This is a genomic window from Nostoc sp. EspVER01 (genome assembly GCF_034530635.1).
Classification (GTDB): Bacteria; Cyanobacteriota; Cyanobacteriia; order Cyanobacteriales; family Nostocaceae; genus Nostoc.
This window is the reverse complement of sequence record NZ_JAVRCS010000001.1, coordinates 272,984-388,326: the sequence shown is the minus strand read 5'-3', so window position 1 is coordinate 388,326 and position 115,343 is coordinate 272,984. Positions and strand designations below refer to the sequence as shown.

Here is a 115,343-nt window from a genome sequence, read left to right as displayed (position 1 = left end):
CAGTAAATTCTTAGACATAAAATACTCCGTGATGATTGTTTAGGATTTACTTATTCCCCAGTTCTTTACACTCTTTACTCTTCCTTCAATTCTGATTCTGGCAATTTTTCTTAATGATTGCCCAATTTTGCTTACTATTCAGAGCCACAGCCTTATTCTAAGTGCCTTATGCCGAAATTGGCTGTCCAATGGAATGCACTTTGATTAAACTAGTTGTTCCTGATTTACCAATTGGAACACCAGAGGTAATAACTACTTTATCGCCCTTGTTTGCTAGACCCATGTCTACAACTGTGTTCACTACATTGGTAAACATCTCTTCGGCATTGTGGACTGGTGGAATCAGCAAAGCTTCCACACCCCAAGAAAGTGCTAGCTGGCGATAAGCGGTGATGTCGGAGGTGAGGGCAATAATGGGAGAAGTCGGACGATATTTAGACACCATTCTCGCTGTACTTCCTGATGAAGTGTTACAGAGAATTGCCCGTGAGCCAGTTTCATAAGCGATGCGACAGACGGATTCTGCCACAGATTCGGTAACGCTAAGACTGCCTGCTTCATGACACCAAGCGTGTTTGCTACCCTCATCGAGAGCCTGTTCTGTCCGCACAGCAATGTTGTGCATCATCTGGACGGCGGCGACGGGATATTGTCCGACAGCTGTTTCACCAGAAAGCATTACCGCGTCTGTTCCATCCAAGATCGAGTTAGCAACATCGGTGGCTTCGGCGCGGGTGGGATCGGGGGCGCTAATCATCGACTCTAGCATTTGGGTGGCTGTAATCACCGGCTTACCAGCACGATTGCAACGACGAATAATATCTTTTTGAATTAAGGGTACTTCGTGAATTGGCACTTCCACCCCTAAATCGCCACGGGCAATCATAATCGCGTCGGCAACCTTCAGAATGGAGTCAAAGTTTTCTACGGCCTCTGCTCTTTCGATTTTGGCAATTAAGCGAATCGAAGCGCCAGCTGCTTCAATCATCCGCTTGGCGGGTTCTAAATCTTGTGGCGATCGCACAAAAGACACCGCTACCCAGTCTACACCTAACTGAATCCCAAAACGCAGATCCAGCAAGTCTTTCTCGGTGATCGAACTTACAGGTAAAGGAGTTTGGGGTAGGTTTACTCCCTTGTGCGTAGAAATTAACCCGCCATTTTTCACTTGGGCCCGAATGCGATCGGCATCGCGATCGGTAACTATCAATTTGACGCGACCATCATTAATTAAAATCGGTTCGCCTGGTCGCACCATTGCAAACAAAGTCGGCAACGGTAAGGGTAGTTCGTCAATACTCTCGCCCTTTTCTTGCAAAACAAAGGTAACTTCAGTACCAGCTTCTAAATTTAAGCCTTCCGGTGGTAAAGTTCCCAAGCGAATTTTGGGCCCACATAAGTCTTGCATAATGGCGATCGGCTTTTGCAACTCAGTACTAATCTGCCTGAGATAGTGAGCCGTTTGGGCGTGGAATTCATAAGCTCCGTGGGAAAAATTCAGCCGTGCCACATTCATTCCAGCTTTTACCAAGGCTTGCAGCTTTTCAGGTGCAGATGTAGCCGGGCCAACAGTACAAATGATTTTGGTTCGACGCATAGGGATTGGGGGTTGAGGAGTAACCTGTGAATTCGTAATTCGTAATTCGTAATTCGTAATTCAGAGACTTGAGATTTTATTTAGGTTTTCGGGTTTAAATCTTTAGCCTTCTTTCAAAGAATTAGTATTACGAGCCAAAAATCACATGTGCTTCATATCACTGGTTTGCTAAATAAAAATACTAGATTGCGTTTTGTTTTCGGCATCTTTCCCATTTGACCCAAATCCCAAAAGTCAAAGGTTAATCACCAATGACAATTAAACAATTCGTAGTTCGTAATTATATTTTGTAACGGGGATTTCAACCCCGACTAATAACATACAAGCTGTTTATTATTCGTGAGTTTCAACCCCTATTAAATTACGAATTACGAATTATCAAGCAGCTGTCGGTGCGAGTTTTTCCTTCTGTGACATCGACAACATTAGGTCAATCACACGATTTGAGTAGCCCCACTCGTTGTCATACCAGGCAATTACCTTGAAGAAGTTGGAATTCAACTCAATCCCAGCACCTGCGTCGAAAATACTGGAATGAGTATCTCCTTGAAAATCTGTGGAAACTACTTCTTCATCTGTGTAGCCCAATATACCCGCTAGTGAACCTGCGGCAGCCTCCTTCATAGCAGCACGGATTTCCTGATAACTGGTGGCTTTGGCAGTTTTGAAAGTTAAATCAACTACAGAGACATCGGGAGTCGGAACTCGTAATGCCATCCCAGTTAACCTGCCCTTCAATTCTGGTAAAACCAGTGCTACGGCTTTCGCTGCGCCTGTGGAGGAGGGAATAATATTTTGGGATGCACCTCGACCACCCCGCCAGTCTTTTTTGCTGGGGCCGTCTACAGTTGGCTGAGTCGCAGTCATGGCGTGGACTGTGGTCATCAACCCTTCAGTCAACCCAAAGTTGTCATTAATGACCTTAGCGATCGGAGCTAGACAGTTTGTAGTGCAGCTAGCATTGGAGACAATGATATCCTTGCTAGGGTCAAATAGGTGATGATTGACACCCATTAACAGGGTAGTAACTCTATCTGGATCTTTAGTGGGAGCGGAAATTACCACTCGCTTTGCACCTGCCTTCAGGTGGTTTGCAGCTCCTTCGTAGTCAGTGAAGAGTCCGGTCGCTTCCACGACATAATCTGCACCTAGTTTTCCCCAAGGTAACTCTGCTGGATTCCTCACTGACACACAAGGAATGAAATGTCCGTCAATGAGAATACCGTCTTCCTTGGCTTCAACCTTCTGCTTTAATTTGCCGTGGGTTGAATCGTACTTTAATAGGTAAGCAAGATTATCTGGTGGTACTAGGTCGTTAATGCCCACAAACTCAATGTTGGGGTTATCGATGCCAGCACGAAGCACAAGTCGCCCGATTCGACCGAAGCCATTGATACCAACTTTCAATTTAGTCAAGATTAAACCTCCCGTTGTGGAAGTTGAACAAAAGGAGCAAGTTAAAAGTCAAAATAGATTGCCTTTTACTCTTTACTCTTTGATCCTGACAGTCTCAGTCGGCTAAGGCATATTTACTTGGCATCTTTTAAGGATTGGGGCATTGGGCATGGGGAAAGGGGTAAGGGGAAAAGGGGAAAGATTAAATTTATTCCTTTTCCCTTTAACCTTTAACCTTTTCCCCTGCTCCTGCTGCCCCCCTGCCCCTCTGCCCCTCTGCTCCCCGCTCCTCAATTCAAGTGGGTTGGACAAATCGCTTAATTTCACCACAGGCAATATAAGACTTGCCATCTGGTGCGGTTTTGACTTCATCAACGACGTAAAGCATTCCTTCCTCGCGCACCGATCGCGGAAAACGCATGTTCCAATCCGGTTCATATCCGTCGGAAACCACCCTAGCACGTAGTTTGCTGCCATCTTTGACACATTGAACTAAAATGCTGTCTCCTACACTGTCAGTTGTGGGCAGATCGGCAGCACTGGCAGGGCTTTTGGAAGCTTTACCTGTGTTAGCTGGATACGATTGTCTAGGGGCAACAAAGATATCTGTTTCACCAGGTTGAGCAAAACGGGTAATCTTACCACGTACCCGATAGAAAGTAGCATCGCTTGAAAGTTCCAATCCTTCAACAACATAACGTGCCCCCTCGGCACGAATGGCACGAGGAAACTGGATGTTCTTGGTTGAATCATAGCCTTCGGACATGACCTTGACCCGCAGTTTACCCCCTTCACGAACGCAGTGCAATTCAACACCTGAACCGACTTCATTCACAATCGGCATGGCGTACACTTCATCGCCAGTAGTGACACCGCGACCTACCAAATCGCTGCGATTGCGCGTCATCGTTTGGTAAGTCTGATCTCGCATCTCTTTCCGTCCGGCATTGCCTAAAGCTTTTTGAGCGATTCGACTGGCGAAATATTCAAGCTGATCGATTTCTTCAGCAATTTCAAAATTCTCGTTCAAGCCTTTATCCCGCAAATCTTTCACAAGCGATCGCAGGGTTTGTTCAGCTTCCTGATGCTTGCCATGTTCAGCGAGATGAAGTCCAGTCTCTTTGGCCTTAGCGATGGTAAGGCGACTCAGTTCCAGAATTATATGACTCGTAGCAGCAAAAGCTGCTTCCTCAATGGTGCCAACTTTGGCGACGACATCGACTGTACCTGACACGCTTTGAATGCGGTCATCTTGCACAACATCGGCGCTGTAATGCAATTTCATCACAGGTAAATCGCCAACTTGAGCACTTGATATCCCCAGACTCAAACCGAGAAGTTTATCTTCGCCCTCGTAAAGCTCTCCCAAGGTGATGACAGTTTGACCTGCATCATTCTGACTAACTTTAGCCAGACTTAAGGTATCAACCAGGCTGACACCATTAGCCAATTCAAGTGTCACCTTGAGGTTCTGTCCCACTACTGCTCTGAGACTGTCTAGCTCAATACTAAACACTTCAGTTGCTTCGTCGATGCTCTGAATGAAGTAGAAGTTGCCCGTGGCTGCCCTTGCCATCCCAATCAACAGGTCTTCATTAAAACCCTGAGCAAAACCTAGCGTAGTTGTGATAATGCCTTCCTCAGCTTTTTGCCCTGCTGTCGCCGTCAGTATCTTGGGGTCTTGAATGCCCATATTGGCATGACCATCGGTAAGTAGGAGAACACGGTTGATTTTTTGCGGGTCGAGTCGCGTTTTCACGTGTTCGCAGCCTTTGAGCCATCCCCCCGATAAGTTGGTAATACCACCTGCTCTCACCTTGCGGATGGAATTTTTCAGTGTAGATTTGTTAGTCACAGCTTGGGGTGGCACAACACTATCTACTTCATCGTCGTAAACAACTACTGAGAGAATGTCATCAGGCTCAAGTTGATCTACCACAGACTCAGCGGCTTTGAGTGCGTGATGCAAGGGAGCGCCTGCCATAGAGCCGGAACGGTCAATTACAAGCGAAAGGTTAAGGTTACGTCGAGGAGATTTAGCTATATCAGTACGAAAACGTAGCAGAATATCAGTCTTTAATGAAGATCCTGCGGCGAGGATAGATTGGTCAAATTCGTAACTTGTCTTAATCATTTTTTATATCCCTCAGAATTGTCTTTTATCAGCTACAAGGCTTGTGAAACATAGACAGTAAGCGCTTTATTTAGTTTACCCAGAAATAAGTTTGTTCAGTATAAAAATGGTATTTAATGTAAGATTTTATAGTTTTAGTATCTTACCAGCGTAGACAGAGCCAGTCGTAGACATTCTCGACTCTCTGCTACTGAAAGGCGATCGCACTGGTCACAATTGCGGGAAACTGAAAGCAGATATATTAGGAGAGGAGAACCTAATGAGTTGGACTAAAGTTCTTGCAGTCGATGCACTTTCCCCAGGTGCGCGAGAAGTGGTGAAAGTTGGCAGCCGGAAAATTTTGCTTTTGAATCACGAAAGTCAGCTTTATGCTGTAGATAACACTTGTCCTCACTTAAAATTACCGTTGAAAAGTGGGAAAATAAATGAGAATGGCGCAATTGTTTGTTCCTTCCATCACAGTGCTTTTGACCTGCGGACTGGTGAGGTAAAAGATTGGTGTTCTTGGCCACCTGGTGTAGGTAAGGTACTCTCGTTAGTTTCACAACCAAAGGCCCTACCAGTGTTTCCGATTCGTGTTGAAGAAGGTAGTATCTGGGTTGATGTGCAAGAGGAATAGCACCCTCTCCCTGAATTTACTGAAATAGTTCTAAGTAAAAAAAGTAGGACTTACGCAAGTGTCACAGAAAATAAAAGTTTTTTGTTTGTAGTCAGGGCTTCAGCCCTTATCTTGAGGACTAAAGTCCTTACTACAAGCTTAAAATAACGTGAGTTCGATGAACCTCTCCCTCCCAGCCTCCCTCTCCGAAACGGAAAGGGAGGAGAAACGAAAAATTAAGCTTTTTGCTCCCCTCTCCGCGTCGGAGAGGGGCTGGGGGAGAGGTCAAATAAGACTTGTCGAACTCACGTTAAAATAATACGCCAGTTGCGTAAGTCCTGAAAAGAAAAACCCCAGCTAAACTCATTGGCTGGGGTTTCTAGCAAAATTTACCTATTTCAGAGATATAGGAATCATTGAATGAGAAAATAGAACGTCTTCTCAAGCCGTTTCAACACTTTGCTGTGATGTAATGTTGGATTACGTGCTACCGTTGCCGCCTTCTATAGAAGCTGTGGAACTTTGAGATTGGCCTAAATTCACTTTGAATACCTTGCTCTGCTCTTGCTCCAGTTTGGGTAAAGTCAAAATTAAAATCCCATCTTTCAAGTCTGCCTTAACTTGTTGATTCTGAACTTTGGTTGGCAGAGGAATTACTCTAGCGAACTTGCCATACCGGAATTCCGAATGAACTTTATCCTTAGATTGGGAATGTTTTTCGTAACGATGTTCACCAGCAATCGAAACTGCATCTTGAGTAACTTGAACATCCAGGTCTTTAGCTTCCACGCCTGGAATCTCAACTCTTAATAGCAACTCTGAACCATTATCATGTAATTCAACCGCAGGAACCCACGCTGTTCTCGGTGATGAAGAAATCTCAGAGTTACCACGCTCGGCTACTGTAAGCTCAGAGAATAGTTGATCCATTTGACGACGCAGAATCTCCATTTCACGGAATGGTTCCCAACGAATCAGTGCCATATTTTAATCTCTCCTTAACTTTCTAATTCAATCTTGGGTAATCAAACAAAGTTTTAGAGGTATTTTTTAGAGAGGAGCTTTATTTGCTTTGTTTCTTCTCTCTAGTAAGTAATTTAATAAAAGAAGAATCTAAAAACAGTTGGGTAAACCGTACAGACATAGGTTGGATTTACCGTATCAAACAAAAAAATTATGAAAAGCTTGAGAATAATGAATGTCAAAGGAAGTAGGCGATCGTAAATTAAACTATATTATGTAATGTAAATTTAATTAAATTCGCTTGTAGCTAGAAGCTCTAGCCCGATGCTAAGGGTTAGATTGACAAAGACGCTGAACATAGCTTGCCGTATGAAGACTTGCTAACTCTTCTGGCGTCTCCCCAATGCGAAGGGCTACGGTGTGGACACAATTAAAAAAAAGCTCAATTATCTCCTTCCCATACAGAGCATGGCAATGGCTGATTAGCGGCTGCTGCCTCCAGTCAGACATTGAGTCAGAGACTCAATGAATGTATTCCAGTCGGAGACTGGGAACGAGTCAAGGCTCATTAAGCTAGGTTTTTAGGACTTGTGTGTACACCGTAGCTTTGGCTGTTTGGGATTCTTCGGATTTAATTAAATAATCAAGCGGAGATGATATAAACAGTTATCCTGCTTTATATGCAACTTTTCTATACACCCGGCGCTGAAGTATGGTTGTAAGCGACGATGATTTTATTTACAATCTGGTGGCAGAGTTTTGCTGTCTGATTTCATGTTCAGTTTTATTCAAGAAATTCTTCCTGATTTAAAATTAACTTAGTAACTGATATGGATGCTCAAAAAATAAAAATTTTATTAGTTGATGACAACTTAGAGAATTTACATTTTTTATCAGACATCCTTCAACACCAAGGTTATCAGGTAGAAAGTGTCATTTTTGGACAATTGGCAATCAATACGGCAATTGCTTCTCCCCCGGATTTGCTTTTGCTAAATGTTTTGATTATAGAGAGGGATGGGTATGAAGTATGTCAATATTTGAAAGCTAAGGATCAAACTCAAGAAATTCCGATAATTCTTTTCGGAATTTTCGATGATTTTTTTGAAAAAATAAACGTCTTCAATTTAGGCGATATTGACTATATTACTCAACCATTCCAAACCAAAGAAGTTTTATTACGCGTCCAAAATCAACTCACTCTTCAAAGACTGAAAAAACAGTTAAAAGAAAAAAATGCCCAACTGCAACAGGAGATTAAAGAGCGTCAACGGATTACAGTTGAGTTAAATATTCGCGACAGACAAATAAAAGATATTTTTAAAGAAATTCCCGTTAGTATTAGCAAAGCCTTTTGTAGAGAAGTTTATCGAAGCGAACGCCTTGTAGTTGAAGCCGCCCTCAAGAAGAGTGAAAGTCAGTATCGCCTCCTGGTGGAGACATCCCAGGACATGATTTGGTCGGTGGGCATTGATGGATTAATTACCTTTGTCAATCCAGCAGTCAAACAGATTTATGGCTACGAACCCCAAGAAATGATCGGGTGTGCCTTAATTGATTTCATCTCACCTACACAAGTTGCTCAAGATAAAGTAGCCTTTGAGCGTGTTCTTCAGGGAAAGTCTATTTTCCAGCATGAAACTACCTGTGTGGCTAAAGATGGTACTTTACTTTATTTAATGTTGAATGCGATCGCATTACGCAACGAAGAGGGTCAGGTTATAGGCATGACGGGCACTGCTAGTAATATTACGCAGCGCAGAGGTATAGAAAAGTTACTCCAAGAAAGCGCGATTAAGCTCCGTAACCATAATCTCGTGCTAACACAATTGGCACAAAATCAGACGCTTTATCAGGGTGATTTGAAAGCAGCCTTGAGTATAATCACAGAAACAGCTGTCAACAATATTGGCGTAGAACGAGCTAGTGTATGGCTGTATGACGAAACGGGCATGAAAATCCAGTGTTTTGATTTATTTGAGGGCAGTCGCAATCAACATAACGAAGGACTTTTCTTGTCAGCGACAGACTATCCAGTTTATTTTGCAGCTTTGCAGCAAAACCAATCAATCGCCGCAGATGATGCTCATACCGATCCCAGAATTAAAGAATTTTCTGCGTCTTATTCAAGATTAAATATTACCTCCATACTCGATACACCCGTTAGGCTGGAGGGAAAGACCGTAGGAGTTTTATGTCTAGAGGCAGTGGAAGTTACTCATCATTGGACGCTAGAGGACCAAAATTTCGCTCGCTCTCTGGGTAATTTAGTATCTTTGGTATTGGAGGCAAAAGAACGCCAACGCGCAGAAGCAGCACGACGGGCTTCTGAAGAAAAGTTAGCATCAGCTTTCCGGTCATCTCCCGATCCAATTGCCTTAATTACTGTTCCCAATAAACGCTACATCGAAGTCAACGACAGCTTTTGTCGGTTTTTTGGTTATTCTCGCTCTCAAGTGATTGATCGCACCGATGAAGAATTGCATATTTGGGTGAATCCAGAAGAATATCATTTTCTCATCAACATCCTGCAAGAAACCAAAGCCATCCGCAACTATGAAATTGATGTCTGCACAGCAACAGGAGAAATCAGGACAACACTGTTGAGTGCAGAAATGATCGAGATTGATGGGCAATGGTACGTACTGGGAACCGCAAAAGATATTACTGAACGCAAGCAGGCAGAAAATGAAAGCCGTTTGTTACTGTTGACAACCCAAGCTATCACTCGCGCCAGTGATGTCAACAGCGCCTTAGCAGTGGTCTTGCGCTTAATTTGCCACACCATTGGCTGGGATTTTGGTGAAGCCTGGCTACCTAATAAAGATGGGACTGTTTTAGAGCATAGTTTGGGTTGGTATGGAGAGGAGAGCAGCTTAGAAGAATTCTGCCAGCAAAGCCAAACGGTGAAATTTGCTCTGGGAGTGGGATTGCCAGGAAGAGTTTGGCAGAACCAAGAACCCGAATGGATAGAAGATGTTTCTAAAGTTACACAACCAGTTTTCTTGCGATCGCCACAAGCCGCAAAGGTAGGATTCAAAGCTGGTTTTGGTGTTCCCATACTGGCTGGGAACCAAGTATTAGCTGTTTTAGTGTTTTTTAAACGTAGCTCAGTATTGGTAGATCGGCGTTTGCTCTTGCTAGTCAGTGCTGTTGCTGCTCAATTGGGTGGGTTGATTGAGCGCAAAACCTTAGAACAAGAACTAGCACTCAGAGAAGCTCGTCTCAATGCCTTTTTTAGCAGTGCCCCCGTCGGTATGAATATTGTAGATAACCAGCTGCGATTTGTCCAAATTAACCAACTGCTAGCGGAGATTAATGGACTACCCCAGCAAGATCATATTGGCAAGACCATCCATGAAGTCTTACCCGACATCGCCCCTGTAGTAGAACCAATTTATCAACAAGTTCTAGTAACTGGTCAACCGATTCTCAATCAAGAATTAAGCAGCGCATCAATCAAGCAACCAGATATTATCCGCCACTTCTTAGCTTCTTATTTTCCGATTGTTAGTGAAGGCGATCGCCCCTCTGGTGTTGGCACAGTTTTAGTAGAAATTAGCGAACTACACGCAGCGCTACGCGAACGCAAACACGTCGAACAAGAACTACGTTTAGCCAACGAACGCCTACAATATCTGCTCACCTCTAGCCCTGTAGTCATTTATAGCAGCAAAACATCAGAGGATTTTAGCATTACTTTTATCAGTGAAAACGTTAAAGAAATGGTGGGCTATGAAGCGCGGGAATTTATCGATAACTCCAGTTTTTGGCTTTATCGCGTCCATCCACAAGATATTGAACTGATCTCGGAAAAATTTTCTCACCTGATTAAGCAGGAGTACATTTCTTACGAATACCGTTGGTTACACGCTGACGGAACTTATCACTGGTTCTACGAAAAGATGAGGTTAATTCGTGACGAAGCGAATTCCCCGATCGAATGGGTTGGTTATTGGGCAGATATTAACGATCGCAAATTGGCAGAACTAGCTTTGCAGTCAGGTCAGCAACGATATCAACTTTTAGCAGAAGCCTCACCAGCTTGTATATTTCATACTGATGTCGATGGCAATGTTTTATATTTTAATCAACGCTGGAGTGAAATTACTGGATGTAGTTTAGAAAATTCTCTGGGAACAGGTTGGGCAAATGCCGTACATCCAGACGACCGCGAACAGCTATTGTTGGCATGGAATCAAGCAACAGTCGCTAAATCAACCTATAAGTACGAACATCGTTTCTTACATGACGATGATAATACAGTCGTCTGGGTAATTTGTCATGCTTTGCCAGAATTTAGAGATGATGGAGAAATTAAAGGTTACATCGGTACAATTACAGATATTACCGAGAGAAAATTGGCAGAAGAAGCCTTACGTGAGAGTGCAGAGCGAGAAAGAGCGATCGCGCAAGTGATTCAAAGAATGCGCCAAACACTGGATTTAGAGACGATATTTGCGGCGACAACCGAAGAATTACGCCAAGTACTCAACTGCGATCGGGTTGTTGTCTATCGCTTCAATCCCAACTGGAATGGCGAATTTGTTTCTGAATCAGTGGGTAACGATTGGATTTCTCTCATAGAAGAACACAACAACGATCCTCATCTCACAGAAGGTGTTTTACAAGATGGACGTTGCCTAGCGAAAATTTTGGATAGTGCGGATAACCAGATGGAATATTCTGACCTGCAAGCAACCCCAGGTGCAAGTTTCCTCTGTGTCCCAGACATTTACAACGCTGAGTTTCATCCTGCTTATATCAATCTCTTAGAGCGATTTCAGGCTAAAGCCTACATTATTGTTCCGATTTTACATGGTAGTCAGCTTTGGGGATTGCTGGCGAGTTATCAAAATTCCGATCCCCGCCAATGGAAACCAGGAGAAATCAACATCGTAGTTCAAATTGGCAATCAGTTGGGTGTTGCTTTACAACAGGCACAATTGCTAGCGCAAACTCAAAGGCAGTCACAAGCATTGCAAGAAGCTGTAATCATTGCTGATGCTGCTAACCGCGCCAAAAGCGAATTCCTGGCCAACATGAGTCACGAACTGCGTACTCCACTCAACGCCATCCTCGGTTTTACTCAAGTCATGAGCCACGATCGTGATTTATCAACTGAACATCAGCAAAATCTAGCAATTATCAATCGTGCTGGCGAACATCTCCTGAATTTAATCAACGATATTTTAGAAATGTCTAAAATCGAAGCTGGGAGAATAACCTTAAATCTCAACAGTTTTGACTTAATTCGCCTCTTGGAAAACCTTAAAGAGATGTTGCGCTTCCGCGCCACCTCCAAAGGATTGGAATTGGTCTTTGAATATACATCTCACCTTCCCCAATACATCCAAGTTGACGAAAGTAAACTGCGTCAAGTCTTGCTTAACCTCCTGGGAAATGCCATCAAATTTACCGATACTGGCAGGGTGACGCTGCGGGTGGGGATGGGGGAGCAGGGGAGCAGGGGAGCAGAGGAGCAGGGGAGCAGGGGAGCAGGGGAGCAGGGGAGCAGGGGAGAAGTAGCAGTAAGTCTTTCCCCTCTGCCCCTCTGCCCCTTTGCACCTCTGCCTCTTCCTATGCCCAATTCCCAATTCCTAACCTTTGAGGTACAAGATACTGGCCGCGGTATTGCCCCACAAGAAATTGACTTGCTATTTGAAGCTTTTGGGCAAACTGAAACCGGAAGAAAATCGCAACAGGGAACAGGACTAGGTTTAGCAATTAGCCGCAAATATGTGCAACTAATGGGAGGAGATATTAGCGTCACCAGCACTGTTGGCGAGGGAAGTAAATTTACTTTTGATATTCAAATTGGTCTAGCCACAGTCAGCGAAATCCAGATCCAACAAATTAGACCCCAAGTTATTAGTTTAGTGCCTGATCAAAGTGAATACCGTATTTTAGTGGTTGATGACTCCACAGATAGCCGTTTAGTGTTAAAGAAAATTCTGACATCTATCGGTTTTGTAGTCCAGGAAGCAATAAATGGCATGGAAGCGATCGCACTTTGGCAGACATGGCAACCACATCTAATTTTAATGGATATGCGGATGCCAATTATGGACGGCTACGAAGCCACAAAAGTTATTAAAACTAGAGAAGAAACCTTAATCAAAAATACCGAATCCCAAATACCCAATTGGAAGACCATTATTATTGCCTTAACTGCTAATGCTTTTGAGGAACAACGGGAGGCAATAATCAAAGCGGGTTGCGATGATTATATTAACAAGCCTTTCCGTGAGGAAGAATTACTAGAAAAGTTGAGCGAATATTTGGGAGTTCAATATATTTATCAAGAAGAAAGCTATCAGTTAACAAATCTAAAGCAACAAAGACCAAAATCAATGTTGACACTCACAGATTTAGTAACTCTATTATCTGAAATGCCGCCTGAATGGGTGAAACAGGTGTACACTGCCGCAGCCCAATGTAGTGATGACCTGATTTTAGAATTGATTGAGCAAATACCCTCAGAAAATGCTGTACTGCAAAATTTTATCAAGAATTTAGCTCATGATTTTCAGTTTGAGAAAATCATGGAATTGACGAGTATTGCAGGAGTCTTATCCAGCTAATAAAAATTGATGGTTAAGCAAGTTCGTAGTAAGCACTTTAGTCCTTAATTTTCTCAGCACTAAAGTGCTTACTACAAACTTCAATTTTAGATTTTTATTTCAATTCAAAGTCCAAAATTCAAGATGATTTTACCGTAAACGTCCCGATCGCAATGTACTAATAATTAACCACAAACCCAATAAACTAGCGACTGCAAACAGGATGGTACTTAAAAAAGATAGCTGAGTTGTTTGCGCTCTGGTGGAAATAATTGCCGCACCCATAATCAGCGAACCCACTAAAATACTAAAAGATAGTCGGTTAGCGGCATCGTCCATAGTGCGCCGGACACCATCTAACCCCCGCAGCGATAGATTCCACTGTAGGGTTTCTGAGGTAACTCGGTCTAATAAGAGTTCGATTTGGCGAGGAGATTGGAGAGACAGACTTTTAATATCTAAAGCTGTCCGTAATAGCGATCGCACTGGATTATCGCCCAGTAATTGCCGACGAAACAAGTCTGTAATTAATGGTTTGACTTCATCAAAAAAGTTAAGCTCTGGGTTGAATGTCCGCGCTACCCCTTCTAAATTTGCTAGGGTTTTGGCATACAAACCCATATTACTAGGTAATCTAATTTTATTGTTGCGGGCAACTTGTAAAACTTCATAAATTATCTGACTGAAGTTTATTTGCGTGAGGCTGACGTTGTGATATTTTCGCAACATGCGATCGTAATCATTTTCTAACCGCGACAAAATCACTGGTTGAGCAGAATCTGATAGTTGCAAAGTTAACTGAGCGCACCTTTGAGCATCTAAATCAACGATCGCTAACAACATCTCTGTTAATATCTGCTGTGTCCGGGGATCAAGTCTTCCCACCATGCCACAATCTAAGAGGGCAACACGCCCATCTTTGAGATAAAACAAGTTTCCTGGATGGGGATCGGCGTGAAAAAAACCATCAATATATAGTTGCTGGAAAAATACCCGAAATAACAAAGTAGTTATTTCTTTACGCTTTTCGGCAGAGTCTTTAACGTTGGGGTCATTATCCAAATCCGCCGCCAGGAATGGTACTCCATCGAGCCATTCCATGACCAGCAATTTCTCTGTGGTCAACTCCCAGTTAATTTCCGCCACCACTATTTGTGTGGGATCATACCAGCGACTCTGGGATAAGTTGCGCCGCAGTTGGTCTGTAAAACCCGCTTCCCGTGTAAAATCCAACTCAGCTTCTAAGGCTTTAGTAAATTCTTCGGCGATGGATTTAATTTCGTAGGTTTGCCCAAAATCAGTCCGCGCCACTAAATCGGCAATACCTTGAATTAAAGCAATATCTTGACCAATAGTAATATCAATTCCCGGACGTTGCACTTTTAGAGCGACTTCTCGACCGTCTGCTAGTGTAGCGCGATGTGTCTGAGCAATCGATCCGGCTGCTACGGGGATCGGGTTAACAGTGCTGAAGGTTTCTGCTAATGGACGTTTTAATTCTTTGCGGAGGATTATTTCTATCTCTGACCAAGGAACTGGTGGTACTTCATCTTGTAGAGTTGACAATTCCTCAATATAGGAGGCGCTCAGTAAGTCGGGGCGGGTAGAGAGTAGCTGGCCAAGTTTGACGTAAACTGGCCCCAAGTCTACCAGAATATTTTTTAAAACCGCAGGTGTTGGCAGTTGGGGTTCATCAGCTTTGCCACCAGTAAGTAACCTTCGCATATAGTCCCAGCCATTGCGAAGGAAGACTTCCAGGATTTCTCGTTGACGGGGAACAGTTTGGGTGAGGAACATTTTTGTAAAAAACTGCAAAGAGGCAGAGGAGTTAAAGAGGTAGACAGCAGGGGATGACAATACAACGGAAATCGGCTCTAGTTTTGATGCTTGCTAAAGTTTTGCTAGCTGCGGCACAATCTTGAAATCTTTTTATGGATGATTGTACGGCTTCGTGGAGCTTCTGTTCGTTCAGCATCCGTTTGACATAACTAGAGCAAGAATCCCCACCGTGTAATAAGCGATGGGAACAAGAAAATCCTTTAGAAGGAGAAATATATTTTTGATAGGCAGTAATAGAATCGATTGCCATTGTCTTGGCCAGAGGTTCAAAGCTAATAATGTCCATAACTGTCAGATAAAATAACAGACTGTCAAGTTATAATGGGAAAATAGACTTTTTCGCCTCTGCCAAGGGTTCTAACTTTTATAGCAGGTCAGTAAATCGGGAATCACTTTGGAGAATTTTAAGGATCTGCTTGATTTCCTGGGTACGTTCTTTTTTGACAACGAGGGTGACATTGCGATCGCGCACAATCACCACATCCTCTAAACCAATAGTAACAACTACATCTTCTGGATTTGAGGCGTAAATAATCGCCCCTTGCGTATCTAAACCTACGTGAGTAGCGAGTTCCACGTTTGGAGTCTCTTCCGTTTTCAGTAAACGTTCGATCGCATTCCAATCTCCTAAATCATCCCAACCAAAATCAACTGGCAAAACGTATGCTAGAGTTGTCTTTTCCATTAACGCATAGTCTATACTCTTCTTAGGCAACTGGGGATAGATATCAGGGCCATGTTGTTCTAAAGGTTCGATAATTTCTGGAGCATGGGTATGTAGTTCCTTGAGAACAACCCCTGCCCGAAAAACGAACATTCCACTATTCCAGCTAAAACGTCCCGTAGATAAAAAAGTCTCTGCCGTTTCTCGGTCGGGCTTTTCAGTAAAGCGGTTCACGTGATAAGCTGGCAACTCATTAAAGCTACCTATTTTTTCACCTTGTTCAATGTAGCCGTAACCGGTTGATGGAAAAGTAGGCTTGATCCCCAGTGTAACGATCGCTGCTGTGCTTGTTGCCAGTTGCGTAGCTGCATTTAATGTGTGTGCAAACGCCTCTTGGTTAGCAATCCAGTGGTCAGCAGGGAAAAAGCCAATCACAGCGTCTTCACCATAGCGCCGTTTGATTTCTAAACTTGTCCAAGCAACGGCTGCGGCAGTGTCTCTTCCTTCCGACTCAATCAGTAAGTTTTCAACTGGTAAATCGGGTAGTTGTTGTCTTACGCCTTCAGCTATCTGACTAGAAGTGATAACCCACAGGGAATTCCACCCGCCACCGAGTTCAATCAATCGATCGGCGGTTGCTTGTAATAGACTTCTAGAGCTACCATCAAGACTTAAAAATTGCTTGGGTCGGTCTTTGCGGCTTAGGGGCCAAAAACGTTCACCTTTACCACCAGCTAGGATTACGGGGAACAATAAAGTATTCATGTTGTCATACACGCCTACCGAAGAACATTACAAGTTTACAGTGAGCTTTTCCACTGGCAATATTTGTAGCTTGGATTAACATACTTTTAGGGAGTGGTTGAGTGGGGAGATAATTGTGATAAAACAAGTCGAATGGTCGGAAAATCCGGTTACGTCTCAGCAAGTAGTAGAGTTTGAAAGTGACGTGCGATCGTCGCAACTTCAACGGATAGAAAATCAAGTAATACCAGCACCAGTAGCCGACTCAGAGGAGGAGGTCGAACTAAACCAGCCAGCGAATCCGAACCGTAGCGTCGTCGAATCTGTGGGTGCGTTTCCTAATCAGCTTTCTGAGAGACTGGGCTTAACCATGCCTCGATGGCTGTTATGGTTTATGACGGTTGTCATTGGCATCATCTTATCTGGGCTGCTGGTGTCAACATTAGCGCTGTGGACTCCTTTATGGAGCAATCTAGATCGAACAGATGAAGATTTAGGAACTACTGCTAAAGACGAAGTAAAAATCCCATTACCAGGGGAGTTATGGAGCAAACTCTCCCAGTACAAGCTCTCACGTCCGATGAATATTTTAATCATGGGGATTGAACCAGTCAGCGGTACCGTTGATGGCTCACCAGAAAGCTTTGCCGGGAAAAGCGACTCCATGCTACTGGTACGACTGAACCCTAGTGAAAAATCTGTAAGGGTGCTTTCCATTCCCAGAGATACAATGATCGCCATCCCCGAAAAGGGAGAAAAGGGATTAACTAAGGTATCTGATGCCAATGCCAAAGGCGGCCCAGTCTTAGCAGCAAGGGTAGTTAGCCGTACCTTAAACAACGCCCCAATCGATCGTTACATCCGTATTTCTACCAGCGGCTTACGGCAGTTAGTCGATCAGTTAGGCGGAGTAGAAGTCTTTGTTCCCCAATCAATGGAATATAAAGACTCCAGCAGTCGGCTGTCGATTAATTTAGTCAGTGGTTGGCAAACCCTCAACGGCGAACAAGCAGAACAGTTTGCCCGATTCCGCGAACCAGGTTTGGGAGATTTGCCGAGAGTACAGCGTCAGCAAGCACTAACAGCAGCCCTGCTGCAACGCTTAAATAGTCCTACGATCTTACCCAGGTTGCCTCAATTAACTCGCTTGATGCGAAAATACTTTGATACCAACCTGAAGATGGAAGAAATGATGGCGTTGGTAAATTTCGGACTCAACCTAGATCGGGATAATTTCCAAATGACCGTGTTGCCTGGTACTTTTAGCCGCTTTAGCAAAGACCCTGATAGCTATTGGCTAAATATGACTGGACAACAGAGCCTGTTGAATGATTATGTTGGGGTAAATGTACCTGGTCTAAAGCCAGATATGCGTCAGGTTCCTAACCTCAAAATTGCTATTCAAAATGCTTCTAATCAACCTCAGCTAACTGAAAAAGTTATTGCTTATCTTAAACAGAAAGGCTTTAATAATATTTACAAAGTGCCTGATTGGCCGGATACTCAACGTCAAACTCAGATTATTGTCCAAAAAGGCAATCGACGAGTTGGGGTTGATTTGCAAAAAGTCTTAGGCTTGGGTCAAATCGAGGTAGCAGCGATTGGTGATTTAGAATCCGATCTGACAATCCGCATTGGGAAAGATTGGAAATAGCTAAGAGTAATTAGTCATTAGTCATTAGTCATTGCTTAAATGACAAAGCGCAAAGTCTGATCGGAGGTTTCCTCCGATCAGAACTTTGTAAGAGAGGACTAATGACGAAGGACTACTGAAAAAGAATAAAGTTATGAAAAAGATTTTACTGCGTTTTTTGAGTTTGATTGTAATTTTGCTACTAGCCTTTGGGTGGATAATACTGAATCCTAAGCCGGCCTTTGCTCAAATAAACACAATCAATTACAACAATATAAATTTAGAAAATCGTGACTTTTCTCATGCTGATTTGGCGGGTGTAACTTTTGTAGCAGCAGAAATGCGGGGGACAAATTTTCAAGGAGCGAATTTAACCAACGCAATTCTCACTAAAGGAGTTTTATTAAAGGCAAATTTGGAAGATGCGAACTTGAGCGGCGCTTTAGTCGATCGCGCCACTATGGATGGTGCTAACCTCAAGAATGCCATCTTTACGGAAGCCACTTTGACTCGCAGCCGCTTTTTTGATGCTGATGTCACTGGTGCTGATTTTACCGATGCTTTAATTGACCGTTATCAAGTGTCGCTGCTGTGTGAAAGAGCCGATGGCGTAAATCCAGTTACGGGTGTGTCAACGCGAGATAGTTTGGGTTGTAAGTAGAGAATCTCCGCGTTGAGCATAAAAACAGAGACATTTTTGCGAAAAATCAACTCTGCGATCGCATCCCAAAAAACGTCCTAAACTATAACGCAATGGCAGTTATGATGCCTTCGGGGAACGGAGGAAACCCAGGCTCCCCTATTTAAGATTGACTGAAGAATTGTCAAAAATCAGTCGCCTTTAATTACCGCAGGGAATTTCAATTAAAAATTCTGTTCCTTCTCCTGGTTTAGAGGAACATTTCATCTGACCATGATGTTTTTCAACTACTATTTGATGGCTAATAGACAATCCTAACCCCGTACCTTTACCTGGTGCTTTGGTAGTGAAGAAGGGATCGAATATATGCGATCGCACTTCTTCTGGAATCCCCAGACCATTATCAGCTATTCTTATTACAATCTGGTTATTAATCGTTTGCGTATTAATCCAGATAGTCAAAGGTATTCTCGGACACGTTTGTAATAATTTCAAATACCTTTGCTGTATAGTGTTAAACTTTTCCTCTAATGCATCAATACTGTTACTCAAAAGATTCATAAACACTTGATTTAATTGCGCGGGATAGCATTCGAGCAAAGGTAAATTATCATATTGTTTAATAATCTCAATGGCTGGGCGTTCATTATTATTTTTGAGGCGATGCCCTAAAATTAGCAAAGTACTATCTAACCCTTCATGAATATCTACTGGCTTCAATTCAGCCTCATCTGTACGAGAGAAGTTTCGTAGTGATAGCACAATATCACAAATCCGCTCTGTTCCTACTTTCATTGACTCAAGGGTTTTGGGTAAATCTTCGATGAGAAAGTCCAAATCACTCTTGTCGATTTGCTCTTGGATAGTTGGCAATATTGAGGAGCTTTGACGGTAAAGTTTCACTACCTTTAGCAGTTCTTCAGTATATTCATTTAAATGGATAAGATTGCCAAAAATAAAACTGATGGGATTGTTGATTTCATGGGCAACTCCAGCAAGTAGTTGTCCTAATCCCGCCATTTTTTCACCCTGAATTAACCTAGTCTGAGTTTGTTTTAATTCTTGCAGAGTTTGAGAAAGTTCCAAGGTTTGACGTTTAGTTTGCTCGAGTAATTCTGCTTGCTGAATCGCAATTCCTAATTGCACCCCAACTTGAGCCAGTAAATTAATTTCTTCCTCTTTCCAATAACGCGGTTGCGAATTTTGATAAGCAACTAATAATCCCCATAATTTTTCACCTTCCCGAATCGGCACAAAGGTTTCGTTACGTGGAAGTTCGTTATCGTCGTCTGTGTCCTCAAAAGTTTCTATAATCATTGGTTGGTCTTGTACAACAGGTTTCCAACCATCTTTAAAGGAATCTGCCACAAATTTACCACTCCAATCCGGGTTGAAGCGGTAAATTGCAATTCGCTCGACTTCTAGCAACTCTCGTACAGCTTGAGTCGTGGTTCTAAAAATAGTTTTAATATCGAGTGACTGGCGGATTTTATCAATAGTTGCAGCCAGCAGTTCTTGACGTTCCATTGCTTTCTCCCGTTCAGTGGCTTCTGCTAACTGGACAACCTGCATTTGAACTTGCTTTAAATAAGAATCCTGTTTTAATGCGACTCCTAATTGTTCGGCGATTTGACTGGCAAATTCAATCTCAGAAGATTGCCAGTAACGAGGAGCGGTGCATTGGTGAATACACAGCAATCCCCAAAGTTCACCTTTTTTTAATAGAGGTGCAACCATATTTGCCCGCACTTGAAATTTTTCTAGGATTTGGACGTAGCAACCGGGGAACTTTCCTTGATAAATGTCAGCGATCGCATTTACTCGACCTTGGGCGTAAAGGTGTGCAAAGTTTTCTCCGAAACAATAGTCATAAACTTTTTCTGCCATTACCGAGTTACACTCAGGTACAAAATCCTCAGAAATAAATTCCCCTTCCCAATCTTTTTGCGGGTCAAAACGAAAGACTGCCACTCGGTCTGCTTGCAGCATTTGCCGGGCCTCGGTGACAGTAGTCTGGAAGATTGTATCTAAATCTAGAGACTCCCGAATTCGAGTAATCACACTAGTTAATGTCTTTTGTTGCTCTGCTTGGTACTGAGCGTATGCCAGCAACTTATGGTGTCGAACTGCTACACCAATTTGTGTACCGATTTTGATCAGTGATTCGACTTCATAAGATTCCCACTCTCTGGGTGAGGCATTTTGGTAGGCAGCAATGATTCCCCAAAGTTGATCTCCTTGGAGAATAGGGGCAGTTGCAAAGGCTTTTGCCTGGAATTGCTCCAACAGAGTTACATGGCAGTTTGTTAATCCAGCTTGGTAAATGTCATTAACTATAAAAGTCTGGTTGTCAACGTAACGCCCACCTTGCGTCTGTTGTAAATAAGTATCAGCGATCGCAGGCTCAACCCCAACTAAGGGAGTCCAGCCTGACGTAAATGATTCCGCAACAAAGTTACCACTCCAATCGGGATTGAAGCTAAAAATGGCAACTCGGTCAGCTTGCAACAGCTTACGTATTTCTTGAGTTGTGGTTTTAAAGATAGTTTCAATATCAAGGGGCGAGCGAATTTCATCGACAATTTTAGCTATTACTTGGTCGCGCTGAACTGCTTGAGCCAATTTTGTAGCTTGCAATTTGACTTCATGGAGATGCTTTGCTTGTTGAATGGCAACAACAAGATGGTCAGCAATTTGACGAATAAACTCAATTTCCGATTCTTTCCATTCACGAGTCTCACTGCACTGATGAATGCAAAGCAATCCCCACAGTTCTTGCTTCCGCGATAGAGGGACAACGAGGTTGGCCTGTACCTGAAATTTACTCAAAATTGCCAGATGACAATCACTCAGTCCCGCATTAAAAATATCTGCTACTGCTTGCACTCGACCTTGTTGATAACTGGCAGCAAATTGTTCTCCAAAGCAATGGTCGTAAACTTTTACTGTCATTGCTGAGTCCCAGCCAATTGCAACATCTTCAGAAACAAATTCTCCCTCCCAGTTTTGTTCGCGGTCGAACTGGAAGACTGCTACTCGGTCAGCATTAAGCAACTGACGCACTTGTGTAACAGTCGTTTGAAAAATTTTTTCTAAGTCAAGAGATTCCCGAATTCGGACAATTACACTCGCCAGAGCTTTTTGTTGCTCTAGTTGCTCTTGAAGTTGAGCGCTTGACAAAAGAAGTTGATTTTCTGTGAAATTTGAATTGGGTTCCATTGCTCTGGATTATCTCGTTTTTATACAAGGGTTCCTCACACCAAAGTTCATAGGCTTGAAGGGTGTCAAAAGTATGACAAACTGCAAATTTTTACAGTGTTCAACAATTTCCCAGAAGATGGTTATTGTTATAGTTCCCCTTTCTCGATCTATCCTCGTAATGAGTTAAAAAATAATTTTGGCTTGTACACAACAAAGGAGGTGACTAAGTTATAGCGGTTCTCGGTTGAGTGAGGTACAAGAACCCCAACCCCTCCCCTCTCCCAAGGGCTACGGTGTACACACAAGTCGAAAAATCAATCCTCTACAGTGAAACTGTCACGCCCACCCATATCCCGCCCAGAACTGAAGTTCAGGGCTGATAGCGAAACTCCACTGAAAGTGGACTAAATAATTAATTCAGTCCACTTTCAGTGGACTTTGGCTATGAAACTCGGAATTCATTCCGAGGCGGGATAAAAACACAGTGCGAGATTCATTCATAAAGAAAGATATAGACTTGTGTGTACACCGTAGGCAAGCGAGGAGGCAGGCTAAGATGTACCTCATGTGATTAGGAAACGCTATAGTATGGCAGGGACAAATCAGAAAAGCGACCTCACCACTTTTGAATCGCGTTCGCTGTATCATAGCAATCTCAGGAATTTAATTCTGGGCGTAGGCATTGCTTTGCTTTTGCCCTGAGCGTAGGCATTTAAAATTACTAATTTGTCAAAATTTACCTGACAGACTGTGGAATTTCAGGTTAAATGTTTTAAAGTATGCACTCTGCAAGAGTTGTCGGGTATTATTCGTGACACAACAAGATCAAAAACCCTCTCGTTCTTTCGCTGGAATTGCTGGCATTGTTGCCGCAGCCACATTAATTAGTAAAGTCTTCGGTTTAGTGCGGCAGCAAGCGATCGCTGCCGCATTTGGTGTTGGTGCTGCTGCCACTGCCTATAGTTATGCCTATGTTATCCCTGGCTTTTTATTGATCTTACTCGGTGGCGTAAATGGGCCATTACACAGTGCGCTCGTCAGCGTTTTAGCCAAGCGTCGCCGAGAAGAAGCGGCTCCCCTAGTGGAAACCGTGACAACGCTGGTAGCTGGAGTGCTGTTGCTGGTGACAGTGGCTCAAGTTTTCTTTGCGGATGCGATCGTTGATTTAGTTGGTCATGGTTTGGAAGCGACAACTAGAGCGATCGCCATTCAACAACTCCGCATTATGGCCCCGATGGCTTTATTTTCAGGATTAATTGGCATTGGCTTCGGTACTCTTAATGCAGCAAATCAATATTGGTTACTCTCTATTAGCCCTCTATTATCTAGCATTACCGTTATTATCGGCATTGCTTTGATGACCATGCAAGTGGGCAAGGACATTATCAAGCCAGAATACGCTTTAATCGGTGGTATGGTATTAGCCTGGGGAACCTTGGCAGGGGCAATTCTCCAATGGCTGGTGCAGCTAATTGTTCAGTGGCGGTTAGGACTAGGTACGTTACGCCTGCGGTTTGATTTTAAATCCCCAGGTGTTCAAGAAGTGATCAGAATCATGACTCCGGCAACAATTTCTTCCGGGATGATGCCAATTAACTTTGCTACTGTGCTTTACTTCGCAAGTCCCATCCCTGGTGCTGCTGCTGGCTTTAACTATGCTAATTTGCTAGTGCAAACTCCCTTAGGGATTATTTCTAATATAATTTTGCTGCCTCTGTTACCAATATTTGCCAAACTTGCCGAACCAGAAAATTGGGACGATCTCAAATTACGTATTCGTCAGGGACTCCTACTTAGTGCTGTCACCATGCTACCTCTAGGAGCGTTGATGGTAGTGTTATCTGTACCCATTGTTCAGGTAGTGTATGAGCGGGGTGCTTTCAAGCAAGATGCTACACAGCTAGTTTCCGAGTTGCTAATCGTTTACGGGATTGGGATGTTTGCTTACTTGGGGCGTGATGTCTTGGTGCGGGTATTTTATGCCTTGGGTGATGGGCAGACACCTTTTCGCATTAGTACTTTTAATATCTTTCTGAATGCTCTGCTCGATTGGATTTTAGTTGGGCCTTTTGGTGCCCCCGGCTTGGTGTTAGCAACAGTGGGTGTAAATTGCAGTTCCCTGTTGATGCTGTTATGGTTGCTCGATCGCAAACTCAATGGTTTACCTTGGCGGGAGTGGAGTTTGCCGATTTTGGGTTTGACTGCCGGTAGTGTGGTAGCTGGGGTTGCAAGCTATGGGACTTTGGTTGCTTCTCAACAATTCTTAGGTAAAACGGGTTTACTAGTTCTGTTGTTGCAATTGTGTATATCTGGCTTCGTGGGAATTGCGGTGTTTGCTGCGATCGCTTCATGGCTGAAAATACCAGAGGTGAATATTTTTATCTCTCGTCTACGTCAGCGTTTTTTGAAGAAATAACTGTTACACCCAGGTGGGTGAGAAATAATTCAGCCACTTGGGTGAACCAGGTGCGTGAGGTTACATTTTGTAAAAAAAGAGATTCTAGTACTAGAGAACATTGATTTTACCTAACTCTAGTGAGAATAACTCTATGAAACTGACAAAATTAGCTGCCTCTGCACTTGCTGTTGCTTCCATTATCCTCTCAGCTGGCGTTGCATCTGCTCAAACAGCAGGTACTAACGGTACTAACGGTAACTACATCGGTGCTGGTGTTGCTGTTGGTGCAACCAGTGGCGGACAAGGAAACGATGAAGCCCAAATTGGTGGTAATATTCAAGGACGATACGCCGTACCCAATGCCCCTGTTTCACTGCGGGGTTCTGTGTTGTATGGTGGCGATGCTGCTGCAATTATGCCTATCGTGACTTATGATGCCCCCATCGCCAAAAATACTAACGTTTACTTCGGTGGTGGTTATTCCTTTGTAACTGACGAAGGTCAAAAAACTCCATTGGGCAATCGGAATTCACCTGTAGTCACCCTTGGGATTGAATCAGAAGTTAGCAAAAATGTCATTGCCTACGGCGATACTAAATGGGGTATTGACGCCTACAAAAATAGTGATGCTGATGCTGTCAGCTTCCAAGCTGGATTAGGCTATCGTTTCTAGTGATTACCACCTAGAAAACGGCCTATTCACAAGCTAAAGCAATGCTGTTTACCAGCCGTAATAGTAATTCATTCTTTCATACCTGAGTACTCTATTCAGGTATGAATAGTTTTTATTGATGATTTTGATAAAAAATGATATTGGCTAGTATTGATACTTTCTTTTAAAGTGAAATGAGTAATTGAGAATACACGTATAAGATATTACTCATGAAAAAGATTAATCCCACTCCAGAAATAGTTGGTGAAACAACTGACGTGGAATCTTGGCTGATGCGAGCAGGGCTAAGATTTTCCGACTTAGGTAACGATGCTACAAGTATTGCAATCCGTAGGCAATGGCGAGAGTATCAAGCCGCAGTTCATAGATGCTGTGTAACCCTACACCAACCACCATCAGGCGTTCAACTAAGCGGCGACTATGCCAACTTGAGAATACCTGACGCGGTATTTACAAATTGTGCGATCAATCGCTTGTCGAGTCGTCCCCAGTCCTTAGACTAATTATCCTGTTGCACGCCGCCCACTACTGGCTTAATTTCCGAAAATGGATCGGTGCCGCCACCCCAGTTAAAATCACTAATTCGGACGGTGAAGCCGCCTAACTCCAACACCGGATTGTAACGCAAGGTAATGCCATAGGTGCGACGGCTATATTCCAAGATGTAGTCAGTGCTAGTTTCTTTACCAGTATCCAAGTTAACAGATGTTTGGAAGCCTAAGCGAAAAGGGCCATAGATTTGCTGTGATATCCCAGCGCTCAATACTTTGTTATCAACGGAGCGGTCAAACAAAAAGGGTGATAATCCGCTATTTAAGCCTTGAGATAAGCTGACATTAAAGGCGGTATAGTCGAAAAAAGGTCGAGAAAAATGACCAATTTGCCCTTGTAAGCCAATTGTACCAATTAGAGTACTTTGGTTATCACCATTGCTGTAATAACTGGTAGTGCCTGTAAGGCTAGCGATCGCTTGCAAATAAGGAACTACAGGGGTAGCGGTGTATCGTAATCCCTCAGTGGCAGTAGGTGGTAATGGTTTTCCCTGCCACAGCAACAGCCCTCTACTGAGGGTAGCACTGCCTTGTAAACGACCAAGTGAAATGCGATCGTTTTCCCGCACTGGTTCTAGCAAGTCTGGGCGATCGGTGTTGGCATCAATATACTGGGCACTTACCTGGTAGTTGAGGTTGATGCCACTTTTTCCTAAAGGAATTACAGGAGAGCTAATAATGCCGCCAAAACTGCTCTGGACAGTTTGAAAACCCAGAGTACCGTTATAGAGGCGATCGCGGTAGTTATATTGCACATTCAATGTGTGGGGAAGAGAAGTGCCTAATGTCTGGCGTAATCCCAAATTCATTCGCAAATTCTCTTCCACGTCATTCAAGTTAAAACTAGTTAACTCCCCAGTTCCTTGAATTATCGTTCGTGGACTCAAAACAGAATTTATCTTGGTCTTCACACCAAACAGTGCCCCTAAGTCACCCGTGCCTTCTTGCACAGCTCTCTGTAATAATAACTGGGGCGTGATCGTCCAGCGTGTCTGTTCTGTATCGATTATTGGAAAGCCACGCTCAATATACAAACCACCCCGATCTTCTCCATCGTAGCCGGGGGAAACTATTGCAGGTGAAACGTCCCGCTCTCGGCGATCAATAGTCCGCTCATTCAGCGGAATTGGTAAGGAGACTGTTTGATCCAATACCAAACGCTGCCCCTGTGTCCTGATGCGGTCTACCAAGGGTGATTCTCGCGTCAAAGTTACTGTATTTGCGCGTAATTCTAACTCTGGGGGCGAAAATGGATCGTTGGTGATGCGGACATTGCTTGCCTGCCAGCCTTGCGGATAAAAGTCAATTTGTTCAGCTTCAAATCTGAGCCGATTGACTGCACCCCCTGTTTTTGGTGGCGGGATGTTGCTTGCATTTGCCTGACCACCAATTGTCACATCAATTCCTCCAGGGCTGCTGACACCAGAAAGGGGTTGATTGGCTCTAATGCGATCGCTGGGGGGACGTTTTGAAACTCCACCAGCATTTACAGCTGTGGGTGAAAAAGCAAAATCTGTTTGTGCTGAGGGTACGTAAATTTCTCCTCTACCATTTTCCAGTTCCCCACGATCTTGAACAAAGTTATAGGTAAAGCGTTGTCCACGTAGTATCTGATCGCCCCGTGTTAAGGTTACGTTACCTTCTCCCGCAGCAATCATGTTGTCCAAATTGACTTGTAAGCGATCGGCATCCACCACCGCTCCATCAAATCGCACAATTACATTACCTACAGCTGTAATAATTCGCTGTTTCTCGTCATACTCTTGCCGATCTGAAGTGACTTCTACAATTCTTGGCCCGGCTGGTGGTGTGGTAGCTGGTGCAGTTGTACCAGATAGTTGAGTTTGTGGCTGAGTGGTATTTACTTGTGGTGTAGGCGTTGGGACTTGGCTTTGTTGCTGGAATTGGGACTTAAATTCTACAGCGATCGGTACAGAGAGTTGGTTTGTGGGCTTACGAGATTTAAATGTTATAAAATTTTGTACTGATTGAGAACTCGGTGCTAGATCGGCAGCAGATACAGAGATATTGTCTTGTTTTAGAGACTGTTGTGCAGTAAGGTCGCGTTGCTGTTTTTGTTGGGTTAACTTCTCAGCTAAAATTTCTGCTTTGGATTTGCCTAACTTGTTGCTGTTTGTGGCAGTTGGGGCAATTTGAAGAGGGTGTTGAGATTGGGCGACAAGGGGACTTGGAGAAACTCTATAGCTAAAGCTAGAAGAGTCCAAAAAGGTTGGTTTTGCTCCACCATTAGAGTTTGGATTTAGCGATGGCTGACCGAGTTTTTGAGCAGGCTCATCTTTTGCGTCTTGCTCTGAAGCCTCCGCTCTAACTTTTTTTTGCAAGGCAGCGGCTTCTCTTTGCATCTCCCGTTTACGCAGTGCCGACATCAGAAGAAGTTCCGAGTGGCGGGGTTCGACGCTCGGACTTGTCTTTGTGTATTCTGTAACTTGACTATTAGAGGTTGTAACCTCCTGCGTGGGATAACCAACAACCATTGGCTGTCCCAAAAGCCCAGCAGTTGCAGAACCGGGGAGTGGGGAACTTTCTGGTGGAAAGGTTTCTGGTGAATGAGGTACAGAATAAGTTTTCGCAACTACCAAGTCATCTTGAGTTGAGTCGATCGGAGTTGACAATAAAGGATCGCTTTTAGTGTTACCCGAAATTGCCAACTGAGCCAAATTCTTGGGCTGCTTGGATTTGTCTATCTTTTCGTGTATTCCAGTATCTACACCTGAAAGAAACTTTGTATGACTAGCAGATGAGGCGGGATTTACAGGTTGTAAAGATTCAACGATAGGAGGCGGATTAGGTGGCAGAACTGGATGAAGCATAAGTGAGCAAAATCGGGCTAACAAACAGCCAAATGACAAAGGGAAGGATTAAACATACATTTTGCCTTCCGACTGTCGCCTTCTGCTACCTACAGCAAGCTACTTGGAGGAAGAAACTTACTAAATTTTCGCTTAGTAAGTTTCCGTGGCGTTTAGTATTTTCCGCCTTCCAAAGTCGCGGATGATTTATCGCCCTCTTACTCTAAGTCCCGACGGCCGGGGTTACGAGCTGGATCGTTCGACAAAAATCCGAAGATGAAGATAGTTACGAAGAAGGCAACAACAATATAAACAGCGATTTTTAAAGTCAGCATAGAAATATCTCCAACGGGTAAAACAAAGAAAGCTTTTCTTTCGGTATCTGCAATGCAGAAAAGATAGCTACTTTATATTACCCAAATCTCGTCCCTTTTTTAGAGGACTCTGGGGACTCAGGACTAGCAATGTCTACCCTACGGTTATTGATAACGCACAAGATGTCAGTTGTCTGACTTGTAGATGCCCTTAATAAAGATAACCCAGAGACGTTTACCCTTGTGACGTTGACTGATGGCAAAGGTTTCCCAAAAAAGGCAACAGGTTACAGAGGATAGTTACTATTCCCCATACCTTTCAGGAGTGCTGAGTTAGGAGTTATTATTTCTCCTCTGCTCCTCGTTCACTGAGCGTAGTCGTTGGCGAAGCCTCTCGTAGAGAAGTGCTGCTCCTCTGCCCCTCCGCCCCTCCTTTCAAGGGCAGGCTTTTAGGCTTTCGATAAATAGTTGAGAATGTTCTCAATTATTGAACGTAGTTTTAAGTTCTCAGACAATGGTTTTGGTTTTAAAATCCCAAAAATTTGTCTAATCAAAAAAACCTGCCCCAGAAAGCTCCGCCCCTCTGCCTCTTATACCCAATGCCCTATTTCTCAACTTGAAGCTTTGCTATATCTTTGCTAATTCGGTTTTTGATTACTCGTGCAGGTATGCCGACAGCAACGGAAAAAGGAGGAATATCTTTATTAACAACTGCTCCCGCACCAATAACACTGCCTTTGCCGATAGTAACGCCATCTAATACTGTTACTCCATGTCCTAGCCAACAATCATCCTCAATCACAATTCCCTTGCGAGTAACACCTTGGTATTTAATCAACTCCATCGGATCGGCAAAATTATGATTATTGGCATATATCCCTGAATGGGCAGCAATTAAGCAGTGTTTACCAATTTTAATGTCTCCTGGCCCCTCAATACACACATTGGGAGCAATGAAGGTGTCTTCATCAATATGTATATACGTATCTTCCAAACACCCTATATCAACGTTACGCTCAATCGCGACTCTATTTCCTAGATGAATTCTATTATTTTTGTGTCCTCTCGCATCCATCCGCACACCCTTGAAAATATAGACTCCTGCGCCGATCTCAATACAAGAAGTACCGTTAAATTCAACACCATTTTGAATATACACCGGGCTGCCTATCTGGCTAAAAATACTACGATATCCTAAATTACGCAACTTTGGGCCGAGAAGAAGTGTTGGAATATCTCCTAACAGTGTAGTTACTAAAAGTTCTTGCACGCGCTGCAATTTGGAAAAATATTGCTCGTTCTGCATGGCTACATATCTCTTTAATCAATTTTTGTTGACAGTGTTTCAAGTTGTTTTGGCTGTATCCTAATCTTTTGCCAATACCAATAGGCTCCGTGTGTATTAATACATGAGCTAGCAGTATCACCAAAATTTTCCAAGATTTTTAGATGGTTTTCCAACATTTGAAAAACCAGAGTATGGCTTTGACTATGCAAGCAATTCTTGAGGTTAGGTGTGTAGAATTACTCAAGTATTATGCACAATTACGTTAAGTCGCTAGCAGATTTTGTACTATATGCACGTAAAACTTTGGCTTATTTTTCACAAAATCAATTAACAAAAAAATTTCAGTGCATTGCCGGGTCAAAACTCAGACTTTTAAATTGTCTGATGGAAAATTTGCTGGTTTAGATAGACTACTGTTTTGGTTATCTGGCAAATTTGAAAAGCTTGCTACCGCTAACAGCACTCCTAAAGTAAATAGAGACAGTGTTGTTTGTCTTGAGGCATTTCTTCTCAAGCAATTTTAGTCTTTTGAAGCAACTCAGTTTCACAAGCTATTTTGCAACAAAAAATACATTTAACTAGACTATATTCAAAGTTTAGATAAAATTTATGCCTAGCATAACAATGTAATTATTGTTGGATTTCTATGGGTATTTGTGCCCAAATAAAATCCAATTAGGGTGGATTATCTCCCACATCAGCCATCACATTGAAGTTAACCATCGGTGCAAACAAGTAAGCGCTTCCCCGACTGCTATGACGGCTTTCTTGCAACGAATTTCTAGAGTATGCTGCTCCAATCATGTTGCACACGGATGATTTACAGACTAACCAATTCACGTTTGTAATGACATGAATGGTTTTTAATAACAATTGTTTTTAACGATAACACATTTTATTTTTAGTGGAACACTCTCATGAAATAAGTTTAGTTCCAGAGTTTATTGTTAATGAGAATGAAGGAGATAAGTTAACTTTTTTACTAGAGCGATGCCTTCGGTGGGCAAAGCCCAAGCTACTTACAAATATTTTTATACACTTAGATAAAATTCATTGAGGAGGGAGATTTAAAAAATCCTGTCACCGGTTATTGGCATTTTTGCCTATATTTATCTTATTACTGATAAAAGTAATTTTATGATTGAGCTTTCAACTTAGATTGATATCTACTATGCTTGTGACACCCTCTTAGTTAAAAAGCCAAACTAGCTCAAAATATTTATTTTGTCCACATACTTGCTATCTAAAATATTGTGAATCACCCATTCGGGTGAGCCAAAAGGGTGATGTGTGCTTGGTACTACTCGTTATAAATTTTATTTAAAGAAAGCTAAAACGTAGCTTAGTTTCGAGGATAAATCTACAAAAAAACATCTAATTTCCCAAATTGAGGTATCGGTTTTAACTCACATACTTGGTTCAAATTATGGCTTTAATTAAAGAAATTGTACAAGAAGCTCTAACTATCGGCTCTTTGAGTGTTGTAGCCGAAGATCAACTGCGATCGCAGCTTCAAAGTAATTATGACTCAGAAGACCTAGATGCCTGGATCATTTTACAGCGAGCTATTGCAGCAGGTGATGTAAAACTTGAGTCGCGCCGAAAAAAAGCTTCCCCATCTCTTAAAGCCAAGGACACTTCATCAAGTATCAAACTAGCTTATCAAATGGCAGCAGAACTGGCTTATGCAGCAGCTGTAGCTCTGACAATGACAAAAAATACTAAAGATCAGCCTTCACTAGGTGCATAAAATAACACCTTTATAAGTTATCTTCCTGATTTAGTGCAAATATTTCATACCAAGTAGTTAGCATAGGTGTAGCCCGCCCCAGGCATCGCTTTTCTTAATTAACTGCTTGGTAGGGCTTTCATCCGATTATTTATGGGGTTTCCCTTCTGCTTCCTGGCTTGAGAGTGCTGAGTGCTATCTTTGATAGCCCAATTTTATTAAAAAATAATTAAAAATTTTACTTTACTGGACACAGCTATGGGGAATTTTCACCCTCAGCCAAGAATCTCGAATTGATCCCCGGAAGCAATACTAAAATAAATATAAATTATTTATTCAAAACTAAATTTTTTTAAGTGATACATACCAGTCAATGATTAAATTTTAATATACCAAGTACATGGCTCAGAGTCAGGCATAGAATTAGAAACACCTTGGTGTAAACTTTAGCAACGAGGTTAAAAATAATTCTCAATGCTTAACAAAGTCATCGCTTTTTCACAAACTACTGTATAAAGAATTGGCAACATTGGTAAAGAGAGTAAACAATAACCATAGCTAAACTTGGAGTTTTGCCAACCTATGCAGCCAATTCGCACATTTAATGTATCTCCTTCACTACCGCCGCGACTCGAACCACTACGGCGGCTGGCATATAACTTGCACTGGGATTGGAACGTTGAAAGTAAAGACTTGTTCCGTCGCTTAGATTCTGACCTGTGGGAGTCTAGCCATCATAACCCGGTGTTAATGCTGGGTACGATCTCTCAATCGCGGCTTCTGGAAGTTGTCGAAGATGAAGGCTTTTTAGCGCAAATGGATCGAGCTGACCGTCAGTTAGACGATTATTTGCAAGAGCGCACCTGGTATCAGAAACAACGGGAGCAGAAACCAAAAGAATGCTACGCCTATTTTTCGGCGGAATTTGGACTTGTAGATTGTTTGCCCGTTTATTCTGGAGGCTTGGGCGTTCTGGCGGGGGATCACCTCAAATCTGCCAGTGACTTGGGTTTACCGCTTGTAGGTGTAGGTTTGCTATATCAGCAAGGCTACTTTGCCCAGTATCTCAATGCTGATGGCTGGCAGCAAGAACGCTACCTGCTCAACGATTTTTATAATATGCCCTTGCATCTAGAGCGCAATGCCGATGGTTCTGAACTGCGGATTGCGGTAGATTATCCAGGACGCAAGGTATATGCCAGAGTTTGGCGCGTACAGGTAGGAACAGTACCTCTGTATCTGCTGGACACCAACATTGAACCAAATAACACTTACGACCACGACATCACAGACCAGCTGTACGGTGGCGACATCGATATGCGTATCCACCAGGAAATCATGCTGGGGATCGGTGGTGTGCAAATGCTCAAAGCTTTGGGGCTGAAAGTTACCGCTTACCACATGAATGAAGGCCACGCCGCCTTCTCTGCCCTAGAACGCATCCGCTTGCTAATTCAGGAAGAAGGACTGAATTATGTCCAAGCTAGACAGGTGGTCGCTTCCAGCAATATCTTTACCACCCATACGCCAGTACCAGCAGGGATTGACTTGTTCGCTCCCGACAAAATGCTGCACTATCTGGGATATTACGCAGATATATTTGGGTTGCCCAAAGAGCAATTTTTAGGACTGGGGCGTGAGAATACAGGCGATTTATCTGGGCCTTTCAGTATGGCGGTGCTGGCGTTGAAAATGGCAACATTTTCTAACGGTGTCGCACAACTGCATGGTGTGGTGTCGCGGCAAATGTTCCAAGGCTTGTGGCAGAAAGTGCCAGTGGAAGAAGTACCGATCGCAGCAATTACCAACGGTGTTCATGCTCGGAGTTGTGTGGCGAAATCGACTCAAGAATTGTACGATCGCTACCTCGGCCCAAATTGGTCATCAGCACCCCCAGATAGCCCATTATGGGAGCGGATGGACGCCATACCCGATGAAGAATTGTGGCGCAACCACGAACGCTGCCGCTTGGATATGATTTTGTATGTGCGGGAGCATTTAGTTAAGCATTTGACCGATCGCGGCGCTTCTGCTTCTGAAATTGTCCAAGCCCAAGAAGTTTTAGATCCTTACGCTTTCACCATTGGCTTTGCTCGTCGGTTTGCCACCTACAAACGCGCCACCCTTTGGATGCGCGATTTGGATCGCATTAAGCGGCTTCTGCTGGCTAACAAAGACCGGAAAGTGCAATTCGTGATTGCTGGTAAGGCACATCCTAAAGATATCCCCGGTAAAGAACTGATCCGCGAGATCAATCACTTTATCCGCGAACAGCATTTAGAAAAACAGGTAGTGTTTGTTCCTAATTACGACATTCACATCTCCCGGTTGATGGTTGCGGGTTGCGATATCTGGTTAAATACACCGCGTCGTCCACGGGAAGCTTCTGGTACTAGTGGCATGAAAGCCGCAATGAATGGATTGCCGAATTTAAGTGTACTAGATGGCTGGTGGGATGAAGCTGATTACGTCCGCACAGGCTGGGCGATTGGACATGGAGAGAATTACGACGATCCTAACTACCAAGATGAAGTAGAAGCAAATGCTCTCTACGAGTTGTTAGAGAAGGAAGTTGTACCGTTATTTTATGACCATCGGGATACTGATGGTTTGCCCCGTCCGTGGGTTGCCAAAATGAAGGATGCAATTCGGTTGAATTGTCCGTTCTTTAATACAGCGCGGATGGTAGGAGAATATGCACAAAGGGCTTATTTCCCGGCTAGCGATCGCTATCATACCCTGACTGTTGATAACTATGCACCAGCCAAAGAACTAGCCGCTTGGAAAGAAAAACTGAGCGAACACTGGTTCAACATCAGAATCAAAGATGTTGACGTATCCGCAGCTTCAGATATTGAAGTTAACCAAACCGTTGCCGTCAAAGCCAAGGTTGACTTGGCAACTTTGACCAATGATGATGTGCAGGTGGAGCTATATCAAGGTGCGATCGATGCCAATGGTGAAATTGTCAACGCTGTGCCAGTAGTCATGGATTACCAAGGCGAAGATGGACAGCAATTGAGTATTTACACTGGTAATATCATCTATACCGCTTCTGGTTTGCAAGGTTTATCTTTGCGTGTATTGCCGAAAAATCCACACCTAGCTAATCCTTATGAACCAAGGTTGATTGCTTGGGCAGAGTAAGAGTGCTGAGTAGTTATTGAATATTCAAGAATAGGCGTTGCTGATTTAAGTTGAGCAACGCCTTTTATTGTGCGATGCAGTCACATCTCAAAAATAATTATTGCTAGAATGATGAGGAATTATAAGAGAAATGCGATTTGACTGGGATAATCATAAAAGTCAGCTTCTTAAGCAAAATAGGGGATATTCTTTGGAAGAGGTCGCTACTATTTTAGCAGGCGACTATGTAGAACGAATCAAACGAGATGATCCAGAACAATTTATTGCTATTGGATTTCTGGGAAACACCCTTTTGTCGGTCATTTACGAAGTTCGTTATGACGGCGAAGGGGAATATATTTGGTTAATTACTTATTGGAAAAGTACGAGACGGGAGAGAGAAATCTATGAACAATATTTCTATTAAAGAACTTGAAGAAAAAATTGCGAAGGGAGAGGAAGTCGTTGATCGTTATTTTGACTCCACGACAACAAGAGTCGGAACACCTCGTCAAATGACCTCACGAAGACGACAGGATATAGTCACAACAAACCTTGAAATTCCTAGTCCGATGCTCAACGAACTCGACAAAATGGCAACCGAACTCAATATTAGCCGTCAAGCTGTGATTAAAATGATGCTAAGACGCGCTCTCGATGAACACTATTTGGCCAAGAACCAGATTAAATCAGAAATTTAATTGTGTAGCTTGCCGCCGTAGGCATCACTTTTTGTGTGTGCTGTTACCAGAATTATTCAAATTTCACTCTGGAAACTTCATGTTTTGAGTAGGAAAATCAATCACTGAGGGAAATTGTTTGAGAAGTATGAAGTATTATGTTTAACACCAAAATCTCTGAAATATAAGATGAGACGTTGCTGATTTAAGTTTAGCAACGCCTTTTATTTTACAAGTTTTCAGGTAGATAATTAATATCTAGTAGCTGTTCTAAAGTATAAATACAATGTTGAGGTAGGTTATCTAGTTTACCCTCAGTTTTATCAATTACATACCCTAAAGCATCATCATAAATTGATGCTAATTCATTTTGTAAATATTGATATAAATTCGTTGTCAAGTTACGTTTTAATTGATTTCTAAAGCTTCTAATTTCTGCTTTCCAATGTCCCGAATTATATTGAGATTCTTGTGCCCAGTATTGCAGCAGCAAAAGATGTCTAATAATTTGTTCTAATAAACTAGCAACCTTGGCTTTGTCTCTACGACCCAAATTTTCTAGCTCCTCAATTAAATTCTCTAAATCTAATTTTTCTAAATGGTTAGCTTTCAAGAGTTTGATTGTTTCCTCTAACCAGAGATGATCGTCAATTTCATATAGCTCTTTTAAACTCAAATTAGAACTAACTCTTTGCATAAAACCTCTTTGAATTAAATCTTACTACATTACAATTTTAGGCTAATATTCTCTGAGGGATGACAATATAGCCAGTGGTGCGATCGCCTAATACCAAATTACGTTGTTCTCCCCAATACCACCAGTATGCAGCAACATAAGCACAAATTAGGCTATCTAGTTTATCTTCGGTTGCTTTGAGGGCTGCGCCTGTGGTGGGAATTTCGGAAGGGAAAGAACCACAGAGGCGCAGAGAAGACAGAGGAGGAGAGAAACAAGGGAGAATATCGAGAAGATAATTTTGGAGTTTAATTAGTTCTAGACGGCGCTCATTGAGTCGTCCTTTTTTGTATTTGAGGATGCGTTCTAAGTTGAATAGGTTAACAATTGCTGGGTGGGGAAAGACTTCTATTTGATATCTGCTAAGTTTTTGTGGTTCAATGGTGGGTGCATGTGCAAAACCGCGTGATTCTAATTCTAAGCCAAAGTTGACGGTGCGCTCTGCGAAGAGTAGGTTTTGATTAGCTGGGTAGCATCCCGCATGATATTTACCAAAGTATTTGTGGCTAAGTTTATCGGGGAGACGACTCCCGGTAGCGTTGGGTATGAGGGTAGGTGCATCTACGGCGATGATGGCTGGTTCGTTTGCTTGGACGCTTTTATCGATCCAGGAGAGGATGTCTGCAATGGCATCTTTGCGGTCTAGATCGAGTAATTGTAGTTGTCCATCTACCCATTCTAAACAGCACAATCCACTTGGTTGCGATCGCCAGCCTAAATCAATGCCAATAAATTTCATGGTCATAACACGAATTTGCGATTATTTTCGCATTTTCGGGCAACCATTTACCTAAATTTACTTGTTAAAAATCGTGATAAATAATCTTATAATCTTAAACAGCTTGTCTTAATTTATTTTATCTGGTAATAAATTAATCAAGATTATTCCAATGAAAATTTTATTTTTACATCCCAATTTCCCCTCGCAATTTCGCAATCTAGCGATAGTTTTAGGTAAAGATCCTAATCACCAAGTCGTCTTTGGGACAAATCGTCGTGAAGGGGAAATACCTGGCGTTTTCAAAGCTATTTATACCCCTTCTCGTGAAGCTGCGCCTCAAACTCACCACTATGTTCGCAACCTGGAAAATGCTGTTCTCAACGCTCAAGCTGTCTATCGCGTGGCAGAAAAATTAAAATCCGAGGGTTTCTTTCCAGATATAGTTTATGGTCATTCTGGTTGGGGGCCGACTTTATTTATGAAAGATGTTTTCCCCAAAGCAGAATTATTGTGTTATTTCGAGTGGTTTTACCATGCTCACGGTTCCGATGCAGATTTCGATCCCAACGAGCCGTTGAATGCTGATGATGAATGCCGCATCCGCGTGAAAAATGCACCGATTTTAACTGATTTATATAGCTGCGATCGCGGACTTTCTCCGACTAATTGGCAGCGTCAGCAGTTTCCCAAAGAATATCATAGCAAACTCACTGTAATTCATGATGGTGTTGATACCAATTATTTTGTTCCCAAACCAGGCGCAAAGTTAGTTTTACCAAGAATAAATCTGGATCTTTCTCATGTGGAAGAGTTGGTAACTTATGTAGGACGAGGAATGGAACCTTATAGAGGTTTTCCACAGTTTATGGAAACAGTAGCGCTAATTCAGCAGCGACGACCTAAGTGCCATGTGGTAGTTGTCGGAGAAGATCGGGTTGCTTATGGTAAAAATCTCCCCGATGGTCAGACTTATAAACAATTAATGCTAGAAAAATTATCTTTGGATTTATCGAGGCTGCACTTTACAGATAGGCTTCCTTACAATGAGTACCTTCAGGTTTTGCAAGCTTCTTCTGCCCATGTTTATTTAACCCGTCCATTTGTATTATCTTGGTCAATGTTAGAAGTAATGGCAGCAGGATGTTTACTAATAGCTTCTAAGACTGCACCAGTATTGGAGGTTGTACAGGATGGGGTGAATGGACTGCTGGTAGATTTCTTTTCTCCCCAGAATATTGCTAATAGGATTGAAGAGGCGCTGAATAATCCTCAAGAGATGAATGCAATTCGAGCGAATGCACGAGCGACAATTCTGAAGCGTTATGATTTAGCGAAACTATTACCACAGCATTTGCAATGGATGTTCGCTGGCAAAAATTCTGATAGTTTGAAAAAGCGTCCAAGTTCTAAAGGATTTGGTAAAAATTAGTCATTGGTCATTAGTCACTTGCATAAATATTTTTGACCTCAAGCAAAGGTGCAAATAAAAGCCTGAAAAGCAATAATTTTGCAAGAAGCATATTAATCATTAGTTATTGATCAAGAGCAAACGACAAATGACCAATATAACTCTTGAAGAGGCTGCACCAACGACTAAGCTTAGTACAAATGACCAATGATATTATGTCCGCTAAATTACTTATTAAACCTGAAGAACCCCACCCCGCCAAAGCTATGCTTTGTCTCCCCGCTTGCGGGGAGGAGGTGGGGTGCAATGACTTTGGAAATCATAACTAATTATACGGACATGATATGACAAATAAAGATAAAAGCGATATTGAAAATGCGAATTATTTTTACCATTGCCCATTTTTTCAAACCTAGCAATGAGGGTCGTCATGCTTCCCAACGCAAAGACCCGCAACCCCGTTTGGAGGCGTTAACTAAAAGTATTACCGCCTTACACCAATTATTTGGTAAATCTCAAAGTATTATCAACATTGCTCAACGACTAGCTTTTCCTGCTAATCAGCCGCAGTCTCACGAACTAGATATTGTTATTTGTACAACTCAAGATAATCATCTTCTGAATCAGCTTTCCTTACCATCCCATTTATATAGGCATCATTCTACTAAAGCAGAACCTCTACTTTTGGGGTTTGAGTGTCAAGCTGTTCTGCAAAGTTGTCTCGGTCAGTATGATTATTATTGCTTTCTTGAAGATGACTTAATTATTCATGACCCTTGGTTTTTTATCAAATTAAACTGGTTTACCCAACAAGCGGGTGATTTAAATTTGCTTCAGCCAAATCGTTATGAAGTCTCTCCCAAAGCTTTGGTTTACAAAGCTTATATTGATGGGGATTTGGCTTTGCGAGTAACTGCTCCTTTTCAAAATGTGCAAGATCAACAGGAACTCAATGGTGCAATTATGAATGCACCAATTACCTTTCGTCGTGCCCTCAATCCTCACGCGGGCTGCTACTTTTTAAATGCAAATCAAATGGCTTACTGGGCTAATCAAACCTATTTTCTTGACCGAGATATTAGTTTTGTTGGCCCTTTAGAAAGTGCTGCCACATTAGGAATTATGAAGACATTCAAAATTTACAAAACTTCACCAGAGCAAGCAAGCTTTTTAGAGATTCAGCATTTTGGAACTGGATTTCTGGGGCTAATTGGCGGACAGGTGGGTTTGGTAGACAGGTAAATCGAATTTAAGAGTTTGGTTTTTGTGAGCAAAATTAATGCGATCGCTAATGTATTTTTATAAGTAGCGATCGCTCAACAATCAACTAGTCTTAAATTTTAACTAATGGTCTCCGACTGGGAACGAGTTAAAATCTCTCATCCCATAACGGCGAGTTGACCTGGAAAATGTCAAAATTAAATGAGTTTTGCGTAGGCGCAAGAAACTTGTCGCCAGACATCGCCACTTGACATAGCGCGGATTTGAGATAACTAAGTTGAAATTTATGGGCAAGCAACGTGTTCTTTCTGGAGTTCAACCAACCGGCAATTACCATCTAGGTAACTACTTGGGAGCCATTCGCAACTGGGTAGAAGGTCAGAGCGAATACGAAAATTACCTTTTTGTGGCTGATTTGCACGCGATTACAGTGCCACACGACCCAAAACAATTGGCAGCTGATACCTACACTCTTGCTGCTCTTTATTTAGCTTGTGGTCTTGATTTAAATCACTCCACTATCTTTGTACAATCGCACGTTTCGGCCCACAGTGAACTCACCTGGTTGCTCAACTGCATTACACCTCTAAACTGGCTGCAAGATATGATTCAGTTTAAGGAAAAGGCCGTCAAGCAGGGAGAAAATGTGAGTGCAGGTTTATTGGATTACCCTGTGCTGATGGCAGCGGATATTTTGCTTTACCAAGCGGATAAAGTGCCAGTGGGTGAAGACCAAAAGCAACACTTGGAATTGACACGGGATATTGCAGCTCGGTTAAATCACCAATTTGGTAAACCAGATCAACCAGTTCTGAAGTTACCAGACCCTTTAATTCGCAAGGAAGGGGCTAGGGTGATGAGTTTAGCGGACGGTACACGCAAAATGTCGAAGTCTGATCCTTCGGAGTTAAGCCGAATCAGTTTGCTAGATTCACCGGAACAGATTCAATACAAGATTAAGCGTTGTAAAACCGATCCGATTCGTGGGCTGACTTTTGACGATCCAGCACGTCCAGAGTGTAATAATTTGTTAACGCTTTATACATTGCTTGCTGGAAAGAAAAAGGAAGATGTAGCGGTTGAGTGTCAGGATATGGGCTGGGGACAGTTCAAGCCATTGTTGACAGACACAATTATTGAGTCCCTGAAACCAATTCAAGAAAAATATCACTCGATAACGGCAGACAAAAGCTATTTGGACTCTGTGTTACGGGATGGAGGGGAAAAAGCTAGAGCGATCGCCAATCAAACTTTATCACAAGTAAAAGCTGCTTTAGGCTACTCTCTTCCTCTCTAAGTTTTCCCTTTTAGGTGTGACTTGCTATACCATTTAAGAAATTGAAAACCTTAATGTTATGCATCACACCCATAGCCACACAGCCTTTCGCAGAGCTGTACAAGCAGGTGAATTTCTAGTTACCGCCGAGGTAGCACCGCCGAAAGGGGGAGATCCAGCGCACATGATTCAAATGGCGGCGACTCTTAAGGGGAGAGTTCATGCCGTCAATGTTACTGATGGTAGCCGCGCCGTGTTAAGGATGTCTTCGTTAATCGCGTCGGTAATTTTGTCACAGAATGGCATAGAGCCGATTTGTCAAATTGCTTGCCGCGATCGCAACCGCATCGGTTTACAAGCTGATTTGATGGGCGCTCATGCTTTAGGTATTCGTAATATTTTAGCTTTGACTGGCGACCCAGTAAAAGCAGGCGATCATCCAGATGCCAAAGCGGTGTTTGATTTAGAAGCTGTGCGACTGCTGCAACTGATTCGGAAGATGAATCAAGGTGTTGATTGCAATGAAAAACCCTTGACTGATGGAGCTTTAGATTTATTTGTTGGTGCAGCGGTAGATCCGCAATGTAAAAGTTGGTCGGGTTTACAAAGTCGATTTGAACGCAAAATCGAAGCCGGAGCGCAATTTTTTCAAAGTCAGTTGATTACCGATTTTGAGCGACTGGAAAAGTTTATGGATACCATTGCTGCTGGTTATAAAAAACCGATTTTGGCAGGAATATTTCTGTTGAAATCAGCAAAAAATGCTCAGTTTATTAATAGATGTGTTCCGGGTGTAGATATTCCCCAACATATTATTGATAGATTGGCAAAAGCCAAAGATCCTTTTGAGGAAGGGATAAAAATTGCTGCCGAGCAAGTGCAAATAGCGCGGCAATTGTGTCAAGGAGTTCACATGATGGCAGTGAAGCGTGAAGATGCGATCGCGCCAATTTTAGATTTGGCTGGGATTGCTCCAGTGAAGCAATTGGTATCTATGTAAATTAGAAAATTAATCTTTTATTAAAGCAGATGGTTATTCCTATCTGCTTTTTTTATGCGGAAACAGACACGGTTACACTATTTTTGATAGACTTTCAATATCCAATGTTCCCTTGACTAAATTTAGGTGCAAACTGACAAAATATTTTATAGCTTATTTCAAGCTTTTCCTAGCATATTTTTTGCGATAATTGGCGACACGACTGCCAATGTCAACGCATATCAATTTGTTTCAGTTGAGCTAAAAGAAACTGCTTTTAGGATTGATGGGGTATTCATCCCCACAAGTGAAACTACAAACCAACCACTTTACTTTGTTGAAGTTCAGTTTCAATTAGACTCAAATTTTTATAGACGCTTCTTTGCCGAAATCTTCCTTTATCTACGTCAAAATGAATCAGTCAATTTTTGGCGTGCTGTTGTCATCTATCCGCAACGAAGTTTAGATCCAAACGATCGGCTACCATATCAATTGCTGCTAGACAGTTCACAAGTGCAACGTATTTATCTAGATGAATTAGATTCCACAGAGAACTCACTTCAAGTTGCGATCGTTAAATTAATTATCGAAAGAGAAGAGACAGCCCTTGACAAAGGTAGAGAATTGATTTTACAAGCAAGGCAAGAACTGGCAGATGAATCTACCAGCAAGCAAATTGTAGAATTGATAGAGACTATTCTGTTGTACAAATTTACCCGGTTAAGCCGAGAGGAGTTAGCAGAAATGTTGGGTATAGACGAGGAATTCAAAAAAACACGGATGTATCAATCAATCAAGGAAGACGGCTTAGAAGAAGGTCGCCAGGAAGGTCGCCAGGAAGGTCGCCAGGAAGGTCGCCAGGAAGGTCGCCAGGAAGCTAAGTTAGAAGCTATTCCCCGATTGTTGGCATTGGGATTGAGTGTAGAACAAGTGGCGGTGGCTCTCGATTTAACGGTGGCACAAGTAGAGCAAGCAGCCCAGAATTAAGTCTATCTAATAGTGAGTAGTGCTTGCCTCTAATTTAATCAGCAACTGCGACACCGATAGCGTACTCCTTTCGTGCGGAACGCTACGCGAACGGAGAAGCGTTAGCGAGTCCACGAGGCGAGCGTCATAGCCTGTTTTAGACATCGCCTCTTTTTGTTTTAGCTAAACCAGAAGCGATGTCTACGACGGGCTTACGCCTACGAACTTAAAATCTGGGTTACATCTTACCGTGTTGCAACACTTGTTGTAGATGTTGGCGAATCTCTTGTGCGTGTTCAATATCAGATTGCCGCAATTTTTGGAACAACTCTACACAAGGTTGAGAACCTACTTTTTCTGCATCTTTGATGTAGGTATCGTAAGCTTTAACAGCTTCAGCCTTGTTCTGCAAAACGGTGACAAAATCATACTCCAAGTCGCTAATCGCTGCTTGAGATTGTCCGTTACCTCTATTTGTAGTCATTGCTTGAACCTCTTTTAGAATTTCTAATTAACGTTATATTCACCCTTAAAGAGCGATTCATCTTCCAAAAAGAGTATATTTCAATACGTCGGAAGTACCTTGCAAAAATAATTTCCTGAGACAGCCTTAGACAAAGGAGTGGGGAGTGGAGAAAAAGTATTTTCCCTACTCCCCAGTACAGATGCGATTAATCACATCTCTCCCACTCCCCATTTTCATAACAATTTATCCAAGGGGTTGATTCTCATCACATTGACGTGAATACTGTAATTCCAACTCGTTTTGGCGTTCTCTACCTCCCCTATACACAACCGGACAAAACTTAGTGTTAGCGCTCATACAATCCATGTGTGGTGTCTTAGCGCATACCACGAGTAGTCCACCCAAAACAAATAACAAACCACAAATTGCAAGCGTATTAACCCAATGCATTTCTAGCGCTCCGTGAACTACTACCTCGCGCAGTAGAGATACAATTGTTACCTCAACTGCTACTCCCACAGAGATACTATGTTCTTGCAAATAGACCATTAATAGTCGAAATAACTCGACTAAGATCAACACAAATAGTATTTTTGCAGTCACATGTTTATAGTCTAGTGGCTGCGTGAGGGCGATAGCTATCCCCCACAATTGGATTAGCATGACGGCGAACAAACCAAAACACAAAACAATCACAATTAAGTCTTGAAAGGCTTCCATGTTGCGAACAATTGATTGCCGATCAAGCCAGCGATCGCTAAATAAAAATCGACTTTTCTGGCGCTTTTGCATGTACATTTTTCCAATCGGGACTAGTTCAGACAACACCAGCGAGTCAACCCAATAGTTTTATGTTATGCAATATTAAGTTTTTTTGCCTCAGCGAGGTTGGTAATTTAAATTTTGTGCCTGTTGCAACAATTGCTCGGCATTTTTGGCCCACTGGGGATTTTTTTGAGCATTGTATAAATCTCTAGCAAATTGCAACACTTGTACTGCATCGCCATATTGCTGTAACTGCATAAAAACTAACCCAGCACCATAATAAGCGTTGGGATAGTTAGAGTTAGCTTCGGCTGATTTTCTAAAAGCCTCTAATGCTTCTTGTAATTTACTTTGTTGGAAAAAAATTGATCCGAGATTGTAATAAGCTTCTGGATACTTGGGATTAATTTTTAATGCCTGATAAAATGCACTTCTGGCTTGATCGAGTTTACCTTGTTGGAGATAGCACATCCCTATATGGTAAGGAGGTTCTGGTGCATTTTTGCTATATTCTACGGCTTTTTTAAAAGATGCGATCGCTCGCTCACAATCTCGTTGCTGTTCTTGTACTAACCCTAAGTTATAGTGGGCAAATCCGAGTTTGGGATCGAGTTCTAAGGCGCGTCGCAAATAATCGTTAGCTAACTTTAAATTATTCCCTTCTAACAACGCTCCGCCTAAATTAGCAAAAGCTGGAGCAAATTTGGGATCGGCTTGCGTCGCTCGATAAAATGCATCCGCAGAGGGTTGTAATTGTCCCGTTTGTCGGAGTGCTAACCCCAGATTATAATGCGCTGGTGCTAATGCCGAATCTAACTGGGTTGCTTGTTTAAAGGCTGCGATCGCATCTTGTACCCTTCCCGCCTGAATTGCCTGTAAGCCTTGGTTTAACCAGTCTACAGCAGTTTTAGGATTAGATTGTGCTAGCTTTGAGGCGACAGGAAGAGATAGAGCAAGAGAGGGGGAGGAAATACTCATAATCAGCAAAGTTAAACTTACTAACCCTGCTATGCGATATTTAAAGAATGATAATCTCATTGATTTTCTGACTCGCAACACTTTCAGTTAAATTTACTTGATAAAAAGTTTTTTACAAAAGTTTTTGATTCAGCATAAAAATTTTTGATGCTTAACTTTTCTTAAGCTAAATCTTACGACAGGCTACAATTTTTTTAACTTTCGATTAAAAGGAGCATAATAACAAATTAAAGAAGGGGTAATTTTGACTCCAGAGAACCATTTTTTTCAAATAGAATTCAGGAGTCAGGAGCCAGAATTCAGTTGGTAATTCTGTACGACTGACAAAGAAATAAATCGTTTTAAGATGCTCGCGGACTTGCTACTGTCTTAATTCTGAATCCTGAATTCTGATTTCTGGATTCTTCTTTAACCCTTGATACATAAAGAATCATGCGGTTATAAAAGACTTACCGCAAGGGAGGTTTTATGAACGAAAAAGTAAAATCGGGTTCGCGGAACGTTGCAATTGTCGGGCCTTATTTAAGTGGAAAAACCACTTTACTAGAAAGCTTGTTATTTGTCACAGGGGCAATTTCCCGCAAAGGCAATATTAAGGACAGCAATACAGTGGGAGATAGTGCAGCCGAGTCGCGCGATCGCCACATGAGTGTAGAAGTCAGCGCCGCTAGCACTGAGTATAACGGCATTCGCTTCACTTTTATTGACTGTCCGGGAAGCGTAGAATTTGCCCAAGAAACGTACAATGCTCTAATTGGAGTGGATGCAGCAATTGTAGTTTGCGAACCCATCCGCGATCGCGTTCTCACCCTAGCCCCTCTATTTAAATTCCTGGACGATTGGGAAATTCCCCACCTCGTCTTCGTCAACAAAATGGATCGGGCAAATATTCACGTCCTAGAAACGTTACACGCCCTAAAAGCAGTATCTAGCCGTCCCCTGGTAGCGCATCAATTTCCCATCATGAACGGGGAACAACTCACCGGCTTTATCGATATGGTGAGCGAACAGGCATATCAATATCATCCAGGCGCACCTGCCGACCCCATTCCCTTCCCCGAAAGTTTAAAAGAAGAAGAACATACAGCACGGGCAGAAATGCTCGAAGCCTTAGCAAATTTTGATGACCATTTACTCGAAGAACTTTTAGAAGACATCGAACCATCTCAAGAAGAAATCCTCAAAGATTTAAAAATGGAATTAGGGGCAGATTTGGTAGTGCCCGTTTTCTTTGGTGTGGCAGAACAAGATTATGGTGTTAGACCTTTATTAGAAGCCTTGTTACGAGAAGCCCCCGAACCAGAAACCACAGCAGAACGTCGTTTAAAAAACATCAAAGGTGATAAACCTCTAGCACAGGTATTAAAAACTTTCTACACTCCCCAAGGTGGCAAACTTTCTCTGGTACGTGTTTGGCGGGGCAAATTAACTGATGGCATTGTCCTCAATGGCATCCGCACTGGTGGGATTTACCGCCTCATGGGACAACAACAGCAGTTCGTTAATGAAGTTGGTGCTGGTGAAATTGTCGCATTGAGCCGTTTAGAAGGCATTAAGACAGGCGATACACTCTCCACAGAACAGCAATCGGCGATGGAATTACCCAAAGCTGTACAGTTGGAACCTGTGTATGCCCTCGCTATTACACCAGAAAAGCGCAACGATGAAGTTAAACTCAGCAGTGCCATTACCAAGTTGTTAGAAGAAGACTCTTCACTGGCTTGGGAACAACACGGGGATACTCACGAAGTTATCTTGTGGGGTCAAGGCGAGATTCATTTGCAAGTCACCCTGGACAGACTGCGCCGCAAATATAACCTGCCAATGACAACCCACTTGCCGCAAGTGCCTTACAAAGAAACCATCCGCAAAATGGTGGCTTCAGTTCATGGGCGCTACAAGCACCAAAGCGGTGGTCACGGACAATTTGGTGATGTTTTTCTCGAAATCAAGCCTTTACCACGCGGTACAGGTTTCAACTTTAATGAAACTATTGTCGGTGGCGTGGTTCCCAAACAGTATATTCCTGGGGTGGAAATGGGCGTGCGGGAATTTTTGACACACGGGCCTTTGGGCTTCCCAATAGTGGATTTAGCGGTAACTCTGACTAATGGTTCGTATCACAACGTTGATAGTTCCGAACAAGCTTTTAAGCAAGCTGCCCGATTGGCAATGCAAACAGGGATATCTCAAGCGGAACCTACCCTATTAGAACCAATCTTGCGGGTGGAAGTGACAACACCGAGCGAATTTACCTCCAAAGTGCTGCAACTGTTGAGTGGTAGACGGGGACAAATTTTAGGCTATGAAGGTAGACACGATTGGCAAGGCTGGGATAATGTCTCTGCATACTTGCCACAAGCAGAGATGCAAAATTTTATTGTAGAGCTGCGATCGCTCACTCTCGGCGTTGGTTCCTTCCACTGGGAATACGACCATCTCCAGGAAGTGCCGGAAAAACTTGCCGAACGTGTCATTCATAGCAATGGCAATGGTAGTAACGGCAACGGTAAGTAATTTTGGATTTTTTTAAAATCAAAGCCCTGTATTTAAAAGTGCAGGGCTTTTTGTTAATGAATATTTAATACACTCTGAACATGGTGTTGAAATGCTACTTCTTTTTTGCTCCAATGTTCTTGGAATATATGTATATTTTCCAATTTTATTGCCTTTCCATTTCGAGGGAACTTAATAACACAATCAAATACTTTATTAGTATCTGGGGGAGTAGCCCAATTATCAGCTATCCAAGCTACTTGTACAAGACGATAAATATTAAATTCATCTCCAGCATTTTTGTCAAAAGAAAATTGCTTATCCAGTACTTTTACAATATGTGTTACTTTGCTACGTTGTCTTAAAATTATCAGTTCATCTTGTTGTGGAGTATTAGCATTTATTTCGTCTCCACCTTGAAAATTTCTCCAATGTAAAGCGAAAATCTTTAAGTCGGGATATATGGTAGGTATACTGTGATAAGCCCAATCTTCACCATTTAAAGGTTTTACGTTTTTAGTCCAAATTAATCCATTTAAATCCATAACTATTTTCCAATCTTGTTTTAAAAGAGAAGCTACAGTAATAGTTTTCCCGAAAATATTGCTAAAATAACAAAATTTTGTTTTTGTAAATATCACCAAGGCTGAGATTCCCGACTTCTTTTACAAGTCGGGAATCTTTTTCAATCTATAAAGGGATTCGTAAACCGCACGCCCTCAATCGTCGCACCTGATGCAAAATTCTCAGTGTAAACTTCTTCAATTTGGTTGAGTCGCGCCGTTGCCCAAATTTGCGCGTCCCAAAACCCGAAGTGATGAGTTTCCACGCCGCGAATTGCTTCTAAGGAAATGAGCCGTGTAATATCAACGACATGGCAAGCAGCTAAATAGTTACGCATTCGTACCAGCGCTTCAGGCGGAGTTAACAACAATCGCCGAGTCCGGGTTGTGGCCATAAAAAACTCTCCCAACACCTGGGTACTAATTACCGCCTTGCCAGAACGAATCAATTGGTCAGTAAGTGCGTAGGCTTTGCCCGCCGTAGGCATCGCTCGTTCCTGTTTTGCGGTATCCAGTGGATCGTAGATGTAAACAAGAATGTTGGTATCAAGTAAAATTCTACCGTTCATACAGGTCTTCACGCTTCCAGTCCCGACCTCCAAGTTGAGCCGATCGAGTTTTGATTTGGTCAATAAATTCCCTTTCGGCTTCCCACATTGCAAGATTGGTTTGGGGTGCAGTTATTTCACCAAGATGAAGGTCAATAGCTTGGCGAATAATCTCTGCTTCACTTACACCCGCTTGTTGGGCGATCGCTTTTAGCAGATGTTCTTGATGCGGTTCAATATAAATCTGCTTACGAATTTTACTCGACACAATAAAATGCCTGATACTCTACAAGCTGCAATTCAAAACAAACTCAAGACAGAGCAAGAAAATCAGCAGATGAAATTTGTTTTAGAGAAAGAGCGTCAAGAGGCACAACGAAAGCTGATTGAAGCGCGAGGTATAGCTGATTCCCAAAAAATTCTCTCAGGTGGACTTAGTAACCAAATGCTACAATTACGAGCGATTGAAGCCACAGAAAAGCTAGCTCAATCTAATAATTCTAAGTTGGTAATTATTGGCTCTGAAAAAAGCGCGGTGCCTATTATGATTCAGCCATAAACAGGAACCTCAAAGCCATAAAATTTTCTGATCAAGTCTTTCAAAAGCTTTCGTAATCACTAAGGTAGCGATGTCTACGACGGGCTACGCCTACGCACCTGCTGTCAGGGTTACAGGCTTCATATTTTACCCATTAATTACGAAATAACACTGTGAGATATTTTACTTTAGTGCATCTCATCTGAGAAGAGATAATACAAAATTATTAAGATTTATCTTGAAAGGCGGGTTTTATCGCGTTTTTATCTTAAGTAAAATTTCACAACTACATTTACTAAAGCCATACTATATTTATTAACGCTAAAGTCAGAGTATGACTACTAAAATCACAACCCTAATGCAAGCTGATAAATACCCTTTTGCTCAAGAACTGATTACTGATAAGGAAGGTAATATCCGCAAAGTAATCATAGATTTTGATGACTATCTACGCTTGCTAGAAGCTATTGAGGATGAAGGACTGATCTTAGCAATGAAAGCAGTAGAACATGAAACACCTCTGAATATTGATGAAGCATTAGCACAACTAGAACAAGAGTGATTACCCAATATCTACCAAGCTTTATCAAGGATCTCAAGGCTCTGAAAAGTACACCTTACTATGAGACTATTAGAGTCCTTGCTTTTGAAGAAATACCACAAATATCAACCTTTGAAGAAATTACTAACCTCAAAAAACTTCAAGGTTATGAAAATGCTTATCGCATCCGTGTCGGTGACTATCGTATTGGACTTATTTTTGATGGAGAAACAGTCCTATTTCAGCGAGTACTACACCGGAAAGATATTTATCGTTATTTTCCCAAATAAAACCATTTTCAATGATTTTACGAATAGAATTCGCGCTCATACAAACATAGACGCTTTGCAGCTTACCACAGGGTAGTCTACTTACGCGGGCTAATAAAAATTAAAGTTTTAAAACCTGCAAAAGCAAGTTTTAACTGTATGCAAGATGAACTGCAATTTCTAATCGCCACTTTTTTAATTACAAATTACGAACTACGAATTAATAATGCAATTTGATACCCAACTGCTACCACACATTAATGCCACAGCTAAAAGAGAAAATGGTAAACAATATTATGTAGATGCCAAGGGAAATCGCTTTCCCAGTGTTACTACAATACTTAATGCCACTAAATCACAAGTAGACAGAGACAGATTATTAAACTGGAAAGCGCGTGTTGGTACAGAAGAAGCAACCCGCATTACTACATCTGCTAGTCGTCGGGGAACCCAAACACACAAACAAATTGAGCGCTACCTCCTTGGTCAAAACCCTGTTTGTCCCGAAGCAAGTCGCCCTTATTGGGAGAGTATCAAGCCAGTTTTACAAGAAATCGACACAGTTAGACTGGTGGAAGGCTCAGTTTTCCATCATAATTTGAGTTATTCTGGCAAAGTTGATTGTATTGCCAGCTATCAAGGTATTCCCTGTATTTGTGAGTGGAAAACAGCAGACAAACCCAAAGGTTCAATTGAGCATTTATATGAACATCCACTACAACTTACGGCATACATAGGAGCAGCTAATGAGTATTATCGAGATTATGGCATTCAGCTAAAGCACGCTCTGTTAGTAGTAGCGATTCCAGAAATGCCAGCTGAGGTATTTTGGTTTGAATCAGCAGTTATTCAAGATTACTGGGAGCAGTGGGAAAAAAGAGTTGCTGAGTATTGGGAACGCAGAAGCATTTGGGGTTAATCAGCCCCTTTGGGGAAGTCAAAAATCCATTACAGCTAACACAGCTTTCGGCAATAACTTATCTTTAAACCAAACAATTCTCGCGGGGACATCATTTAATTTTACTCCCGCCTTTTCTAAATTAAGGCGCTCGGAAATAGCCAAAATTAAGTCATCACGTCCAGCCCGCCGCACCTGAGAAAACTTCTTTTGTAAATATTCAGGCCGCCAATAACCAACAATTTCTAACAAAAAGGTGCGGCCATCAGCATGAACTAAGCGAAAATCAGGAATCATCACACTACCGGGAATTGGGATCAAATCAACTTCTCGCTCTAACGCCCAGCCACTTTTCAATGCATCCCACTTATCAGCAAAAGATGCTTCTAGCATACTATCGTAGGGCTTTCCTGGTGGATAGTGGGATACCAAACCACATTCAGAATTGAGAGTGAAACGTCCAGTTTTCCAACTATTTGTATAAGCGTCACGGGTTTGGAGAATCGACGAAAGACTCCATTTGGTAACGTGAAGTAAAGCCGGAATAAGTTTAGCGATCGCTAACCCATATCGCGTACTAGGATTAAATAAACTCGTCGGCCCATCAATGGTAATTGTAAACCCGTGGTCAGCATCACCTTCAATATAAGCCATCAATTGAAACAACTTCAAATAGCGAAATAACAGCTTATATTCTCCCGGAACATTGCGATGAGCATTTAACACCAGTTTACTGGCCTTATAAAACACACCCTGCACCTGAGATAAGTTATATCTATTTAATAAATCTGGCGCTGTTGGTGCATCAAAAACAGTCAAAATCTTATTTTCAGATAAATCAGCATATAATCCATTCCGAACTTGTTCTAATAAAACTTCCCGCTCAAGTTCTTGAGTTAACTCATCAGCAATTTTACTCAAAGTAACTTGGGTAGATTCTCGACTAGAAACCGACTTTGCAGCCAGAGAAAACACCCGTTCTCTTAACATCTGGGGTTCCAAAGGACTAACCACCTCAAAAGTGCAAAAACTACTTTTGAGAATATAAGCTAACCCCCGCTTCACCCGATAATCTGTAGAATCTCCTTCAAAATCAGTCAGTTGTCGCTCAAGCACACCTTGAGTCTTTCCCACTGCTGATTGAAAATAATTAATTAACTCAATCGCCAAATCTGAAGTTGCTCGATCAATCTTCAGTCTCTTCGGGATGATCTCCTCCCCGTTTTGGCGATGCATCAGTAAGTCTGTCGGTAACATCTGTTGAATTTTGGATTTTAGATACTTCGACTACTTCGACTACTTCGACTACTTCGACTTCGCTCAGTACAAGTTCGCTCAGTACAAGTTCGCTCAGTACAAGTTTTGGATTTTGAACTGAATAATTAATTTTTAACTGTTCCGCCGCCTTCAAACTCCTTTCCTTCCCACTCCCATACACAACCTGTAAATTCCCTTTCTTTTCCCCTTGTCCCCTTGTCTCCTTGTCCCCTTGTCCTCTTATCTTCTCTCCTCTCCGCCTAGCCGAAGTTCCCTCTTCACTTGTATCCTCCGCCACCACCTCATACAAAATCGCCTGTTTATTCTCAATATTCCCCTTCCGTAAAACCCTACCCAATCGCTGAGTATACTCCCTAGCCGAACCAGTTCCCGATAAAATAATTGCCACAGATGCCGCCGGCACGTCAACCCCTTCGTTCAACACATGAGAAGCAACCAAAGTATTATATTTACCCTCCCGAAACTTTGTTAATATCTCATGGCGTTCTTTCACAGGAGTTTGATGAGTAATTGCTGGAATGAGCAACTCTTGAGAAATGCGGTAAACCGTCGCATTATCCGCAGTAAAAATCAAAATTCTTGCCGGATAATGTTCTGCCAATAAATTAATCAAAATTCGCAATTTTCCATCAGTACCCAAAGCGATATCTTTCGCTTCTCGGTGCGCTAACATCGCCCTACGTCCAGATTGCGATCTAGCACTCATTTGCACGAACATTTGCCAACCTTGCAAACTCCCCAAAGAAATTTTCGATTGCTTCAAAAAGTCATTGCGGGTTTGAATTAACTGGTTGTATCTTTCCCGTTCAAGTTGCGATAACTTTACCTTAATTTGGACAATTTCATGCTCTGCTAAAGCCTTCCCTGCCAAATCTTCAGCGCGTTTGCGATATACTTCTTGACCAATGAGGATATTTAAGTCAGCGTGTTTACCATCGGTACGTTCCGGTGTCGCGGAGAGTCCCAGGCGATAAGGTGCGATCGCATATTCAGCAATCACCCGATTAAAATCTGTAGGTAAATGATGACATTCATCAAAAACAATCAACGCATATTGATTTCCTAACGTTTCGGCGTGAATTGCGGCACTATCGTAAGTTGCAACTAAAATTGCCGTTCTATCCCGCGAACCACCTCCCAGCAATCCCACCTCAGCATCAGGGAAAGCCGCTACTAAATGTGCATACCACTGATGCATCAAATCCAAAGTTGGCACTACAATCAGCGTCGTGCGCGGCGTTGATTGCATCGCCATTTGCGCCAAATAAGTCTTTCCCGCCGCCGTGGGAAGCACAACTACCCCTTGCCTACCCGCCAGTTTCCAAGCCGCTAGCGCCTCAGTTTGGTGGGGATAGGGTTCCATTTCTAGAGTAGGAACCAAATCTACAGGATAAAATTGCTTGGCCTCATCGATAAAATTCACATCTTCCGCTTGTAGTGCTTCTACTAGCGATCGGTATCTAATTGCTGGGATGCGGAATTTTTCAACTCTATCATCCCACGTAGCATAGTCCATCCAACCTTTGCCGCGTGGTGGTGGATGCAAAATTAATGTGCCACGATCAAAATTTAATGTAGGGGTACGAGCCATGATTATTGGGCATTGGGCAATTCAATTTTGGATTTTGGATTTTAGATTTTGGATTAAATTTCAATTTAAAATCCAAAATCTAAAATTCTTACTCCCTTAATTACTAATAACGCAAAAAGTGCATGATTAATCCAACTAACTCCGACAAAACCCAACTAGATGCGCTCATTAGTCACGGAATGTCCTATCGGCAAACCAACAATAACCTGTCCGAATCTTACAAAGAACAGCGACAGAGCTTTTTGTTGAAACGGCTGCAATTGCAGGCGCAGATTATGTTGGTAGCTGGCTTGACTTTAATTGCTTTTTTTCTTTGGGTAAATTCACAACTAGAAGGCAAGATATACGCTTTTAAAATTGGGTTTGTAGTAGAATTATTTACTCTTATTTGTTGGGGTTTATGCAAAACTCCTATCGGTCGCCGCTATCCTGATTTAATTTTTTTGAGTTTATGCTGGTCTGTAACTTGTACCGTTCAAATTGATATAGCTTTGCTGTTCAATAATTTAGAGCCGAGAATCAATATTTGGACTTTGATGTTTCTTACTCAAGCTACAATCATTCCAGTCCAATGGTGGATGCATTTAATATCTCAAATTGGAACAATACTTTGCTATTTAACTTTATATATTTTATATAGCCCCATCTTGAAAAATCCGTCAGCTTTTTATATTGAACAAGGATTATATTTTTTTTGGACTTGTATAATTTGTGTTTTTTCTGTCTATTTATACGAACACTTACGAAAAAAAGAATTTTACGCTCGTAAGGCAATGGAACTAGCACAGCACAAATCAGAACGGCTGCTACTAAATATTTTGCCAGAGATGATTGCAGAACAATTAAAACAACAGCCGGCAACTATTGCCGATAATTTTCTAGAAGTTACGGTGCTATTTGCTGATATTGTTGGCTTTACAGAGCTTTCATCTCACACCTCACCGGCGGAATTAGTCGAGTTATTAAATACAATATTCTGTCTGTTTGACCAATTAGCAGAACGTCATGGGGTAGAGAAAATTAAGACCATTGGCGATGCATATATGGCTGTAGCTGGGTTGCCAAATCAATCTAACAATCATGCTCCAGCAATAGCTAACATGGCTTTGGATATGCAAAAGGCTGTAGCTACCTTTAACAAAGAAAATAACCAATCCTTTAGCATTCGTATTGGCATTAGTACAGGGCCAGTAGTAGCAGGAGTGATTGGGCTGAAAAAGTTTGCTTACGACCTTTGGGGAGATACAGTCAATATAGCTAGTAGAATGGAATCACATGGTATTGCAGGTAGTATCCAGGTTTGTGAAGCAAGTTATCAGATTTTAAAGGATAAATACTTATTGGAGAAACGAGGTTTAATTCAAGTGAAAGGTAAAGGTGAAATGATGACTTATATACTAAAGGGAATTAATTTAAAAACTTAATAAATAGGAGTCAGAATTCAGAATGGGCTACGCCCCGCTGCGCTAACAGAATCCAGAATATTTTACCCATAAAGTTAGGTATGTATTTTTCCGATGCATTATTAAGTGTTAAGCGATGTCTATGACGGGCTACGCCTACATATTTTCTAGCTGATTTTGGGAATAATCCTTTAGCTAGCTGCATAAAGGAGAAGCCACATTGAAAGGAACACGTTCCCTTCTAGCGCCTTATGCTGTGGCACTATTGGCTGTTGGTAGCGTATTGCTACTAACACTATTGCTACAGCCACTACTGAAACAAATGATTTTCCTGCTGTTTTTTGCTGCCGTGGCGGTTAGTGCCTGGTATGGCGGCATGGAAGCAGGATTACTGGCTACTGCTTTGTCTACTTTAGCCGTCAGCTACTTTTTCTTAGAACCAGTATTTTCGCTCTTGGTTGCGAGTCTAGACAACATACTGCGCTTAGGCTTGTTTGTGCTGGTGACAACAATTATTAACTTGCTGAACTCAGAATTACGCACTGCTAAACAACATCTTCAAACGAGTTTGCAGAAACTACAGGTGAGCGAAGCCAGATTTAGAGGGTTGGTAGAGTCCAACATCATTGGGGTAATTGTAACCAATATGGACGGGGCAATGCCTACGGTGGTCACTGAGCCTGTCCTGAGCGTAGCCGAAGGGCGCAGCCGAAGTGCGGGCTACGCCTACGTAGAACTCACAACTAAAGGTGTATGTCAACCTTTTGAGAACGAATACATCCACAAAGATCGTAGCCACGTTCCCATCCTGTTAGCTTCTGCTTTGTTAGAAAATAACCAAGATGATATTATCTCTTTTGTAATCGATTTAAGTAAACACAAACAAGTAGAGCTTGCCCTTTCCAAAAGCGAAGAACGCTACCGCGCTTTTTTAGAGCATAGTTCAGAAGGTATTTGGTGCATTGAACTGGAAGTACCAATTTCAGTAGATTGTCCAGAGGATGAACAAATTCAACATTTTTACCAATATGTTTACCTGGCAGAATGCAACAATGTTATGGCGCAGATGTATGGCTGTTCTCGTGCCGAAGAAATTCTCGGTGTCAGACTAGGAGACTTTCTTGTTGCCTCCGATCCACATAATATTGCCTACCTGCGTAACTTTATCCGTTCTAACTACCGACTAATCGATGCCGAGTCCCACGAAATAGATAAACAAGGTAATTCCAAATATTTTTTGAATAATCTGGTGGGAATTGTCGAAAATGGGTTTTTAGTGAGAGCGTGGGGAACTCAACGCGATATTACAGAACGCAAACGAGCGGAAGCAGCACTCCGTCAACGAGAAGATGAACTGCGCCTAATTACCAATGCTGTGCCCGCCAAGATTTCTTATGTTGATAGCGAGCAGCGTTATCGCTTTAATAATAAAGAGTATGAAGACTGGTTTGGGCTTCCTGCTTCCGAAATTTCTGGTAAACACATTAGAGAAATTTTGGGAGAGTCGGTTTATCAGTCAATTCTCCCTTACGTAGAAGCAGTACTTTCAGGAGAGCAAGTAACTTACGAAACCCAATTACCTAATAAAGATGGCACAAACCATTACGTGAATGTCACTTACATTCCCCAGTTCAGTCAGGAGGGGAAAGTTGCAGGATTTGTTGCTCTAATCACAGATATTACACTTCACAAGTTAGCAGAAGCAGCTCTCAAACAAAGCGAGAAACGGTTAAAGACGCTGACAGAAAAAGTCCGCGTGATTCCTTGGGAGGTAAATGCCACTACTGGAAATTTTACTTACGTAGGGCCACAAACTGTTGAGATTCTAGGCTATCCATTATCAGACTGGTACACCGATAATTTCTGGACAAAACATATACATCCAGAAGATCGGGAGTGGGCTATCCAGTATTATCAAGAATCTTCACTGTCACTAAATAATTACGAACTTGAATACAGAATGTTGGCAGCTGATGGCAGAGTTGTTTGGCTATATGACATTGTGAATGTGGTGCGGAACGAAAAGGGGCCGCAGCTACTACACGGATTCATGATTGACATCACCGATCGCAAGCAAGCAGAGCAAGAACGCGAAGAACTGCTTAAACGCGAACAAGCAGCACGCGCCGATGCCGAAACTGCCAACCGGATGAAAGATGAGTTTCTCGCCACACTTTCCCACGAACTCCGTACACCCCTAAATGCTATACTTGGCTGGGCACAGCTACTTAGAACTCGCAAATTCGATCAAGCTACTACTGGCCGGGCACTAGAGACAATTGAACGTAATGCGAGATCCCTGACACAACTAATTGAAGATGTTCTCGATGTGTCACGGATTATTAGAGGCACACTCCATTTAAGTAGAGAGCGGGTAGAACTTGTACCACTTGTAGAGGCAGCAATCGATACTGTGTACCCAGCAGCCCAGGCTAAAGAGATTAATATCAAGTGTAAATTCGACCCGAAAGTAGAGGTAGTTGTGGGTGATGCCAACCGCTTGCAACAAGTTGTGTGGAATTTGCTCTCCAACGCCGTCAAGTTTACACCCAAGGGCGGCAGAGTTGATGTGCAATTAGAGTGCATTGAATCTTACGTGCAAATTCGGGTGAGTGATACGGGAGCGGGAATTGCTGCCGAATTCCTACCCCATGTATTTGAACGCTTTCGTCAAGCTGACAGTTCTAGCACGCGATCGCATGGCGGACTAGGATTAGGGTTAGCGATCGTCCGTCACTTGGTAGAATTACACGGTGGCACAGTTTTGGCCGAAAGTCCAGGAATTGGACAGGGGGCGACATTCGTTGTCAGTCTCCCCATGAAAGCTATTTAGGGAGCAGGGGGGCAGGGAAGAAGTTGCAGTAGGTTTTCCCCTCTGCCCAATTTAGGGAAAGCTACCCTGCATAAGGATTACCGATTCTATCAACAGAGACGTTGGAGGAGAATGGCAAACGACCGGGATTTAAGCGTGGTTCGGCTGCATAGCCAACAGGAACTAAAACAGCGATCGCTAAATCTGGATTATCTCCTGCACCAATCACTTCTTTTACCTTGTCTTCAAGCCAACCATTCATAAAACAGGTAGATAAACCCAGACTTTCAGCTGCTAACACCAAATGGGTAGCAGCGATAATCGCATCTTTGATCGCATACTCCCGTTGTTTGTCTCCTAGTGTCTCTTGAAATTGCGGAATAGCAGTTTTAAAATAATTAGCTGTGCTTTCATTCCATGCCCCAGTTGCAAGAGCCTGTTCAATTATCGGGTTCAAGTTTTTTTCAGATGCACTCGCATCGGCAGCAAAAACAAAAGTAACTGGTGCTTGGACAATTTGCTGTTGATTCCAAGCTGCTGCTGATAAAGCTGCCTTTTGCGCCTCATCTTGCACGAGAATAATTTGCCAGTCCTGAATATTGAAACTGCTAGGCGCTGCCACAGTTAACTCTACCAACTGCTTGAGTAGTTCTGGGGCGATGGGGTCTGTTTTAAAAGTTTTGATAGAACGACGTTGAGCGATCGCACTGGGTACATCTAAAGGTTGGGTTTGGATGATGGAACTCATGAGATTCTCCTGATAGTTGAATTATGACCAAATAATTCGTAATTAGCATACAAGCGAATTTATTTATTCATGAAACAAAAACAAAAATTATTCGCAAGGGACAATTACGAATTACGAATTACGCATTAGCTACTGCTTCACTAGCAGGCGACCAAAATGGATAATCTGTATATCCTTCTTCACCACCGCCGTAAAAGCTTGCTTGATTTGGTTCATTTAGTGGTGCATTCAAAGCCAAGCGTCGGGGTAAATCGGGATTTGATATAAATAATGTGCCAAAGGCAACTAAATCTGCTGCTTTGTTTGCCAGTACTGCATCGCCTTTTTCACGAGTATAACCACCATTGACAATGAGAGTACCTGTAAAGCGATCGCGTATATGACTAGTGGGTACTATTATCCCACCATGTCTAATATCTGCTTCTGTTGCCTCATAAATATGCAGATATGCCAAATTAAACTGATTTAATGCTTGAGCCGCATAACCGAATGTCTCCAGGGGATTGGAGTCACGCATATCGTTAAAAGTCCCACTGGGAGAGAAACGTACCCCGACTCGGTTAGAATCCCACACACTAGTTACTGCTTCTGTCACCTCCAACAGGAATCGGGCACGATTCTCGATAGAACCTCCATATTTATCTGTACGTTGATTCGTACCATCTCGGAGAAACTGATCTATTAAATAACCATTAGCTGCGTGAATTTCCACGCCATCAAACCCAGCCGCTAGGGCATTTGCCGCTCCCTGACGGTACTGTTCGACTATCTGCGGTATTTCCGAAGTTTCTAAAGCACGGGGAGTAACAAAGGGTTTTGGCCCCTCATAAGTTGCAGCTTCACCTTTAGGAGTAATGGCAGAAGGTGCCACAGGTAAAACTCCATTCGGTTGTAAATCAGGGTGAGAAATCCTGCCTACGTGCCATAGTTGCAGAAAAATTCTGCCTCCGTGCTGATGTACGGCATCGGTTACTAACTTCCATCCTTCCACCTGTTCTGGTGAATGAATTCCTGGTGTCGCGGGATAGCCCTGTCCTTCAGGAGTTACCTGTGTTGCTTCAGAAATAATCAGTCCGGCGGAAGCACGTTGGACGTAGTAGGTAGCATTCAGTTGGTGTGGTACATTTCCCTCACCTGCCCGGTTTCGGGTTAAGGGTGCCATCACTATCCGGTTAGGTAGTTCCAGATTTCCTAACTGGTAAGGAGAAAATAAGTTGATATCAGTAGTCATGTCGTTTTACTCCAATTCAAAATGACGCTCTCTACGTTCGCGCAGCGTGTCGCAGACAAAGGAAAAAGTTTTCCCCATACCCAATTTTGCGTGCAGTGCATTACAGCTATTTCAAGTAAATAGACTATGCGGTTGTGGTTCAAATACTAAACAATCGACCGAATAACGCCACCATCCACCCGCAAAGCTGCACCATTAGTTGCCGATGCTACGGGGCTAGAAAGGTAAACTACGATCGCTGCTACTTCTTCATTAGTTGCAAAGCGTTTAATTAGCGAACTTGGACGCACATTTTCAAAAAACTCTGCCTCAACGTCAGCGCGAGTAATACCGCGTTCCTGTGCCAGGTTGGTGATAAAGTCTTCAACTCCTTCTGAACGAGTTGGTCCTGGGAGGACGGAGTTTACTGTAACTCCAGTCCCCACAGTCATTTCTGCTAGACCTCTGGCAATAGCAAGCTGCGCCGTCTTAGTTGTGCCGTAGTGAATCATTTCCACTGGGATCTGAATACCAGATTCGCTGGAGATAAAAATTATCCGCCCCCAGTTTTGCTCTAGCTGCTTTTGCAGATATTGCCGACTCAAACGGACTCCACTGAGGACGTTAACCTCAAATATGTTTAACCAATCTTTATCAGTAATATCAAAGAAGGTTTTTGGCTCATAAATACCCACATTATTTATGAGTATATCAACGTGAGGAACCTCTTGAATGAGTTTTTCTACGCCTGATGCAGTGCCAGCGTCAGCAACAATACCAGAAACTTTCGCGTCCGGTGTAGAATGCTTAATTTTAGCGATCGCTTGAGCTACTCTTTCTTCAGACCGACCGTTGACAATTACTGATGCACCCTCTTGAGCTAACCCAAGAGCGATGGCCAAACCAATACCTGCGGTTGAGCCACTCACCAGGGCGGATTTACCATGCAATTTCAAGTCCATTTCGCTCTTTCCCCATTAGTTGAAACAGAATTCAGCAGTCAGGAGTCTAATATATTTTGACTCCTGACTCCCTCTAAAGAAGACTGCAAACTAAATGCATCTCACAATAGTACCTAGATTAAAGATGCTGTGCTAAGGTCTTATTCAAGGTAGTTTTTGGAACCGCCCCTACGACAGTATCGACCTGGCGACCTCCTTTAAAAACCATCAATGTCGGAATGCTGCGAATTCCATAGTGGCTAGCGACAGTAGGATTTTGATCTGTGTTCAACTTCACAAATTTCACCTGTCCTTCGTATTCAGCAGCAACTTCATCGACGACTGGGCCGACCATCCGGCAAGGACCGCACCACGGTGCCCAAAAGTCCACTAATACCGGAATTTCACTTTCCAAGACTTCTTGCTTGAATGTGGCTTCTGTGACGTTTGTAATGGATGACATAAATTGCCTTCCTACTTAATTCTATAATTCGATAATATCGAATAATAAAAATATATGCCACCTGATGAGATAATGCAACTATGAGATTCCTTTATCATCCAGATAGAAAAAATATTTCTTTACCGGGCGTGTTGTATGCATTGGGCGATCCGGTGCGGCTAGAGATTGTGCGGCTGTTGGCGACTGAAGGGGAACAATGCTGTGCGAGGTTTGATTTTGCGATCGCTAAGTCTACTATGTCCAACCACTTCAAGATTTTGCGGGAGTCGGGGATAGTCTTTACACGCAAAGAAGGGACACACCATATTAACATCCTGCGGCGTGAAGATTTAGAGGTGCTATTTCCAGGGTTGCTGGATGTGGTATTGAAAGCTGCTCAACCATTACCTGTTGAACCTGCCAGTACTAAACAAACAGCTGCAAGGATTTAGAGGTATTGGGCATTGGATATTGGGTATGGGGCATAGGGCATGGGGCGATCGCTCATAACCTGATAAGCTTTTTCAGCCTTCTCAATTGATACTTGAGGTATTGGCGATCGCAGCCTGAGAACAGCTACATCGATAGTATGTCTGAATCTAAGAATCCAAGAACTGTGAGAATTTTATTATGATGTTCAAATCTGGAGGTCATAAATAAACTTGCAACCAGGATTTATAGCGTCTGGCGAGTTCCTGAAGAAAATTGAGTTCTTCACCCTCAAGATTATTAAATAAATTAAGATATTGCCAACCACGCTCGTAGCGACTCAGCATTTGTTCTGGAGTAAACCGATACACATCGGCAGTCTGCCAACAAATTGATTCCAAAAAAGGCAGATTTTTGGGGACAATAACAGGATTAATTGTTGGTTTTGCGGTTGTCATAATTCTTTTAATCAACCACTTTCGGCTTATTTTAATTTTAGCTTTCACGCCTTACATTTGGTCACTGTAGTTAAGAAGGACAAATCAATGACGAAATATAAAGCGGGCGATCTAAAAAAAATCTACGTACTGCTAAATCTTGAAGTGTGATGCCTGTATCAAAACAAAGGCATTTGATGCAGAGGTTAATTTGAAAGCTATAATTAGGATACAACGCATATTTTTAAAAGTGCAAAATCCCAACAAAAGTATATATTTCATTATTTTGAAAACCCCAAAAATCCTCTGCCAAAAGAGGAACACCATTAGGCATATCTGTTGGTTCACGCTTGTCTTCATTGGCTTCGATAATAGCTTGAATTGCTAACTTGTATCCCAACTATAAATTATCTGGGTTGGGATAAACTCTTCCTTTCCAAGCGCCACCGCGCCCTTGCCAGTGACGGAGTGCTGAGTCTAGAGTCATCAGGGTATAGAGAAAAGCGATCGCAGGTAAACTAAAAGCGAACCAGGGAGAACATTTATAAAAGCGGATCGTCGGGTAGTAAGCGAAAGTCATTAACAGCCATCCTAATATACCTGTAAGTGCGATCGCCCAATTGCTCCAAACTGCACCCAGAATCACACACACAGGTGGAACTAGATAAATCACAGGCATTCCTACCAAAGTTCCCAATAGTAGTAATGGAGAATAATTCAATTGGGTATAAGCACTACGAGCAACCATATCCCAAATCGTCGCCAGCGAGTCATAAGGGCGCAAACTACGAGTTAAGCTACTCAAACCTAGCCAGATACGCCCTTGGCTGGGGATTAGGGAGTGGGGATTGGGTTTAGTAGTTCCCCTTGTCCCTTTGTCCCCTTGTCCCCTTGTCTTCTCCACTCCCCCACTCTTCTTAACAGCCATCGCCAGAGCGCAATCGTCGATTAAAGCTTGACGAATGACTTGAATACCGCCGATTCGCTCTAAAGCTTCACGGGCGATCAGAATAGATCCCCCAGCGGCGGCGGCTATGGGATTGTTGGGATTATTCACCAAACGAAAAGGATAAAGTTTTTGGAAGAAAAAGACGAAAGCTGGAATCAAAAGTTTTTCCCAAAAGCTTTCACACCTGAGTCGCACCATTACCGAAACCATATCTAAATCTTCCTGCACAGCTTTCGCAACGAGTCGGCGGAGATTACCGGGATCGTGTTCGATATCTGCATCGGTTAGCAAAAAATAATCGGGTGCAAATAAACTTGCGCTCTTTATACCTTGCTCGACCGCCCAAAGTTTACCCGACCAACCAGGAGGTAGTGAAGCGCCAGAAATAATATGCAATTGCTGAGGTTTCCCAACAGCGTGTGCAACTCCTTCGGCAAAATTTGCTGTCCGGTCTGTGCTGCGATCGTCTACCAAAAACACGTTGAAAGAACCAGGATAATCTTGAAGTAGGAGCGATCGCAAGCTGGTTGGTATTAACTCAGCTTCATTACGCGCTGGAACTACAGCACAAACCACAGGTAAAGATTCTAGCTGAGTTTCTGTAGCCTCTAATTGCTGGTCTGTCCGCCAAAACTGTCCCCAAAAACACAGTAATCCTAACCAAATTGTCAAGGATAAGAGCATCAATCCTAATACAATTACATCCATGACTGTCGCTTTGCTCCAATTCAAAATTCAAAATTCAAAATTCAAAAAAAAGAATGACCTATTGCAAATTTTCAGTGACTCAGACACAATACTATCTCTACTGATAGAGGAAAAAAATTTTACTTGAGTGCCGGATTCAAAACTAGTTTTGGGTGTTGAGGTTAAATAGTTTTTGATGCAAACACAAGACAGGGTAAAAGTCAATCAAGTCGCAACAGCGATCGCAGCTAGCCAAGAATATCTGCTTTCAATTCAAAATCCGGCAGGTTATTGGTGGGCAGAGTTAGAATCTAATGTCACCATCACTGCTGAAGTCGTTCTCCTGCATAAGATTTGGGGAACAGACCAAACCAGACCTTTACACAAAGTTGAAGCATATTTGCGTCAAGAGCAACGGCAGCATGGCGGCTGGGAACTTTTCTACGGTGATGGCGGAGAACTTAGTACCTCGGTTGAAGCCTACATGGCTCTAAGATTGCTAGGCGTACCAGCAACCGATCCGGCGATGATTCGGGCGCAAGCTTTTATTCTCCAACGCGGTGGAATCAGCAAAACTCGGATTTTTACCAAGTTGCACTTAGCTTTGATTGGCTGCTACAACTGGCGCGGTATTCCCTCGCTACCACCTTGGATAATGCTGTTGCCAAAAGCTTTTCCTGTCAATATCTACGAGATGTCTAGCTGGGCACGTTCCAGTACTGTACCGTTGCTGATTGTATGCGATCGCAAACCTGTTTATCTCACCGACTCAGCTATCAACCTAGATGAACTTTACGCTGAAGGTATTGATCGAGTCCAGTGGGAATTGCCTCAAAGTGGTGATTGGACAGATTTATTCCTCACCCTCGATCAAGGATTCAAGTTGGCAGAAAGCCTTAATTTAGTACCCTTTCGTCAAGAAGGCATCAAAGCCGCCGAAAAATGGATTTTAGAGCGCCAAGAAGCTACAGGCGATTGGGGCGGCATTATTCCAGCGATGCTGAATTCAATGCTAGCTTTGCGGTGTCTGGATTATGACCGAAACGATCCCATTGTGGAACGAGGTTTGCAAGCAATTGATAACTTTGCCATTGAAACCGAGGATAGCTACCGGGTACAGCCTTGTGTTTCACCTGTTTGGGATACGGCTTGGGCAATGCGTGCTTTAGTAGAATCTGGCTTTGCACCTGATCATCCAGCTGTCGTCAAGGCTGGAGAATGGTTATTACAAAAACAAATTTTAGATTACGGAGATTGGGCTGTAAAAAATCGCCAGGGAAAACCAGGGGCTTGGGCGTTTGAGTTTGAAAATCGCTTTTATCCCGATGTAGACGACTCGGCTGTAGTGGTGATGGCGCTACATTTGGCGAAACTCCCGAATGAAAAAATCAAGCAAGCTGCGATCGCTCGTGCCTTAAACTGGATTGCATCTATGCAATGTAAACCAGGTGGTTGGGCTGCTTTTGATTTGGATAACGATCAAGATTGGCTTAACTCAATTCCCTATGGCGATTTGAAAGCGATGATCGATCCAAACACCGCAGATGTTACGGCTAGAGTACTAGAAATGCTGGGTGCTTGTGATTTGTCAATTGATAGTGATAATTTAGAGCGATCGCTTACTTATCTTCTACGCGAACAAGAAACTGAAGGCTGTTGGTTTGGTCGTTGGGGTGTAAATTATATCTACGGCACCAGTGGCGTTTTGTCAGCCTTAGCGTTAATCGATCCTCAAAGGCATAAAAAAAGTATAGAACGAGGAGCAGCTTGGTTAGTTGGATGCCAAAATCCAGATGGTGGTTGGGGCGAGACTTGCCGCAGCTACGACGATCCTAGTCTCAAAGGCAAAGGAAATAGTACTGCATCTCAAACTGCTTGGGCTTTAATTGGCCTTTTGGCAGCAGGTGAAGCAACAGGTAAATTAGCTCTTGATGCGATCGAGCGAGGAATTGGCTATCTGGTGGGAACTCAACAGCCAGATGGTACTTGGTTTGAGGCGGACTTTACAGGTACTGGCTTCCCTTGCCATTTTTATCTTAAGTATCATATGTATCAACAATACTTTCCTTTAATCGCACTAGGTCGCTATCAAACAGCGATTAAAGAAGGTTAATATTCGTTTTCAGTAAGGTAGCACACCTATGCTACCTTATCGTGTATTCCATTTATACGAAAACAGCTATTATATCATGTCCGCTTGGTTACTTATTAAACCTCAAGAACCCCACCCCGCCAAAGCTATGCTTTGTCTCCCCTCCCGAAAAGCCTACCGTGTACACACAAGTCTTGTCGCAGCCATATCTTTATTAATAAATCTCGCACTGCGTTCCCATCCCGCCTCGGAATAAATTCCGAGTCTCATAGCCCAAGTCCACTTAAGTGGACTAAATTGATTATTCAGTCCACTGAAGTGGACTTCAGCTATTAGCCCTGAACTTTAGTTCTGGGCGGGATATCGGTAAGTATGACAGCTTAACTCTGACATCTGACAAAAATGTGGGTAAAAGAGTTGAAACGTATGTGGAAAGCACTTGTGTGTACACCGTAGCCCCGCACGCGGGGAGTGGGGTGCAATGACTGTGGAAATCATAACTAATTACCCGGACATGATATTACATAAGCGATCGCATCAAATATATTTACTCAAGTAAAGAAAGTTTATGCTCTTAATATTTAATTCTATTCTCTAGCAATGACAATATCGTTAGATTTAATAACCGCATAAGCTTCTTTTCCCTCAGATAATTCCAACTCTTCTGCGGAAGCTCTGGTGATAATGGAAGTTAATTCTACTTTGTGAATAATCTCCAGAGTAACCTCACTATTAACTGCTCCAAAAACAACTCGTTTAACCACACCTTTAAGAATATTGCGAGAGCTAACTTTTAGTGATTTCTTGTGAATACTACTTTCTATGTCAGGCTTTTGAGTGTAATAGATATCTTCCTGTTTTTCTTGCTGAGTTGCTGGTGATATTGGTGTTGATGACTGCTGAGTGAGACTACGCACGAGTTCCCGCAGAATCTCAGTCTTGGTGCGTTGAGACTGTTCGCAGAACTCCTCTAGAATCTTCCGCTCATCCTCTGAAGTTTGAAATGTAACCCATCCTTGTTCTTTTCTTGGCATAATAATATTATCAATTTTGGTTATCTTGGTAAAATTCTACCAAGTGTCAATTCGATACGTCGTTTTAGTAATAACATTTTTTTGTCGGTATTTTCGGCATTTTTATCGCAAACTAATCAACTATTCTCATATAGTTAACTACATATATATTTATTTTTTTGTAGATGCGAAATATTTTGTTACTTGAAATTGTCTAAATTATCACTAAAATGATACCAACTAAGATGGTATAACATTGGTCTATGGTATTTGTTGGGATAGCTACGCTTACGCAAGGATAATCTAACAGAAAATTCCACTGGCGACGCCGAATAGCCCGTCGCAGACATCGCGTGAGTGCCGTAGGATTATTTAACGTGAGTTCACAGCCGGGGGATGAAACACCTAAAATCACGTTCTCAAGACCTGCGGAGTTTATTTGAGAACAATATCACCATTGAATACGTGGCAGAACCCCTAAAAGCTATGCCAGCTGATGCGGAGGCGAAAGAAGTGTTGCATTGGATGCAAGCACAAAATTTTGATGTTATCGGCGTTGAGACGGGAGATATTATTAGTGGTTATGTAGAACGCTCTAGTTTGATCCCAGGCAAAAAAGGTAAATGTAGCGACTATCAACGGGTGTTTCATCCCAAAGAACTAATTGCCATTTCCACCCCACTGATCAAGTTGCTACCCATTTTGCAACAAACTCCGCGATTGTTTGTCTTAGATTGTAATCAAGTAAGTGGTATTGTTACCTGTGGTGATTTGCAGAAAGCACCCGTGCGAATGCTACTCTTTGGCTTAGTAACCCTGCTAGAAATGAATTTGCTGCGGCTGGTGCGGATTTACTATCCTCAAGATTCTTGGCAACAAGTCCTTAAACCTGAGCGCTTAGAAGTTGCTCAACGACTGTGGCGAGAGAGTCAGGAAAGAAACGAAGCCACCGATTTGTTAGATTATCTGCAATTCTGTGATAAGCGAGAGTTGATTTTAAATCAACCAGAACTTCTCCAGCAACTAGGATTAAAATCAAAACGGTTTGGTGAACGTTTCCTCAAGTCTGCTGAACAGTTGCGAAACCGATTAGCTCACGCCCAAAATTTAGTTAGTGGTTCCTCTTGGACAGAGTTGATTTCTCTAGCAGAAGCGATGGAAAAGCTGTTAATTCATTGTGAGGAAGTTGAGTAAAGATAAATTATCACCAAGACGCGATAAATCGCCGTCTCTACAAAAGAATGATTATTGTAGGGACGGCGATTCATAGCTTAACTTAATTTTGAATAAAGTCGATCTTAAAGGATATTTGAAAAGTTCTGTTGTCGATATTAAAAGTTTTAGCTCCCTCTAAATCCCTGTTTTAAAGGGGATCTTTGATTCCAGTTAGCCCCTTTTTAAGGTGGGTTAGTGGGGATATAAAAGTGGCTAAAGTCACTACAAAAAAACTTTTCAAACAACCTCTTAAATCCTCTAATTGAGTCAGAGACAATACTTCAATTTGCGATGTCTAGGACGGGCAACTCTTGGAGACACACTTGCGTTTGCCTACATAATTTTAGAGCAACTATTGCAAGCTTATTTTTGAGTAAACTTATAACTGTTTTTCTGTCAACTGTAGGTTAGCAAGCACCGCTCTTATTTGACACAACTTTTAAAGTTTTCAAGATAAGACTCATATCATAAACGATAGACCACTTACGTTGGTAGTCTAAGTCCATGTGAACAATATCTTCAAAATCTTTAATACTGGAGCGACCATGAGCCTGCCATTCACCTGTCATACCCGGCTTGACATTCAAACGTTCCCAGTGGTGGTTTGAGTAGTGTATCACTTCATTAGGAGTAGGAGGGCGGGTACCGACTAGACTCATTTCTCCCAGCAGTACGTTCCAAAACTGAGGAAGTTCATCTAGGCTAGTGCGGCGGAGAAACTTTCCTACACAGGTAATGCGGGGATCATTCTCATTTTTGAATATCTGATCGCTTTGAGCTTCATTCTTAACTAGATGCTTAAGTTGGTCAGCTCCAACTGACATCGAACGGAATTTCCAAATTCGGAAGTGACGCCCATTCAAACCACAGCGAATTTGACTGTAAAATATAGAACCTGGGCTATCTAACTTAATAGCGATCGCAATAGGAATTACTAAGAATACTGTAATCGATAGCCCAATCACAGCACCCAAGATGTCAATCATTCGCTTGGCTTTACTGATGACAGAGGGATGAACTGGAACTTTAACTTTAGGAAGAGTATGGGTATTATCTAGAACTTGCATATCAAAACGATGAGAAGTAAAGGTATTAGACATAAATAATTACAGGTTTAGTAGGTAAAGTTTATGAACTCGATAATATGTACATTTACTTATTTCAGTAACCTGTAAAAGCGGGAATAAAACTTTTTAATCGGTTAAGCAAGTAAATATGTCACCAGTCAATCTGTTCTTTAAGATATTTGCAATGACGGTAGCGATCAATACTTCATGTTTAAGCATTCAACATCGTTACAACGGCGTCATAATTCTCATAAATTTCAAACACTGAATCCATCTGAGTTAGTTCCAAGATCATCCGAACAGGTGCTTGCAAATTTCAAATTAACGAACGACAGGTACTTGAACGTGTAGACGAAACCCCCTTAAGTAAAGCGGTTAAGCCTAAACTATCTATAAAATCTACTTTGACTAGATGAATCACCTAAAGAGTAGTGTTACAAGCAACTTTTAATCACTGTTGGTGATTAAAAGTTCAAATCGTTTTCAAATCCAGACTTATTTCGTGCAGCTAATGTGATTTGGCTACTTTGTTCTTCACTTTGGCGTCGAGCAAACGCGTAGGTTAGTACTAAACGTAAAAAGATCAAGTTGCCTAGAAGATAGCGCTGCCAAAGTCGAGTCGGTTCCATTGCCAGTCGCCACAGCCACTCCATACCAACAGAGCGAATTGGATAGGGGGCACGGGCCACACGTTCAGCCATAAAATCGAACAGACCACCCACACCCATACAAGTGATACGAGGCAATTGGCTAGCATATTGGTTAATCCAAATTTCCTGTAGGGGTACGCCCATCGCCACTAACAGCAGGTGCGGGCGGGCTATCCGAATACCCTCTAATACTTGCTGCGTTTGTGATTCAGGAAAATAACCGTGCTGAGTTCCAGCAATTATCAATCCAGAATATGCTTTCTTGAGGTTAGCTGCCGCTTCTTCAGCGACACCCGGCTTACCACCTAAAAAATAGACTGATAAACCTTTTGCTGCCCCTTCTTTGCACAAAGCCGGAACTAAATCAGTGCCATTGAGATTATGCACCAATGGTGTACCCAATAAAGCACTACCCCAACGAACTCCGCTCCCATCTGCCAACAACAAATCACTCTGTTCTAACGCCTTTGCCAATGCTGGGTTTTTGGCAGCAGTTACCATAGTGTGGGCGTTAGCATAATACACTCGACCACCCTGCCGCTTCAGCAACTGCGCCAGTAATAGTTCAATCGCCTCGTATAGAGGCATACGATCAAAATCAGTATCGAGAAAACTAACTCGGTCTGCCATATAATTTAATGCTCGCCATCTGGAGTTTCAAAATAGTAGGATTCAGAGCATTGCCCATATTTTCTGCTCACCGGAAATTTACTGACAGTGTTATACATTAATCGACACAAAAAATTGTGGCTGCTGGTAAGTGAGCATTACCTGCAACAAAGCTGAAATCTTTAATCTGTCAGGGCTTTTGAGATACTTAACTTTTTAATGTGTAAGTACCATAAAAGATTTGATTTAAATTGAGAGTTTATTCACAAGGTTGAGTAAAAACCTAGTGAAACCTACGTATACTTTCGTACGCAAATACCGATATAAAATACTATCTGATGGCTACTTAAATTATTTTTTATACAGTATCCTAATGAGGAATAAAATTATCCAGTTAACTATCCGTTTGGCTGTGGCGTACAGATAGTCTAAATTTCATAATAAGGTAATTAGGCACGATAAAACAAACGTATGTTTAATTTTTTCAAACCTATACAATAACCAATTTATAAGCTACTTGGCGAATTTACATTTCTTCACATAGCTTTGTTTTTTAACGCCGATTGACTGACTACACCACATAAAAAACTAAAAAAATCAGAGATTTTGACAACTACGGAAATTAAGATAACAAACAATTAAACAATTATTGCCACGCAGAATTGGTGTTGAACAAATGATATGTTGAGTGAAAATATTTCCAGTAGCGAGTGAGAAGTTTTGTTTATCTCGTCATTTCTATAGTCAGCTAAGAATGGCAGTCTGTGGGCTTGTCAGATTGCAATTTAATTGCTTATGCTCTTTATCTGTTAATGACTTGAGACTGCTTGGGAAAAAATCAATCTTTATTCTTTCTATCTTTCAACTGATGATTTAGCTCAACTTCTTCGCCCAAAGCCTTATTGTTACGTCCATTCAAGGCGGTTAAGCCATCGCACTTCCTTTACGATCGCTAAAACCATTTTCTAGTAGGAATTTCCCATTTGCAGAGAAGTCTAAAGATATGAAAAGACTATGAAAAGACACCGAATTATGGTTGTTGGTAGCAACGTCATGACCGTGCAGCGCGTCAGCAGTCATTGCCTAAAACAAAATGCAGAAGTTTTTCCATATTATTGTATTCCCACGCCGGAAGAGATCGCTTTGTTTGAACCTCATGTATTGGTGTTATGTCTACCCATACCTGAGCAATTCCAGCATCAACTACTTCAGCCTTACATTTTGTGGTCAGAACAACTTGTGAATGACATCTCACCACTGGCTACCACTTTGACAGAATTATCTGACTGTTTACATAAATTCCTATAAGCTTAAATCAACCCTTGGCGTACGGCTAAAGCTGCTGCTTGAACGCGATCGTCAACGCTAAGTTTGTTGAGAACCATACGTACATAAGACTTGACGGTTCCAAGTGAGAGGTAGAGTTGGTTTGCAATCTGCTGGTTTGAGCGTCCTTGTGCAATAAGTTTAAGAATTTCGCGTTCGCGATTACTGAGAATAGGTTGCGCTACTACCTGAGATACAGGAGCATCGGGAGTGACAGCGGTTGACCTAAGCATCCGAGCAACTTTTTGAGCGATTAGAGGATCTAAATAAGCACCACCTTGAAGTATCAATTGAATAACAGCGATGAGCTGTTCCCATTCAATGGTTTTAAGACAGTAACCATCAGCACCAGCTGCAAGCATCCCCATGACCTGGATATCGTCGTCGAAGGCACTTAAGGCTAGAACACAAGTAGTCAAGCAGTTACTTTTTATGTGCTGGGTGGCTGTAATCCCATCCATAACTGGTAGATCGATATCCATTAAAACTACATCTGGTTGGAGTTGACTAGCTAATTCAACAGCCTCTCCACCGTCTAATGCCTCTCCAACTATACTAAAACCAGGTTCTAGGCTAAATTGCCCTTTCATCCCTCGGCGGATTAAAGCGTGATCGTCAACTAATAGAACCCGCACAGTTTTCTCTTTGTCAATATTAGGTATCATTATTACTACATCTGTTTATATTCTGTTCATCGTTGCAATCAAGTTTATTTATGGCACTTGGGAGAGTAAACCAGAAAGTACTTCCCTTTCCAAGAGAACTTTCTACACCAATGTTTCCTCCGTGAGCCTCAATAATTTGACGACATAAGTACAGACCAAGCCCACTTCTGCCACGATGCCCTCGTCCTTGAATAAAGCGGTGGAATAGCTTTTCCTGAGCTTGCTGTGCAATTCCTGAACCGTAATCACGCACCGAAACCCGCACTTGCTCTTCTCCATCAGGCGTTATCTCAATCAGAATTTCCCCGTTAGGCTTACTTACTCGCACAGCGTTATCAAGTAAGTTTTGTAGAACCCTTTGAATTTCTAGTTCATCACCATAGACAGTTGGCAACAATTGAGAAGTTTTACAAATGAAGGCTAACTCACGTGTAGATGTTGCTTTTATTTGACTAATTACTTTAATTAAAATCTTTTCCCAATTCAGGCGATCGCACATTAAACAAGCGCTGCGTGCTTCATAACGGGAGATATCTAAAAGGAGTTCCACAAGCTTAAGCAGATCCTCATTAGCTTCATGGTACTCTTGAAAAACTTCCTTCCAAGTGTCATTTACTGAACCAAAAGCTCCTTTGAGCATACAATCTAAAGTGTTACGAGTGGCAAGTAAAGGAATACGTAGGTCGTGGGAAAGTGCAGATATCATGTCTTCAAGCTGTTGGTTACGCACCTCAATACTTTGTTGACGATGACGAGTCTTATCTGCGATCGCGTTAAGAACTCCAGCTAGTTGCCCGATCTCGTCTATAGAAGAATGGGAGAGTTGCACTTCCATTTGTCCCGCTTGCCAAAGTTTGCAAACTTGGGTCAATTTGCTTAATGGAAGTTTGACTCGCCAATGCAACAACTGGAGATTTAAAATTGCTCCTAACAAAATGATTAATGTGCTGAAAATATTGCTCGCAGTGTTAATATTATTCAAATACTGTACGCGATTTTTGCGAACCCTCAAAAGCATTTCTTCGTGCTGAATGAGTTTCCCAATCTCGTTGTGCAAGGAATCAAATAAAGTGCTTTTTGTTAGAGCAGAGCTGCTCACAGAACCAGAAAGCGTTTTTTGCTTCAACTCCCTTTGCCACTGGTTATAGATATATCTAATTTTATTGAGTTGTTTTATTTGATTGGGGTTGTCTTGTACGAGATTGTACAGATGGTTGAAGCTGTTGTGAAAGCTGGGCCTCTTCTGACGATCATCTATAAGATTAGTTTGTCCCTGAGTGGAATTTTCTAGAAAACCTTTTTCTTGATTATCGATCACAGCATTGAGTAGACGTTCTCCTTCTCGCCCTACGAGTAAAGCATGAGTTACCCGATCGTATACTTCATGATTTAGGTGTGCTATCAAGAGGTTGAAGACTTGCTGTCCGAATAAACACAACACTAGCAGTAAAATACTAGTATGCAGAGGGTTTAAAAAATTACCTTTCCTAGATGAATGAATTAAGAAAGGTATCAAGCTAATAGCTATCACTACCTAATATCTCTACCACCTTAATTAAAGTTACCTAGAATACTACTTAAAACCCGTATATTGCAGCATCGCAAAAGCTTTGCTGATGTTAAGCTGTCATTTCATAAGCGTTAACTATACATATACTACATATCTCTATACCTCATACTAACAACCTAATTGTATTAAATAACGTCGCAAAAATCATACTACTATGTTTTTTACAAAAATTAACATAGAGTACAAAAATTAATAATCTTTTAGCTTTGTGGTTTTCTTCCAGGTGATGTCAGTTGTACAAACAAGAGTATTTTTTTACAGGCTACCTCGATATATTCCTCTACCGTTAGTGCCAATAAAGACTAGTCCGAATTTCTGCCAGCTAGCCTCCATTACATTCGGCTCATTGCCCATAGGTTGGTGTAAAAAGGCGATATTTATCCATGTTTTTCCTTTGTCGAGAGAGCGAAATACTCCTTGGTTCATACCAGCAATTTCCCCATACAAATACAGTGCAGGAATTTTGCTTCCATTCCGTGCCTTTCCAAGAGCGAATAAATAAGCTTTCTTCACTTTCGGAATATGGGCAAAGTTCACACCACCATTTGTTGAGCGATAAAGTCCGTGAGAGTTAAGACTGAGCCAGACTTCGCCATTAACCCCCGGAACTGTTTTGAGCATAGACCAACTTTCTGAAGGCAATGATGAGTTTACAATCCTAAAGGATGCGCCTCCATTCTTACTACGGTATAAATTGCCACGACTGTAATAGTAAAAAGTGTTGCCATCTAATGTGTCAGCTACTAATGGTTGACCCCAGTACCACGGGCCTTTAGGGCCTTTGGGTAATCCTGATACTTCGCTCCAAGAAAATCCGCCATTGGTTGTGCGAATCGGCTGTCCTCGATGAACAATTACGACAAATAGATTTGGATTTGTAGCTGACATGGCTACACGCAACGGTATTGTGTTCTTCGGAAACGAGGAAAATTTTTTCCATGTCAGTCCCCCATCTTTCGAAGTTGCTCCCGTATAAATATTGTTCCATCGATTACCACCAACACGTACCATTTGTGAAGGATTGCTTTCGCTATAAGCAAGGCCATAGGTATCCTGAAACCGAGGACTATTTTTGCCACCAAACTGCGTAGATGGGTAGACATCTAGCCCATTGCTGTGGTTAAATCCATCCGTATCAGCAACACCGCTCAACAATTTAGAGCCACTTCGAGGCGAAGCTAGGGCGAAGCTAACTAACTGCTCATGTCCTTTTGCATAGTTCGACCAAACAGATGGCTCTGCGTTGATGTTGTCTGTCCGCCATATTCCATACCAGTCTGTTAACCATAACCGTCCAGGAGTTTTTGGGTCAAACTCAATAGCTGAGGTTGCGGAGGCAAAATACCACTCAGGCCACCAGGGCACTTGAGGTTTCAAGTTATGCTTTTTCTGTTGCCATGTAGCTCCACCATTAGTAGATTGAAATATTACACGATTGTTTGTTGTGGAAACATACTGGTCATAAACAATTAAAAGGTGATTGGGATTCTTTGGATCTACAGCAATGGCATTAAATGTAGTTTTCGCGTTACTTGGTGTGATATTGCTCCAAACACTGTTTGCATACTTGCTGACACCTGACGTATGCGTGACATACAGAACTCTGCCCTTTGCGAAAGCCATTCGATTCACGTGTGATGGGCTTCCTGGTATTTTGCTCCAGGTAATACCTGCATCAGTGGATTTATATATGCCATCTCCATAGGCATTAGCATAGACTAGTCCATACACATTTTTGTTAAATACAATACCTGCAATTCCAATATTTGCTTCCGACTTGTTGGGAAAGGAGCTAACCTTGCCCCATGTTGTACCACCATCTGAAGACCTCCATAGCCCATTCAATCGCGAGCCAAATAAAATAACATTGGAATTAAAGGGATTCACGGCTAGCCTTTCTCCTAGCCAACGTTTAGTTTCATTGCCGCCCATTGGCAAGTCTATTTTCAGCTTATTCCAGGTTTTACCGCGATCGCTCGATTTAAAAATTGTTCCTAATCCACTCCAACTGGCAGTATATTTCCCTGCTGCGATGTATACAATATCTGGGTTATTTGGGTCAGGTGCTAAGGCTTCTCCCCCGTAGTAATTGCTGTGTTGCAAGCTAAACATATCTGTTAGCGGAATCCATTTGTAGTCTTTTGAATTCCAACGATAAAAGCCACCCATATCAGTTCTGATATAGACTAAATTTCGCTCTCGTGGATGCAAATAAATGCCTGTAACATAACCACCTCCTCCAATCGATACATTAGCCCAGTGATAGCCTGATGTAGTACTCCAACTAGATTTAAGGGGTGTAAATTTGACGACAATAGCCAGCGTAAGTATAGCAATACAAATTGTTTGCGCTAGCAGCCTCCAAAAACGGCGATCGCTCATTGCTATTTTCATAAGATTTGCAAGTATTTACTTCACTTTACAAGAGGTAAATTAAAGCAAAGTAAATCAGGTACAGCTAGGTGGATATCTAGGTGGATAAATTTATTGAACCCTAAAGGATGCTGTCTGTATTGAGACAATATTGACCATCAGGCAGTTTTGTCATTGCTGTTTAAGAAGGAAACTGACTTAATAAGAATTATTAATAAATATTTAAGCAACGATGTAGTACGATCCTGTAAGTTTACTTAGGCGAATCGCAAAACCCCACCTAGATTTTGTAATTCCGCAGCCAGTTCCCGACTTTAGAGGATTTTTAATGGCCAATCATACAGAAATCTCTGCGGGTTACCCTAGCAGTTTGAGAAAATTAGTAACGAAACAAGGATGTTGGCAGCGTTACTTACTTCTAGGTCTAGCTACCAACATAGCATTTTGGACTTCAACTTTTCTTTATTTAAAGCTTACGCCACCGACCTATACTAGTTCTTCAGCTATTAATCTGCCAGGAGCATGGTCAAATGCCAATATTAATTTACCAAACATTGGCTATGCTAATTATGAAAATGTGTCTCCATACGCTGCTCTTGCTTCTCAAGATCCCAGAGAAATTTATAAATTTATTGCTGAAAGCGACCCTATATTAAAAGCGGCAGCGGATCAGCTTAATATGTCTTTAGAAGAGTTTGGCAAACCTCGGCTCAAGCTAATAATTAATACTTCCATGATGAGCATTGACTTTGAAGGCGCTAGTCCCCAGGAAGCTCGAAATAAATCTTTAGCTTTTTATAAAGCCTTACAAGCAAGACTCAACATACTACGAAATCAAGAAGCTGTTCAAAGAGATATAGGTTATCAAACTTCCCTGATTTCTTCGCAAAACAAATTAGCACTTGCTCATAAGCGCCTTGCCGATTACAAAGCACGTTCGGGTTTGAACTCTGAAGATCAAATTAAGGATCTGACAACCAACATTGAACAGCTACGTAGACAACGAGCTGAAATAATCGGTCAACAGCAACAGGCTAGTACTCGTCTGGCACAATTATCGAATAATTTAAAACTATCTGCTGGACAAGCTACAGATGCTTTTACTCTTCAAACAGACCAGATATTTCAACAGAACTTAAAAAATTATAGTGATGCTACCGCTTCTGTAGTTGTTTTAGAATCCAAATTTTTGCCTAACCATCCAACATTAATTGCAGAGCAAGCGAAAAGAGACGCTGCTCAAGAAGCCCTGCTAGTTCGAGGTCAGTCTCTTTTAGGGCGAAAATTCACTTTGGCAGTTCTAAAGCAGTTAAGCCTTAGTAGCAATAACTCTGGTAACAGCGTTCCTCGAGACGCTCTTTCCCAAGAACTAGTTATAGTTCAGGCAAACCAAAAAGGATTCACCGCTCAAGCTCAAGCAATAGAACAACAGATTAACCAGCTTGAGAGTAGGCTCAAAAATTTAACACAGTTGCAGACCACCTTGGATTCGCTGAAACGAAATGCGCAAATTGCAGAAGCGGTATTTTCCTCCAATTTGACCAGACTAGATATTGGCAAGTCGAATACCTTTGGTTCTTATCCACTGATTCAACTTGTTATACAGCCTACATTACCTGAGAAACCGACTTCACCAAAAGATAAATTGGTTTTACTCGGTTCAACTTTCGGCTCCCTTTTCGTATCCCTTGGGCTGGTGTTACTTTGGTGGCGCGAACGTAAAAATTTAATATCTGATAAGACTGTGAGTACAGAGAGGAAGAGAATGGAACAATGAAACCTCAAAACTTTGAAGAAAGTCTTGTTTGGTATTGGATAATTAGTACCTATGTATTTTATTTTCTTGGGATTTTATATCCTGTAAATTTCGTACTAGCCTGGATACTGTTTTTTTACCTATGTAAGCGGCTTTGGAACCAAACAGCGCGCACTAGTATTGACAAAAAAATCAAAATTTATTGGATGCATTGGGTTTGGATTGTCTCTATTCTGGTCATAGCGATCGCTACCATTTTAGGCTGTATAACTTATGATGTAGGTACAAATCAAACTCTTAGGTCGTTAATTAATTGGTTTACAGATTGGGCTTTGCTAGCACTATTTCCATTAAGCGGCTGTCTCAATATTCGACCACAAATAATCTATAGAGCCGTCTGTATCTTATGCCTCCAAAGTTTGATTTTAATTCCCCTTTTTTATCTAGCTTGGATATTACAGTTGCCTGCACACCTATATTCTTCTCCAATTGAAAGATTAATACAGAATGGTGAGCTTTTTTACAATGTAAATCTCTATGGTAGTGATTACGGTACGAATAATGTCCGCCTATTTCTATTCGCACCTTGGGCACCTGCGCTAGGTCTTATTGGAAACATCTACTTTTTCCTTGCTCTTGAAGAACCTAACAAGAAGTGGCGCTGGATTGGTATAGTCAGCTCTCTAGCTATGAGTATAGTATCTGTTTCTCGCTTATCTTTTATAGCTTTACCAATAGTTTTCACATCAGTTTTATTGCTGACAAAAATTACTAAACCTACTACGCAAATTGCGCTCGGATTTGTTAGCTTTTTAGCAGGTATTTTTAGCACGGCAGTTGTTAGTGCTATTAAGGATACTAAAGAAGCATTTTATAATGCTAGACCGGACTCTTCACGAGTGCATGAAGCTTTAGGTGTAATTGCCTTAGAGAAATGGAAAGAAGCTCCTATATGGGGTCACGGTTTTCGAGAAGCACCAGGGCCTAAAGTGTTAGCAGAAATGCCTATCGGCTCTCACCATACTTGGTTTGGCCTCTTGTTTGTTAAAGGGATAGTTGGCTTCATTGCTTTTTTAGTACCAATCTTATTGAGTTTTATAGTTTTGCTGATTAAAGCACAGAAAAGCACAACTGCTAGGGGAGCATTGTATTTTCTTGTTACTCTATTACTTTTTACATTTAATGATAGCCAAGAGGCTTTAGGTTATTTATACTATCCCGGTTTAATCATCATGGGAATTGCATTTAAAGAAGAAGTGCAGCTTCCTAAATCTTCTCTTAATAAGAAGCCGGAAGCTGCTTATACTTAAATTTTAACTTGATAAAAAATATCTAATTGTCTCTTAAGGATGCCCTCATGTTAATCAAAAAGCTCAGGCAAAAAGTATCTAGTCAATATGTGCGTAATATTGGTTGGATGGGGGGAGCAGAGTTAGTAAATCGTGTGTTCCGATTGGGAACAACAGTTACTTTATCTCAACTGTTAAATCCTTACGATTATGGATTGATAGCAATCGTTTTGACTACCAATGAATTTGCAACTGTTTTTACCTTAAGAGCGGGAATTGGATCTAAGATTGTTCAGGCAGCAGAGAAGGATCTGAAAATTATTTGTCAGACATCTTACTGCCTTAATTGGATACTATGTGGAGTAATGTTTATTCTTCAGTGTCTTGCCGCTTTACCAGTTGCTTTGTTTTATAGTAATAACCAAGTTATCTTACCTATCTGCGTTATGGCATTAGTCTACTTAATGCTGCCAATCTTTGCAGTTCAATCTGCCTTAATCCAGCGAGAGAACCGCCTGAAAATTACAGCATTATGCAATGCCACGCAGTCGATTCTAATCAATATTCTCACTATAGCTTTAGCCCTATTAGGGATGGGAATGTGGGCTGTTGTTATACCTATTGTTATTACGACTCCAGTATGGATTGTTATCAATCTGATGAATCATCCTTGGCGTCCTACCATGTCGTTTAGCTTTAATAAGTGGCAGGAAGTTGTTAGTTATGCTAGAAATATTCTTGGCGTTGAGTTACTAAATAAACTCAGAGCTAATCTTGATTACCTGATCATTGGACGTTTTTTAGGAGTCCAGGCGCTAGGAATTTACTATTTCGCTTTCAATGCTGGGTTAGGAATCAGCATGAATGTCATAAATACAATGACTTGGTCTTTATACCCCCATCTTTGTGCGGCTAGGGGAAACGTTAAGGAGTTTCAAGAACGTTATTTTAGTAGCCTCAAAACATTTGCCTTAATTGTATTTCCATTAGTTTTGCTACAGTCAAGTCTAGCTCCATTTTATGTCCCAATTGTTTTTGGTCAAAAGTGGGTAACAGCAATTCCAATATTGATAGTTATCTGTTTATCAGCGCTACCACGCCCATTTGCAGATGGTGCTTCTATGTTGCTTAACTCTGTAGATAAAAGTCACATTAATCTTTATTGGAACCTAATTTTTACTACGATTTTTACAATTTCATTACTAGTAGCTGTGAAATGGGGAATTTTTTGGGTAGCGGTTGCGGTGCTAATGACTCATCTATTAGCGTTACCTCTTTACAGCATTTGGGCTAGCAAATATGTTTTATCTAGAACTCAATCTTTATCAATCGCAAAATAAAAATTAAATAGCTCTCAGGATTTAGTTAAAGCTAAGTAAAAACTTGGCTTTTTATGTAAATAGCTGCTTCTAGCTACGCTCATTCATTGAAAAATAACGAATAACAACGAGGAACTAAAATTAATGGTTACTACCCAACCGGAACAGCTGAAAGAACTTCTGCATAAATCACTAGGGAAACTAGAGACATTTCAAGAGTGTGCATTACTAGACTATCCTGACTATCCTAATATTGGCGATCACCTTATTGGGTTAGGTACTGTACTTTATTTAATCAATGTGCAAAAAACAAAAATTAAATATACTGCCAGTCCTAACAACTTTTCTAGCCAAGTAATGGAAGAAAGAATTGGAAAATCTCCTATTCTACTGCAAGGAGGAGGGAATTTAGGCGATCTTTGGACTGCTCATCAAAAATTTCGTGAACAGATTATTTCCAAATACCGGGATCAACCAATAATTATCCTACCACAAAGTATTTATTTTGTTGAGCCAACCAATTTAATCGAAGCAGCAAATGTATTCAACTCACATCCTAATTTGACTTTGTTTGTCCGTGATGACTACAGCTATGAACTTGCTCTGAAATATTTCTACAATTGTCAGGTAATTAAAGCACCTGATATGGCTTTTGAAATGGTCAACTTACCTGGTCTATTATCGAGAAATAAGCGCAGCAACTCTATTTTGTATCATTATAGAAATGACAAAGAGTTGAATCCAAATAATTCTCAGACTTCTATTGATCTCCCTAACTTAGTTGTAGAAGATTGGACTTCTTTCAAATATGACACAACTGAACGCATGGAGCGCATTCGGGAAGGCTTGCAAAAAGGTACAGTGATTCCTGGTGAGTGGATATACCGACACCTTTGGAAATACTTCCATCATTATTCTTTTGGATTTAATAACTTATATAACTCCTCAATGCATCTTAAATCCTTAAGTTATATGCATCATGGAATGTATCAATTCAAGCAGCATCGTCTAATTATTACAAACCGCTTGCATGGACATATTCTCTGCATTCTTATGGGTATTCCTCATGTCTTTCTACCTAATGCTTACCATAAAAATGAGGCATTTTATCAAGCTTGGACTTACTCAATTCCCTTTTGCAGATTTGTAAAAGAACCTTCACAAATTCAGGTGGCTGCACAAGAATTATTGGAACTATTCCCAAACTAACTGGTTTATGCTCTCCCTACACTAGGACTTACAAAAATCCTTCTACTTTCCATCTGGTTAAACTCTATGACAACTATATCCGTTATTATTCCCGCTTACAATGCTGAACGCACTATTTTAGAAACGATAAAATCCGTTCTTCAACAAACCTTTTCTGATTTTGAGCTAATTGTTATTAATGATGGCTCAACCGATCGGACTTTAGAACTATTGAAGACTATTGAAGACTCTCGTCTCAAGATTTTTTCATACAGCAATGCTGGTCTATCAGTAGCTCGTAATCGTGGTATTTCTCATGCCACTGGAGAGTTTATGGCATTTCTCGATGCCGATGATTTATGGACACCTGATAAATTAGAGCTACAACTAGCAGCATTGCAAAAACATCCAGAGGCAGGACTTGCTTATAGCTGGACTCTGAACATGAGTGAAACAGCAGAGATTTTTCACCCTGGTCATAATGTAGTCTATGAAGGTAAGGTGTATGACAAATTATTACTCAGTAACTTTATTTCCAATGGTTCTAATCCTTTAATTCGTAAACAAGCAATTGAATCTGCTGGAGAATTCGACCCAACACTTTCTTCTGTGGAAGATTGGGATTATTGGTTTCGTGTAGCACAGCACTGGGATTTTGCAGTAGTTCCCAAACCTCAAATTCTCTATCGTCACTCTTCAAAATCTATGTCAACTAAAGTTGATAAAATGGAGAAATATTTGCTTCTTGTCTTGGAGAGAGGCTTTCAAGCAGCACCGCCAGAGTTACAAAATCTTAAAAATCAAAGCCTAGCAAATATCTATCAATATTTAACGGGCATGGAACTGGCTCATGTAACTAATAGAGAACAGGTTAAGCAAGCTGGTCGTAAATTGTGGAAGACGGTTTCTTTATATCCTCAGATTTTGCGAGAAAGATTAACTCAGCGTTATTTAATGAAATGGCTAGTAATGCAAGTCCTTTCTCCTCGAATTGCTAAGTACTTGACTCGACCTTTTTCTTTGGCTAGGTCTGTTGCGGTTCCAAGGCTGCAATAGAGGCTGTTATTAAAAAGCAACCTTTTGATACTAATTCGCTAGTAAAATTTAGCAACTTATTAAAATCACATGCCAACTATATCTGTCATTATTCCCGCTTATAATTCTGAGCGCACAATTGTCGATACAATTGTCTCAGTACAACAACAAACTTTTTCTGATTTTGAAATAATTGTGATCAATGATGGTTCAACAGACGGAACTATTAAGCTACTGGATGAGTTGAAAGATAGTCGTATACAAGTCTTTTCCTATGAGAATGGGGGTTTATCAGTAGCTCGTAACCGTGGTATGTCTCATGCCAAGGGAGATTTTATAGCCTTTCTTGATGCTGACGATTTATGGACAGCCGATAAGCTAGAACTTCAGTTAGAAGCTTTGCAGAAAAATCCAGAGGCAGGTGTTGCTTATAGCTGGACTTATTTTATGGATGAACAAACTGGAAATTGCCATATGGATCGGCCGATCTTTTTCCAAGGTAAGGTTTTGGCGAATTTATTAACCTGGAACTTTATTGCTAGTGGTTCAAATCCCTTAATCCGTAAGCAAGCGATTGAATCTGTAGGAGAGTTTGAACCTTCAGTATCAGGAGCAGCAGATTGGGATTATTGGCTACGTTTAGCTGCAAAATGGTCGTTTGCTGTAGTTACTAAACCGCAGATTTTTTATCGTCAATCTTCAAATTCAATGTCCTCTAAAGTTGAATTTATGGAAGACTGTCAGTTCAAAGTTTTGGAGCGAGCTTTTCAATCAGGATCGCCAGAAATTCAAATATTGAAAAATCATAGTTTAGCTTATGTTTACCGATATTCTTGTAGGCTCTGCTTAACAAGAATCACCGGTGATGAAGGAGTTGAAAAAGCAAGTCAAAAATTGAGGAAGGCAATTCAGCTATATCCAAAAATTCTCCTGGAAAAGGAAACTCAAAAGCTAATTATTAAATTGTTGTTGAAAAAAATACTTGTAGAAAATATTTCTGCATACTTACTCAAGATTATTAGTAAAATTCGCGTTACTCATGTTCAAAAATTAAATATTCATGAAAAAAGAATCGGTTGAGGTAAGTTGTAGTACTTGCCACTTGCTAACTCAATGGGATAGTTACTCAGTCTTATTATGGATACAGCACTGACAGCTATTATGCAATACAGACCGCCAGGGAATAGAATTCCCTGTCTAATGGTGCAAGTCCTCTAGAAGAGGACTAGAAAAACTTGGGTTAAAGCACTGACAGCTATTATGCAATACAGTACAGTTTTTCTTTTTGCCCTTTTCTATCATAGCTTTCAGCTTTGAGGATGTACGTCATAGCTGCCGGAAGTGCTGTAATGGTGGAGCGATCGCTTGCTAAGGAAACTCCAAGAAATAAATTATCCAATATTGTGGGGTGGGCAACATGAGCGCCCTATGGACTGGGTTCTCGTGTCGCCCACCCCACAGAAGTTAATTGGATATTTTTTTATTTGGAAATCCCTAAGAATTTCAATCAGACTATCCACACGCAGAATATAATGTATTCTGAAATACAGAAAATTCCATTAAGTAACGAATACCAGGCGGAAATATTTTACATTATCCAGTGAAAAGTTAGGAAGTGGAATTCGTCCTATAACTAGATGGATAGCCAGGTGGATAAATATCTCACATTTTTAGATGCTATCACTAGAAGGTGCGATCGTATCCATCAGATAGTATTCCCATTGCCATATCAAAGATTACTGTACTATCAGTAAAATCTGAGATCAAAACTGAAGCTAAAGTCGGTCTGGAAAATGAAAAAAGTTTCTGTAATTATTCCGGTTTATGGAGTCGAAAAATATATAGCTGCTACTGTACAATCCGTTCTTGAGCAAACCTATACAAATTTCGAGCTTCTAATTATCGACGATGCTTCCTTGGACAGGAGTATAAATATCTGTCAGCAATTTACTGATCCCAGAATTAAAATTATTCGTCAGGCAAATCGAGGAGTATCTGGAGCTAGAAATACTGGTATTCGCCATGCTCAAGGAGAATATTTAGCTTTTTTGGATGGAGATGATCTTTGGTTGCCGGAAAAGTTAGAAAAACAAATCGCTCACTTAGAAAATTCACCAGCAGTCGGTGTTAGCTTCAGTCGTTCTGCTTTTATTGATGAAGCTGGACAAGCTTTAGGTACGTATCAGATGCCCAAGCTTAAAGAAATCACGCCATCTTATTTACTCAGTTGCAATCCGGTTGGTAACGGCTCGGCTGCGGTAATGCGCAGAGAAGTTTTAGAAGATATTAAATTCCAAGATAATCTTTACGGTACTAATGAAGATTGTTATTTTGATGAACGCTTACTCCAATCAGAAGATAACGAATTTTGGATTCGGATTTCCATTAAAAGCAATTGGCAAATAGAGGGCATTCCAGAACCCTTGACCTTGTATCGGGTTAATTCAAAAGGGCTTTCCGCAAATATGCTCAAGCAGTTAGATTTCTGGGAAAAGCTAATTGAAAAGACACGCTCCTACGCTCCAGAAATATTTACTCAAGGGGAAACACTAGCTAGAGCTTACCAGTTGCAGTATTTAGCTCGTAATGCCGTAAGACTACGAGAAGGTTCAATGGCTGTAAAATTAATTAATCGAGCCTTAATAGCTGATTGGCATATTCTTATTGAAAATCCAAAAAGTACAATTTTGACACTGGTAGCAGCTTATTTACTTTTACTCTTACCTCAAAATGTTTACAATAAATTTGAAGCTCTGGTTTCAAATAATATAGTAGGGGCTAACCAAAAACGTCGTATTCTTCAAGAAGATATCTAAAAATAATTAAGAAGTTTTCTATCAATAATTAAAAACTTTCTCTGCCTAAAGCAAATTAGATTTCTTGCTTAGTGCGTAGTAAATTTAATTAGATATTAATTAAAATAAATCAATGGGAATAGTCAACAATGAAGAAAGTTTCTATCATTATTCCGGTTTACAAAGCAGAAAAATATATAGCTGCTACATTGCAATCGGCTCTTGAACAAACTTACGAAAACTTCGAGATTTTAATTATTGATGATGGTACTCCTGATAAGAGTATAGAAATTTGTCAGCAATTTACAGACCCTAGAATTAAAATTATTCGTCAAAAGAATCGGGGTCTACCTGGAGCAAGAAACACTGGTATTCGCCATGCACAGGGAGATTATTTAACTCTTTTAGATGCTGATGACTTATGGTTGCCAGAAAAATTAGAAAAACACGTTAAGCATTTAGATAATTCGCCTAATGTCGGGGTAAGCTTTAGCCGCTCTGCTTTTATTGATGATAATGGCAACCCTTTAGGTATTTATCAAATGCCTCAGATGCAGGGAATAACTCCAGCGATTATCCTTTGCCGCAATCCAGTTAGCAATGGTTCGGTAGCAGTAATTAAAAGAGAAGTTTTTGAAGCTATTGAATTTCAAGATAATCTTTACGGTACAGTTGAAAATTTTTATTTCGATGAGCGATCGCGTCATACTAATGGTGACTCAACAGATGTTGAATGTTGGTTTCGGATGTCTGTTAAGAGCGATCTGGAAATAGAGGGTATTCCTGAAGCTTTGACCTTATATAGGGTAAATTCAGGTGGACTATCAGCAAACTTGCTCAAGCAGTTAGATTCTTGGGAATTGGCAATCTCTAGGGCACGTTTATACGCCCCAGAAATAGTTAATCAATGGGAAACACTGGCTAGAGCTTACCAGTTGCGGTACTTAGCGCGTAGAGCAGTCAGCCTGCAAGATGGTGCAATGGCTGTGAAGTTGGTGAATCGAGCATTAGCAACCAACTGGCATATTCTCTCTAAAGAACCACGCCGTACACTTTTGACCTTGGGAGCAGCTTATTTCCTTCGACTTTTGCCCCAGTTCCTTTACAGTCGAATTGAGACTGTTGCTTTAAAGACTACAGGATATACTCAAAGACAGCGCATTTCACAAGGTTTAGGGGGGAGCAACGCGATTTTGTGAGGTCGCCCAAAGGACGTTTATAAATAAGCTTTAACGCGGCTTTTGGATCGAATCACTCACTTGAGTCCCTGTATAATTGGGAACCCAACCTTCTGCAATTGCAAAATAGCGTATCCCTTTAAAACTCAACGATGCAGTTGGGCTGCACCAATGCTCAACGCCGGGGGGGATATAAAGATAGTCTTGTGCCTGAACTAAAAGCTGTACCTGACTGCCATCAGGTCGCACAAAGCCATAAATCATTTCTCCTGCCAACACATAGAGGGGTTCAGGTGCAGAATGAGTATGGTAACGACTGTAGGTGGCGATCAGATGGTGAAGATTGAACGAACCCGGATGCACATTTAGTAAGTCACACCAGAGAGCGCCATTTTCTTGCTGAAGAAATTCAAAGACGCTGTTATGGAGTTCTACGCAATAACGTTTCTCGGCCTCAGTTAAAACATCCTGGTCTAGCAGATTAGGGAAGAGTATTGATGTTCCTGGGTCGTAGTGTTTGAGTTGAATGCCAAGAGGCGCAAGTTCGCGAGCTATTTCGTCTAAATCGCTCTCAATCGTACCGTCGTCAAGTAGTAGGCTAGCCATGACAAAAAGACTAATTAACTGTTAAGAAGAGTATACTCAATTTTGAGATGAAAAGCCACTATTCCCGATTGAGAAACCGGGGTTTCGTTGACTGTTGATATCCTGCGATCGCAATTTTCATGTAAATTCGTAAGGATCGCAAAAGAATAAATTTATCGCCAGAATGATGCTTATTGGTACCACTAGCATCTAAGCTAGTACGGGTGAACTATATCCAGCATGGAATGTCTGACTTAATTCTGTTTTGGCATCGGCGCGATTTACGCATTTCTGACAATACGGGACTGGCTGCGGCAAAACGGCAAAGTCCGAAGGTAGTGGGCGTGTTTTGCCTAGATCCAAATCTTCTAGAACGGGATGATGTTGCTCCTGTGAGAGTAACTTATATGATTGGCTGTTTGCAGAAACTCCAAGAGCGATATGTTGAAGTTGGTAGCCAGTTGTTAATACTCCACGCCGATCCTGTACAAGTGATACCAGCCTTAGCCGAAGCAATAAATGCCAAAGCTGTTTTTTGGAATTGGGATGTAGAACCTTATTCACAAGAACGCGATCGCACTATTATAAATACCCTCAAAGAAAAAGGCATTGAGTTTCTTAACCAAAACTGGGATCAAATCCTCAACTCCCCAGACGAGATCCGCACGGGTGGTAACAGTCCTTACACGGTTTACACCCCCTTCTGGAAAAATTGGATTACTAAACCGAAGGCTCAACCAGTAGAAACACTGCAAAATGTTGAGGGATTAACGGAAGCCGAACAGGAAATCGCCAAACTTGCAGGAGCCTTGGCACTACCTTCAGCAAAAGATTTAGGATTTATCTGGGATGAACCATTGATTATTTCACCAGGAGAGGCGGCGGCACAAGAACGATTAGAAGAATTTACTAATAAAGCTATTACTGAATATCAAGAACAGCGCAATTTTCCCGCAGTGGACGGTACATCACAACTGAGTGCAGCTTTAAAATTTGGGGTAATTGGCATTCGCACCGTTTGGCAAGCCACGATAGAAGCGCTGGAAAATAGCCGCAGTGAAGAAACAGCAGTTAATATCCGCACATGGCAACAGGAATTAGCTTGGCGGGAGTTTTATCAACATGCAATGTATAACTTCCCGGAATTAGCTGATGGTGCTTTCCGCGACACCTTCAAGAACTTTCCTTGGGAAACTAACGAAGAATACTTCCAAGCTTGGTGTGAGGGGAGAACAGGCTACCCCATTGTGGATGCAGCAATGCGTCAGTTAAACGAAAGCGGCTGGATGCATAACCGCTGTCGGATGATTGTTGCGAGTTTCCTTACTAAAGACTTGCTAATTAATCCCCAATTGGGAGAAAAATACTTTATGCAGCGCCTGATTGATGGTGATTTATCTGCTAATAATGGCGGTTGGCAATGGAGTGCTTCTAGCGGTATGGACCCCAAACCTGTGCGGATTTTCAACCCAGCCAGTCAAACCCAAAAATTCGATCCAGAAGGGGAATATATTCGGCAATGGGTATCGGAATTGCGGTCTGTAGATACAGAATATTTAGTTACTGGGAAAATTCCACCTTTAGAACGTCATGCTGTTGGTTATCCTGATCCCATTGTGGATCATAAAATACAACAACAGCAGTTTAAACAGCGTTATCAACAGCAAAAAAATATTAGTAGTGGTGAGTAAAATTGTTAGTTTTTTAATAGACATTTCCAAAAATTCAACCTACTAGAGAAAAATACATGAACGCGATCGCAGTGAAAGACGGCATAGAGATTTACTACAAGGATTGGGGCAGCGGTCAGCCCATAGTTTTCTCGCATGGTTGGCCTCTATCGGCCGATGACTGGGACACCCAAATGATGTTCTTCTTAAATCACGGCTATCGCGTCATCGCCCATGACCGACGAGGGCATGGACGCTCGACCCAAGGCGGCGACGGGCACGATATGGATCATTACGCCGATGACCTCGCTGCCCTTACCGCGCATCTCGACTTAAAGAACGCCATCCATGTTGGACACTCGACTGGCGGCGGTGAGGTGACACGCTACATTGCGCGCCACGGCGAAAGCCGCGTCGCGAAGGCCGTTCTCATTAGCGCCGTGCCACCACTGATGGTGAAGACCCCAGCAAATCCCGGCGGTTTACCTAAAGAGGTATTTGACGACTTTCAGGCGCAGGTTGCCACCAATCGGGCGCAATTTTATTGGGATGTGCCGAGCGGGCCCTTTTACGGTTACAACCGACCGGGTGCGAAAGCGTCGCAAGGCGTGATTGAGAATTGGTGGCGTCAGGGCATGATGGGCGGTAGCAAGGCGCAGTATGATGGCATCGTGGCTTTCTCTCAGACCGACTTTACCGAGGATCTTAAGAAGTTCTCTGTGCCGACTTTGGTAATGCACGGCGATGATGACCAGATAGTTCCCTATGCCGACTCCGCCCCACTGAGCGCTAAGTTGGTCAAGGGCGCGGTATTGAAAACCTACAAAGGTTTCCCGCACGGTATGCCGACGACAAATGCAGACCAGATCAATGCCGATCTCCTCGAATTCATTCAGTCGTAGTGGGGTGGGCGTCTCGCCACTGGTGTCAACTTAAGCCAAAAATAGCGTACTGATTGGGTGTTGTTCACCCGCCAGTTCACCCGCCAGCCAGGATTGTAAATCCCTGACTAATTGCTCAAGTCTACTGAAGTAGACTGAAAATTTTTGAGCTATTTAGTCCTCTTCAGAGGACTTTAGCTATGAGACAGGGATTTACAATCCCTGGCGGACGTGCGGTGTCAAGTTAAGCTCAAACTTCCTATGTCAATAAGCATTTAGGCTTAAAAATTCGGTTTGAAAGGGACAAAAAACGAACTTTTTCAGGGACTATTATAGGACTTACGCACTGTACAAAAAGACTATCATGTGTATGAACGAAAATGCGTTGTTTCAGGCTATTGGCTACTAGCTTCAGATCAAAGCGCGATCGCTGGCTAATGGTGAAAAATCAAACTTGAATGGCTGAAAAGCTATATCCATATTTAATTGCTTCTGTCAATGCGTAAGTCCTATATTAATGCTTTGTTTATTAGCCAATACGGTTCAGTTAAGGCTAAAACTCTTTATCAAAGTCAATTTTTTTAACGAACCGCAGAGGCACAGAGGGAACAGAGAGAGGAAAACAATGCTTAACTGAACCGTATTGGTTTATTAGCATCACTCCCACCTTGCGTATAAAAGTCAAAAAAAAGTTCACCTTTATACTTCGTTCCTCACAAAACCTATCGTTGACAAATGGGTTTTAACCTTAACTTGACACCTATGACAAGATGTCCACCCCACAAGATTGGATAATTTATTTGTTGGAAGTCCCTAACCAGGCGATGTAGCGAACCGCGCCCTGCTGCGATGCGTAGCTTTGGTATAGTATGGAATGGCACTAAGAAAAGCCCAAAGACTTATTGTATTTCTCGTTCCCAGCCTCCAGGCTAGGAACGAGTTCCGAGAGGCTCTGCCTCTTGTCAAGAAATGACATTATGTCTTGACAGGTAAATGAGAAATTGTCCATAAGATGAGTAGGAAGATTAAGTAAATTGCACCAACTAATCCAAACTCAATCAGAGGAATATAGGTTACTTCGTAAATTCTGCCCAAGCCGCGTTCAGTCAGTCCATAAACGGCCATTACACTCACTAAAAAGGCTCCGTAAATAGTACGTTTAGTCCAGATACCCACAGGTAAACCGTGAAGCTGAGTAAGAACAAGAATACCAAGAAAACCAAAGAGAAATGTGGGCCACTTGCTTTGTCCTAGTATTAATGACACAATTACACTATGTAAAAGCACCGAAGCCTCCAAAGTAAATGTCCACCAACGGTTTACATGGGTGCGGTTAAAAATCAAGGAAGATTGGAGCAGAAGCAAGAACATATAGAGAAAACCAATTAAGTGCCCTAAAGTCGCTTCCATTGGGTGATACCAGAAGGTGTAGATAGCGGCAAAGGAGAAAAAATAGCCGTGGTACAGCTTGATAATTTGCAAAAACTGTTGATGAAATGGCACAGAATTGCCAAAAAATAAACCGCGTCGAGGTGTTTCTAAAATCAGTACGAAGACTAGTAAGAGTACAACTGCACCTTGAGAAGCCCAAATTGAAGTATCTTGAGCTAGAGCATCGTACCAGATATATGTTTGCAGAAAGTGTAAAGCAATGAATGCACCATTAATGGCAAGCATGAGGTAATTTATCGGGTGCAACGCTGATTTGTATTTCAACTGCGATGCCTGCGGCGGGCGTAGCCATCGCTGCGCCCACAAGATACACGCCCAGATGCTAAACTGATGCCCAAGGTACATACCCCAAGCCGTTGCTCGACTCCAAAAGGTTGGTTGGGGAAGCTTCCAGTAGTACCAGTTTAATCCTTGGTCAGGAAGTTTGATGATGTTTGCAGGAATGCTCCCACCGAGCCAAATTGCGTAGGTGAGAAGGATGCTTACAAAGATGCCTAAAAATAATACTCGGCGACCTGTCATAATCGTTCGTAATTCGTAATTCTTAATTCGTAATTCTTAAATTAAGACCTAGATTTTTAGGCTGCACGTTCTGTTTTTGGCTTGTAATCAGTACAAACAAAATCTTTGAATTTCAGTGTGGTTGAGCAAAATAGCATGGAACAAACCCATGATAAAAATCAAGCCGATAATACTACTAATTAAAGCAACTATAATTTCGTGCTTCCGTATGGCTTTTTGTATCTTAGCGTCTATGATGTTTTCTAATTCTTTGTATAACATTGACTTAAATTTGGTTAAAGACAAGAATTATCTGGAACTTACGTTACGTACTTACATAAGTTTGAGTATGTCCGAAATCTCTAACTTATTAAATGAAAGCTATTTCGATGCTGTGGGAGTATCAAGTATGTTTACGTCGTTTCAAAACAGTACTTGAAACTCCAAAAGCTAATATCGCTAAGGTATAAGTTGGTTCGGGAGTTGCAAGAATGCTTACCTGATTAATAGCCAAGCCGTATTCTGGAGCAGAACTGCTAAAAACAAGTCGTGAGATGTTTGGAGTGTCACTACGAATCCCCAAAAATACTGCCGAATTATCTAATGCTAAGGACGAAAGATTTGGAATGGAGAAAGTACCCAATAGGTTATTGGCGTTATCAAAAGCGGCGATCGAATTTTCAATTTTCAATTTACTAGTGTCTACAGCTATCTGAGTTCCAGCGCCAAAAACCGGCTGGGCAAAACTAATCGAAAAAGGCTCGCCGTTCCCTTTAGTTCCAGGATCGGAAGTACCAGGAGGAAGAGGGATAAAACCTGTTGGGTCTATACCTCCGAAGAGAATAAAATCACCTAGAGCGAAGTTACTCCGAATGCCAGGTGGAGGTAAAGTTTGAAAAACAAATGGTGGAGTAATTTGAGGCTTATTAGTTGGAGTTATATTTATATCTAAGCCTAAACCACGTTGTGATGTTGCTGAAAAAGAGTTAGGTAAAAAAGCAGAAAAATCAGGGGCAGAGGGATTAAAGACTTTACCTAAACTTTCCCAATTAACTTGATCGTTGCCTCCTAAACCAGCGCGGTCAGTTACTAAAAATGTAGCGGCTTTAACTGGTAATGAGAGAACTGTTATTATGACTGCGATCGCTGAAAAATATTTTACAGATAACTTAAATAATTGATTGAGCGTAACTCCCACAAGGTTTTCTCCTTAATTTTTTAAGATAATATCATCAAAATGCAACAATGCTTTATTTAAAGCGAGAGAGTTGAAGCAACTGCTGCGATCGCGCCGACTGCACTTAAATGTTTCATTACCGCCATTATCAGCCTGTCTTCTCCACGATCAATTAGGTTATTCAAGACTGGCGGAGATATTGTTATTGTCTCCACAAACACAAATCCGGTCGTCATTACTAGTACCCAGCAATAAATTATTGTTAGGTGTCCCAACAATAAATGGATGTAAAATATTTCTTGATAGTTTTATATGTCAAATGTAATTAATATTTGTAATACTGATATAGTACAAATATTAAAACTATAAATCTTTGATGAAATCTACCTCAAAACAGTTAATCCCATTTTATATCTCTGGTGAAATAAAAATGCGATTATTTATTTTTTTAAATTATTTAATTTCTTGAAGGTTATCAAAATGCGGGCGCTATCGTGTTGAAAATATGGGCAAGCAATAAAATATAGGACTTATACAGCAGATTTCAACGTCTCTAGGAACGCGAACAGTATGTCGGAGACAGAGGCTACGTCAACGTCAGGTAAAGAAATATCTCACCCACGCGATCGCACGCACCCAAACTCAACTCTTAGCGCTCCCACTCTGAAAGCAAGTGTGGTGAGGGTTGAGTTCGGGTATACTTCCAACAAATAGATTATGCAATATTGTGGGGTATTTTTTTATTTGTCAGTCTCCTATGGCAATTTATAGCTACCAACACGTAGATTTAACTGACCTTGGCGCGGGTTATGGCTGAATATAAATGCGCCTTCTTCGCTTTCCCCACTAGATAAAAAGTCAATCTGTTGCTCTCCTGTTTCTGTAACTTTGCCGTTAATCATTAACTCAGCCATAATCTGAACTGACTCAGCTGTATCTCCTCCACTATTCATAACTTCAAAAGGAACATAAAACTGACCATTAATTTCTCGAATTGTTTGTTTTTTAGTGACAGAAAGGATGGGAGGTTGATTTTTTTCGTTCAGCCAAGTGTAGCCTACTAGACTCACAATGATTGCTAGGATGAGTGAGGCGATGCTGAATGTTATCCACTCAGCTATTGAGCGCTTTGGTTCTTGTTCTGTTTCAGTCATATTGCTAACCTTCCGGCTGCACCACCAATAGTTGCAGGTAAACCCAGTATCAATGTGTGATCTAACCACATTGTCCAGGGGTCGCTAAAAGTTAATTTTTGAAAGAACCACAGCATAAAAGCGCCTGCTAGCAATGATACTAAGTAGGACATAATGGTTTCGCTCGATGGTCGTTGAAAAATTCCCTTTTGCTCTTTACGTTTTTGCTGGTTAGAAAAACCTGCCTGAAATACAATGCCATAAGAAATCAGCAAAGATGCGGCGATCATTGCCAACTCCCAAGGTGGAGAGGTTGCGGCTGCAAGCATCGGAATTTCATCTGTGGGAGCGATGTTAAATGCAATTATGGTTGCACCAATCAGGGTTCCACCCACATCAGTAAAGGTGGCGTGTAACTCATCACCTTTGTTCTTGGTTGTGCTATTTTCCCGATCGCTTGCTTGTCCTTTTCCATTACTGTTTTCAGTATCTCCCAACAACTGATTTGCTAATGCTACACCAAGAGCAAAGGGCACACTTTCAAAGATGATTTTACCTAAAGATTCTTTTAGGGAGGTTTCTGGTGTCAATTCTCGTAATAGTAACAGCACAAAGGTAGAACAAGCTATGCCAATCGCGATCGCTTCGACAGTATCCATTGCGGCTTGATGAGAGAGCCAGCTATATCTGCGTTTGCGAAAGCCTTCTATCTGATTGAGCAAGTAAACCACAATAAACATTAATGCGATCGCCGTCATGATAAATTGTGCTTTTGCCAGCGATCCAATCCACCAAACCTCCATTGTATACAGCAAGGGTATGCCAAATAAAAAACCTCCGCAAGCACCCCGAATGATGTCATTAATCTCACTCCTCCATACATTCTTTTGACGTTTTGTTGGCACTCCTTTACCTTCCTTTTGTTGAAAATTTGCTTTGACTTATACTAATTTTCTATGAAGGTGCATATAGCAGCCCTCAATTCTTCGTGAAAAGTTAGATCCCCGGCTTTTCAGATCCCCGACTTCTTTAAGAAATCGGGGATCTGGACACCGCAAATTTATAATATTTTCAGATTTTTGAAGGAGGGTGTTCTGTCGCACCCCGTATCTATCTTAAGATACATAATCTAAAAAAATCTTCTCTCCGTTGATGGAAGTCACAAATAATACACTCTTGTTAGTTTATGTAATAGGTCAATTAACTACAAGCTGGAAATAAAAACCATGAGTGCCGAAAAAAGAGTAGAAGCTATTGCAAAAAATATTGAAGGGAAAGTTCAAGAGGTTGTGAGTGAAATAACCGGTAATCCACAAGATAAAGCTGAAGGACAAGCGAAGCAAGCTGAAGCCCAAGTTGCTCACACTGTAGAAAACATTAAAGACGAACTTAAGAAAGCTTTAGATTAATTTACGTTTTTGGACTGAAAATAAAAATACTAGATTAGCGATGATTCGTTAATCATAGTTAAACATTAATTACTCCACTTACTTTGAGAAAGTGGAGTTTTTGTATTGTTAGTGTAATATTTTAAAGAGTAAATTACTAAAAAATTGGTTTTAGATTGGAAGTCTTGGCTACACGGGTACATACGCGCTAGCGGCTTCCTTTAAAATACGTTTAAGATGGAAAAATATCAATAATCATTGGGAGGAATCAATCGTCATGACTGTTATTGTTGCTAAGTGGACGATTGACGAATATCACCGCATGATTGATGCTGGCATTTTGAGCGATCGCAAAGTAGAACTACTTAAGGGAGAAATTGTCGAAATGTCGCCGGAAGGGGAACCCCATGCTTATTGTAGTCATGAATCGGCAGAGTATCTAGCGGATTTGTTAGGTAAACGTGCTGCAATCCGACAAGCCAAGCCTATCACCTTACCCAACGACTCGGAACCAGAACCAGATATTGCCATTGTCCAGCGTTTAGGACGCGAGTATCGAGAGCATCATCCCTACCCAGAGAATATTTTCTGGTTGATTGAATATGCTAACTCCAGTTTAGAAAAAGATTTAGAGAGAAAAAGTAAAATCTATGGAGAAGCAGGTATTTTAGAGTATTGGGTTGTCAATCTCAGAAAGCTTCATTTAGTAGTGTTTCGAGAAATCTTAGATGGAGAGTATGCGACAAAATTGACATTAACTGCGGGAACAATTCAACCTCTGGCATTTCCAGATATTTCTGTTGCGGTGGAACGGATTATTAATAGTTAAGGTAATTACAATTCTGACCTCTCTCCAAACCTCTCAAAATCTTCCTTAAAAAGGAGGATTTAGGAGGATCTATTTTGTACACAGATGTGTGTAGACCGTAGCTTATAAAGGGAAGTGGACTATAGCAATCTTAAATCATTTGTGAAAAGTTATACCAGTTTAAAAAAAGAATGCGACAAATAGACCATTTGTAGAGACGCGATTCATCGCGTCTTCACCCAAGGATGTGTTGCAATCATTAATTGAATTGGTATTAGATCCCCGACTTCTTTAAGAAGTCGGGGATCTTGACGCTGAGAGTATTTGACTGAGTTATTGCATCAAATTCCATGACTTTTACCAATTACCCAATTACGCCGGAAAAATCGGGCTAATGCTGATTCTTCTAAAGATAGATAAATTGGTCGTCCGTGGGGACAGGTGCGGGGGTTGCGAGTGCGTTGCCAATTATCTAAAAGTGTCTGCATTTCTTGTTGATTCATCGGTGTACCGTTACGAATGGCACTACGACAGGCGACAGCAACTTGGGCTGTTTGTAAATCGCCTCCCCAACTAAGCTCTAAAATTGCTTCTGCACAGTCGTCTCGTTGCTGCAAAGGTGCGGGAATATTACGGACTGCCCAAAGTTGTTCGCCAAAGGGTTCTATTTCTAAACCGATGCGTTGCAATTGCAATACTTGCGCTGGTGATAATTGATAAAGAATTATTGGCGGTTCGACGGGGACAAGTTGCCAATCATCACACAATTGCTCATATAAAACTCGCTCATGGGCAATGTGCTGTTCTACTAACCACATCCCACCTGAATGTTCCGCCACAATATAAGTGTTGCTAACTTGAGCGACAGCTTTTAAAGAGTTAGGAGTTGAGAGTGAGGAGTTAGGAGTTTTGTGATTTTCGTTGGGATTTTGAGGATTAAAATTGTAACCACCTTTGGCTTCTGCGGCTTTGAGTAATTTACTAACTCGTGTTGTGTGAACAGCTTCTTTAAGATTGTTAGAAGATATGCTGAGCGCTTGGTTAATTGCTTGGGTAATTTGCTCTTGCCAATAAATGATTTCGTTGAGGTAAATTTCTGTTTTTGCTGGATTGCGATTCCAGTTAATTTGATTGGGGGAAATGGCAAGATGTAAGAAACAAATTGGATAGCGATCGCGTGGTAATGTTCTGTGAAATGCTGATAATATCGTTTGCTCTAATTCCGGCGTCTTCACCATCCTGCCGTTAATGGCTACACGTACCCAATCTGGACGATGACGATGAGTGCGATCGGGTAATCCTACCACTAAATTGAGTGCTGAGTTGGGAGAGACGCGATTCATCGCGTCTGTACAAGAGTTGGGAGGGTTGGGTATTTCGAGTTTCACTTCTTGCAAGTCACCTTGTCGCACTTGCGGTAAAATCTGCGGTAGTAGTTGTCCAGTTGTGGCGGCGGGAGAGATGGTGAACCATTGACGATCATTTTGCCAAATCTGCCAGGTAACGCGGGGATGACAAAGGGCAATTTGGTGAATTGTAGCTTGCACAGCTTTCATTTGCTGTGCTGTTGTGGGTAATCCCTGACGACGAGATGAGCAATTACCGAAAAGATGAGAAACTGTAACTACTGTACCAGGTGCGATCGCAGTTGCTTCAACTTGTACAACTTTCCCACCATTGCCATAAATTATCCGCCATCCTAAATTTCCCCCTAGAGGACGACTCAAAATTTCTAAATCTGCCAGAGTCGTTAAACTGTGCAACGCCTCACCACGAAACCCTAAACTGTTAATTTTCCACAAATCGGCACTAGAGCGAATTTTACTAGTGCTGTGGGCTGTAGCTGCTTGTTGCAAATCATCTAGATTCATTCCACAACCATTATCTGCTACACGAATTCGCCATTGCTGCGGCCACAGAGAAACCACAATTCGCGTTGCACCTGCGTCTAGGGAATTTTCTACCAATTCCCGCACCACAGAGGCTAAAGAGTCAATTACCTCTCCAGCTGTAATGAGATATACAACTTCTGTTGGTAGAGCTTGAATAGTAGATGCCATAAATTATAGTTTATAGCTTCTGGGGGCACGCTATATACGACTTATAGCAAGAATCCTGTCTCTGCAAAAAAAGAACCACAAATAAACACCGATAAATTATCTGTGTGCATCTGTGGTTTAATTTCTAAAACATTAATTATTGCAAGATATCTATTATGCATTACAACTTTTTCTATCGCATCAGAAAAAATTAGTAATTGCAACATTAATTAACATTAAATCACCTGACTTTATGAATATCTTTAGGCGATTTGTTAATTAGTATCTCTCAGTGACAAAATTTTAGCTGGTTCAGGTTTAAGCAAACCATTCAACAGCGATGCAGGAGGTTGACTGTAAGGCCAAGCAAAAGCATGACGGAAAGCTGCATCTTGACAAGCTTGTAGTTGTTCAAAACTAATGATGTTGTAAGTCAAGAGATTCTCATACTCAAACGGTAGACGCACATTGTGCAATCCAGCATTGTCAGTACAGATAGCGATATCAACCCCAGCATCAAGACAACGGTCAAAAACTAATTTGAGTTGACGTATGTCCTGCAAAGTTCCAGTTTTTAGGTAAGTTGTCGGGCAAACCTCTAAACATTGCCCGCGTCTAGCCACATCATTAAGTAGCTCTGGATATAGTAGGGGAATTTGAATGCCGTGACCAATCCGCATTAGATATGGTAGCAGTTCTGGGTAACAACCAGCGGTGGTTTCATATAGATGTCCCGTGGTGTTAACGCCCTGCGATCGCGCATAATCATATAAGCTAATCCATTCTTCTAAGCGATCGGCGTAATAACTATCACCTCCTGCTACATCTACTGCACAGACATACTGCTTATTTTGCGCCGCCAAATCAACAATCGCCTTGTTCACCTCATAAGGTAGGCGTGTGTGCATACAGAGAATTTGGCTAGTAACAATCGGATATTCTGGCTGATGGCTGGCAAGCCCTACTACTCGCACAATTTCTGCCATCTTGTCAATTCTTTCCGATTGACTCAGATGTTCAGGTGTCCGCAAATAAGGAGTGTAACGCAGTTCCAGATAAGCCAAATTTTCAAATATGTAAGCACCACGCACCAAGCGATAAATAAAGTAAGGCAAAGTCTCCACAGTTTGCACGCTTTCTACCAAGGTGTGTAATTCTAGATACTCATCTAGGGTGTTACGTGGGCGGGTATAAAAATCTTCAAAATCTGAATAGTCAGCAAAGCGGGAAATTAACTCCGAAGAATGCCGCTCGAAATATCGCCATAAAACTCGTGGTACGACCGAGCCGCCTAGATGTCTATGTAATTCAGCGTATAAAGCCATAGTGGTATTTTTAGGTAAAAATTTCAATGATTGTAACAAAAACATCGAAAGAAAAATCTGTCCTCAAAAAAATTTAGCTCCAACTTCTTAGGAGTAGAGGTTTCCCTACATCTGAATTTCAACAAATACTCCGACCGATAAACGGCGCGAACGATTTGGTGGCTTGGAATTAGATATGGTTGAGAGCAACAGTTCAATTTCTGCCTCCTACCTCCTGCACTAGGATTTGCAGTATGAATCAACTTGACATTACCAAGATTAAATTGATAGCATTGATACCCTTAATTTTTGTGCTATACTAAAATAACATTGCTATTGTTAAACGAGTGAGATATAGCAATATATTTTTCCTTTAACAAAGCAAACTCCTGGCAAGGTTGGTATTAATTGAAAATTCAAGCGTTGGAAGTCAAGGCTGGCGATCGGATTATTGCTTACTGCAACAATAAAATGCAAACCTGCAAGGTAAAACGCATTTTAGATCCAGGTCAAGCTAATATCACACTATCAGTATTCACCTCTGAGAATTATCGAGGTTGCTCAGTTTCATCTATAGTTCGCTTCCAAAGCAACGCCTTAGTTGATTTGGTAAGTTAAAAACTAAGTAAATATTCAAGCTCAAAAATATTTCTAGCTATTGTCCAGCCTCAAACTGGACAAAATTTTTGTGAAAGGTGCGATGTCTACGCACATACAAATCTGTTAATTATGGCTGGATGATTTTCGCAACCTTACACTACCTAGTGGCTTATCCTATTAAATATAATGAGTTTCTAGTAAGCACTTCAGTGCTTAAAAATCCAGGACTAAAGTCCTTACTACAAACTTATTCACCCTTCATAAATAATAGAACAGACCACTAGTATAGGGAACAGTAATTGATAAAATTCTGAGATAAAAATCTAATTTATGGCTTTTTTCATTTCTTTTTCACATCACGAGCCATGTTGAGGTAGTAGTCGTCAAGTTTGGCATTAGAACGACGGCGGTTAGTGGCAGGAATTTTAGCAATGTTATCCTGATTTGTTTCAATTGGCTGTTTAGCTGAAGCTTGTTTTACGTCTTGCGCCCGATCGGATTCCAAGAAATAACCAGACTGAGAAAATCCGAAAAGCTTGCCAAAAAAACCAAATAAATTTCCGAAAAAATTAGAAATGCTTTGGAATAAAACACCAAACAAGCCTTCAAGACGAAGGAACAAGTTCCGAATAATTTGGGTTAGACGAAGCATAACAGCACCTTTAATGATTGCCTATTATTATTGTGACTCAATTCAGATTCGGGAATTGAGTATATGGCAAAAATCTACCACTAGGTAGGTATAATTCCTACAGCCCCTACTTTTCCTGAACCAGCAAAACTGACTTCACAGGACGCTTGATAGAATTTCCCTCCAAATCAACCTTCCCGTAAAAGGTTTTCCCCTTGTAATAAAGCGAAGACGAACTTCCCCCATCCAGATTCATCGCTTGACTGGCACCAAGAGTTTTCATCAAATCAGCTAATGCTGGCAAAGAGATTCCAGAGTTCGCCGAAGCCGAGGGTTTTTGAGCCACCATAACTAAAATAACGCTGCCATCACGGGTGATACCTACAGCAGTTCTGGCATTGGGTTGGTTGCTGCCAAGTGCATCTCGTTTATTGGCATTATCTACAAAACCCTCTTTTTCTAAGGTGAGTTCTGGTAATAGGCGTGGGCCAGCACCTATAGCATCAGCTAACTGACAACCTGCTGGTGGTGACTGACTGTGTAGGGCAATGGAATAGCGGCTAGTTTGCCCGCATAAGTAGCGACGGAATTCTGTGCGATTGAATATTTGACCCAAATAAGATTTTAAGTTGGGATTGTTCACCAGGCGATCGTTTTCCTTGGGATCGGCTATCAACTTTCCTTGTCGGACAACAAAAGATGTAGTTTTTTGGTTGGCTGGGTCAAAAAAGCCTGCATTCAAAATAGCCACGGCTTGATGCTTTTGGGCAAATTCCTCTACAGTGGCTACCTTTTGTGATATTGCAGGAGTCACCAAAAATTTGCTATTAGCTGGAATCAGCACGATGTGAGCGATGCTTTGGGGCAAAGTGCGATCGAAGTAGCGGATAGTTTTTGGTGGTGAAGCCGCAATAGTGGGTATCGAAGGTGTTGAAAAACGCAAATTAAACCACAACACCATTGCCAAACTAATTAATATCAAAGCCAGTAGTTTGATTTTTCTCACTTTTAAACTCACTTGCAGTTAGCTCAAAAAATTGATTTAGTCGATTTAATTAAAATACTTTAAGCTGAAAAATAAGCAATTAACTTTAATTATTCCCGGTTCGCCCATTTTTTAGGGATTTAGGAAAAGTAGATAGTCAAAAGTATACCGAAGGGCATATTCCCAAAAAGACTCAATTAGGTATATGTTCGCAATTATGGCTACTGAACCCATAATTACAAACGAAGGAGTCAATGATATACCTATACTTCTAACTCAAATAGAGCGTATGGGCGTACAATCGCTAATCGATAAACACTTTTCGACACACGGAAATTGGCAAGATAATTTTCAAAAAGTTAAGAGACAATATCTTGCTAGACCTTCTCAACTAGTGTTTACTCGATTTATGCCGCATTTATGCAACGCTTAAAATCGCTTTTTACGCCAATTTAACTTTAAAATAACTAAATTATCTAGATTCAACAGAATATGAGTAGAGTTATCTTTAAAAAACATCAAGGAATAAAATATGTGCGCTATTGAATTGCAAATTAGCAAACCAGTATCTTGCAATTGTCTACAGATATCTCTGCGGCTTGGATAGTTGCTTAAGTTCGGATAAATTGAAATTTTTAACTGCTTATGCGCCCTCGTCAAAAAACTATCGAGATGTTCTCAACCTTCGTTGAGTTGGAAGGAGACAGATTCAGCAAATGGTTGATTGATATCAAACTGCATCGAAATATTCAAAATTGTTTGGAGTCTTCACCATTCGTCCCTAACTCAGAAAATTTTTGGGCGTTATATTGGCACAAGTGCTGGCGAGAGGAATCTAATAGCCTTGCTAGAATGCATTTATCTGCTTATTTACAGGAACCAAATTATTGGGCTGCGAAAAAAACAATTGCCAAATTTACAAATAGTCAACATAGCCTAGCAGATTATTTTCAAATGGCGAATGCTGAAATTGAAACAATTCTCAAAAATTTTAATCTAGAAAAATGCTCTAGCTTAAAAGCCTATGCTACTATGGCAGTTCCCAGTCGGCTAAAAGATATTTTACGCCAACGCAAAGAAGCTGATATTTGCACAAATTGGGCATTGTTACGCAAAGTCAGCAAAAAGCAGTTATTAGAAGCTCTTGCTCAAGCTGGATTATCACCGATTCTAATTGCCCAATATCGATTAGCCTGGACTTGTTTCAAAGAACTGTATGTTCAAAACCAACCAGGTGGCACAAAGTCTCTACCAGAACCAGAACCTCAACTTTGGGAAGCTATTGTCAGCCTCTACAACCACGAACGCCAAAATCAGTTAACTCAACCTACTCCAGAATCCACGAGAGAGAAAATTGAACAGTGGCTAACCCAGGCAGCTATCTACGTGCGTGGTTATCTGTATCCACCTGTTAGTTCTTTAAATTTAGCAATATTAGAAGATGACTCCACAACAACTTTTGATTTGCCAGATTCATCCTCTGACTCATTAATTGCTCAGATGATAGCCCAAGAAGATGCCCAAAATCAACAAAATCAACAATCTCAGATTGGAGATGTTTTGTTAAAAAAATTACAAACACTTGAGGTAAAAACTCAGGAAATACTTAAACTTTACTACCAACAGGGGTTAACTCAGCCACAGATTGTAGAACACCTACAAATTAGTCAGCCTACTGTTTCTCGCCGACTGCTCAAAGCTAGAGAATCAATGCTGAAAGCATTGATCCAATGGAGTCAAGATACGCTTAATATTTCTGTGACTTCCAACCTAGTTAATGATATGAGTACCGCTTTGGAAGAATGGTTGAAAGTTAAGTATGGGGAATCTCGCTGAGATTATGAAGGATGAGGTAGTAAAAATGACTTCCGCTTTTACAGAACCGCAGGAACTATTGTTAAAAATATCACCATCATTACAGACAAGTTCTTGGCAAGAAAGCCAAATGTACGCCACACCTAGCAGTCGTTGGCGTGCTTACATGAATCAAATTTGCCTTCATGGGTTTTTAAATTGGGTAAAAGCTGAATATGTTCCAGAAGCAAGTATCTGGCACAGTTCCCCTGGTATTCCTGCTTTTTGGGAATTTGTCAATGGCACAGCAATTTTGTTAAACCAAAAGCGAGTTGTTTTAATTCCTAGCGAAGCAATTGATGATAGCGAGTTAGAAGTTCCTCAAGAATGGGTAGACATTCCCAGTTGGGCAGCAGACTATTATTTAGCAGTGCAAGTCACACCAGATGGCGAGTGGGTAAGAATTTGGGGCTACATAACCCATCAAAAACTTAAATCACTAGCAGACTATGACCAAGTAGATAGGACTTATTGTATAGATGCACAGCACTTAATTAAAGACCTTAATGCTTTTTGGATAACCTACCAATTTTGTGGAACAGAGGAGATGAAAGGTGCGATCGCTCCACTACCAGAATTATCGAATGTTCAAGCAGAAAATCTTGTTCAACGATTAGGTAATTCCTCTGTAACATTTCCGAGACTTGCAGTGCCATTTACAACCTGGGGAGTGCTACTAGAAAATGAGCAGTGGCGGCAGCGTTTGTACCAAGAAAGGCTGCGATATCTACAACAGCCTGCACCTACACAATTTTCACAAGTACAAGTGAATCTCAGTCGTTGGCTGGAGGAGATTTACGATGCTTCTTGGCAAGCTATAGAAACTTTTTTTGAGCCAAACTCCAGTAGCCTAGCTTTTAATTTCCGTACTTCTTCCGGGTTAAATACTGCCGCTATCAAACGCGCCAAGTTGATTGACTTGGGAATAGAAATAGAGGCTCAAAAAGTTATTTTATTAATTGCCTTAATACCAGAAGCTAACCAACAAGTTAGGATTCGCGTGCAGCTACATCCAGCTTGTAATCAACCTTACCTACCTAATACGATCAAGCTAGGTTTACTTTCAGATCGAGGGGAAATACTTCAACAAGTACAAGCAAGAGTTCAAGATATTTATGTTCAGTTGAAACTCTTTGATGGGGAAGTGGGAGAATGTTTCAGCATCCAGATCGATCTGAATAATTCTCAAATAACAGAAAATTTCATAATTTAGTTATTAGGAGGCAGCAGTGTCAATAAGAGCAAATATTATCAATAAATAGTTAAATAATCGCATTAAGCGTAGCTTTTTGACTTAATACTAAGTTTCGATTCTTAGAGGATGTCTGAAAACTTTTTGGTGTTGTATTCGAGACTTGTAGATCCCCCTAAATCCCCCTTAAAAAGGGGGACTTTGATTCCAGTTCCCCCCCTTTTTAAGGGGGGCTAGGGGGGATCAAGCGAAATATTGAATACTTCTCAGACATCCTCTTACTGCTCTATACCCAGATGAGAAAGAAGCGATGCCTACGGCGGTAAACTACGCACTATTTTTTTTACTCGTTTTCAGCCTAGCCTCTGGCTAGAAATGCTACTCTTGGCGGCTCTGCCGCGAGTTCGGGAGGCGGAGCCTCAATGAGGGGCATTCCCAGTCGGAGACTGGGAACGAGGTAATCTGCTAAAAGCTTTTTCTAGACTGGCTTTAACCTTAAATTTACAACTCTTTTGCGGTGGCTTGTAAACGTTGTTTTTCCTCGAAAGTCATAGGTTTAGCCCAAATTTGTCTTGTGTAGCCCATATACTACACTTTCCTTTGGAATTTTTGCATAAGTAGAATGCTCCCTCTTGATTAGTCATTAGTTAATCACGAATGGCAAAGTCCACTTAACTTATGAGTAAGCTAGTTGTCTTCAGCTTCTTGGGAGGAGATTTAAATCAAGGATTTCCTGTTGTCACGGCTCAACTTTGGTGTCATAACCAATTTGTACCTGTGAAATTAACAGGGAGTCTACCACCAGCACCAGAACTAAGCGAACTCTACCGCAGATGGCAGTTACTTTACGCAGCAGTTCATCAACGCCTGGGTAGCCATCAACGGATAAAAGTACATTCACAAGATATAACCAATATTTCTATCAATGACTTCGATGAAGTGTGTCAACAGCTACAAGTGAATATTAATACTTGGTTGAGATTTGAGTCATTTCAGAATATTGAAGGCAAGTTGCGAACTCTACTCAGTCGTCATGATGAAATTAGAGTAATTATTGAAACAAATATAGTTCTACTGCATCGTTTGCCTTGGCATCTGTGGCATTTTTTTGAAGATTACCCGAAAGCGGAATTAGCTTTGAGCAATCATGAGTATGAATCTCCTCAGCTATTACAAAAATCTCCTACAGGTAAAGTCAAAATTTTAGCAATTCTAGGCAATAGGGTTGGTATTGATATTGAGAAAGATGCCTCTTTATTACAAGGTTTGACAGATGCCCAAACCACCTTTCTTATACAACCAACACGGCAAATACTTGACAAGTATTTATGGAATCAGGATTGGGATATTCTATTTTTTGCCGGACATAGCAATAGTCTCGCTGACGGAGAAATTGGGGAAATTTGCATCAATCAAACAGAAATTTTAACAATTTTGCAGTTAAGAAATGGACTTAAGGCAGCAATTAGACGCGGTTTGAAACTGGCAATTTTCAATTCTTGTGACGGCATTGGTTTAGGAAGAAACTTAGCTGATTTAAACATTCCCCAAATGATTGTAATGCGGGAAGGAGTGCCAGATTTAATAGCACAGGAATTTTTAAAAAACTTTCTTACCGCCTTTGCGGATAGCAAACCATTTTACTTAGCTGTGCGAGAAGCGCGAGAAAGACTTCAAGGATTGGAAAATGAATTTCCTTGTGCCAGTTGGTTGCCAGTTATCTGTCAAAATCCCACAACTGTTCCTATTACGTGGCAAGAACTGCATGGTAATTGTGGTAATACTAAATTTGTGGGTAAAGTTTCAACAAAAGGTAAAATTGCGACACCAAAACTCAAACTTTGGACTGTACTACTTAGTACTTTGATTGTGGCTATTTCAACATTAGGTTTGAGATACTTGGGAATCTTTGAGAAAATCGAACTGCAAAGTTTCGATCAAATGCTACGGTTGCGACCCAAGGAAGACCCAGATTCAAGGTTGATAATTGTAGAAATTACTGAAAAAGATATTCAATCACGACAAGAGACTACCAAAGGACTGAAATCTATTTCGGATAGGACGTTGGCTCAATTGCTTAATAAATTACAAAAGTATCAACCGCGAGTTGTTGGACTGGATATTTATAGAGACTTCGCTGACCCCCAAAATAAATCAAATCTAATACAACTTCCGACTGAACTTAATAAAGATAATGTTGTTGTTGTCTGCAAAAGCCGCGATAGTAAATATGACCCCCAAGGTGTTAAACCTCCGAAAGATGTACCTGTAGGGCGTCAGGGTTTTACTGATGCAATTAAAGACCCAGATGGTATCGTCCGTCGGCAAATTTTGATGATGGCACAAGAGCCTTCTTCGACTTGTACAACGCCTTATTCGCTCTCGTTGCAACTAGTTGCTCGTTACTTATCTTACGAAAATATTCAACCTAAATTTAATCAAGATTATGTACAGTTTGGCTCTAAAGTATTTAAACGCTTAAAACCTAGTCGCAGTGGTGGCTATCAACAACGAGTTGATTTAGGTGGTAATCAAATACTTGTCAATTATCGTAATACAGATTATCAGAGAGTTTCTCTTAATGATGTACTAAGTGATAAATTTGATCGTAAATCTCTGAAAGATAAGCTAGTTCTCATTGGAGTGACAGCTAATACAGTCAGCGATACTTGGTCAACTCCCTACAGTACTGCACAGCAAGATTACCAAGAAATATCAGGGATATTTATACAAGCACAAATGGTTAGTCAAGTTTTGAGTGCAGTTTTAGACCAACGCCCAATTCTTTGGGTTTTGCCTTACTGGGGCGATATTCTCTGGATATGCGGTTGGTCTATAGTTGGGAACCTGATTATTTGGCGGATGCGATCGCTCTCACATCAGAGATGCGCTATCTTTGTAACAGTTGTCATATTATATGGAGTTTGTGCGATCGCTCTTTTAAAACAAGGGCTATGGTTGCCATTTATTCCTTCTGCCTTTGCCCTGGTTTTAAGCGGTGTTTTAGTTATATTTATTCAAAATCGCCGAGAATTTTCCACTACTCCACAATCATTAGATAACAGTGGCGAAGAGGTCAATTAAAACGTTTGTCAACGTCATAAATCCGTGATTAACCTCGCCTTGCGAAGCACAAATTGCAGTACAGTTTCTTCACGGGTAATAATATCAACTCTGCCATCCATACCCAATTGAATTTGACATTTTTTTGTATTGCGACCTAAAGCAAGTTTCTCTGGTTCAATTGTGACTTCGTAAAAAGCACCTACAGCAGTTGCTTTTGGGATAGAGTTTGTATCAGCATCAGCATCGTTTTTTTGCGAACTAACAGCATCCGGGGAAATCGCTTTTACTTGGCCATTGAGAGTACCGTAATCAGGATAAGCACAAGCTGTGACTCGCATTTGCACCTTTTGACCGATTTTTATCTTACCTTTTTCTTGAGAACCAACAGCGGCTTTGATAACTAAAGGTGCATGACTGGGAACAATTTGCACAACTTCCTCCCCAGCCCGGAGAGTTTGACCGGGGTTTCTCAAATTTAGCTTGGAAATAATCCCGTCTGCTGTAGCGGTAATAGTAGTTTGCTTCAGGTCAATTTCAACTTGCTTAAATTCGCTAGTATCGCGCTCTAATTGTTTTTCAGTTTCAATTTTCTGCTTAAGAAGCACTTGAAGTTCTCTTTCTAAGGATGCTTTATTCACTTCCCCAGAGGCTTTTTCTTCAGCAATGCGTTCAGTCGCCATTGCTACCTCTGCATTGCTGGGATTGAGAGCTGCTTGAGCGCGATCGCGTTTAGCAATAGCCCCATTCACAGCTTGTTTTAGCCGTTCATTTGTTTTTTCTTGGGCTTTATAAGTTGCTTTTTGCGCCTGTACAGCTTGTTGTTGCTGTTTGACAGCCAACTGTACTTCTTCAAGTTGATCGCGCGATAATGCCCCTTGTTTAGCGGCGCTGTCATATCGGTTCTGCTTTGATGTCGCTGCTCCTAAAGCCGCCTCAGTCGCGTGGAGATTAGCTAGTGCTGATTGTAACTGTGCTTCCCCTGCATATAATTCTTCTTGAGCCATTTTGACATTGGCTGATGCTTCTTGAAGTTCAGTGATACTAGTAATTTTTTTGTCTTGATGAGCGCGATCGCGTCCCTGCAATTCTGCTTTAGCAGAGGCGATATTCCGATTAGTGCGATCGCTTTCGGCTCGAATTTGACTATTTATTGCATTTATTTGCGGAACAGTTTGAATTAGTTGTAACCTAGCTTGTTGAATATTGGTTTGCAACTGGTTTTTTTTAGTTTGCAGTCGAGAATCATCAATAGTGGCAATTTTATCTCCTTTTTGCAGCGTTTGATTTTCTTTGACGTAAATCTGCATTACCTGTCCTTCTGTCGCCGCCTGTACAATTGGCAATTCACCCGCAGGACGAATAACCGCTTGCCCTTTGACCGTAACTTTATATTTAACCACCGCAGCCACAGGGACAGCTAACGCCAAGGCAAACACGATAAATAGTCCGCCAAATGTAGTCCAACGACTAATTGGTGGGAGAAACTCGTTGTCTTGAACTAAGGGTAAAAAATTTGTTTGAGGGTTAATAATCATAAGTGCTGAGTAGATATAAAATACCCAAGAACCATTAACTAATTCCGAATAACTAAAGAAGATTTAAACCCATTATTAGAAGGACAAATCTCATCAATAAAGCTTAAATGCTCTCCAGGGATATGACGTAATTCTTCTGGAGTTCCTTGAGTTTTTATATGTCCATTTTCAAGCAAAACAATCCAATTAGCCCGTTTGATCACTTGAGGGCGGTGGCTAATCATAATTGTAGTTTTACCTTGACGGTGAGCAAGTAATCTATCCAAAACCTGAGTTTCACTTACTGGGTCAAGAGCGCCTGTAGATTCATCTAAAATTAATATAGGTGGGTCAGTCACAATTGCTCTAGCTATAGCTAATCTCTGCCTTTGTCCACCAGAAAGATTTGCACCAAATTCGCCTAAAACAGTTTGATATTTATCGGGTAATTTACTAATAAATTCATCTGCACCAGCAATTTGACAAGCTTTGACTATCTGCTCAAAATTAATATTGGGATAACTGAAGTGAAAATTTTCCACAATCGAACGACTCCAAAAATGAGGTTCTTGGGGAACTAATACTACTTGCTGTCGCAAACATTCTAAAGATAAGTCTTGCTGGTTATATAAACCATAACGAATATTACCAGATTGGACTTGATATAAACCAGTAATTAATTTGCCAAGGGAACTTTTACCACAGCCCGATTGACCGATTAAGGCTATTACTTTACCACCAGGGATAGTTAAAGAAAAATTTTCTAACAGGTCAGTTCTACCAGCATGATGAAAGTTAACTTGAGAACAAATAATATCTGCGTTCCCAGGAATTTCTGCCCAAGGTTTTTTAAAGTCATTTTCATCTTCTGGGGTAGAATCTATCACTTCTGTCAAGCGTTGAACGACAATTTGAGCAGTGATAAATTGATCGATTAGCCCGACTACTGATGATAAAAACCCAAGAAAGCTGCCACTCATACCACTGTACGCCAGCAGTTGACCGATGGATAATGTCTGATTAATCACCAAGCTAGAACCGAACCAGAGTATGCCAATACTCGTCAATTTGGAAAGAATACTCGTGACTGTGCTGCTGTAAAGCCCCAACTTCATCGTAGTCCAGCCTAAGTTTGCAATGCGACCAAAATTTGTCTGATACTCTTGCCAAGCTTGCGGAGTCGCTTGGGTGGTTTTGAGGACTTGAACACCGCGAAAAGTTTCGACTAAGAAGCCTTGATTTTCCGTACCTTTAACGATGAGGCTGCGGGTTTTTTGGCGCAAGGCGGGAAGAAAAAGCAGGTTGACTCCTGTGACAATAATAAAGGCGGCGACGGAAGCTAGAGTAAGTTCCCAACTATAGAAAAGCATGAAACCCAAGGATACCAGAGCCACAAAAAATTGACTGGGTAAACCAAGGACAATTTGAGAAACGAGATTATTGATGGTATGAACATCTGCAATCCGGCTAACGACTTCTCCACTGCGACGTGCTTCAAAATATGATAGGGGTAAGCGCAACAGTTTTCGCCCGTATTCTAGAATTAGCCCGTATTGCAACCGTTGACCAAAATGACCAATCAGGTGAGATTGTACCAAACCAATGGCATTTTGAATTAGGTTCATGGCAATGACGCCAATTGCCACCGTTGTCAGCAGTTGGGTATCTCCCCGCACTAGCACGTCATCGGTGAGGAGTTGCATCATTAAAGGGGAAGCCAGGGACAACAGCCCGATCGCAAAGTTAATAGCGATCGCCTGAATCAGAAGGTTACGATAGGGTAATATCCGGGCAATGAAGCGCCCAAAACCGCCAATTTGATCTTCTGATTGCTGATAGAAGCGGCTGTCATCTGGCATTAGCAGCAGCATCACACCATCACTCCAACCCGCCATTAACTCTTTTAAGCTGAGATAACGGATACCAAATGCTGGGTCAGAGATAATACATTTTTTCCCTTTTAGCCCGTAAAAGACCACCCAGTGGTAGCCTTTCCAGTGAATGATCGCGGGTAAGGGAACTTCATTTAATTTCTCTATTAGTTGTGCGGTGGCTTGGACTTGACGAGCATGGAATCCCAGAGTTTCTGCTCCCCGTCTCAAACCTAGCAAGGTGGTTCCCCGCGAACCTGTGCCTACTGCTTCTCGCACCCGGTTGAGGGCAAAGGTACGTCCGTAATATTTGGCAACTGTCGCAAGGCTTGCAGCACCGCAATCTTCTTCATTGTGTTGCAGTACGCTGTGGTATTTCATAATTAAGGACTTATTGTATTTTAAAAATAGATAAAGTCGAGCTTAGAAGATACTTGAAAATGTTTAGGGATTTCCAAGAAATAAATTATTCAATTTTGTGGGGTGGGCAACATGAGCGCCCCTGATCCCGCATTTCTCACAAGCTCAAGGCGTTTGATGGAGCAGAGGAGAAGTAATGAGTAATGAGTAATGAGTAATGAGTAATGAGTAAAAACTTCTGACTTATTACTTCTTACTCATTACTTTTCCCCGGCACTTGCGTAGGCTTTAAGAGGTGTGGTGAGAAATCCGGGCTAATCATGGGCTATCGTGTCGCCCACCCCACAAGAAATAGTTGGATATTTTTTTATTTGGAAGTCCCTTACCAGTTATTGCTTGAGCTTCAACCCGCAACGCAAAATTTGAAAGGCGAGACCGCCTGTTATCCTTCTTCTAAGAAATAGAAATGTTTCTTAGAAGAAAGATAAAGTAGGCGCGAGGCAGTCCTCGCCTCTATAGTTTGGAAAAAGAAATGTAGCTCAGTTATAGCCAGGGCTTGAGCATTTTTTCCTAATCCCTAATCCCCAAAACTTAGGTATAAGTACGCCAGGTATCCCTATGCCTAAGAAAAGTTACAGAAAATCTAATTCTACGTTAAACGGTAGAAAGATGAGATTGTGTCGTTACCAACATCAAGGTATCCAGTATAAGGATATGCTCCAACGCCGAGAGTAATTCTCGTGCCCTGGAAGTCTGCATCTGTATAGAATGCCCAAGTTCCTTGGTTAATAATAATTGAGGATGTTTGGTCATTACTCGTGTCACCTATATAAGAGTAGCTACTATCTGTAAAGAAGATTGGCTGCTGAAAGTTGGCATCTTGGTAAAGTTCTAATGCATAACCACCCTGAATGGTAGCAGCCTTTTCACCGCTGAGTTCTTGAAAAAGTAGATCGTTGTTCATATCTACTCCGTGGTTGTTGATGTTAGACATTGTTTCTCTCCTGAATTTAAAATTGTGTTTCAACTGAAGGGAATTGCTTGTTTTCTCCCTTCTGATTCTTAATTGGTAGCAGTGAGTTGATTTTATTCACTTGATTTAGCAGTGCCAATTTGCTATGCATCCGTAGTGTTTGACAACGTGGCAATACTTGCAGCACCACAGTCTTCTTGACTGTGTTGCAGTACGCTGTAGTCTTTAATAGTTAAATTACTGAAGTTTTTGATGCCTTTGAAGCAATATAGACGATTAAGTAATATAAAGTTCGGATGATGGGTGCAAAAACTCATACTCCACTTGCGGCATCTCTGTTGCAAGTTAGAGAGGGGATAAGGGAAGTTTTAACAGAGGTCTGAGATAGTAAAATGCCTCAGAAATGGATGACTAGTGGTTCATCGCATTAATTTTGCGGGGCTGCTAGATCCCCGACTTCTTCAAGAAGTCGGGGATCTGAACACCACTAACCTCTTAAAACTTTTGCGATAGACCACTAGTCTGAGGCTATTTTACTATCTAACCAAACTTCCTAGAACGGATGCAAAAAAGTCAAATCTATATGCGTCTGAGAGAACTAATCCAGTCGTTTGGAATACTATAATTAGCAACAAACGAGTATTGTCCTGCTCCCAAAGTTTTATACGGATCTGACTGACGAAAAGACATCGTTTGTGTTTGGTGCGAATGACGCGTATTCACCTGGGTCTAATGTCAAAACCCTACCAGAATAGTTGGCATCTGTCCAAAACTCCCATCGGCCGGAGTAGACTTTAACTGACGATATTTTATCGTTCCAAAAATCACCGACGTAAGACAAATCAGTAGTAACGAGACCTGAGGTAGTTTTTCCAAAGTTTACATCTTCAAAAAATTCTATTGCTGCTCCACCCTGAATAGCAGCACCCTGCTCAGATGTCATATCTTGAAAAAGTGGACTAAGTTCAATGTTGTTCATACCTGCTCCGTAGTTGTTGATGTTAGACATTGTTTTTCTCCTGAGTTTCAAATTGTGTTTGAACTGAGGGTTAAGCTCGTTTGCCTTTCCTCTGATTCTTAATTGGTAGCAGTGAGATGATTCTATTCACTGTTGGTTGAAAATCAGGCGTTTTTGGCTTTACCTTCTAATTTTTAATTGGTAGCAGTGACATGATTTTATTCACTTGATTCAGTAATGCCAATTTGGTAATATCCTCTCTTAGAGGGTGTTTATAAATAAAAAATAAAGAGCACCGCATTCATTTCCCAGGACACGTATTTTAAAAGAGACAGTCGTCGTATTTGAATCGGATGCCATGAGTCGAAAACCTTCTCTTATGCATAACTTGATTGTCCAGACACCTATATTCAATTAAGGCTTCCAAGCTAAATTTCCTTTTCTATAGGAGAGTGCAATGTCTTTTAGAGCTATGCGTTTGGACTGGTTACAAGGTATAGAAATTGCCATTGTTGGTGCGATCGCTTTTTATGCAAATATCTCAGTTGCCCAAATCATCCCAGATGTTACTCTGCCAAATAATTCCAATATCACATTCGAGGGCAACACTAGAGTCATTGAGGGTGGAACCCAAGCAGGAAGTAATCTATTCCACAGCTTTAAAGATTTTTCTGTTCCAACTGGCTCTACAGCATTTTTTAACAACGCCGCAGGTATTCAAAACATTATTAGCCGAGTCACAGGAAGTTCTATCTCTAATATTGATGGTTTAATCCGAGCCAACGGCATAGCTAACCTGTTCCTAATTAATCCCAATGGTATTATCTTTGGTGAGAATGCTCGGTTAAATATTAGTGGTTCCTTTTTTGTCACATCTGCCAATAGTATGAAATTTGCTGATGGATTTGAATTTAGTGCCAAAAATCCTCAGTCTGCACCCTTATTAACTATTAGCGTGCCTGTTGGTTTGCAATTTGAGGCGAATTCTAGTTTAATTCAAGTACAGGGTAATGGTCAGGGAAAAAGAGATGTTGATTCTCCCATCATTGATACACAAGATGCGTTGCGGGTGCAACCTGATAAAACTTTAGCGTTAGTCGGTGGAGATATTAGTTTAACAGGGGCAACGCTGAAAACTGCTGGCGGACGGATAGAATTAGGCAGTGTCGCAGGAAATGGTTTAGTTAGTCTCACGGCTACTAATAAAGGTTTTGCCTTGGGTTATGATGGTGTGCAAAATTTTGGGAATATTCAATTATCCCAACAGGCAACCGCCGATGCTAGTGGAGAAGGTTCTGGTGATATTAATATCGAAACTGGCAGATTGTCAGTGAGTGGGGATAGTGGGCTTTATGCTACAACTAGCGGGGAAGGTAGTGCAGGTAGTATTAAGATTAATGCCTCCAATGCTGTGAGCTTCGATGG

The 115,343-nt window shown here is 41.5% G+C and carries 94 protein-coding genes and 1 pseudogene (1 of these 95 cut by a window edge); 44 read left to right on the top strand and 51 right to left on the bottom strand.

The genetic code is table 11. From position 1 onward, the window contains the following. The 4 genes from RMX69_RS01555 to RMX69_RS01540 form a co-directional block, all read right to left on the bottom strand. On the bottom strand, nucleotides 1-18 hold the 5' end (the start) of the coding sequence (locus RMX69_RS01555; RefSeq protein ID WP_289799704.1) for a transaldolase. The gene continues 987 nt to the left of window position 1, outside the view; 18 of the gene's 1,005 nt are visible here — the first part of the coding sequence; its start codon is at nucleotides 16-18; its stop codon lies off the left edge, out of view. Between the two features lie 148 nt (nucleotides 19-166). Next, the gene (gene pyk, locus RMX69_RS01550; protein WP_322636264.1) at nucleotides 167-1,597 is read right to left on the bottom strand and encodes a pyruvate kinase; all 1,431 of its coding nucleotides are present in this window, start codon (nucleotides 1,595-1,597) and stop codon (nucleotides 167-169) included. 378 nt (nucleotides 1,598-1,975) lie between these two features. After that, nucleotides 1,976-3,013, bottom strand: coding sequence for a type I glyceraldehyde-3-phosphate dehydrogenase (gene gap, locus RMX69_RS01545; protein WP_322636263.1), 1,038 nt, complete (start codon nucleotides 3,011-3,013; stop codon nucleotides 1,976-1,978). A 274-nt stretch (nucleotides 3,014-3,287) separates the two neighbouring features. After that, nucleotides 3,288-5,126: a vWA domain-containing protein gene (locus RMX69_RS01540; protein WP_322636262.1), complete on the bottom strand. Its 1,839-nt coding sequence runs from the start codon at nucleotides 5,124-5,126 to the stop codon at nucleotides 3,288-3,290. A gap of 259 nt (nucleotides 5,127-5,385) precedes the next feature. On the opposite strand from RMX69_RS01540, the gene RMX69_RS01535 reads away from it, so the two are divergent. Continuing rightward, the gene (locus tag RMX69_RS01535; protein WP_289799708.1) at nucleotides 5,386-5,745 is read left to right on the top strand and encodes a Rieske (2Fe-2S) protein; all 360 of its coding nucleotides are present in this window, start codon (nucleotides 5,386-5,388) and stop codon (nucleotides 5,743-5,745) included. A 459-nt stretch (nucleotides 5,746-6,204) separates the two neighbouring features. On the opposite strand, the gene RMX69_RS01530 is transcribed toward RMX69_RS01535, so the two are convergent. Further along, nucleotides 6,205-6,708, bottom strand: a complete 504-nt coding sequence (locus RMX69_RS01530) for an Hsp20/alpha crystallin family protein (protein WP_322636261.1) — start codon at nucleotides 6,706-6,708, stop codon at nucleotides 6,205-6,207. Between the two features lie 809 nt (nucleotides 6,709-7,517). On the opposite strand from RMX69_RS01530, the gene RMX69_RS01525 reads away from it, so the two are divergent. Then, complete coding sequence (locus RMX69_RS01525) at nucleotides 7,518-13,271, top strand: PAS domain S-box protein (RefSeq protein ID WP_322636260.1); 5,754 nt, start codon at nucleotides 7,518-7,520, stop codon at nucleotides 13,269-13,271. A gap of 129 nt (nucleotides 13,272-13,400) precedes the next feature. Here the strand turns inward: RMX69_RS01525 and RMX69_RS01520 are convergent, their stop codons facing one another. The 3 genes from RMX69_RS01520 to RMX69_RS01510 form a co-directional block, all read right to left on the bottom strand. Continuing rightward, complete coding sequence (locus tag RMX69_RS01520) at nucleotides 13,401-15,047, bottom strand: AarF/ABC1/UbiB kinase family protein (RefSeq protein WP_322636259.1); 1,647 nt, start codon at nucleotides 15,045-15,047, stop codon at nucleotides 13,401-13,403. Nucleotides 15,048-15,078: 31 nt separating this feature from the next. Continuing rightward, entirely contained in the window at nucleotides 15,079-15,375 is a 297-nt protein-coding gene (gene yidD, locus RMX69_RS01515) for a membrane protein insertion efficiency factor YidD (protein ID WP_322636258.1), read from the bottom strand. A gap of 78 nt (nucleotides 15,376-15,453) precedes the next feature. Then, entirely contained in the window at nucleotides 15,454-16,518 is a 1,065-nt protein-coding gene (locus RMX69_RS01510) for a mannose-1-phosphate guanylyltransferase (protein ID WP_322636257.1), read from the bottom strand. A gap of 115 nt (nucleotides 16,519-16,633) precedes the next feature. Here RMX69_RS01510 and RMX69_RS01505 point away from each other — a divergent pair, with 115 nt between their 5' ends. Together RMX69_RS01505 and RMX69_RS01500 are read left to right on the top strand one after the other, a co-directional pair. Beyond that, nucleotides 16,634-18,151: an LCP family protein gene (locus RMX69_RS01505; protein ID WP_289799714.1), complete on the top strand. Its 1,518-nt coding sequence runs from the start codon at nucleotides 16,634-16,636 to the stop codon at nucleotides 18,149-18,151. A 133-nt stretch (nucleotides 18,152-18,284) separates the two neighbouring features. Next, nucleotides 18,285-18,791, top strand: coding sequence for a pentapeptide repeat-containing protein (locus RMX69_RS01500; RefSeq protein WP_289799715.1), 507 nt, complete (start codon nucleotides 18,285-18,287; stop codon nucleotides 18,789-18,791). Nucleotides 18,792-18,971: 180 nt separating this feature from the next. On the opposite strand, the gene RMX69_RS01495 is transcribed toward RMX69_RS01500, so the two are convergent. Then, a complete protein-coding gene (locus tag RMX69_RS01495) occupies nucleotides 18,972-21,989 on the bottom strand; it encodes a GAF domain-containing protein (RefSeq protein ID WP_289799716.1) in 3,018 nt (1,005 codons plus the stop codon). A 793-nt stretch (nucleotides 21,990-22,782) separates the two neighbouring features. Between RMX69_RS01495 and murJ the strand changes: the two genes are divergently transcribed. From murJ to RMX69_RS01480, 3 genes are all read left to right on the top strand, one after another. Continuing rightward, complete coding sequence (gene murJ, locus RMX69_RS01490) at nucleotides 22,783-24,387, top strand: murein biosynthesis integral membrane protein MurJ (protein WP_322636256.1); 1,605 nt, start codon at nucleotides 22,783-22,785, stop codon at nucleotides 24,385-24,387. Between the two features lie 133 nt (nucleotides 24,388-24,520). Then, nucleotides 24,521-25,042 carry an outer membrane beta-barrel protein gene (locus RMX69_RS01485; protein ID WP_289799718.1) on the top strand — a complete coding sequence of 174 codons (522 nt, stop codon included), beginning with the start codon at nucleotides 24,521-24,523 and terminating at the stop codon, nucleotides 25,040-25,042. Between the two features lie 209 nt (nucleotides 25,043-25,251). Continuing rightward, complete coding sequence (locus RMX69_RS01480) at nucleotides 25,252-25,545, top strand: hypothetical protein (RefSeq protein WP_289799719.1); 294 nt, start codon at nucleotides 25,252-25,254, stop codon at nucleotides 25,543-25,545. Here RMX69_RS01480 and RMX69_RS01475 read toward each other — a convergent pair. The 4 genes from RMX69_RS01475 to RMX69_RS01460 all read right to left on the bottom strand — a co-directional run bounded on the left by RMX69_RS01475 (nucleotide 25,542) and on the right by RMX69_RS01460 (nucleotide 30,818). Continuing rightward, the gene (locus RMX69_RS01475) at nucleotides 25,542-28,424 is read right to left on the bottom strand and encodes a DUF3769 domain-containing protein (RefSeq protein ID WP_322636254.1); all 2,883 of its coding nucleotides are present in this window, start codon (nucleotides 28,422-28,424) and stop codon (nucleotides 25,542-25,544) included. The two genes, RMX69_RS01480 and RMX69_RS01475, sit on opposite strands and share 4 nt — an antisense overlap. Nucleotides 28,425-28,621: 197 nt before the next feature. Next, the gene (locus tag RMX69_RS01470) at nucleotides 28,622-28,738 is read right to left on the bottom strand and encodes a photosystem II reaction center protein I (RefSeq protein ID WP_041566417.1); all 117 of its coding nucleotides are present in this window, start codon (nucleotides 28,736-28,738) and stop codon (nucleotides 28,622-28,624) included. 583 nt (nucleotides 28,739-29,321) lie between these two features. Further along, nucleotides 29,322-30,023, bottom strand: coding sequence for an acyltransferase (locus RMX69_RS01465; protein WP_322636251.1), 702 nt, complete (start codon nucleotides 30,021-30,023; stop codon nucleotides 29,322-29,324). Nucleotides 30,024-30,680: 657 nt separating this feature from the next. Then, the gene (locus RMX69_RS01460) at nucleotides 30,681-30,818 is read right to left on the bottom strand and encodes a hypothetical protein (protein WP_174707946.1); all 138 of its coding nucleotides are present in this window, start codon (nucleotides 30,816-30,818) and stop codon (nucleotides 30,681-30,683) included. A 613-nt stretch (nucleotides 30,819-31,431) separates the two neighbouring features. Between RMX69_RS01460 and RMX69_RS01455 the strand changes: the two genes are divergently transcribed. From RMX69_RS01455 to RMX69_RS01440, 4 genes are all read left to right on the top strand, one after another. After that, a complete protein-coding gene (locus RMX69_RS01455) occupies nucleotides 31,432-31,755 on the top strand; it encodes a hypothetical protein (RefSeq protein WP_289799722.1) in 324 nt (107 codons plus the stop codon). A gap of 561 nt (nucleotides 31,756-32,316) precedes the next feature. Then, nucleotides 32,317-34,881 (top strand): alpha-glucan family phosphorylase, encoded by a 2,565-nt coding sequence (gene glgP, locus RMX69_RS01450; protein ID WP_289799723.1) that lies wholly within the window; start codon nucleotides 32,317-32,319, stop codon nucleotides 34,879-34,881. 130 nt (nucleotides 34,882-35,011) lie between these two features. Beyond that, nucleotides 35,012-35,287 carry a hypothetical protein gene (locus RMX69_RS01445; RefSeq protein ID WP_289799724.1) on the top strand — a complete coding sequence of 92 codons (276 nt, stop codon included), beginning with the start codon at nucleotides 35,012-35,014 and terminating at the stop codon, nucleotides 35,285-35,287. After that, nucleotides 35,268-35,561: a hypothetical protein gene (locus tag RMX69_RS01440; protein ID WP_322636249.1), complete on the top strand. Its 294-nt coding sequence runs from the start codon at nucleotides 35,268-35,270 to the stop codon at nucleotides 35,559-35,561. Before RMX69_RS01445 ends, RMX69_RS01440 begins: the two co-directional genes overlap by 20 nt. Nucleotides 35,562-35,769: 208 nt before the next feature. On the opposite strand, the gene RMX69_RS01435 is transcribed toward RMX69_RS01440, so the two are convergent. After that, a complete protein-coding gene (locus RMX69_RS01435) occupies nucleotides 35,770-36,237 on the bottom strand; it encodes a DUF29 domain-containing protein (protein ID WP_289799726.1) in 468 nt (155 codons plus the stop codon). Nucleotides 36,238-36,274: 37 nt separating this feature from the next. Next, complete coding sequence (locus RMX69_RS01430; RefSeq protein WP_289800131.1) at nucleotides 36,275-37,015, bottom strand: DUF429 domain-containing protein; 741 nt, start codon at nucleotides 37,013-37,015, stop codon at nucleotides 36,275-36,277. Between the two features lie 151 nt (nucleotides 37,016-37,166). On the opposite strand from RMX69_RS01430, the gene RMX69_RS01425 reads away from it, so the two are divergent. The 5 genes from RMX69_RS01425 (at nucleotide 37,167) to RMX69_RS01405 (ending at nucleotide 42,868) form a co-directional block, all read left to right on the top strand. Continuing rightward, nucleotides 37,167-38,426 (top strand): glycosyltransferase family 4 protein, encoded by a 1,260-nt coding sequence (locus RMX69_RS01425; protein ID WP_289799727.1) that lies wholly within the window; start codon nucleotides 37,167-37,169, stop codon nucleotides 38,424-38,426. 354 nt (nucleotides 38,427-38,780) lie between these two features. Next, nucleotides 38,781-39,647: a calcium-binding protein gene (locus RMX69_RS01420; protein WP_289799728.1), complete on the top strand. Its 867-nt coding sequence runs from the start codon at nucleotides 38,781-38,783 to the stop codon at nucleotides 39,645-39,647. Between the two features lie 265 nt (nucleotides 39,648-39,912). Continuing rightward, entirely contained in the window at nucleotides 39,913-40,923 is a 1,011-nt protein-coding gene (gene trpS / locus RMX69_RS01415; protein WP_322636248.1) for a tryptophan--tRNA ligase, read from the top strand. 58 nt (nucleotides 40,924-40,981) lie between these two features. Continuing rightward, nucleotides 40,982-41,902: a methylenetetrahydrofolate reductase gene (locus RMX69_RS01410; RefSeq protein WP_289799730.1), complete on the top strand. Its 921-nt coding sequence runs from the start codon at nucleotides 40,982-40,984 to the stop codon at nucleotides 41,900-41,902. Nucleotides 41,903-42,028: 126 nt separating this feature from the next. Next, nucleotides 42,029-42,868: an Rpn family recombination-promoting nuclease/putative transposase gene (locus RMX69_RS01405; protein ID WP_322636247.1), complete on the top strand. Its 840-nt coding sequence runs from the start codon at nucleotides 42,029-42,031 to the stop codon at nucleotides 42,866-42,868. Nucleotides 42,869-43,085: 217 nt separating this feature from the next. Here the strand turns inward: RMX69_RS01405 and RMX69_RS01400 are convergent, their stop codons facing one another. The 3 genes from RMX69_RS01400 to RMX69_RS01390 all read right to left on the bottom strand — a co-directional run bounded on the left by RMX69_RS01400 (nucleotide 43,086) and on the right by RMX69_RS01390 (nucleotide 45,116). Continuing rightward, nucleotides 43,086-43,331: a hypothetical protein gene (locus RMX69_RS01400; RefSeq protein WP_289799732.1), complete on the bottom strand. Its 246-nt coding sequence runs from the start codon at nucleotides 43,329-43,331 to the stop codon at nucleotides 43,086-43,088. Between the two features lie 225 nt (nucleotides 43,332-43,556). Then, a complete protein-coding gene (locus RMX69_RS01395) occupies nucleotides 43,557-44,111 on the bottom strand; it encodes a phosphate-starvation-inducible PsiE family protein (RefSeq protein ID WP_289799733.1) in 555 nt (184 codons plus the stop codon). Nucleotides 44,112-44,192: 81 nt separating this feature from the next. Beyond that, on the bottom strand, nucleotides 44,193-45,116 hold the full coding sequence (locus RMX69_RS01390; RefSeq protein ID WP_322636246.1) for a tetratricopeptide repeat protein: 924 nt from the start codon (nucleotides 45,114-45,116) through the stop codon (nucleotides 44,193-44,195). Nucleotides 45,117-45,524: 408 nt separating this feature from the next. Here RMX69_RS01390 and RMX69_RS01385 point away from each other — a divergent pair, with 408 nt between their 5' ends. Then, the gene (locus RMX69_RS01385) at nucleotides 45,525-47,573 is read left to right on the top strand and encodes an elongation factor G (RefSeq protein ID WP_322636245.1); all 2,049 of its coding nucleotides are present in this window, start codon (nucleotides 45,525-45,527) and stop codon (nucleotides 47,571-47,573) included. 53 nt (nucleotides 47,574-47,626) lie between these two features. On the opposite strand, the gene RMX69_RS01380 is transcribed toward RMX69_RS01385, so the two are convergent. From RMX69_RS01380 to RMX69_RS01370, 3 genes are read right to left on the bottom strand one after another with little or no spacing between them, the layout of a single operon-like run. Continuing rightward, nucleotides 47,627-48,193, bottom strand: a complete 567-nt coding sequence (locus RMX69_RS01380) for a hypothetical protein (protein ID WP_409877989.1) — start codon at nucleotides 48,191-48,193, stop codon at nucleotides 47,627-47,629. 44 nt (nucleotides 48,194-48,237) lie between these two features. After that, nucleotides 48,238-48,684, bottom strand: a complete 447-nt coding sequence (locus RMX69_RS01375; protein WP_322636242.1) for a PIN domain-containing protein — start codon at nucleotides 48,682-48,684, stop codon at nucleotides 48,238-48,240. Next, entirely contained in the window at nucleotides 48,674-48,931 is a 258-nt protein-coding gene (locus RMX69_RS01370) for a hypothetical protein (protein ID WP_322636241.1), read from the bottom strand. The genes RMX69_RS01375 and RMX69_RS01370 overlap by 11 nt, the downstream gene beginning before the upstream one ends. On the opposite strand from RMX69_RS01370, the pseudogene RMX69_RS01365 reads away from it, so the two are divergent. The 4 genes and pseudogenes from RMX69_RS01365 to RMX69_RS01350 form a co-directional block, all read left to right on the top strand. Further along, nucleotides 48,926-49,222, top strand: a pseudogene (locus tag RMX69_RS01365) (prohibitin family protein); the annotation flags it as partial. The gene RMX69_RS01370 and the pseudogene RMX69_RS01365 overlap by 6 nt on opposite strands. Before the next feature lie 313 nt (nucleotides 49,223-49,535). Next, nucleotides 49,536-49,763 carry a hypothetical protein gene (locus tag RMX69_RS01360; RefSeq protein ID WP_322636239.1) on the top strand — a complete coding sequence of 76 codons (228 nt, stop codon included), beginning with the start codon at nucleotides 49,536-49,538 and terminating at the stop codon, nucleotides 49,761-49,763. Further along, nucleotides 49,760-50,032, top strand: a complete 273-nt coding sequence (locus RMX69_RS01355) for a type II toxin-antitoxin system RelE/ParE family toxin (RefSeq protein ID WP_322636238.1) — start codon at nucleotides 49,760-49,762, stop codon at nucleotides 50,030-50,032. Before RMX69_RS01360 ends, RMX69_RS01355 begins: the two co-directional genes overlap by 4 nt. A gap of 205 nt (nucleotides 50,033-50,237) precedes the next feature. Next, nucleotides 50,238-50,930, top strand: coding sequence for a PD-(D/E)XK nuclease family protein (locus tag RMX69_RS01350; protein WP_322636237.1), 693 nt, complete (start codon nucleotides 50,238-50,240; stop codon nucleotides 50,928-50,930). A gap of 18 nt (nucleotides 50,931-50,948) precedes the next feature. Here RMX69_RS01350 and RMX69_RS01345 read toward each other — a convergent pair whose 3' ends face one another. Together RMX69_RS01345 and RMX69_RS01340 are read right to left on the bottom strand one after the other, a co-directional pair. Further along, nucleotides 50,949-52,166, bottom strand: coding sequence for a DUF790 family protein (locus RMX69_RS01345; protein ID WP_289799743.1), 1,218 nt, complete (start codon nucleotides 52,164-52,166; stop codon nucleotides 50,949-50,951). Continuing rightward, nucleotides 52,096-53,778, bottom strand: coding sequence for a DEAD/DEAH box helicase (locus tag RMX69_RS01340; protein ID WP_322636235.1), 1,683 nt, complete (start codon nucleotides 53,776-53,778; stop codon nucleotides 52,096-52,098). The genes RMX69_RS01345 and RMX69_RS01340 overlap by 71 nt, the downstream gene beginning before the upstream one ends. 122 nt (nucleotides 53,779-53,900) lie before the next feature. Here RMX69_RS01340 and RMX69_RS01335 point away from each other — a divergent pair, with 122 nt between their 5' ends. Both RMX69_RS01335 and RMX69_RS01330 read left to right on the top strand, forming a co-directional pair. Next, nucleotides 53,901-55,202, top strand: coding sequence for an adenylate/guanylate cyclase domain-containing protein (locus RMX69_RS01335; protein WP_322636234.1), 1,302 nt, complete (start codon nucleotides 53,901-53,903; stop codon nucleotides 55,200-55,202). 199 nt (nucleotides 55,203-55,401) lie between these two features. Beyond that, a complete protein-coding gene (locus tag RMX69_RS01330) occupies nucleotides 55,402-58,014 on the top strand; it encodes a PAS domain S-box protein (protein WP_322636233.1) in 2,613 nt (870 codons plus the stop codon). Nucleotides 58,015-58,075: 61 nt separating this feature from the next. Here the strand turns inward: RMX69_RS01330 and RMX69_RS01325 are convergent, their stop codons facing one another. From RMX69_RS01325 to trxA, 4 genes are all read right to left on the bottom strand, one after another. Next, nucleotides 58,076-58,741 carry a nitroreductase family protein gene (locus tag RMX69_RS01325; RefSeq protein WP_289799746.1) on the bottom strand — a complete coding sequence of 222 codons (666 nt, stop codon included), beginning with the start codon at nucleotides 58,739-58,741 and terminating at the stop codon, nucleotides 58,076-58,078. Between the two features lie 118 nt (nucleotides 58,742-58,859). Then, on the bottom strand, nucleotides 58,860-59,972 hold the full coding sequence (locus RMX69_RS01320; protein ID WP_322636232.1) for an alkene reductase: 1,113 nt from the start codon (nucleotides 59,970-59,972) through the stop codon (nucleotides 58,860-58,862). 146 nt (nucleotides 59,973-60,118) lie between these two features. Continuing rightward, nucleotides 60,119-60,913 carry an SDR family NAD(P)-dependent oxidoreductase gene (locus RMX69_RS01315; RefSeq protein ID WP_289799748.1) on the bottom strand — a complete coding sequence of 265 codons (795 nt, stop codon included), beginning with the start codon at nucleotides 60,911-60,913 and terminating at the stop codon, nucleotides 60,119-60,121. A gap of 118 nt (nucleotides 60,914-61,031) precedes the next feature. Beyond that, nucleotides 61,032-61,355 (bottom strand): thioredoxin, encoded by a 324-nt coding sequence (gene trxA, locus RMX69_RS01310; protein ID WP_012412473.1) that lies wholly within the window; start codon nucleotides 61,353-61,355, stop codon nucleotides 61,032-61,034. A gap of 80 nt (nucleotides 61,356-61,435) precedes the next feature. Between trxA and RMX69_RS01305 the strand changes: the two genes are divergently transcribed. Next, nucleotides 61,436-61,786, top strand: a complete 351-nt coding sequence (locus tag RMX69_RS01305) for a helix-turn-helix transcriptional regulator (protein ID WP_322636230.1) — start codon at nucleotides 61,436-61,438, stop codon at nucleotides 61,784-61,786. 198 nt (nucleotides 61,787-61,984) lie between these two features. Here RMX69_RS01305 and RMX69_RS01300 read toward each other — a convergent pair whose 3' ends face one another. The 3 genes from RMX69_RS01300 to RMX69_RS01290 all read right to left on the bottom strand — a co-directional run bounded on the left by RMX69_RS01300 (nucleotide 61,985) and on the right by RMX69_RS01290 (nucleotide 63,857). Continuing rightward, entirely contained in the window at nucleotides 61,985-62,221 is a 237-nt protein-coding gene (locus RMX69_RS01300) for a hypothetical protein (RefSeq protein ID WP_322636229.1), read from the bottom strand. 223 nt (nucleotides 62,222-62,444) lie between these two features. Then, nucleotides 62,445-62,600 (bottom strand): hypothetical protein, encoded by a 156-nt coding sequence (locus tag RMX69_RS01295; protein WP_322636228.1) that lies wholly within the window; start codon nucleotides 62,598-62,600, stop codon nucleotides 62,445-62,447. Then, on the bottom strand, nucleotides 62,601-63,857 hold the full coding sequence (locus RMX69_RS01290) for a glycosyltransferase (protein ID WP_322636346.1): 1,257 nt from the start codon (nucleotides 63,855-63,857) through the stop codon (nucleotides 62,601-62,603). Between the two features lie 175 nt (nucleotides 63,858-64,032). On the opposite strand from RMX69_RS01290, the gene shc reads away from it, so the two are divergent. Beyond that, nucleotides 64,033-65,949: a squalene--hopene cyclase gene (gene shc, locus RMX69_RS01285; RefSeq protein ID WP_322636227.1), complete on the top strand. Its 1,917-nt coding sequence runs from the start codon at nucleotides 64,033-64,035 to the stop codon at nucleotides 65,947-65,949. Between the two features lie 566 nt (nucleotides 65,950-66,515). On the opposite strand, the gene RMX69_RS01280 is transcribed toward shc, so the two are convergent. Continuing rightward, nucleotides 66,516-66,962, bottom strand: a complete 447-nt coding sequence (locus RMX69_RS01280) for a TOBE domain-containing protein (RefSeq protein WP_289799755.1) — start codon at nucleotides 66,960-66,962, stop codon at nucleotides 66,516-66,518. A gap of 375 nt (nucleotides 66,963-67,337) precedes the next feature. Between RMX69_RS01280 and RMX69_RS01275 the strand changes: the two genes are divergently transcribed. Beyond that, complete coding sequence (locus RMX69_RS01275) at nucleotides 67,338-68,135, top strand: hypothetical protein (protein WP_322636225.1); 798 nt, start codon at nucleotides 67,338-67,340, stop codon at nucleotides 68,133-68,135. Nucleotides 68,136-68,563: 428 nt separating this feature from the next. Here the strand turns inward: RMX69_RS01275 and RMX69_RS01270 are convergent, their stop codons facing one another. Together RMX69_RS01270 and RMX69_RS01265 are read right to left on the bottom strand one after the other, a co-directional pair. After that, on the bottom strand, nucleotides 68,564-69,223 hold the full coding sequence (locus tag RMX69_RS01270; RefSeq protein WP_289800133.1) for a sugar transferase: 660 nt from the start codon (nucleotides 69,221-69,223) through the stop codon (nucleotides 68,564-68,566). Nucleotides 69,224-69,687: 464 nt separating this feature from the next. After that, nucleotides 69,688-70,503 (bottom strand): WecB/TagA/CpsF family glycosyltransferase, encoded by an 816-nt coding sequence (locus RMX69_RS01265; RefSeq protein WP_322636224.1) that lies wholly within the window; start codon nucleotides 70,501-70,503, stop codon nucleotides 69,688-69,690. Nucleotides 70,504-71,496: 993 nt separating this feature from the next. Between RMX69_RS01265 and RMX69_RS01260 the strand changes: the two genes are divergently transcribed. After that, nucleotides 71,497-71,790, top strand: a complete 294-nt coding sequence (locus RMX69_RS01260; protein WP_289799758.1) for a hypothetical protein — start codon at nucleotides 71,497-71,499, stop codon at nucleotides 71,788-71,790. 2 nt (nucleotides 71,791-71,792) lie between these two features. Here RMX69_RS01260 and RMX69_RS01255 read toward each other — a convergent pair whose 3' ends face one another. From RMX69_RS01255 to RMX69_RS01245, 3 genes are all read right to left on the bottom strand, one after another. Then, a complete protein-coding gene (locus RMX69_RS01255; protein WP_289799759.1) occupies nucleotides 71,793-72,473 on the bottom strand; it encodes a response regulator in 681 nt (226 codons plus the stop codon). Next, complete coding sequence (locus tag RMX69_RS01250) at nucleotides 72,463-73,878, bottom strand: ATP-binding protein (RefSeq protein ID WP_322636223.1); 1,416 nt, start codon at nucleotides 73,876-73,878, stop codon at nucleotides 72,463-72,465. The genes RMX69_RS01255 and RMX69_RS01250 overlap by 11 nt, the downstream gene beginning before the upstream one ends. Before the next feature lie 420 nt (nucleotides 73,879-74,298). Then, on the bottom strand, nucleotides 74,299-76,437 hold the full coding sequence (locus RMX69_RS01245) for a hypothetical protein (RefSeq protein ID WP_322636221.1): 2,139 nt from the start codon (nucleotides 76,435-76,437) through the stop codon (nucleotides 74,299-74,301). Nucleotides 76,438-76,744: 307 nt separating this feature from the next. Here RMX69_RS01245 and RMX69_RS01240 point away from each other — a divergent pair, with 307 nt between their 5' ends. The 8 genes from RMX69_RS01240 to RMX69_RS01205 all read left to right on the top strand — a co-directional run bounded on the left by RMX69_RS01240 (nucleotide 76,745) and on the right by RMX69_RS01205 (nucleotide 86,997). Next, complete coding sequence (locus RMX69_RS01240) at nucleotides 76,745-78,193, top strand: GumC family protein (protein ID WP_289799762.1); 1,449 nt, start codon at nucleotides 76,745-76,747, stop codon at nucleotides 78,191-78,193. Continuing rightward, on the top strand, nucleotides 78,190-79,482 hold the full coding sequence (locus RMX69_RS01235) for an O-antigen ligase family protein (RefSeq protein ID WP_322636220.1): 1,293 nt from the start codon (nucleotides 78,190-78,192) through the stop codon (nucleotides 79,480-79,482). The genes RMX69_RS01240 and RMX69_RS01235 overlap by 4 nt, the downstream gene beginning before the upstream one ends. 47 nt (nucleotides 79,483-79,529) lie before the next feature. Continuing rightward, the gene (locus RMX69_RS01230; RefSeq protein WP_322636219.1) at nucleotides 79,530-80,801 is read left to right on the top strand and encodes a lipopolysaccharide biosynthesis protein; all 1,272 of its coding nucleotides are present in this window, start codon (nucleotides 79,530-79,532) and stop codon (nucleotides 80,799-80,801) included. A gap of 123 nt (nucleotides 80,802-80,924) precedes the next feature. After that, nucleotides 80,925-81,989 carry a polysaccharide pyruvyl transferase family protein gene (locus RMX69_RS01225; protein ID WP_322636218.1) on the top strand — a complete coding sequence of 355 codons (1,065 nt, stop codon included), beginning with the start codon at nucleotides 80,925-80,927 and terminating at the stop codon, nucleotides 81,987-81,989. A 66-nt stretch (nucleotides 81,990-82,055) separates the two neighbouring features. Next, entirely contained in the window at nucleotides 82,056-83,024 is a 969-nt protein-coding gene (locus RMX69_RS01220) for a glycosyltransferase family 2 protein (protein WP_322636217.1), read from the top strand. Between the two features lie 69 nt (nucleotides 83,025-83,093). Next, entirely contained in the window at nucleotides 83,094-84,083 is a 990-nt protein-coding gene (locus tag RMX69_RS01215; RefSeq protein WP_322636216.1) for a glycosyltransferase family 2 protein, read from the top strand. A 713-nt stretch (nucleotides 84,084-84,796) separates the two neighbouring features. After that, nucleotides 84,797-85,819 (top strand): glycosyltransferase family 2 protein, encoded by a 1,023-nt coding sequence (locus tag RMX69_RS01210; RefSeq protein ID WP_289799768.1) that lies wholly within the window; start codon nucleotides 84,797-84,799, stop codon nucleotides 85,817-85,819. A gap of 128 nt (nucleotides 85,820-85,947) precedes the next feature. Then, entirely contained in the window at nucleotides 85,948-86,997 is a 1,050-nt protein-coding gene (locus RMX69_RS01205; protein WP_289799769.1) for a glycosyltransferase family 2 protein, read from the top strand. 30 nt (nucleotides 86,998-87,027) lie between these two features. On the opposite strand, the gene RMX69_RS01200 is transcribed toward RMX69_RS01205, so the two are convergent. Next, on the bottom strand, nucleotides 87,028-87,582 hold the full coding sequence (locus RMX69_RS01200) for a 1,2-dihydroxy-3-keto-5-methylthiopentene dioxygenase (RefSeq protein WP_322636215.1): 555 nt from the start codon (nucleotides 87,580-87,582) through the stop codon (nucleotides 87,028-87,030). A gap of 224 nt (nucleotides 87,583-87,806) precedes the next feature. Here RMX69_RS01200 and RMX69_RS01195 point away from each other — a divergent pair, with 224 nt between their 5' ends. Further along, the gene (locus tag RMX69_RS01195) at nucleotides 87,807-89,252 is read left to right on the top strand and encodes a deoxyribodipyrimidine photo-lyase, 8-HDF type (RefSeq protein ID WP_322636214.1); all 1,446 of its coding nucleotides are present in this window, start codon (nucleotides 87,807-87,809) and stop codon (nucleotides 89,250-89,252) included. Nucleotides 89,253-89,308: 56 nt separating this feature from the next. Then, the gene (locus tag RMX69_RS01190; protein WP_322636213.1) at nucleotides 89,309-90,133 is read left to right on the top strand and encodes an alpha/beta hydrolase; all 825 of its coding nucleotides are present in this window, start codon (nucleotides 89,309-89,311) and stop codon (nucleotides 90,131-90,133) included. Between the two features lie 954 nt (nucleotides 90,134-91,087). On the opposite strand, the gene RMX69_RS01185 is transcribed toward RMX69_RS01190, so the two are convergent. From RMX69_RS01185 to RMX69_RS01165, 5 genes are all read right to left on the bottom strand, one after another. Further along, nucleotides 91,088-92,086 (bottom strand): hypothetical protein, encoded by a 999-nt coding sequence (locus tag RMX69_RS01185; protein WP_289799773.1) that lies wholly within the window; start codon nucleotides 92,084-92,086, stop codon nucleotides 91,088-91,090. A gap of 382 nt (nucleotides 92,087-92,468) precedes the next feature. After that, nucleotides 92,469-93,263, bottom strand: coding sequence for a hypothetical protein (locus tag RMX69_RS01180; protein ID WP_322636212.1), 795 nt, complete (start codon nucleotides 93,261-93,263; stop codon nucleotides 92,469-92,471). Between the two features lie 56 nt (nucleotides 93,264-93,319). Next, nucleotides 93,320-93,478, bottom strand: a complete 159-nt coding sequence (locus RMX69_RS01175; protein WP_289799775.1) for a hypothetical protein — start codon at nucleotides 93,476-93,478, stop codon at nucleotides 93,320-93,322. Between the two features lie 519 nt (nucleotides 93,479-93,997). Next, nucleotides 93,998-94,396 carry a TIGR02588 family protein gene (locus RMX69_RS01170; RefSeq protein ID WP_322636210.1) on the bottom strand — a complete coding sequence of 133 codons (399 nt, stop codon included), beginning with the start codon at nucleotides 94,394-94,396 and terminating at the stop codon, nucleotides 93,998-94,000. Then, a complete protein-coding gene (locus tag RMX69_RS01165; protein WP_289799777.1) occupies nucleotides 94,393-95,280 on the bottom strand; it encodes a TIGR02587 family membrane protein in 888 nt (295 codons plus the stop codon). Before RMX69_RS01165 ends, RMX69_RS01170 begins: the two co-directional genes overlap by 4 nt. Before the next feature lie 321 nt (nucleotides 95,281-95,601). On the opposite strand from RMX69_RS01165, the gene RMX69_RS01160 reads away from it, so the two are divergent. Beyond that, nucleotides 95,602-95,784: a CsbD family protein gene (locus RMX69_RS01160; protein WP_322636208.1), complete on the top strand. Its 183-nt coding sequence runs from the start codon at nucleotides 95,602-95,604 to the stop codon at nucleotides 95,782-95,784. 256 nt (nucleotides 95,785-96,040) lie between these two features. Then, entirely contained in the window at nucleotides 96,041-96,592 is a 552-nt protein-coding gene (locus RMX69_RS01155) for a Uma2 family endonuclease (RefSeq protein WP_289799778.1), read from the top strand. Nucleotides 96,593-96,912: 320 nt separating this feature from the next. Here RMX69_RS01155 and mutL read toward each other — a convergent pair whose 3' ends face one another. Together mutL and RMX69_RS01145 are read right to left on the bottom strand one after the other, a co-directional pair. Continuing rightward, nucleotides 96,913-98,631, bottom strand: a complete 1,719-nt coding sequence (mutL, locus tag RMX69_RS01150) for a DNA mismatch repair endonuclease MutL (protein WP_322636207.1) — start codon at nucleotides 98,629-98,631, stop codon at nucleotides 96,913-96,915. Nucleotides 98,632-98,885: 254 nt separating this feature from the next. Beyond that, nucleotides 98,886-99,935: an adenosine deaminase gene (locus tag RMX69_RS01145; RefSeq protein WP_289799780.1), complete on the bottom strand. Its 1,050-nt coding sequence runs from the start codon at nucleotides 99,933-99,935 to the stop codon at nucleotides 98,886-98,888. Between the two features lie 387 nt (nucleotides 99,936-100,322). Here RMX69_RS01145 and RMX69_RS01140 point away from each other — a divergent pair, with 387 nt between their 5' ends. Continuing rightward, complete coding sequence (locus RMX69_RS01140; protein WP_094352741.1) at nucleotides 100,323-100,532, top strand: hypothetical protein; 210 nt, start codon at nucleotides 100,323-100,325, stop codon at nucleotides 100,530-100,532. A gap of 322 nt (nucleotides 100,533-100,854) precedes the next feature. Here the strand turns inward: RMX69_RS01140 and RMX69_RS01135 are convergent, their stop codons facing one another. Next, complete coding sequence (locus RMX69_RS01135) at nucleotides 100,855-101,166, bottom strand: threonine dehydratase (RefSeq protein WP_322636205.1); 312 nt, start codon at nucleotides 101,164-101,166, stop codon at nucleotides 100,855-100,857. Nucleotides 101,167-101,272: 106 nt separating this feature from the next. Beyond that, on the bottom strand, nucleotides 101,273-102,151 hold the full coding sequence (locus RMX69_RS01130) for a phosphodiester glycosidase family protein (RefSeq protein WP_322636204.1): 879 nt from the start codon (nucleotides 102,149-102,151) through the stop codon (nucleotides 101,273-101,275). A gap of 651 nt (nucleotides 102,152-102,802) precedes the next feature. Here RMX69_RS01130 and RMX69_RS01125 point away from each other — a divergent pair. The 3 genes from RMX69_RS01125 to RMX69_RS01115 all read left to right on the top strand — a co-directional run bounded on the left by RMX69_RS01125 (nucleotide 102,803) and on the right by RMX69_RS01115 (nucleotide 108,260). Next, nucleotides 102,803-103,966 carry a sigma-70 family RNA polymerase sigma factor gene (locus RMX69_RS01125; protein ID WP_322636203.1) on the top strand — a complete coding sequence of 388 codons (1,164 nt, stop codon included), beginning with the start codon at nucleotides 102,803-102,805 and terminating at the stop codon, nucleotides 103,964-103,966. Nucleotides 103,967-103,991: 25 nt separating this feature from the next. After that, nucleotides 103,992-105,197: a DUF1822 family protein gene (locus RMX69_RS01120; protein WP_322636202.1), complete on the top strand. Its 1,206-nt coding sequence runs from the start codon at nucleotides 103,992-103,994 to the stop codon at nucleotides 105,195-105,197. A 657-nt stretch (nucleotides 105,198-105,854) separates the two neighbouring features. Beyond that, a complete protein-coding gene (locus RMX69_RS01115) occupies nucleotides 105,855-108,260 on the top strand; it encodes a CHASE2 domain-containing protein (protein ID WP_322636201.1) in 2,406 nt (801 codons plus the stop codon). A 14-nt stretch (nucleotides 108,261-108,274) separates the two neighbouring features. Here the strand turns inward: RMX69_RS01115 and RMX69_RS01110 are convergent, their stop codons facing one another. The 5 genes from RMX69_RS01110 to RMX69_RS01090 form a co-directional block, all read right to left on the bottom strand. Continuing rightward, complete coding sequence (locus tag RMX69_RS01110) at nucleotides 108,275-109,777, bottom strand: HlyD family secretion protein (protein WP_322636200.1); 1,503 nt, start codon at nucleotides 109,775-109,777, stop codon at nucleotides 108,275-108,277. 38 nt (nucleotides 109,778-109,815) lie between these two features. Beyond that, entirely contained in the window at nucleotides 109,816-112,008 is a 2,193-nt protein-coding gene (locus tag RMX69_RS01105) for a peptidase domain-containing ABC transporter (protein WP_322636199.1), read from the bottom strand. A 628-nt stretch (nucleotides 112,009-112,636) separates the two neighbouring features. Next, nucleotides 112,637-112,981, bottom strand: coding sequence for a beta/gamma crystallin-related protein (locus RMX69_RS01100; protein WP_289799790.1), 345 nt, complete (start codon nucleotides 112,979-112,981; stop codon nucleotides 112,637-112,639). A gap of 122 nt (nucleotides 112,982-113,103) precedes the next feature. Next, a complete protein-coding gene (locus RMX69_RS01095) occupies nucleotides 113,104-113,277 on the bottom strand; it encodes a hypothetical protein (protein WP_289799791.1) in 174 nt (57 codons plus the stop codon). A gap of 344 nt (nucleotides 113,278-113,621) precedes the next feature. Further along, nucleotides 113,622-113,969 carry a beta/gamma crystallin-related protein gene (locus tag RMX69_RS01090; protein ID WP_289799792.1) on the bottom strand — a complete coding sequence of 116 codons (348 nt, stop codon included), beginning with the start codon at nucleotides 113,967-113,969 and terminating at the stop codon, nucleotides 113,622-113,624. A gap of 406 nt (nucleotides 113,970-114,375) precedes the next feature. Here RMX69_RS01090 and RMX69_RS01085 point away from each other — a divergent pair. Continuing rightward, nucleotides 114,376-115,343, top strand: a 968-nt coding sequence (locus tag RMX69_RS01085) for a filamentous hemagglutinin N-terminal domain-containing protein (RefSeq protein WP_322636198.1), incomplete at its 3' end; no start/stop codon positions are given.

Excerpts from the sequence above, each read along its gene's own strand:
- yidD (WP_322636258.1), bottom strand. The coding sequence starts at position 15,375 with ATGGACATTATTAGCTTTGAACCTCTGGCCAAGACAATGGCAATCGAT.
- RMX69_RS01280 (WP_289799755.1), bottom strand. The coding sequence starts at position 66,962 with ATGCCAAGAAAAGAACAAGGATGGGTTACATTTCAAACTTCAGAGGAT.
- RMX69_RS01245 (WP_322636221.1), bottom strand. The coding sequence starts at position 76,437 with ATGAAAATAGCAATGAGCGATCGCCGTTTTTGGAGGCTGCTAGCGCAA.
- RMX69_RS01465 (WP_322636251.1), bottom strand. The coding sequence starts at position 30,023 with ATGCAGAACGAGCAATATTTTTCCAAATTGCAGCGCGTGCAAGAACTT.
- shc (WP_322636227.1), top strand. The coding sequence starts at position 64,033 with ATGCAAACACAAGACAGGGTAAAAGTCAATCAAGTCGCAACAGCGATC.
- RMX69_RS01390 (WP_322636246.1), bottom strand. The coding sequence starts at position 45,116 with ATGAGATTATCATTCTTTAAATATCGCATAGCAGGGTTAGTAAGTTTA.
- RMX69_RS01270 (WP_289800133.1), bottom strand. The coding sequence starts at position 69,223 with ATGCAAGTTCTAGATAATACCCATACTCTTCCTAAAGTTAAAGTTCCA.
- RMX69_RS01400 (WP_289799732.1), bottom strand. The coding sequence starts at position 43,331 with ATGACTACAAATAGAGGTAACGGACAATCTCAAGCAGCGATTAGCGAC.
- RMX69_RS01195 (WP_322636214.1), top strand. The coding sequence starts at position 87,807 with ATGTCTGACTTAATTCTGTTTTGGCATCGGCGCGATTTACGCATTTCT.
- RMX69_RS01540 (WP_322636262.1), bottom strand. The coding sequence starts at position 5,126 with ATGATTAAGACAAGTTACGAATTTGACCAATCTATCCTCGCCGCAGGA.
- RMX69_RS01220 (WP_322636217.1), top strand. The coding sequence starts at position 82,056 with ATGACAACTATATCCGTTATTATTCCCGCTTACAATGCTGAACGCACT.
- RMX69_RS01420 (WP_289799728.1), top strand. The coding sequence starts at position 38,781 with ATGCGAATTATTTTTACCATTGCCCATTTTTTCAAACCTAGCAATGAG.
- RMX69_RS01340 (WP_322636235.1), bottom strand. The coding sequence starts at position 53,778 with ATGGCTCGTACCCCTACATTAAATTTTGATCGTGGCACATTAATTTTG.
- RMX69_RS01315 (WP_289799748.1), bottom strand. The coding sequence starts at position 60,913 with ATGGACTTGAAATTGCATGGTAAATCCGCCCTGGTGAGTGGCTCAACC.
- RMX69_RS01480 (WP_289799719.1), top strand. The coding sequence starts at position 25,252 with ATGAAAAAGATTAATCCCACTCCAGAAATAGTTGGTGAAACAACTGAC.
- RMX69_RS01170 (WP_322636210.1), bottom strand. The coding sequence starts at position 94,396 with ATGACTGAAACAGAACAAGAACCAAAGCGCTCAATAGCTGAGTGGATA.
- RMX69_RS01240 (WP_289799762.1), top strand. The coding sequence starts at position 76,745 with ATGGCCAATCATACAGAAATCTCTGCGGGTTACCCTAGCAGTTTGAGA.
- RMX69_RS01535 (WP_289799708.1), top strand. The coding sequence starts at position 5,386 with ATGAGTTGGACTAAAGTTCTTGCAGTCGATGCACTTTCCCCAGGTGCG.
- RMX69_RS01300 (WP_322636229.1), bottom strand. The coding sequence starts at position 62,221 with ATGACAACCGCAAAACCAACAATTAATCCTGTTATTGTCCCCAAAAAT.
- RMX69_RS01430 (WP_289800131.1), bottom strand. The coding sequence starts at position 37,015 with ATGAAATTTATTGGCATTGATTTAGGCTGGCGATCGCAACCAAGTGGA.
- RMX69_RS01145 (WP_289799780.1), bottom strand. The coding sequence starts at position 99,935 with ATGGCTTTATACGCTGAATTACATAGACATCTAGGCGGCTCGGTCGTA.
- RMX69_RS01495 (WP_289799716.1), bottom strand. The coding sequence starts at position 21,989 with ATGGAACCCAATTCAAATTTCACAGAAAATCAACTTCTTTTGTCAAGC.
- mutL (WP_322636207.1), bottom strand. The coding sequence starts at position 98,631 with ATGGCATCTACTATTCAAGCTCTACCAACAGAAGTTGTATATCTCATT.
- RMX69_RS01235 (WP_322636220.1), top strand. The coding sequence starts at position 78,190 with ATGAAACCTCAAAACTTTGAAGAAAGTCTTGTTTGGTATTGGATAATT.
- RMX69_RS01120 (WP_322636202.1), top strand. The coding sequence starts at position 103,992 with ATGACTTCCGCTTTTACAGAACCGCAGGAACTATTGTTAAAAATATCA.
- RMX69_RS01530 (WP_322636261.1), bottom strand. The coding sequence starts at position 6,708 with ATGGCACTGATTCGTTGGGAACCATTCCGTGAAATGGAGATTCTGCGT.
- RMX69_RS01095 (WP_289799791.1), bottom strand. The coding sequence starts at position 113,277 with ATGAGTTTTTGCACCCATCATCCGAACTTTATATTACTTAATCGTCTA.
- RMX69_RS01520 (WP_322636259.1), bottom strand. The coding sequence starts at position 15,047 with ATGTTCCTCACCCAAACTGTTCCCCGTCAACGAGAAATCCTGGAAGTC.
- RMX69_RS01485 (WP_289799718.1), top strand. The coding sequence starts at position 24,521 with ATGAAACTGACAAAATTAGCTGCCTCTGCACTTGCTGTTGCTTCCATT.
- RMX69_RS01385 (WP_322636245.1), top strand. The coding sequence starts at position 45,525 with ATGAACGAAAAAGTAAAATCGGGTTCGCGGAACGTTGCAATTGTCGGG.
- RMX69_RS01125 (WP_322636203.1), top strand. The coding sequence starts at position 102,803 with ATGTTCTCAACCTTCGTTGAGTTGGAAGGAGACAGATTCAGCAAATGG.
- RMX69_RS01185 (WP_289799773.1), bottom strand. The coding sequence starts at position 92,086 with ATGACAGGTCGCCGAGTATTATTTTTAGGCATCTTTGTAAGCATCCTT.
- RMX69_RS01350 (WP_322636237.1), top strand. The coding sequence starts at position 50,238 with ATGCAATTTGATACCCAACTGCTACCACACATTAATGCCACAGCTAAA.
- RMX69_RS01160 (WP_322636208.1), top strand. The coding sequence starts at position 95,602 with ATGAGTGCCGAAAAAAGAGTAGAAGCTATTGCAAAAAATATTGAAGGG.
- RMX69_RS01425 (WP_289799727.1), top strand. The coding sequence starts at position 37,167 with ATGAAAATTTTATTTTTACATCCCAATTTCCCCTCGCAATTTCGCAAT.
- RMX69_RS01470 (WP_041566417.1), bottom strand. The coding sequence starts at position 28,738 with ATGCTGACTTTAAAAATCGCTGTTTATATTGTTGTTGCCTTCTTCGTA.
- RMX69_RS01100 (WP_289799790.1), bottom strand. The coding sequence starts at position 112,981 with ATGTCTAACATCAACAACCACGGAGTAGATATGAACAACGATCTACTT.
- RMX69_RS01155 (WP_289799778.1), top strand. The coding sequence starts at position 96,041 with ATGACTGTTATTGTTGCTAAGTGGACGATTGACGAATATCACCGCATG.
- RMX69_RS01090 (WP_289799792.1), bottom strand. The coding sequence starts at position 113,969 with ATGTCTAACATCAACAACTACGGAGCAGGTATGAACAACATTGAACTT.
- trpS (WP_322636248.1), top strand. The coding sequence starts at position 39,913 with ATGGGCAAGCAACGTGTTCTTTCTGGAGTTCAACCAACCGGCAATTAC.
- RMX69_RS01525 (WP_322636260.1), top strand. The coding sequence starts at position 7,518 with ATGGATGCTCAAAAAATAAAAATTTTATTAGTTGATGACAACTTAGAG.
- RMX69_RS01290 (WP_322636346.1), bottom strand. The coding sequence starts at position 63,857 with ATGGATGTAATTGTATTAGGATTGATGCTCTTATCCTTGACAATTTGG.
- RMX69_RS01395 (WP_289799733.1), bottom strand. The coding sequence starts at position 44,111 with ATGTACATGCAAAAGCGCCAGAAAAGTCGATTTTTATTTAGCGATCGC.
- RMX69_RS01110 (WP_322636200.1), bottom strand. The coding sequence starts at position 109,777 with ATGATTATTAACCCTCAAACAAATTTTTTACCCTTAGTTCAAGACAAC.
- RMX69_RS01225 (WP_322636218.1), top strand. The coding sequence starts at position 80,925 with ATGGTTACTACCCAACCGGAACAGCTGAAAGAACTTCTGCATAAATCA.
- trxA (WP_012412473.1), bottom strand. The coding sequence starts at position 61,355 with ATGTCATCCATTACAAACGTCACAGAAGCCACATTCAAGCAAGAAGTC.
- RMX69_RS01200 (WP_322636215.1), bottom strand. The coding sequence starts at position 87,582 with ATGGCTAGCCTACTACTTGACGACGGTACGATTGAGAGCGATTTAGAC.
- RMX69_RS01105 (WP_322636199.1), bottom strand. The coding sequence starts at position 112,008 with ATGAAATACCACAGCGTACTGCAACACAATGAAGAAGATTGCGGTGCT.
- RMX69_RS01475 (WP_322636254.1), bottom strand. The coding sequence starts at position 28,424 with ATGCTTCATCCAGTTCTGCCACCTAATCCGCCTCCTATCGTTGAATCT.
- RMX69_RS01510 (WP_322636257.1), bottom strand. The coding sequence starts at position 16,518 with ATGAATACTTTATTGTTCCCCGTAATCCTAGCTGGTGGTAAAGGTGAA.
- RMX69_RS01435 (WP_289799726.1), bottom strand. The coding sequence starts at position 36,237 with ATGCAAAGAGTTAGTTCTAATTTGAGTTTAAAAGAGCTATATGAAATT.
- RMX69_RS01275 (WP_322636225.1), top strand. The coding sequence starts at position 67,338 with ATGAAACACCTAAAATCACGTTCTCAAGACCTGCGGAGTTTATTTGAG.
- RMX69_RS01205 (WP_289799769.1), top strand. The coding sequence starts at position 85,948 with ATGAAGAAAGTTTCTATCATTATTCCGGTTTACAAAGCAGAAAAATAT.
- RMX69_RS01325 (WP_289799746.1), bottom strand. The coding sequence starts at position 58,741 with ATGAGTTCCATCATCCAAACCCAACCTTTAGATGTACCCAGTGCGATC.
- RMX69_RS01115 (WP_322636201.1), top strand. The coding sequence starts at position 105,855 with ATGAGTAAGCTAGTTGTCTTCAGCTTCTTGGGAGGAGATTTAAATCAA.
- RMX69_RS01320 (WP_322636232.1), bottom strand. The coding sequence starts at position 59,972 with ATGACTACTGATATCAACTTATTTTCTCCTTACCAGTTAGGAAATCTG.
- RMX69_RS01445 (WP_289799724.1), top strand. The coding sequence starts at position 35,012 with ATGCGATTTGACTGGGATAATCATAAAAGTCAGCTTCTTAAGCAAAAT.
- pyk (WP_322636264.1), bottom strand. The coding sequence starts at position 1,597 with ATGCGTCGAACCAAAATCATTTGTACTGTTGGCCCGGCTACATCTGCA.
- RMX69_RS01500 (WP_289799715.1), top strand. The coding sequence starts at position 18,285 with ATGAAAAAGATTTTACTGCGTTTTTTGAGTTTGATTGTAATTTTGCTA.
- RMX69_RS01335 (WP_322636234.1), top strand. The coding sequence starts at position 53,901 with ATGATTAATCCAACTAACTCCGACAAAACCCAACTAGATGCGCTCATT.
- RMX69_RS01190 (WP_322636213.1), top strand. The coding sequence starts at position 89,309 with ATGAACGCGATCGCAGTGAAAGACGGCATAGAGATTTACTACAAGGAT.
- RMX69_RS01265 (WP_322636224.1), bottom strand. The coding sequence starts at position 70,503 with ATGGCAGACCGAGTTAGTTTTCTCGATACTGATTTTGATCGTATGCCT.
- RMX69_RS01305 (WP_322636230.1), top strand. The coding sequence starts at position 61,436 with ATGAGATTCCTTTATCATCCAGATAGAAAAAATATTTCTTTACCGGGC.
- RMX69_RS01215 (WP_322636216.1), top strand. The coding sequence starts at position 83,094 with ATGCCAACTATATCTGTCATTATTCCCGCTTATAATTCTGAGCGCACA.
- glgP (WP_289799723.1), top strand. The coding sequence starts at position 32,317 with ATGCAGCCAATTCGCACATTTAATGTATCTCCTTCACTACCGCCGCGA.
- RMX69_RS01440 (WP_322636249.1), top strand. The coding sequence starts at position 35,268 with ATGAACAATATTTCTATTAAAGAACTTGAAGAAAAAATTGCGAAGGGA.
- RMX69_RS01410 (WP_289799730.1), top strand. The coding sequence starts at position 40,982 with ATGCATCACACCCATAGCCACACAGCCTTTCGCAGAGCTGTACAAGCA.
- RMX69_RS01360 (WP_322636239.1), top strand. The coding sequence starts at position 49,536 with ATGACTACTAAAATCACAACCCTAATGCAAGCTGATAAATACCCTTTT.
- RMX69_RS01375 (WP_322636242.1), bottom strand. The coding sequence starts at position 48,684 with ATGAACGGTAGAATTTTACTTGATACCAACATTCTTGTTTACATCTAC.
- RMX69_RS01345 (WP_289799743.1), bottom strand. The coding sequence starts at position 52,166 with ATGTTACCGACAGACTTACTGATGCATCGCCAAAACGGGGAGGAGATC.
- RMX69_RS01135 (WP_322636205.1), bottom strand. The coding sequence starts at position 101,166 with ATGCTTCGTCTAACCCAAATTATTCGGAACTTGTTCCTTCGTCTTGAA.
- RMX69_RS01255 (WP_289799759.1), bottom strand. The coding sequence starts at position 72,473 with ATGATACCTAATATTGACAAAGAGAAAACTGTGCGGGTTCTATTAGTT.
- RMX69_RS01230 (WP_322636219.1), top strand. The coding sequence starts at position 79,530 with ATGTTAATCAAAAAGCTCAGGCAAAAAGTATCTAGTCAATATGTGCGT.
- RMX69_RS01175 (WP_289799775.1), bottom strand. The coding sequence starts at position 93,478 with ATGACGACCGGATTTGTGTTTGTGGAGACAATAACAATATCTCCGCCA.
- RMX69_RS01260 (WP_289799758.1), top strand. The coding sequence starts at position 71,497 with ATGAAAAGACACCGAATTATGGTTGTTGGTAGCAACGTCATGACCGTG.
- RMX69_RS01455 (WP_289799722.1), top strand. The coding sequence starts at position 31,432 with ATGGCTTTAATTAAAGAAATTGTACAAGAAGCTCTAACTATCGGCTCT.
- RMX69_RS01210 (WP_289799768.1), top strand. The coding sequence starts at position 84,797 with ATGAAAAAAGTTTCTGTAATTATTCCGGTTTATGGAGTCGAAAAATAT.